Source organism: Bacillus sp. 165, from assembly GCF_017742235.1.
In the GTDB taxonomy this organism is placed as follows: Bacteria; Bacillota; Bacilli; order Bacillales; family Bacillaceae_G; genus JAGHKQ01.
In genome coordinates, this window is sequence record NZ_JAGHKQ010000003.1 from 403,700 (window position 1) to 519,042 (window position 115,343).

Here is a 115,343-nt window from a genome sequence, read left to right on the forward strand (position 1 = left end):
GCATTGCTTTGCTAGAATGGTAATTATCGCAAAAGCTTTTATATACTTATCTTTTTGGTATACTCAATACATTTAATATGAATTGAACCCCTACCTTTTTGATTCATGTTGTTTTTAATAATTTGTTTATTTTACGCTTTCTTTTGTTTCTACCCTCCTCACCTTTCTACATATCCAGTGAAATCAGCGTACTTCTGTTAGAAATTTATCCAGCTCCGTAAGACCATTACAGGGCTACACTTCTTCTTTCGTATTAAAAACGATTACTATGAAAGTGCCATTTATATAACATTGCCCCATTATTTCCTTATCATTTCGTACATTCGGAAAAGTGGTTTCTTCATTAATCAAACGAGCATGCTTTCGCTAGATTGTCACACGCTCAAAATACAACGGTTCTGTAACTATGCTGTCCTTAAAAGAGATAAAGAGAATATTAGTAACCTGATACATCATTGAAGGTACTCGAACAGCCTGTAAGTATAAGAATAATGCATGTGTTACGAAGCTTCTTCACCAATTCGAAGCTACTCTTCATGCTTTTCCTCCTTCTTACTCCTAATTTTCTTCTTTTTCAAGTTATTTTCATATAATTCTTTAATAGACTTATTTTATCGCAAAACCAACTAATATTTTCCATTTTAAGTTTTCTTTATTTTACCGTAAAATACATACTTGTAGGAGAAATTAATGAAAGCTTAAGCTGTGCTGTAAATTCTATTTAAATAGTAAAGATCGTATCAATATATCCAAGATTTAGAGATTAGCTCTAAGTTTATTGAATTGCAGCAGAACTGAAAAGAGGAAGGATCTTGATGAAAAAGCTATTATTCTATTTTTTATTGTTAGCTCTTATGCTAGTTTCAAGTTATTATTTTGTTCAGAATAAGTCTTTAAAACAGAAGGCTTCCGCTATTGAGAAAGAGGGTACAACCGTAATTGAAGAAGTTGAAAAAGAGCAGTCGCTAACTGCTACAACTTCAACAGCCACATTGTCTGCAATTGGTGATGTACTGATTCATGATAGAGTATATAAGCAAGCACATACTGGAAATGGGCAGTATGATTTTATGCCGATGCTTAAACCTATCCAACCCTATTTAAGTGAAGCGGATATTACAGTCGCTAATCAAGAAACTATGATTGGCGGTGTAGAGATTGGGCTTTCCGGTTATCCGTTGTTCAACAGCCCCTATGAAGTCGGGGATGCATTAAAAGAAAGCGGAGTTGATATCGTAACACTAGCAAACAATCATACGTTAGATCGAGGAGAAAAATCGATTCAAAACGCACTCGCGCACTGGAATGAGCTTGGTATGCCTTATACTGGTTCTTATGCATCTGCAGAAGATAAAGTAAACATTAGAATGATAAAAAGGAACGGCATTGTATTCTCGTTTCTAGCTTATACCTTTGGCACAAACGGTATTTCAGTTCCATCAAATAAATCATATTTAGTGAATTTAATTGACTGGAAGCTGATGGAACAAGATATTTCAAAAGCAAAAGAGCTATCTGATGTTATCGTTGTAAGCCTGCATTTTGGACAGGAATATCAAAGATTGCCAAATGACGCACAGAAGGAATTAGCGTATAAAACAGCAAATGCAGGTGCTGATATTATTATTGGAAATCACCCTCACGTCCTGCAGCCAATGGAATGGATTAAAAGAGAAGACGGAAAGCGCTCGTTTATAGCTTACTCACTTGGTAATTTCCTATCTGCCCAAACATTGGACTACAAAGATATCGGCGGAATTATGCAAATAAAAGTAGAGAAGATAGTCACAGATGGGGAAACTACAATCGAGTTAAAAGATCCTGCCTTTATTCCAACTTTTGTTGATGAAGGTTATATCGTCCACCCTCTCGAACAGATTGCAGGCAAAGAAGCAGCATATAAAGAAATTAAAAATCATATGAGTCAATGGATGCCAGATTTGCAATTTTCATTTCAATAAATATAAAGGAGCTGGCTTTCAAAAGTCAGCTCCTTTATTGCTTCGTCTTAAGTATGTGATGTTTTTACGACATCACAAAAATCAGAATACACCAAAAAAGCCGCCAGATTTTCCTGACGGCTTCCCTTACTATGCTTTCATGCTTATAAAACACTTTCGGCATATGGAAGCGGCTTGTTAGCTGTTTCGATATGCTTCAGAATATGATAGATCGTTTCACTTGTTGGAACCGGCACGTCCAATTCCTTTCCTTTTCGCACAACATAGCCGCTTATTGATTCCAGCTCCATCTTTTTGCCGTTTATACGATCTTGGAGCATAGAAGTTTTATGACCTCTGGCAATTTGTTGTGTCTGCATAAACAGGCTTTCTTGTAACGAATCATGAACCTGGATTCCGTGTTTTTGTGCAACCTTTATTACTTCCTTACACATTCTTTCGGCTATCAATCGTAAATCTTCATTATCTAGAATCTCGCCGACATTTACGCCTAATGCAGCTGAGAGCGGATTAAATGTTGCATTCCAAATATATTTTTTCCATTTATTTTCCATTATTTCAGAGGAATGCTTCGTACGGATTCCCGATGCATTTAACAGTTCCGCCACTTGTTTTGCCATACCTACAGATGAAGTACACAATTCTCCTATCTCAAGATGAAAGGGACCAGCCTGTTTAATGACTCCCGGCTCTTGAAGTGAAGCCTGTATATATGTAGCAGAAGAAAATACTCTTTCTTTTCCAAATACGTTTGACAGTATTTCTTCATTTTCCACTCCATTTTGCAAAGTCAATATGTATGCATCCTGTTTTACTATGGGTAGAAGCTGATGTGCTGTCTCCTCTGTATCCATCGATTTTACACAAAATAAAATAAGCTCTGCCTCACTTAGCCTAGATAGCTCATTGGTGAATTCACTTTCAATTTTCATTGTTTGTTCATTTGCATGAATAAGCAGGCCGTTTTCCTGCATTGCCTTCAAATGCTGTCCCCTTGCTAGGAAGGTTACATCATGACCTGCCTTTTGAAGCTGACCTCCAAAAAAGCCGCCTACTGCTCCTGCTCCTACTATACCAACCTTCATTCTCTCTCCTCCATTTTCTCTTTCTTTTAAATAGCAACTGGTTCACTCTCGAGTTGAATATACGGATACTCTCAATCCTATAGCCAATAAATGTTCTACACTATCTTTTCAAAACTGCACTCCATTTCTCCTGCCATCATTTGGGGAGATTACCACTTTTTCTGAAATTCCGAGTATATATAACGTCAAATTCGCTAGAATCTATTTGTTTATCAAACTCATAGCAAGAAAATCTTTAAACCACCCAATCATGGAATATACTATTTTATTGATCCATTTTAATTACAGATTCTTTATTTTTTCTTGTTATTGTTTGGAATTCTAACTTTGTAACAGTTCTCCAAAGCCATTCTAGTAGCCCCATTCTATAGTAAGATAACCACCATTTGCTTATGTAAATCATAACAACATAAATAAAAATTGCTATAATAACTGCTTGCCAAGTATTTAATTTTCCATAAAGACCCAAACCATAATTATAAAATAGGAATGAGTATACTATAGATTGAAATATATAATTGGATAATGATAAACGACCTGTGTAAATAAAATATTTTAATATTTTACTTATATATTTGTGGTTAAATAATAAAATAAATAACGATGCAAAGCCTAATGATAACATAGGACCAGTTAGATATTGGTTATAAAATAAAATTATTACGCTCGATAGCGGAGGAAGAATCTTAAACATTACAATTATAAAGATGTTTAGCGGTATACCTACAGCTAGACACCATTTTGAAATCTTTAATAATTGTTTTTTATTTTTATCTATATTGTACAAGTATCTCTTTTTACCAACTAAATATCCCAATAAAAACATTGCTAAAACCGAGGGAACTCTTGAAAGTAATAAAGGAAAAAGACCCAAATAGCCTAAAAATCTTTCTTTTGCTAATGTTAAATAGGAACTGTTTAAAAAGGATTCTATTGTTTGTTCTTGTGCATTTTTAAATTCATTTATAAATGCAGTCTCAGCTAACTTTATTTTCATCCCTAATTCCGGTACTGTTCTAAGTATTGATATAGTAATAAGAGCTATCGTTACTATTATTATAGGAATGATAAGAAGTCCAATCACCCATTGAATCAATTTCTTTTCGCTTGAGTTCCTAAAAAAAAGTAATATTGCTCCAACCATAGAGTAGAGCAGTAGTATATCTCCGTCCCAAAGAAAGAAAATATGTGCCCACCCAAATATAAATAAAACTGCTAATCTGCGTGAGAATTGTGGAAGAAATGATTTATTTTTATTTTTTGCACTTAGTAATTGAATGGAAAAACCAATTCCAAATAGAAACGAAAAGAGCGTAAAGAATTTCGATTCAACAAAGATAAGTAAAAATGCTGTGACTACATTGTCAAAGTAATTATCGCTCTCAACAAATCCTGGTGGACCACCAATAGTGAATGAAGCTATGTTAATTAAAAATATTCCAAATAAAGCAAATCCACGAAGAGCATCTAATAATACAATTCTATTTTCACTAACTACATTTGTATCTATCATTAACGATTTCCTCCCTAGCTCAGTTTATTATATCTTGTTCAATTTTCTTTAATATAGTTTGACGAAAATTACGAATTTATAATCTCTTTCACGACTGTCATTTTCTACTAATCCCAAACCTTTTTAAATACTGCTTTAATACCTTTAAAAAACGTTCGTCATAAGCCAGTAAATTCCTTCTTCAACTAAACTGCACATAAATCTAGCCTTTTAATTGAATAAAGCTGGAAGTATCAAATGAATACGGAATACAAATCTAGTTAACATAATATCCTATTATGTGCACTAAAAAAGGATCTGTGTTCACAGATCCTTTTTTGATACTTGTGCAACTAAGGTATGCGTTAGTCGCACAAGGAAAATGCGTTTTTCAATTTATTTAAACGAATTAAAATGTAAAATTAGTTTTTTACATCTTGTCGCCTAGGTTAAGCCTTTATCGCAGTTAACTCGAACACTTCGTTGATCACTTTGGTGATAACAGCAGCTGGGATCTTGAAGAAAACTCCAGCAGGGTCGTTGTGAACAGCCTGTACTATATGTTGCAACTTATCTTCGTTACATTCAAATTCAGCAAAAGTATCCGGCAAATTCACAGCTTTGCGAAGATCTCTTATACGTTGGATCACTTCCTCTAAACATGTTTCAGGCTGTTCGGATGGATTCGTGATACCTAACGCTTTGGCAAACTCTGTGATTCGCGGTAAATAATATGCAGGCAAAGATTCCATTACATTCGGTAAAAGCACAGCATTAGCCAGTCCGTGCGGGATATGGAATTTTGCACCTAACGCGTGCGCCAAGTTGTGAACTGGAATTGCATTTAGACATAGGGAAAAGGCAGAAATCGCCATGGAGCTTGCCATTAGCATATTCGCTCTTGCCTGAAGGTCGTCCCCTTTGCGAACCACAGTCTCTAAGTTGTCCACAATCAAACGAATTGACTGCAGTGCATAGGCATCTGTCATAGGGTTGGCCTTTGGTGAAAAATACGCTTCCACTGCATGAGTCAATGCATCAAACCCTGTAAATGCAGTGATTTTAGGAGGAAGCCCTACTGTTAAATCCGGGTCCAAAATTGCCATATCTGCATTAATAAACGGATGCAGAAGGTTTGTTTTTATTCCAAGCTTTTCGTTCAAAATAACTGCTATTGGTGATACTTCAGCACCTGTTCCCGCCGTTGTCGCAATAGCTACATGCGGAATCGGAATAAATTGAGCTTCCGGCCACCACTCCATCACGTTTCCAGTAAGAAGAGAATCACGTACATCGTGCAGACCTTTATGAAGCATCCATTTGATTGCTTTTACTGTATCTAAGACGCTGCCTCCACCAAGTGCAATCAAGGAATCACCGTTGCACTCTTTAAAGAAACGAGCCCCGCGATTTATAATTTCGCCTTTTGCGTCCTGTTCAATATCTTCAAATACCCCAACAAGCTCTGGCGTACCAGGCGTGATCTCAAATAATTCTTTAATTTGCTCTGTAATCCCAGCTTTAGTTAAACCTTTATCTGTGTATAGTACTGCTCGTTTACCGCCAAGCCCTTTAATCATCTCAGGAAGCAAAGTTCTAGACCCCGCCCCGCTATTAACAACCGTTCGAACTGAAAATTGAAAAAATGATGTGGACATAAAATCACCTGCTTTTTTAGATTTGTATTAACAAAGTACTCTCTATTATCCTAATAGCATTTGATACCAAGGTCTTTGGCTTACTTCAGGTACAAGTGAGCAATGAACATGCTTAATTTGAGAATATTCGTCCAGTGCATGGCGGCCTAATTCTCGCCCGAAGCCGCTTTGCTTGTAGCCTCCAAATGGCGCATCACTTCGGAGCATATGCCAATCATTGATCCATATCGTCCCAGCCTTCAATTCACGTGCGATTTGCATTGCTTTATTCACATCTTTCGTCCAAACTCCGCCTGCTAATCCATAAATCGTATCATTCGCAATTTCAATTGCTTCCTCAATTGTAGAGTAACGGATAACTGAAAGAACTGGACCAAAAATTTCTTCTCTAGCAATCTTCATGTCATTACGAACATCTGCAAAAATAGTAGGTTCAATGTAATAGCCATCTTCAAAGCCTTCTACAATTGTACGCTTTCCTCCACAAACCAATCGCGCACCTTCTTGAATACCAGATTCAATATAAGAAAGAACTGTTTCCATTTGTTGCTTTGAAACCATTGGCCCCATTCCTGTTGCGATATCCAATGGATTTCCAATTTTAATAGAGCTTGCAACTTCAGCTAGCTGTTCAATGACTTGGTCATAAATGGACTCATGTACGAGAACACGAGTGCCGGATTCACAAACTTGCCCAGAGTGTGTCAAGAATCCGAATAAGATACCAGGAATTGTGATACTCATGTCAGCATCCGGCAATACGATTGCAGGTGATTTCCCGCCTAATTCAAGAGTAACGCGCTTCACCGTTCCGGCTGCTAATTCCATAATCCGTTTCCCTACTTCTGTAGAGCCGGTAAAAGCAACTTTGTCTACACTTGGATGTGTTACAAGCGCTTCTCCGATGCTTGCTCCAGGGCCAGATACAACATTGAACACACCTGCCGGGATTCCTGCCTCAGCAGCCAATTCAGCTAACTTCAAGGTAGACAACGGCGTATTGGATGCTGGTTTAACTACAATAGAGTTCCCCATTGCCAGCGCAGGAGCCAATTTCCACATAGCTAAAATCATTGGAAAGTTCCAAGCAGTCACAGCTGCTACAACACCAATCGGTTCTCTCCAAACTTGGTTATTGCTCGGTCCAGGAAATGGTACAGTAGGCAGGGACTCTACATACGGATACTCTACAGTAAACTTTGCTGTTTGCTGCAGAAGATCTACAATAGATAGTATGTCTAAGTTTGAAATACGTCGAACCGTAGCTCCCGAACTGATAGATTCTAAGTACCCCAGTTCGTCTGCGTGTTCGATAATCTTATTTCCAAATTGGACAAGTATGTCAGCGCGTTCTTTTGGAGACTTTTTAGACCATACTCCTGAATCAAAAGCTTGTCTAGCAGATAAAACGGCCTCTTCGACATCTTCCCTTCCTGCTTTTGCTACCTTCGCCACGACTTCACCGTTTGCAGGGTTTACTACATCAAACGTTTCTCCGCTTGAAGCAGGTTTCCACTCCCCATTTATATAGAGTGGAAATTCCAATATTTGCACTGCTGCTTTCATAAAAACTCCTCCTTATTGTTTACTCTTTATATATTCTCTATCAAATTAGTTAACTTCTACTTCTTCAACACGCAAAGCTCTTCTCAAAATTTTACCTGTACTATTCTTAGGTAATTCGTTCAAAAATTCTACTTGTTTTGGCAGCTTGTACTTTGTAAGCTTGTCTTGGCAGAAATGAAGAAGATCATCTTTAGTAATGCATGCATCGTTAGAGACAACGAAAGCCTTGACAATTTCTCCATATTCTTTGTCTGGAACTCCTATTACGGCCACTTCTACAATTGCCGGATGTTGATATAACACTTCTTCTACTTCTCTCGGATAGACGTTGTACCCGCCAACGAGAATCATATCTTTTTTACGGTCAACAATATAGATATAGCCTTCTTCATCCATTCGGGCCAAATCGCCAGTATAAAACCAGCCGTTTTTCAAGGCTGAAGCAGTAGCTTCCGGCATTCCTAAATATCCCATCATCACATTGGGACCTTGTACAATCAATTCTCCGATTTCTCCTCTTGGAACTTCCCTTCCATTCAAATCTACCACTTTATTCTTTACCTCTGGAATATCTACACCAACAGAGCCTGGTTTTCGTATTCCTCGCAATGGATTGAAGGCTGTCACAGGAGCAGTTTCAGAAAGACCGAACCCTTCTAAAATGTGAACGTTATACTTCTCTTCGAATCTATGTAATAGTTCGACTGGGATCGAAGCACCGCCTGAAAAACAGGCACGTATTGATGAAACGTCTTCTGCCGTCGCACCTGGCAACTGGAACATAAAGCTAAACATAGTCGGAACTCCGGCAAATAAGGTTGCTTTTTCTTTTCTAATTGTGTTGATTACCTCGGCAGGACTAAACTTAGGAACGATGACAATTGTTGCCCCGCAAGCAATAGGCATAATGATGCAAATCGTCATACAAAACACATGGAACATAGGAAGAACAGCAATGATGCGATCTTCTTCTGTCATCTCTGTAAGCCGAGAGAGTGATGCAGCATTTGAAGCCAAATTTCGATGGGATAACATGGCACCTTTCGGCTTTCCAGTTGTTCCTGAAGTATAAAGGATAACTGCCAAATCTTCCTCATGGAGGTGAATGTCTTCAAAAATACCATCTGCTTTTTGAAGAAGACGCTCCCATGTCCATTCAGACTTGATTGAATCTGTGTAGATGGCTACCTTTAACTGTTCTAGCTGTGCTCTCAATGAAGATAGTGTCGATTCTAAAGAAGAATGGGCAATTACAGCTTTCGCTTGGCTATTTAATAAAATATAAGAAATTTCTCCTGCAGTGTAGGCAGGATTAATCGGAACAACCGCTGCACCCGCCCGAAGAATTCCATAGTAGGCGACGACAAACTCAGGACAATTCCCTAGCAATAGCGCTACTTTATCTCCTTTTCTGATGCCTGCGGCGGATAAACCGAATGCAGCACAATCTACCATATGATCAAGTTCTGCATATGTAATATTTTGATTCAAAAATGTATAGGCGATACGACTTGGAAATCTTGCTGCACTTTGCTTTAAACTCTCATTCAAATTCAAATTCATCCTTTTCCTGTTTCCTCTCCTCTTTATTTTTTGAAAATTAAGAATATCTTGAATTTATTATATATATAATTTACACTTAAATAAATTCACTATTAGTGATGAATAATTAAGCTGTACTTCTAAATTAAAGGGAGGAACCCATGCATATCGAACAATTGGAGTACATTGTAAAAGTTGCGGAAACAGGGTCTATTTCCATCGCAGCACAAGACCTGCATGTTTCTCAATCAGGAATCAGTCAAGCCATTACTAAATTAGAAGAGGAGTTGGGCGTTAAAATATTTAAGCGCTACCGGCGGCTTGGTGCTGTTCCCACTGAAGAAGGAAAAACTTTAATCAAAAAAGCATATGAAGTATTATTGAGACTTCGAGACTTTAAAGAAGAAGCCCAAGCATATAACACTGTGCTTTCCAGAAATTTAAAATTAGCAGCTATCCCTAGTTTTATGATGCACCTGTTAGAACCTGTAGCTTCTTTTAAAAATGCCTATCCAAATGTGAATATAGAAATCTCAGAAAAGGGAGTTCAGCATATTATTGAACATGTCCAAAATAATGAGATTGATATTGGCCTAATCACGATTTACAACGATGTATTTACAAAAAAAGAAAATCTGATATTTGATGTACTGCTGGAAGGAAAGATGAAGGTGTATGTCAGCAAAAAATCTCCTTTTGCACTGCATAAATCTATAACCCCTCAGCAACTGACGACTCAAAATATTATTCTATATAGTGAGGATTATATGACACGATTTGTGAGTAATTTAATTAGCAAAGTTGGACCTTTGAATGTTTTATTTACCTCAAATAATACAGAAGTAATTAAAAAAGCGATTGTGGAAGGATTAGGAATTAGCTTCGGTCCTGACTTTTCTTTACAACATGATCCTTATGTTTTAAGTGGCGACATAGTTCCTCTTGAAATCATACAGTATGATCAGGTTAATGTAGGTGTAGGATGGGTACGCTTTGAGAATAATCATTTTTCCATAAACACCCGAAAATTTTTAGAGCATTTTAAAAATCACTCTCGAATGCTCACTCAATTAGCGCATAATGTTTAATGTGTGTAAGAGTTCTTGCACCAATCTCATAAAAAGCACATAACTATTCTCATATGTATTAGAGAATAGTTATGTACTTTTTTAAGGATAGACTAAATGCTGAAATTGATGGAACTCCCTGCGCTTTCTCATTCTTTGTTAGTTGCTAGTGATGACAACCACAATGACCAAAAATTCTAATTGATAAATTACTAATTCTCCCCTTAACTTGTTGAATTTCAAAACTCCTCTGTTTCTTATGCTTCTTTATGTCCCTTCTCTCTTTCCTTTTTAGTTCTTCTTAGGAATAATTTGTACAAAAGGACAGGTGTTTAGTTGTGCAATTTTTATATAATACGACACATGTATCCTATAATCTCAAAAACTTGCAAAAACACCTCAAATTCTTTTTGAATTTCCCCGAAAGATATGTTAATATAACTTCTTGTGTTGATCAATATTTCTTTATTATTAATAATCAGAATTTTCAAGAGAAAACTAACAACAAGATTCTGGAGGAAGCTTTTATGAATTTATTTCGTAAAAAATCTGTCTCGAGCGGAGCATCTACTAGCTCACTCAACAAAGTTTTAGGTGCATTTGATTTAACGATGCTAGGAATTGGCGCCATCATTGGTACGGGTATTTTCGTCCTAACTGGTGTAGCAGCAGCAGAATATGCAGGCCCAGCACTTATTCTTTCCTTTATTATCGCAGGGTTAGCCTGTACATTTGCTGCATTATGTTATTCTGAATTTGCATCAATGATTCCCCAAGCTGGAAGTGCTTATACGTATAGCTATGTTGCTTTCGGTGAGCTCATTGCTTGGATTTTAGGTTGGGATATGGTACTTGAATATGGACTAGCATCCTCTGCAGTTGCCAGTGGATGGTCTGGATATTTCCAAAGCTTATTAGCAGGGTTTGGTGTTCATTTGCCGACTGCATTAACTAGTGCAATTGATCCTGCAAAAGGCACATTTATCGATTTACCAGCAGTTTGCATCGTATTATTAGTTACGTTCATTCTTACTCGAGGTGTGAAAGAATCGGCTAAACTAAATACTGTTATGGTAATCATTAAATTAGCTGTAGTATTGCTGTTCATCGCCGTTGGGGTTTGGTATGTTGAACCAGCAAACTGGACACCTTTTATGCCAATGGGATTCTCTGGCGTAACTGCGGGAGCTGCGGTTGTTGTATTTGCTTATTTTGGATTTGACGCAGTGTCTACTGCCGCTGAGGAAGTGAAAAATCCTCAACGCAACTTACCAATCGGTATTATTTCAGCTTTAGCAGTCTGTACTATACTATACATTGTCGTTTCATTAATTCTTACCGGCATCGTTCCTTTCGGACAGCTTGATGTAAAAGATCCTGTTGCATTTGCATTAAACTTTATCGGACAAGATTGGGCAGCTGGCTTCATTTCGCTTGGAGCCATTATCGGAATTACAACTGTTTTGATGGTAATGATGTTTGGACAAACACGTCTATTTTACTCAATCAGCAGAGACGGATTACTTCCGAAAAAAATGTCTAAGGTTCATGCAAAAACTCAAGTACCTGTAGTAAGCACATGGGTAACTGGCGGATTAGTTGCTGTATTTGCCGGCTTAATTCCATTAAATAAATTGGCGGAATTAACCAATATCGGCACACTATTTGCATTCTCGACTGTTTCTCTTGGTATTTTAGTATTAAGAAAAACTCAACCCGATTTAAAACGCGGATTTAAAACTCCTTTTGTTCCTGTTGTACCAGTATTAGCGGTTGTATTCTGTATCTATTTAATGCTTCAGCTTTCCGCATTTACTTGGCAAGGGTTTGTCATTTGGTTAGTAATCGGCTTAGTTATTTACACAACTTACGGATACAAAAACAGCCTATTAAACCAAAATAAAATTATAGATAAAGAGAAGCATAAATCTGCTTAATAAAAAAACGCTTGGACAAAATCCCAAGCGTTTTTTTGATATGCTTCTTTCTCGAAGCAAGGAGCTGCTCTTATAATAGAATCGTCAAAGAAAGTAGCATATGCTTATTTCCTTCCACTCAAAATCATTGCATTTCCTAGTACTTTTTTGTTTAATAAGAGCTTCGGTAATTGTATTTCTGTAGCCAGCTTGTCGCCATTCAATTCAGCTACACCATGTTTCTCTAAAGCATTTAAGAGCTCTTTTTCATCCCCAAATATTTTTTCATCCATAAACAAATCTAAGAAGACAAATTGACCACCAGGTTTTAATACTCTTAATGCCTCTTTTATTACTTCCGTTTTGTTTCTGTTATCTTGTACTTCATGAAAGGTTAAACAGCTTACAATGATATCAAATTCCTCATCATGAAAAGAGAGTGATGAAGCACTTGCTTTCAGAAAAGTAATCCTCTCAGAAACCCCTTCTATTTCAGCATTTTGCTGGCATTGAGCTTTCGAATACTCCCAATTCTCGCCCCAATAATCAATTCCCGTTAAAAAGGACGTAGGAAAAGCCTTTGCCAGCTTAATAATGAGTGAACCGCTGCCTGTTCCTATATCTAGTATTTTTCCTTTTTCATCCCCATTCACTTTGGAAACGATTAAATCATGTATTTTGGACTGATAATTCCCTCCAAATGCAGCGAATTGGTAAACAGAATAAGAAAGTATAAATGCTATATACATAAAAGGCAACGCTAAAATTCCTGATAGGACTCGTACATATAAATTAACAGGTAATACTGCTACCAAAAGAAGACTGAATGAAATACCCAAAAAAATAAGTAATTTGTAAATTCGAATCCAAGTTTGATATTTCGCTTTTGTTTTCACGTTATCAGCCATCCTTAAATCATCTATTTTTCGTTTGTTATGATTATAAAGGAAATTAATAACTCTTTAGCACATAATCCTTTGCTTGGTTTACGTCTCTAGTATCGCCTGAAACAGCTTTAGCAAGGATACCTTTTTTAATTAAAGCATTTACTACTCTACTAATCTTTGTTCGTGATGTATTTAAACAGTCAGCTAAACCTTGAATCGTTAAAGCATTTGCAGGCTTTTTTGTTATGTCATCTACAATAGCGTTTGAGTGCATACTGATATTTGGTTGAACATCAATTAGAAAAACTTTTTCTTCACCAGTAAAATACTTCTCACATCTTAAAAACTCCCAATTTCTCTGCAAGAATTGAGCAAACCTTACCCTTGATTGCGGAGACCTTTTAGTCCCTATGTAGTGTTCTTTTCCAGTGGCTTTACTGATTAAATCCATAGCCTTTTCTAACTCATCTTTGGAAACACCGTTATGTTCTTGTTCAAAATTCTTTCTTTCAGTTTCAAGATCACGCGCCCTTGCATTTTTCTCAGCTTCAGTAAAATCAACAATTTTTCCCATTAAAATTTTCGCTCCTTCTACTAGAAGGAGTTAATCCACTTATGATAGAATATTGATAAGAAGAATATACTAAACAAGGGATTAACCCCTTCATACATTGTTTTTGTAAAGAACCCCTTCCAGCGGCCAAACTTGAGGGGGTTTTTTACATGTATGTATTTCGACATTATCATAACATATTCCTGTCAGAAATAAGACAAGAGCCGACTCCTGCAGCTGGCTCTTGTTGCTTTGTTACCGTCATTCTGATTATCCTCCCAAAACAAAAAAGAACACAAAATATAGGCAAACCACTTCACCATTTCCACCTCATTTATAGAGGGGCAGAGAACAAAGCGTATAAATACGCTTCTCAAAGCCTTGCTACGCAAGGGCTCAACCGTATTTATGCTTACTTTTGCTCATATATATAGAGCCCTTCAACCCTTGATATAACTCGCTTTTTTTATACATACAGACCCTTTTCAACCATCCCCAACCCCTTCCATTCTTGAAAGGGGCTCGCTCGGCGCTTGCCAGGCAAACGGGTTAAGAAAACCGTTTAACCCATTTACATTGGGTCTAGCGTCTTGGTTTTCCTATCAAGTCAACTCCTTATCCTCCTTCGCACAAAACGCTCAGTCCGGTACCGTTGACTTGAGCCACATCTTGTACACTACTTATAGACAGATGCAACCCAAATTAAGAAACATCCACTTCACTAAAAAACACCACATCCCACTGGTAAGGTGGGAGTGGCGGAGATAAAAGGGTGGCATCCCCTTATAAATCCTTGCTGCGCAAGGAAAAAACTGTATGGCAAAGATTTTCTTATATATGGCATGTCTACAGTTTTGTACGATTCACAACTGTTTTTCAGTATGGCACCTTGAAAAAAGTATTAAATCCAAAACAAAAACGAGACTTTATTAAAATCTCGCTAGTTTCCTTACATAATCCAAATTATTGATAGTAAGTCTATTTACTCAAGAAGGAACTCTTTGCCTCTTTTTGATGACAAGATAACCTGCTAATAGGATTAAGTATAAAAAGCTTGTAATCATTACAATTGTATAGATTGGATAAAACTTAGCTGTATAGACAAAGAAATCTAATTGAGAAATATCATGATAATCATAAACTTTTTCTTTTTTGTATAACCATTTTGTAAATTTAGCTGTATACTTCCATTCATCCGGGCGATCGACCAATTGACTTCCTTGATACCAACTTAATAAAGTTGAAACAATAAATACAATAAAACAAAAACCTAATTGAACTAAGTGTATTATTTTCATAAAATCACTTACTCCTTTCTCTAAAAAAGAACGGCATAATTTATTAAATTACGCCGTTCTTTTTTAGTCAATTGAGTTATTTATCCAAGAGTGTACTCTAAAAATCCTTGTTTAAGAACAATAGTACCTCCACCAGTATTTACAAACTTAAACTTATATGCTACTCCTCTTGCTAAATGAGTCCATGGAATTCCTCCTACCCAACCGCCTCCTTTAGGCAGAACTGCTTTCCCTTGATATACACCATCATAGTTATAAACTTGGATTTCCATGCCATTAACATATGTTTCTCATTCCATATCCATATAAGTAGGATTATAGAAAGATGATCCTGAAGCCATCCATACATAGTTACTAAAAGTAGTGTTACCAAACGAATATTTATAGATTGAACGAGGTTGAATATGTAATAAGTCAAGACTTCCGTTATTCACTACTTCAGTTCTGATTAAATTATTGTTTGCGTCATAATATTTAATTACGTTTTCTTGGGTTGCTGTCTCTCCTGTTTCTGCGCTAGCTTGTGAATTAGGTAATGCTAAGACGAAAGTAAAAATGGCTGCGACGAATACAAATAAGAATTTTCTTGCGACCATTGTTAATAATCCTCCAATTTTAATATATTTCTAGAATAATATACCATATTCCAACTTGGTAATGATAGGTAAAAAATACAAATTTTTATTTTTTCTTGATATTCCTTACATTTTGCTTATATTACCGACAAATTTCACATTAGCAAGGGATTCCTTTTCAGTTCTCGAATAATCATTGAAGAGCGATCATAAGAGCGACTAAAGAGCATTTTATGATATTCTAAAGAGCGAGGTGATAGCGTGGAAAGACACGAATATATCTTGCTAAATAAAGAGATGAGCGAGCGGCTTAGTATCGGTATAAGTACGTTAAGAAAGTGGGCTGCCGCGCTAGAGAAGAACGGGTATAAATGGGAAAAGAACGGGGATGGTACCCGCTATGATGAAGAGACACTTATTCTGTTTAAAACTTTAGTACAGGAACAAAAGTTCAATCTGGAACAAGCTGCAAAAGTTATTGTATCAAGACGTCAAGGTGGACGCTCTTCAGAAAGAGCGGGGGTCGCTCTTCAAAAAAACAAAAAGGAATCCCCAGAGGAAACCCACTCGGACACCCGCTCTTTAACCGCTGTATCGGCTACACCATCTGTTGTAACGGAAGAAGCTATACAGTCCTTAATAAACTATGTAAAAGACCAAGAGCGTCTTAACAGAAGTCTTATAGAAAAAATCGAAGAAATGGAGCAAGAGCGACGCTCTTATCACACTCTGTTAGAAAAAATTGAAGAAGAACGTACAACAGATCGAGAGCTCCTTAAACAAGTAGGACAACAATTAAAAAGACAGGAAGAGCGGGCAAATGAAAGAGATAAAATGCTGATGGAAAATATACGGAGTATCCAACAACTTGCCGCAGCCAGAGAGGAAGAGAGGAAAAAGAAAGGATTCTTTTCTAACTTGTTTGGTAAATAACTGAATTTCAATTGCTGTACATGAAATTTTAAAACGAACAAACCATATGCAGGATTTTATACAATATTTCAGCACATCCGCAAGGAAAACGGAAGTCTGAAACCCACATCATGACGGGAATGTATAAAAACTTGCATAATTTGTAATGTTATAAAATTCTAAAAAACCTTGTATACCAAGGTTTTTAAAAAAAGTTAGCTTCCGATAATAATATGTTATGTTAACTACATGTGCATAGAGTATGCAATGTTTATTATTAAAGGGTTACTAGTTCCCTACAGCCTTTGCTGCACCTGTTTGATCTTTAGATGTAGGAGAAGTAGCTGTTCGATCACTATAACCGTACATCAATACTCCCTGGTTACCGCTAAGATATAAATCATTTAATCCGATAGCATGTCCCATTTCATGAGCCATTGTTTCCTGATTCTTCGCCCCAGTTCTACCGTCCATAATTGCAGTGTTCATTTTTATTGACCATTGAGTCAGATGTCCAGACCCATTTGAGACATAATTATAAAAAGCCGCAACAATGGAAGTGTTACTATCTGTATACGTATGAACATATCCATTAATAGAATAAGAGGAACTTCGTGAAATTGATACTACCCCAGTGCTATTCCATTTACCAACTCCACCAGTAACAAAAGTTTGATATAAAGAGCTCATGCCTGAAGCAGTATTGTATGAAAAATATTTACCAGCTTGATGATTACTACAATCAATCCAATATCCGTATGTCTCACCATAAGCTGTACATGAATGTGCACTACTATTCTGCACTGGGAGCAACGAAAAGATTAGAAAAAATGCTAATATCATTTTACAAAGTGTTTTCAAACAAACCTACTCCTGTCCTATTTATTTTTCTTTTGTCTGTCTACAATTTCAATAATTTTCTTTTCAAACTTATTCTTGTCTAGGACCTGAATATCTTTATTGTTCTTTTCTTTTTCTTTGAGGATTTTAGTTAAATTTTTGTCCTCTATGTCCATCAAATCATCTTCATAAAATGAATGTTTCTTAATCTTGCCAGTGTCAATTACTGAATACATATTTGTCTCTTCCCCTAAAATCCAATAAGTGTTAGTACCTTCAAACTCCTCACCAACTGCTTTTTTTAAGAATAGAATATACTCTTCTTTCTCAGAAAATAATTTGTTCTCATTAAATAACCATTGACTATTCCCTTGTTGTAATATCCTTATATCTTGATGTTTTTCTGCATCTTTATAAGCTTTCTTAATTGTAGCCTCATACAATGTTTTGGGGGATGGTTCATCTAGTTCTTTAATTTTCTTATTAATTACTATTTCAGCTATTAAATCGGATATATTAACTGCATCCTCAAAATCATAAACCTCTACTTCTCCTTTTATTTGTGACTTAGGTGTAACCTGAACATTGCTCTCATTTTGCACATTGACAGCATTTTTTGTTTGATCATACTTATCTTTTGAAAAAGATAAGACAGTTACAATTGTAATAATCAACATACAAGTACCGATAAATACTAATTTGAGCTTCAATACTACTCCTCCTTATTTGTTATATTTAACTGTTAAATTATATCACACACGAATTGTAAATAACTGATTTTTCTTAATAATTATAATTTTCTGAATATAAAATAAATTGAAACTAATATAGGATATTTGTTTAAAGATGTAAATGTTTGAACATAGTCAAAAGAGCATAAGAGGTTTTTGTCCCCACCAAAGGTGGGGAGTCAGGCAAAGCCTGACAAAACCCTGGGTACACGAAAGTTCCAAGAATGTCCCCCTGATGTCCCTACTTTTTCGAGTCATGTCTCCCTCGTGTCCCCGTCACTTTCGCATAATTGAACACGTTTTTTCTTGCAGAAGCTTTTTTTCTCATCTTTTCTTTTCCTCTTCACTTACTTTCACTCTATTACTCTATTACTCTGTTACTTCCTTCTCCCTATCCTCACGCCCGTTTTTCTATCTCTCTGTATGTTCTCGATCCCCCATGCTGATGTAGTCAGTATGGGGGATCGAGGCGCGTTAGCGAATACAGATGGATAGATTGGGCGTGAGAATAGAGGAAAAGTACCTATACGCTATAGGTATAGAGTCTAGTTCCTAACATAATGCACGAGTAGAGTGTACATAAAAAAAGAAATCGGTACTTGAAGTGAAAAGGTTACAACAATAAAAACAACCTCATAAGAAGCCTCTACAAGACTCGTAGAAACATTTTTATACAAGTCATGTAAAAAAAATCAACACGAGCCCGTAAAACAAATTCTGAAGCGTCTCAATGCCATATGAATGTGAAAGAAGGTTGTTTCCCTTGCTTTTGGGGAAGAGGTGGGCCGGGGGTGTGGGGGCAGCGCCACCGCATGAGCGTAGAGATACATAGAGTAAGAGTAACATCATGAACGGATGATCTGGCGGTTCGGCTCGTATAATTGCTGGTCCAAGCCGATGGGATACACTTGCTTTTGGGTCTGTCGGCTTGGCGACGAGCTCTACACGAGCCGAAAAAAATTGCGCAAGGACAACGAAGAAAAAGAAATGGCGATAGCCATTAGGCGACGATTAAGGAGCCGACTTTTTCTTCTTTGAGGGTGGAGATTTTTTGAGTGGATTTCTCAAAAAATACTACCCGTTCCTTGTGGAATTTTTAGCCCTATATATAAGAGTGAGAAGAGAGGGACCTTGAAAAGTATAAAAAACGTTGATATATCAATAGTTTTAGAGATTTGGTACCGTATCAAATTTGATACGGTTAGAAAATAAGAAAAGAGCCATCAAGGCTCTTTGTTAGAATAATTTTTGAGGTAATTTTTTTAGTGTTAGATTACTTTTCATTTGGTTCTTAAACATCAAAACCAGATGTTCATCTATATCGTCTTTATCACCAACATATATGATGTTACATTTTTTGCATTTCTACACTTATTGATTATTGTTATGCATTCGTTTGAGGGTTTTGTTCTTGTACTGCATTACGTTTGAATGTAGTAGCAAGTATGATGAGGATGCTCACTAATCCAATCCAAACAAGGGCAGTTACAGGAGAACTCCACGTTAAGCCTTTTCCGAAGAAGAACAACTCACGTAACCCTGCTACCATAAATCGCATTGGCAGCCAAGAATATACCCAATCTCTATAAAATGGAGACATCATTTCGGGAGCCATGGCAAGCAATGGTGCACCAAAGAAAAGCATTAAGACAAAAATAGGCATACCTTTTAACCCTAATAAAGAAAGTACAGCCGATATCATTAGGAAAAAGCTAAAGGAAGTAATGGATAAAAATAAGGCTGTATCCATAAATTGTGGAATATTAAATCCTACCAATCTATCTGCCAACCAAGTTAACCCAAATCCAACTACAAGAGCAACTATTGCCCCTATTAAAATTTGCATTATCTTTGCAGAAAAATTCTCTTTTCGATTAGCAACCGATAGTTTACTAACAGCGATAAAGATAATAGCTGCACTTGCTAAGCTTGCCATCCATAGTGGCTGGAATAAGGAAATAGGAACATTTCCGTTTGCACTATTAGTACCAATTGCATTAACATTTATGACGTTTTTCGTAATAGGAGTTGCTAGGCTTGCCGCTTGTTTTGCTGTTAAAGTTGCTCCTTGCTTTTCAAACCCTTCCAGTATTTGAGTACGAACATTGTTGTTCATATTATCAATTACTCCGTTTAATACCTGTCCTGCCATCGTGGAAGCTGCTGTATTCATTCCCTGATTGATATATATTTGCACTTCAGGGGAAGATGGTGCTGAAGTTCGTAAAGACGCTTGTTTAGCACTGAAATCTTTCGGAATAACTAATGCTGCATAATATTCTTGGTTATCCATTCCTTTTTGTGCTGCTTCTGTACTTTTCACTTCAATCCATTTCACAGCAGGTTCTTCATCACCTGTGGTTTTTGAATTCTTTTGTATCATGTCAACGATGGTTTGCCCCATATTCATCTCTGGCTGATTAGGAATTTGTACTCCTTGATCTTCGTTAACAATAGCAACCGGTAAATTTTTCGGTTGAGGTTGAACCGATGGAAACAATGTAAGTGAAAAAATAAATATAACTGCCAATGCAATTATCGGTGATAACAACACGAGTTTATTTTTAAAAATATTCATGTGTTTAAAACCTCCATTTCTTGTAGAAATACTGAATTTTTAAATTTTAATATTTATTGATTTATAATTCCTACCACGTACTGAGTAATAACGTTTTGTCGTTCTTTATTGCATGTAGATATCCTTCTCTTCAACACCTGTATAGATGTAGGGGGTGCATTATGATTTACTTGCGAGGCTATCAGGTTCGAAAAAAGTTACACTTGTCATACATGCACCTGTATGGTATCCAGTATCTATTGATACGAGTTCCAAAAGTAACTAAATTATTCAATAAATCTATTTTCCCTCCTTGTCATTTTGGTTATAATATTGAACAACGTGTTGTTTATCTACACTTTGAATTATAAATTTGAGCATTGTTCTGTTCAATAATCAGAAACACTGAATGTGACGCATAATCAACACTTGACGCAAATGTGTTCAGCAAAAGTTGAGGAGGAAAAACCTTGCCGTATACAAATATTGATTTACGTATTATCCGTACAAAAGCTGCCATTCGAGATGCGCTTACCGAACTTATTGAGGAGAAAGGATTCAAATCCATCACAGTGAAAGATATCACAACAAGAGCAAAAATTAATCGGGGAACCTTTTATATACACTATCAGGATAAATATGATTTAATGTCAAAATGTCAGCAAGAGGTCCTTTATGAAATGGGGGAAACCGCAAAGAAAATTGTTTCAAACGGTCCAGTTACGATTGAAGCTGCCTTTTCCATGGCTGTCTCACAATTTGAATATATTGATCAAAATGCACAATTCATGAAAGCTGTATTAGGTCCAAAAGGAGACTTGTCTTTTCAAACACAGCTAAAGGATTTCATGAGGAAAACGTTATTCGAAGAGGAGCAAGGTTCATTCATTAACCAGGAAAATTTACTCGTTCCAAAAGAATATCTGACTTCGTATATTTCTTCAGCACATTTGGGTGTTATCCAGCAATGGCTGCTAGATGGCAGAAAAGAATCTCCCCAAGAAATGGCGCGCATTCTGTCCACCATAGCTTTTCATGGTTCGTTATTCGCAGCTGGCTTAAAAAATCAGACGCTGAGTACGGAATAATGCATGGTTTGAAGAATTTCTTTCCCCTATTCTGTATTGACTCATAATTCAGAAGTGGAAATAATAACTCTCTTTCTTATTGTAGTAATGCAATAGTAGAAACTTTTTACTATTAGACAGCCTTTTTTACTATTTTATTGAACTATCGCATGCGTTAACATACAAACGCCCTCTTCCAAGTACGGAGAGGGCGTTTTTTTATCTTCTGAACGAGGTTTTTGTATTTCTACCTATGTGGAAGCATGCTGGGAAACCGGAAGGCTAACCTTGTGTTAATCCTCTAAACGAGGTTTTTGTATTTCTACGGAAACTCAATTCAAAATTTAATGCAACATATACGTTCGATGTGTTAATCCTCTAAACGAGGTTTTTGTATTTCTACGCACACAGCACCGGTTCCGCATGGCGCGAGCGAGATGTGTTAATCCTCTAAACGAGGTTTTTGTATTTCTACTGTACCTTCATTTTACCTTACTCTCCCAAGGGATTCAAGAGGCAAAATACACGCCCTTTCAATTTTTGAATCAGGGCAAAAATATTATGTAAACTAACTCTGGTTTGAAAATCATTTCATTATTTTAATATACATATAATAACAGTTAATCCTTTATTTAATCCCACATACTCTTATATTATAAAAATGACACGCTGTCTAGGGTTTTTGCCTGTTTTTTGTAGCGTGTCATTTATTTAGCTTTATGCAACTTTTTTCCTCTTTTCCAAATTTACTATCCATGCTCTTGAACGAATGTGCCATCTCCACCTACAAGTAACATATTCATATAGATGACCTTATCAAGTTCTGCTTATCACAGAAAAAGGGAAGCCGCTAGACTCCTAACAGCTCCCCCTCACACATATTTTCGATGCATCGTCTTCCCGTCATACGTAAACTGCACTAGCTTATTATTTCGGTTCCAACCCAATCGAACGTAAAATTTTCTCTAATGTCATTGATCCAATACTTTCGACCAGCTTTTGATCCGGTTTGGCATTTGGTCCCTTTTGTAAGTAGTTTTTCTCAATAAAACGAATGTCGGTTTCATTTACTACACCATCTTGATTAATATCGCCTTTTTTCGGAGTGACATCTTCTTTGCCATAGTGTATAGATAGAATTAATGCATCCAACAGGTCGATAATTCCATCGCCATTCACGTCACCTGCAAGACTGGACAATGCTGAGAACCTAACATTCTGCCCGCGTACATCTCCCTTTACCACATATCCAGGAATAAACTTCTTCATCGCTTGAACATGTCCAGGAACATCGATCACAAGTGTATGGATTTGGTTGGAAGCTGGAATACCTTGGATTACATACGCTCCTCGATCATTAATAATGGTTCCTTTATACTTTTTACCGCTTGGAGATACTGCATATACTTTTACACCGAGCTCTGTATAATCAGCTTTTATTAAAGATCCAGAGGATGTTTTAAATGCTTCTGGTCCGATATACCCATCTACTCTGGAATGTTTAGCAATTATTTTAAAGCTTTCTGTGCCATAATACGGAATGGCTGTGTTTTCAGTTTGTCCCGCTTTCTTATAAAACGCCTGTTTTACTCTGAATCCAAAATCCACATTTGGAACTTCATCATTCACTACTTTGAACGTGACATCAAGGAATGGCATATCCTCGTCCAATCCACTAAAGGTTTGTTCTGTCAGAGCAGCTCCCACTTTCACTATATTACTAGATGTTCCTTCTGTCACTACAGGTTCTTCTACTGATAGCTCTAAGCCTTTTTCCTTTGCATATTGCTTAATCGCATCGTTCGGTGTTACATTTACAAACTGAAAATAATCTTTCATGAATTCTACATCAAACTCCCCGGATACAAGCTGTTTTACATTGTTGAAGCTAAGCGTCATGGTAACAGTATCACCTGCGCTTACTTCTTGTTTATTATAGCGGGACGTCGTATACTGTGTTCCTTCTTTCAAGAAATAGTATGTTTGATAGCCAACAACCGATGCCATATCATACGAAGCCAAAGTCAATTGCATAGGCTTTGTTGCGATATCACTTTCCTCAATCCCGAATTTCACATCGCCGTTCGCTTCGATTGGAAAGTGTCCTTTGATAAATGCAGAAGGCGCAACATAGAAAGCCATTTTATTGGAAGATTGATCATACTCCAAGCCTTTGGATTGCAGTACATTCACTGTCGCATCCTTCACTGTTCCGTGCAGCCAAAATGCTTTTTCTCCATCTTCTACCGTATACATGGAATCATTGATCTCGATTACGCCCGGTTTTGTGTCCATATTCACTTCCGGCGGGGTGTTGTCCACGATAAGAGGCGTGTTCGCCACATAAGATTTACCTTCTTCATCATGGGCAATCAACTCTATTACATACTCTCCTTCAGGAACCTTCATAGGAATATCACTGATTGGGTTAGCTGGATCATTTGTAAACAGATAGACCGTACCTGTGAATAACTGAGGAAGCATATATTCTCTGTCTGGCTGCGCCGTACTACTGTTTATTGTACCTATAAATCCAATCGCTTTCCCTGTTTTACCATCCTTCATAATCATATCGATTGTTTTCATAGGGCTATTCAGCTTGAAGAATCCAACAGCAGATGGAATCAAGTATTGCCAATATTGCGTATCATTCGTCATAGATGGCAGAAATGTTTTCAGATAAGCAATACCCTTTTTATTCACCATAGTCGAGAATGGAATTTGATATGTTTCTTCCGGATTGTTTGTATTGGTCACATGGATATAGCCTTCATATCTCCCTGACGCTGCACTGTAAGGAATCGTCAATTTCGGCTGGATCTCTTGCGTTTGGCCGCCTGCCACTGTCACGGACTCAGGTACTGTTACTTGTATACCGTTCTTCACCGCATCTTGAATACCATCGCGTGCTCCGTGGTACTCCACTTCCACTTTAAATGTTTTTTCCTCCGTACCGCGGTTTTGAATCGTTACCTTTTTGCTCGCTTCAACCAGCTTGCCTTCCTGCTTGTATTGTCTGCCAAATACGATCGAGCCTGTCGGGTCATCGACTTCCACAGTTTTTCCGTTCTCTATCTGCTGTGTTTTGTCCAATACCTTGATAGAGATATCGGTATGTACGGCTCGGTATGCATCAACGCGCCCTGCTCCTTGTTCATGGACAGAATACTCTCCTTTTAAGTCTACAGCCGTGTTCATCATAGCTGCTTTTACATCAAACGGAGAATAATCCGGATGACTTTGTAACAGTAGTGCCGCCACACCAGCGACATGAGGAGTCGCCATAGATGTTCCTTGCAGACGCATGTAAGCGGATGTATAATCAATTCCGTCTTGCGGGCTGTTCATATACTCTGGGTAGGTAGAGAAAATGGCCACACCTGGTGCCACTACATCCGGTTTAATATCCTCATTCTTATTCACAGGCCCCCTTGAGCTGAAGGCTGCCAGCGTGTCCCCTTCGGTTGCTGTATTTATCAAGGTTCCAAATGTAAGAGGGATGTTGTCACCTAATGCTTTTAAACGCTCTCCATCTGCTTGTGTTAAGCGAAAGGCTGGAATCAATCCTATTCCTTCTCCTACATAAGCAGGAATTTCTCCTTCTACATTGTTATAAACAATCACCGCTTTTGCACCGGCTTGTGCCGCATTTTTGATTTTTGCGTCAAAGGTAATTTCCCCGCGCTGAATTAAGGCAATCTTTCCTTTAACATCTTTTCCTACAAAATCAGCCGGTTTGCCAAGTCCAGCAAACACCACCTGTGCAGATTGATTCTGCAGCTCTTCTAATATATCTGTGAAATTTTTACCAAGTAATTTTACACTATTAAATGTTTGATCGTTTGCACTCATGGATGCGAAGGTTGGAATGTTCATCGCAAAATCACTTGCTCCTACTGTAATAGCAAGAGCGGCTGTTCCTGGAGAGCCTACCGTTCTTTCGTTTGGACCTGCATTTCCTGCTGCTACCACACTCACAACACCAGACAGCATCGCATTGTTAATCGCAACCGATGTCGCATATAATGGATCGTTAACATTAGCGCCAAGAGAAAGGTTAATGACATCCATACCGTCTGTGATTGCTTTATCGATTCCGCCCAGCACGTTCGTGGTAGTACCAGAACCATACGGACCAAGCACACGATAGGTGTATAAATCCACATCAGGTGCAACCCCTTTTACCGCATAGTCCACATTGTTTTTCTGTTCCCCAGCAATCGTACCGGATACGTGTGTACCATGTGAGGTGTAGTAAGCATTGCCATTGGAATCAAATTCAGCCTTCTTGGAATTCTTCCAATTTTGATATGTAGTTTCCATTGGATCCGCATCGTTATCGACGAAATCCCACCCTTTTACTGTGCTTGGATCTACTGTTTTCGGATTTGTTCCTGCCACAGCACGGTATCCTTGGTATGCACCTTGCAAGTCAGGATGATTGTAATCTATCCCTGTATCCAACACCCCAACTTGAATCCCTTTTCCTGTCACTTCTTCCGCATGAAGCTTGTCCACACCGATCTGCGGGATGCTGTCCATCATTTTGGATTCGGAAGCGGATTGCGGACTTGCAGGAAGCTCCAACTGAACCACTTCATCCTTCCACACACGCTTCACTACACCTGATTGCAGTAACTCTTCCACTGCAGTACCTGGAACTGTCATCGCCACCCCTACGATCGCATGACTATATTCTCTAGTAATCTTTGTATCTTGTACGTTTGCATTTCGTTGTTTCTTCATAGAATTTACATAATTTTTAAATTCTTGATGGACTTCTTCTACTTTTGATGCTGCTGAGGCAGTTGTCATTCTCTTTCCTTTCACAGCCTGCTTCATCACTTCGATTTTTGCCGGATCCTGATTAAATTCCACGATAACATTGACTAGTTCTGGACTATGTACATCAATATTCGGCGAAATCGTGAAGTCCGCCTTTGCTTCCAACTGTTCCAATGCATTTCGTTGTTCTGCGGACAGATTCATTAGCACCTGTTCCGCGTTATCAATCTCATTTGATACAATTGAACTTTGCGCCAATACATTATACGGAATGCCAGATGTCAATAACATCCCCGCAGCTAATGTCCCGGTAAGAATGCGATTTACTGTTTTCTTTTGCATACTAATCCTCCCCTGTTATATGTCCAAGCAACTATAAAAGCTGCGAGCCATCTAGATTGCTAGTTGTGTTGTACATAGGCAAAGAGATATTCCATCTCAAGAAAAGCACCCTGACCAACAAGACCTTGGCTATCTATTCCTTGTCGTTCGATTAATCCTTATAAAATTAGACGTTCGATAAGTTATCAATTTAATATTCATTAAATTCAAAATTATCTGAATTAAGTATACAATTAATACTATAATCTGAGTAATAGATGGTACTTATTCCCATATAACTGAAACTTATATAAGGATTTATTAAAGTAGATTGTTGATTTTTAAGCAAAATTAAAAGACCACAAAAATTATGGTCTTTGTTTTTCCTTATATAACTAACCCATGTTTTAGTTGAAGAAGAAACGTACTCCTGATTGAATTAATAAACCTAAAAAAGTAGTAATAACAATATCAATAACCACTTCTGTCTTTTTCCTGTTCTTATATTTAGAATCGAAAAAGTATCTTAAAATATAATAAACGGTAACCCCGATAATAGTGTAAAAAAAGTCAAATTCAAATCTCCATACAATATTTATCTGATTTTCTCCGCCAACTCTAAAATAATTCCCTCTGGACCACGAACGTAACATAACTTATAACTTTCTTCATATTGCTGTATCTCACTAAAGATTTCCGTACCACTCTTCTTCAATTTTGAAACAATAGCTTCAATATTTTCAACAGCAAAGCAAATATGTCGGATACCCAGCGTATTTGCATAAGGTTTTTGAATATCTTTTTCATCTGACGGCGTAATAAATTTGACTAGTTCTATCCATACCTGACCATCTGGCATTCCCAATCCTACACATGCCGTTTTAACATCATTAAGTCCAACTACTCTGTTCAACAGTTCTCCATCCATTTCCCATTCCGCTTTCACTTCAAGACCTAAATCAAGAAAAAACGCTTTTGCCGCTGAAAGATCATTTACGTTTATACTCACATGATCTATTCTATTAATCTTCATATTTCATACCTCCTATGTTTCTGTAATTTTCAATACCTGTATTCGTGTAAGTTCACATGTTTTAGTAAATTACGGAAGGCTTTTAGGCTCATCGTGTCATTCCTAATTGGATTCTATTATTATAGTATAGCCAAATTTTTACTAAGTTAGCCAGTATCAACAATCTTTTTTAACAGAGGTAAAAGAAAAAGATTCGCAAAAATAACTCTCTAGAACCAATTTTGATATCTACGTTTCTATTATGGAAGGAAGATATAACTTCCATCTACAGATACCCCCAGTATATACAGAAAAAAGCCCCCAGATCCCTGGCAGCTTCCCTCCTCACACATATTTCTGATGTATCATCTTCCCATCATACGTAAACAGTTCAGCCTTCTTCTCCATATCACCGAACGTCCCCATAATTAAAAAGCTCAATTTCTCATTATTAGAATTGAGAAATTGAGCTTTTTTCTTTACTCCAGAAAAACCCCGATTGTGGAACAAAGAATAAATAATACTCTTTTGCTTAGTTTAAGTTTACTGACTGTTTAAAAGATCTTTCTTCTTTTCTATTTGAAACATAACTATGTAAAACCATACCAAGAATTACGATAAACATACCGCACCAAGATAAAGGAGAAGGAATTGGCACCGACAAAAATACCAGTTCTCCAGCTAATGTAAAAAGCACTTCCATGGATTGCGTTGCTTCAACAGAAGCTAACTTTTGCATATTTCCTCTTACCATATCTGTTGCTTTGAAAAATAAGACTGTGGCAATAACTCCAGAACAAAGCGCCACCAATAAAGACTGCAGACTCTGCCCCTTACTTGGTAACCCTATGGTATAAAAGCCATACAAGGATAGCAATAACCAGAATGGAAGGCTTGCAAGGGTCATTCCTAACACCCGTTGATAAGCATCTAAACGCCCTTCACACACATCCATCATTTTTCGATTTCCTAAAGGATAGGCAAATGATGCTAGTAGAACAGGAACAACTCCCATTAATAGATTTTCTAAAGAAAGGTGTTTAGCATGTTCCATTTGCATTAAAACAATACCTAACAGAATAATAAGTGACATAATAAGACCTTTCAGAGGGATTTTCCCCCTCACCTGTAAAGATCCCTTCTCTGTATATTTCGTTTCAAAAAATAACGGTGCAAGTAACGCACCGGAAATAATAGTCAATTGCCACGTTCCAGCAATAAGCCAGCCAGGTGAATACGCAGACGCAAAACATAAGGGGGCATAGAATAACCCAAATCCCACAGAGCCCCATAAAACCCATGTCCCTGGTTGTTTTCTCATTTCATGTAAAAGCGGCAGTAAATTTTTACGAATGAGTACAATACACAAAAGAAAAGGAGCCATAAAGATATATCGGAGCGAAGCACTCCAAATCCAACTCCCGCCAGCCAACTCCATAGATGCATTAAGCACAAATGTAAAAGCAAAAAAGAAGGCTGCCGCAATACCAATTAAAATTGGTTGCAACTGAAATCACCTCGGCTCCGTTTGTTCCGTTAGTAGTTCGCCAAGGCGGACAACTATTTCGCACTCTTGATTTTACAAACTACTATACTTGAATTGTGTTGCTCAACTGAATATAACCTTTATAGAATAAGAAATTGTGAAAAGCAGCATCTGCCTCACTACATCCCTTTTTTAATGGAAAGCCGCAAATTCTTTTGAATGAGATACAATCCGATATGATTGCTTTTTTCATTCCGATTCCTACTAAGCTTGCAGTCTCATTTCCAAAATACATATTCTTCACACAATTCCCTACTTGCTATCTCCTGATATTATTCGGTTGCTATTGGGTGTTATCCTGCCTTGAAGGGGTTTCCTTTGCTTTATTATAAGGGTATGTTAATTCTCAATGTTGATTACCAGCCAAACATACCCCCCGGTTTATTGTTGAATGCTGCTCCTCCATCCGCTTACATCACATTGTCCATAATCATTATCACCCACAGCAACCACCGTACCGTCAGTTTTAAGTCCGAGAGTATGGGCACACCCCGCCGAAACAACCCTAATGTCGTGCCAACCACTTACATCACATTGGTCATGTTTATTCAACCCCACAGCAACCACTGTACCGTCAGATTTAAGACCCACGGTATGATAACTACCTGCCGCAACTGCTACAATATCGCGCCAGAGGCTTACGTCGCATTCACCTTCATTATTTCGACCCACTGCCACTACCGTGCCATCCGACTTAAGCCCAACAGTATGAAGATACCCCGCCGAAACAGCCACTATGTCGCCCCAGTCGCTTACGTTGCATTGGCGATACTTATTGTTCCCCACTGCTATTACCGTTCCGTCTAATTTAAGACCAACGGTATGCCAGTCACCCGCCGCAACTGCTACAATATCATACCAGCTGCTTACGTTGCATTCACCTTCATTATTTCGACCCACAGCAACCACCGTGCCATCTGATTTAACCCCAATGGTACGGCACCAACCTGCCGCAACTGCTACAATATCGCGCCAGTCGCTTACATTGCATTGGTCATGCTTATTCCAACCCACAGCTGTCACAGTACCGTCAGATTTAAGACCGACTGTATGGGCATTACCCGTGTTCGTCGCCATATGAACATTACCAGCAACAACTGCAACGATATGGCACCAATCGTTCACATTACATTGACCGTATTTATTATCACCCACTGCCGTTACCGTTCCGTCAGATTTAAGACCAACGGTATGACGACGACCCGCCGCTATGGTATCATTACGCAATCGTTTCGTCTCAAACATCGCTTCCTTCCGTGAAATGTAGTCCATATTTTACCTCCACAAATTAATAAGTTCTGCCCGTCCCTCCGTTTAGCTCAACAGTAAATCATCCGTCGAAGTCTGGCGTTCGTATCTTTCACAGAAAACAGGCATGAGGACACCAACATGTTTTTCTTATTCGACTTGGTATTCTCATACTCTTTGCTGTCGAGATAGCGAAACCACGCCAAGTAATGCTCCAGGTACTTTTTTGCCACCCTGTTGAAACGGTCCATCCATCGTTTCAGTCGGCTATGGTAGCTGTTGACGTTCTGACACCTTTGACCCGTTGATTTCTGACTGCCAAGAAAGAATAAGCTATTGCTTGACCTTACTGTCCAAGCCTTTGGCGAGTTTTATCAGTTCGTTTAAATCTATAGGGTAAAATCAGCTCCGAGTCATATGATTACCCTCATTATAGAATAAACGTTCGCTACGTTCAAAATATCAACATTCAAGACTAACATAGCCTATTATAAACAACATAAGTGGAATAATCTTTAGTTATTTTGGATAGCAAAGTAAGCTCAGAGATACCTTCAAAAAAGTAATTACTATCTTCATACTCGCTCGGTCCAGTTATTGACCAGTAAGATGAAATTTTCTGTGCAATTTTAAAAAGGAACCGCGATTTGCGGTTCCTGCTATTTTTATTTATTTGCCTCATTTATGACACTAAACGAATTGTTAAGTGCAGATTGGCACTTGCTCGCATCAGGGCTTGCTGAACGCACCGCTGCTAAAACAACGTCAATCGTTCCATCTATTTTTGTCCATGTTGTGCCATCTATTTTTCTAAGCTGAGGTTCCTGTGTATCCCATTGATGTTCTAAATCGTCAGCCTTTTTTTTCGCTGAAGTAAAGTTATTTGCATTTATATCGTCTAGCATATCATTTTCAATTGTAATAAAATCTGTTAATTTCCCGCCTAATGTAGCTTGTGCAGAATCTTGAGATGCTATGTTATTGCTTCTCCAAACGTATCCCCCTATACCAACAACTAAGAAAATACAAAGTGCCGCTATAGTTTGTGTCAAAACATTTTTCTTGCTTCCGTTTGTTTGGTTAGTCTCTATATTTTCACTTTTTTCTGTTATATCAATTTTTGAAACAGCAAGAAAAACGATTATCGCTAAAATAGCTATAAGAAAAATTACACTAGTAACCGTTGTTCCCAAACCTAATCCACCGTTAACTTTGGACTGAGATAAGTAATCTCCTAATGATGCTCCAAGCGGACGAGTAAGAATATAGGCAGTCCAAAACGCTAATACTCTATCAAGATTCAAAAACTTCCATCCTAAAAATACGCAAGCTATTATAATAACAACTGTTATTCCAGTGTTAAGATAACCAAGGCCAAGTTGTTCGGAATATAAATCGCCGACTGCTGTTCCAAGTGCAAAGGTGAAAAGAATGGTAAGCCAATAGAAAACCTCTCTTTTTCTTGTAAAAATCGAGTGTATCGAGAGTGTTTTTTCACTCATATACCAAAAAAGAAAAGTTAATCCTAGCAGCATGGAGAAAACTACTGTACTCACCTCAAGAGGTACTCCCATTGCGTCTGTCAAATTATCCGTTAACAACGTCCCAAATACGCTTATAAGCACAACTGTTAGCCAATAAATGCCTGGAACATATTTAGTTGTTCTGAATTGAACATACAATACACTGAAAAATGCTAGGCCCATAATGGTAGTAGTGTTAGTTAAACCAAATCCAAGGTTGAAATTTAGGAAATCGGCAAATGTTTCACCGACAGTTGTGCATAAAATTTTGATGACCCAGAAGAAAATAGTAACTTCTGGTACCTTGCTAAGTAGTATTTTAAATTTATTTTGGTCTATTTCTTGCATACATACTCCCCTCTCTTTATGTGCTTTCCTACAACTTAATTCTATTTCTTGCCCATATATACTGTACTTGATTAAAAATAGATACACTTACGCAACTCGCAGCTGTTTTTTGTTTGACCGAAAGAGACTTCATGTTTGGTTTCATAGTAAAATAAGTTCAATCATACTTTGTGTTTGTTTTCTCGTATCCAAAGAATCCCCGTCTGAGAATGCCTGTTTACCTCCTCATCTCATTCATACTCAGTACATTGCAGCAAAGTCAGAAGGAACAAACGTATAACAGTTCCCTATAATTAAAACGAAGTTTATTTATCCAGCAATCTTAGAACCTTCATCTTTCTTGACTTAAATCTTTATGGCTGTACTTATCCAAGAAAGGGATATGTTTTGTTAACCCGTGATACACGATAAATACCACTTGCACCACAGGCTCCAGCTTTTTGGAAGACTGGATTATCACAATGCTTCCTCCGTATGAAATAAGGGCACCGCCAATCACGTCTACAGGATAATGGACGCCGACGAATACACGTGAAATACCAACAATAACAGCCCATATTAATACGGGATACTTCCACGAATCGTTTCGCAGCAACATCGTCCACGCCATGGAGAACACTAATACTGCGTGATCACTTACAAACGAAGAATCGGCTGAATGTGGTATTAACTGGTGAACGTGATGTACCACGAATGGACGTGGATGATAGTAGACAAGGTGAAGGATTGCGTTTACAGACAATCCCAGCAAGCAAGAAAAGACAGCATATATAGCTATGTATTGTTTTTCCGCTCGTTTATCTCTGTTTCCAACAAACCATAGGAACAGCATAATTACGATTGCCGCATAAGGAACACTATTAGTAATAAAAATCATTCCTCTATCTAGATAAGAGAAATGACCGGACCAACCATTTATCCATTGAAATATTTCATAGTTCATCTTGTTCCTCTCCTTTCTTATATGGTTTTGGTTCCTCATGAAAAATCAAGGTGACCAAAACATGTATTCCAAGTGTATCGAAGGAACCTAAACATCCTCTGAAAATTACATTAAAAATCGATTAAAAAGAAAAATAAAGGAGAATACAGTGCTATAGTGGTTTAAAAGCAGAAATCAAAAAATGATTATTAATGGAAAATGCGCCGCTTCTTTTATTATCTAAAAGAGAGTAAGAATGCAAGGAATGAAATAGAACATTCATTTAGATTCTGAAATTTATAACAAAACAGCTGCTTAGATGGAACAGTCTTGCAGTAAATAAGCAAGTATTGTAGAACAAATAAATCGTTTTCAAAAAGAACACGCCGGATAATGAATATGGAAAGGAGAGGAGATTATGAACAAACGTATTTTAGTTGTGGAAGATGAAATTCAAATAGCAAGGGTTTTAAAGCTAGAGCTTGAGTATGAAGGATATGAAGTGTTAGTAGAGTATAATGGAAAATCAGGATTAGAAGCAGCTTTACACGCAAAGTTAGATCTGATTTTACTGGATGTAATGCTGCCGGAATTGAGCGGCATAGAAGTGCTGCGGCGGTTAAGAAAAGCAGAGATCTATATACCAGTAATCCTTTTAACAGCGCGGAATACAACGTTAGACAAAGTGATGGGTTTGGATCAAGGAGCAAATGATTATGTTACAAAGCCATTTGAAATGGAAGAGCTTCTTGCACGGGTACGTTCAAGCATTCGCTCGAACACTATGCTTACAGCTGATGCGCCGGCAAATGAACACTCCCCCTCCTTATCAATTGCTGATTTATCAATAAACATCGATACGAGAGAAGTAACAAGGAATGGGAAATCCATTTCACTAACTCCCAAAGAGTACGATTTATTAATGTATTTGCTTATTCATAAAAACAAGATAGTAACACGTGAAGGCATTCTTACCCATGTTTGGGGATATGAGTACGAAGGTGAAACGAATGTAATCGACGTGTATATTTGGCATCTTAGAAAGAAAATAGACGAGGAGTCTTCAACTCCATTAATTCATACAATCCGAGGAGTAGGATACATCATAAGGGAGAATTAAAATGAAGATCACAACAAAAATCAATCTATTAACGACAGCTTGGATACTTTGTATATTACTAATTATAAATCTTGTTGTATTCCTTTCTTTTATGAAAGTGACTGTAAATATGGAGGAAAACATGCTGTTTCAAAAGGCACACGATATTTTACAAGAACTTCGTAAACTAAATGCAACGACGCTGCCAGAAGACAGATTGAAATCCTACTTAACTGGACACTCTTTTATACGAATTGTAAGTCCTAACTCTAAAATCATAGATCAAGTAATAAACGATAAGGATTTAGCTGCAAAGATTCAATACAAATTTTCCAGCAAATCAGAATCACAATTGCGTACAATTGGCGAGGAGGAAGAAGAAGAACAAGTTTTAATTGTTCGTGTTCCGATTGTATCTCATGAGCACGTAATCGGAACGTTGGAGATTGGTGAAAGATTGATGGGGCTCGAAATGAGAAAAGACATTTTGGTGACTATTCTAATATTTTGTACCGGTATTGCTGTTGTATTGTCATTACTGGGGGGAAGATGGTTATCAAATATTATTATGCGACCGATTTCCAATATGATTAAGACGATGGAGGATATTGAACAAAGCGGTGTTCCAAAAACAATAGCCATTCATAATCACACAAAAGACGAACTTGAAAAGCTGGCTACCACATTCAATCTCATGATTAAGAGACTACAAAAAAATTCTGAAAAACAAAAGCAGTTTATTTCAGATGCCTCTCACGAGCTGAAAACTCCTCTTACTGTCATTAGGAGTTATGCCAACTTAATAAGAAGACGAGGCATACAAAATGAAGAAATAACGCTTGAAGCGATTGAGGCAATTCATTCAGAAGCAACTCGAATGCAAAGAATGACAGAAGCATTATTAGATTTAGCCGCGTCAGAAAAAGAAACGGTTTTAGAAGTAAAATCATTTGATTTACTATCATTATGCCACAGCATTCTGCAGCAATTCCAAAGCGTATATAAAAGAGAAATTAACCTCCATTACAGTCAAGGTCCTATCATGGTTAAGCTGGATGAGCTCAAGATAAAGCAAGTTATCATCATCTTGCTCGATAATGCTGTTAAATATAGCTCTGACACAATTGAATTGTTTTTGGAGCAGCACCAAAATGATGTAGTAATACGAGTAAGAGATTATGGTATCGGTATACCGAAAGAGGAAATACAACATATTTTCGAACGGTTTTACCGAGTAGATAAAGCAAGAAGTCGAGAAACGGGAGGAACAGGACTAGGATTATCTATTGCCAGAAACATCATAAAACAGCATCAAGGAAACATTCATATACAAAGCGAAGAAGGAAAAGGAACAGAAATACAGATATCTTTACCCATTTTATATGGACTAACAACATAACAAAGATGAATCCTGTAATCATCGTCTTACGCACGTAAGGAGGTTTGTTTTTACGAAATGAAATTGAAATTGCAGCTAACTCGCGCATTCCTTATCAGCCTTTTATGCGCTACCGCATTTGGATTGATTGCGTTGCTTATTAGTGATAAAAAAATTATTGGGTTTGACAATACCATTATTTCTTTTATTCAAGGATTGGAAACTCCAACACTCACTAGTATCATGAAATTCTTTACTTTCATCGGGGCGGGATTGCCGATTGTTTTTCTTTCATTAGCTATAATCCTTTTTTTATATAAGGTTTTGCATCACCGAAGAGAGCTGATTTTATTCGTATGGGTTGTTATCGGATCTGCACTGTTAAATCGGATATTAAAGATCATCTTTCATCGTGCCAGACCAACCATTCATCGCATTGTTGAGGCGAACGGATTCAGCTTTCCTAGCGGGCATTCGATGGCAGCTTTTAGTTTGTACGGAATCGTTACTTTTTTACTATGGAAGCATGTTAAGAGCTCAGCCGGTCGCGTTATTTTCATTTTAAGTAGCGGAATCATGATTTTAGCCATTGGTATAAGCCGAATCTATTTAGGCGTTCATTATCCAAGTGATGTACTAGGAGGTTACCTGGCTAGCGGCTCTTGGCTCGCTGTTTCAATCTGGACATATCAGTTATATTTAGAAAGGCGTTATAAGGCAAGACAAAAATGATACTCAAGTTGTTAAAGTTGTACACAACTAACCATTACTGATGCCCAGCATGAGTACAATGCGGCTATAAATCTAGATACCTTTCATCTACAGATAACATATCGATACAGATACCCTCATTATGTACAGAAAAAAGCTGCTAGTTACCTGGCAGCTCCCCTGCTCACAAGCTAATCGCGACCTTCCTCCCACCCCTTGTTCTTCAAAAATCCTTAGAAACCCCTACAGGAACGGGACAAAAAATCCCCCAATACTCTGTACCATTGGTGGATTTTGATATATATGATGTGTAATTGCGCTGATATATCTAACTAAAATATGTCCCCTACACGGTATATACGCACTATAAATCTCCTTAACACATTAATATTTTCATATTTTATAATTGCTTTATTTACCTAGTAGCATCTCTTTTAACTTTGCTGCTCTTCCTTGTAATCACATTTCATACATTGTACCTGAACACCTTTTTTCAATTTCTTCTCCACAAGTAATCTTTCGCACTTAGGACAGCTTCTAGGCAATGGTTTGTCCCAAGAAATAAAATCACATTCTGGGAACATGCTGCAACCATAAAACAATCTTTTCTTCTTACTTTTTCTCTCGATAATTGTTCCCTCTTTGCAATTTGGACAGGAAGCCGAGAGAAAATCAAAACATATTCATTCGGAGCAAAGCTATAAATAAGAGTTCCCATCCCAGTAAGAAGTGCACCTAAAATCAAAAATCGATTTGGACCATACTTATCAGATAACAAACCAATTGGAATTTGAAGTCCTGCATAGGCTAAAAATTGAATACTGGTTGCAAGACCTATGATTGAAGCTGAAACATGGAAATCATTCATTAATTGGTCGGTAATCACTCCTGGTGCTGTTCTTTGGCTCAAAATTAAAAAGTAAGTAAAAAAGACGCTACCTAATATCACCCATCTATAATTGCTTTCTTGTTTGTTCATCTGTAAGCAGCCCTTCTGTTTTTATATTTCGCAAATAAAAGACCCTGATTCTTACTTAGCATAAGGAAATCAGGGTTTCGCTTTTAATCAGACTTAATCAATCTAAACCAAGCACTGGGTGCGGCACATACGGCTCTTCTAGATACGCAATTTCTTCAGGTGTTAACCTAATCGAAAGAGCAGATACAGCATCTTCGAGGTGAGACATCTTCGTAGACCCAATGATAGGAGAAGTAATAGGCTCCTTTTGCAGCACCCAAGCGAGTGCAATTTGAGCTCTTGGTACACCTCGTTTTTCTGCCACTTCTGCTACTCGTTCAACCCCTTTGCAGTCTGATTCGGATGTTGCAGGGTAAAACTTTTGCCCAACCGCTTCTTTTTCCCAACGAGCAGTTGTTTCCTCCCAATTAAGTGTCAATTTTCCTTTCGCAAGAGGACTCCACGGAATCACACCGATTTTTTCTTCTTTACAAAGTGGCAGCATCTCCCTCTCCTCTTCACGGTATAAGAGGTTGAAATGATTCTGCATCGATACAAACCGAGTCCATCCATTTTTCTCTGCTATATGGTTTGCCTTCAAAAAAATTGATACCTAATTCAAGAGCTTTTTTAATAATAGGGCGACTGTCCTCCGCACCAAGTGTCCATTTAGGATATCCTTGATCTGGTTCACCAAAGCTCATACAGCCAAGACAAAGTCGGGATACATCTAAACCGGTATTTCCAAGTTTCACATATTCCATTTGATTGATCCTCACTTTTTAATAATCCTCATTTTGTAATCAATTCTCTAGATAAAATTCATGCTATTTTAAATTGTTATATTCTTCATCCGTTACGGGCTCCAACCATACAGTGTCTCCCTTTTGGACATTTGTGCTTATCGCAATATGTGTAAACCAACTATCAGGTGTAGCACCATGCCAATGTTTCATATCAGGAAGGATCTTTACTACATCCCCTTCATGAAGCATCTGTACCGGTTTTCCTTCTTCTTGATAATAGCCTTTGCCGCCGGTAACCAGCAGAATCTGTCCACCAGCGTGCTTATGCCAATTATTTCTTGCACCCGGTTCAAAAGTAACATTACCTATTGGGCAATTAAAAGTTCGATCATTAGAAACCAGCATTTCAAGATAAGCTGCTCCTATGAAATAGTTGTTCGTAATTTTCTCACCTTTGGGAAAGATTACACCTTCACTTAAATGGTTGGATATACTCATCGTTTATTCACCTCAATTATTTTCCTGTTCTATTTGCATATTCTGACGGATAGCGATCTCCAGAAATCTCGATTTTTAAAAGTGCTTCGTTTAAATTACGTAGTTCCTCAAAAGTTAACTGAACATCCACCGCACTAAGATTTTCTTCTAGACGCTCCAATTTAGTTGTTCCGGGAATAGGAACTATCCAAGACTTCTGGGCAAGTACCCAGGCGAGTGCGATTTGAGCCGGGGTTGCGCTTTTCTCTGCAGCAATCTTCTTTATGAGTTCGATCAAAACCTGATTTACTTCGAGATTCTCTGGTTTAAAACGAGGAACAATACTGCGGAAGTCAGAGCTCCCAAATACAGCATTCTTATCAATTGTTCCGGTAAGGAACCCCTTGCCCAGCGGACTGAACGGCACAAAGCCGATTCCAAGCTCTTCAAGTGCAGGCAGCAATTCCTCTTCGGGACTTCTCCACATCATGGAGTATTCACTTTGAATCGCAGTGACCGGCTGGATTGCATGTGCGCGGCGAATCGTTTTCACACCTGCCTCAGAAAGTCCCCAATGCTTAATCTTACCTTCCACGATTAAATCTTGTACTACTCCAGCTACTTCCTCAATCGGCACATTTGGGTCAACGCGATGCTGATAGTAGAGATCAATGGTATCAACTTTTAGGCGTTTGAGTGAGCCTTCAACTGATTGCCTAATGGTTTCTGGCTTGCTGTCAAGCACCTGCTTGCCATCTGCCATTTTAATACCAAATTTAGTCGCGATGACCACTTTTCCCTTAAACGAGGCAAGCGCTTCACCTACTAACTCCTCATTCACATATGGACCATAAATTTCAGCAGTGTCGAAGAAAGTAACACCTCGTTCAATTGCCTCATGTATTAGCGAAATCATTTGTTTCTTTTCTGATGCCGGACCATAACCATAACTCATTCCCATGCAACCAAGCCCAACAGCAGAAACTTCAAGTCCGCTTTTTCCTAATACCCGCTTTTGCATAGTTTATCTCCCTTTCTTTTTTTCTTATATAGGTTTGTTCACCCCTAAACTACGACGAATTTTCAATCCTGGCGTTACAGCTAATTTAACAACCAAATATGCAACACTCTTACGAGATACATCGTGACCTTTAAATGGTTCGCCTTTCTGAGTTACCTCATAATCAATTTCATCATTATTAGTAAACCATCCCGGTCTCAAAATCGTATAGTCGAGATCTGAAGTTTCAATGATCGCAGTTGACTTCCGATATGGATGTAATATATTACCAAACTTCTCTTCGGCTTCATCATAGATTCCCATTGAACTAATCCAAATAAGACGTTTAATACCAGTGGCATCCATTGCCTCCACAACGTTTGTTGCCATTGGTTCAAGGTTACCAGCTAGATTGGCATAGACAACATCCTGTCCAATCATTACTTCCTTTAATCTTTCAATGTCCATAACATCCCCTTCGGCTACTCGAATCCGACTTGGATCAGGGTTTCTGAGTCTGCCTGAATTACGGAGATATAGAGTCAACTGCACATCGGTTTCTGTAAGGAATAAATCAATCGCAAGTCGAGCAATTCCCCCGTTCGCTCCAAGGATTAAAACATTAGTCAACTTTAAATCTCCTTTCATTTTGCAAAGTATAAGGTAATGAATAAGCTGCTCCGAAAATAAAAAGTAGAGCAGCTTGATTATAGAAATTTTTTACAGTTTTACAAGGTAGCTATATCAATCACGAATCGATAACGCACATCACTACGAAGAACACGCTCATACGCTTTATCTACTTGGTCAGCAGGGATTACTTCAATCATAGGGGCAATACCGTATTGAGCAGAGAAATCGAGCATCTCCTGTGTTTCCCGAATTCCCCCAACAAGTGAACCTGCAATGCTGCGGCGACCCATGATTAAGGAAAACACATGGTACTGATCTGGCTCGGCTGGTGCACCGACATTTACAAGAGTCCCATCTATCCGAAGTAAAGATAAATATGCATCAACATTAAGATTTGCAGACACTGTATTTAAGACCAAATCAAAACGACCTGCCAACTCAGTGAATGTAGTTGGATCATTAGTTGCAAAGTAATGATCTGCTCCAAAATCCAGAGCTTCAGCTTTCTTATTCATAGACCGACTCAGGACAGTTACTTCAGCACCCATAGACAGTCCTTTTTGTTCTTATTCAACTAATGCATGCGTTAGTTACATAAGGAATATTCATTTTTTATTTTCTTAGTCGTAAATGTAATTCATAAATTGATCACGTAATTCGATATTACTTTTTAAGGATTTATTGTTATTCTTATTTATTAATTCAACATCAAATGACAAATCACCATAGCCATCGATCATTTCCATTATTCTATAAATGACAGTTTCTATAGTTTCATTTTGCACTTTCTTAAATGCAGAATTCTCATCATCAGTGATAAACTTTTGTTTTAGTAACTTATACACTTTGTATAATGAACTATTGTATAAACGTTCCGTTTCTATAACTAGCAAACGCCTCTCTAATTTCTTCTTCCGTGTTCATTACGAACGGACCTTTTGCCGCCACAGGCTGTTTAATCGGATTGCCGGAGAAAATAACAAACTTTGTCTTCGTTGTTGCAGATAGTGAGATGATATCCGCTTGGTTGTTCTGCTCGAAGTGCGCAATATCGAATCCATTAAGCTGTTGTTCGCTTGCCCTGACCTTCCCTTCTAACATATACAGAAAACTGTTGTAGCCAGCCGGAATAGGAAAATCATAACTTTCTCCCTCTTCAAGGGAGACTACAGCATATAAAAATGGCGTAAACAAGGTTAAAGGGGAGACAACTCCATTCACTTCTCCCGCAAAGACTTCAATCTTGCCGCCTTCTATCGGCAGAGCAGGCACTCGTCCGTACGGCAGGTCTTGATATCGACCGGGCACCTCTTGTCCTCGCTTGATAGGTTGACCCACAGCTGGAGCACCCGAACATTACTTCCTGGGTCTGGATTCTCATTATGAACAATGCCGTTCCCAGCGGTCATAATCTGGAAGTCACCTTCATACAATCTGCCGCTACCGCCGGATTTACTGTCATAGTGCTTCAAACTTCCTTCAACTACGTAGGTTACGGTCTGAATCCCTTTGTGGGGATGATCCGAGAATGTATTATGTGCAAATCTGTCATCAGCCAGTATGATAAAAGGGTCATTCTCCATTAGATTTATAGGCTGCATGGCATAGCGCAAACTCCGTCCGTGACCTTGTTGCAGCGGAATTGCATGAATGGCTTGAATCGATAACATCATTAACACCCCTTCTGGAACTGTTTTTATAAAGCAAAAGTGTTGTATAATCGAATTATATCAACCTAAGAACTATCGCTACAATCACCAACTTCTCCTATACGTCGCTTATACATGAAACTACCTGTCCCCTGTAGAATACAGGGAACAGGTAGCCTAGGTGTTTTGATTAATGTCCCATTTTACGGGTTCACTTCAATATATGTGAAGGTTTTAACTAGCTAATCTATATTTACGTTCTTTCTTCCAAAAGTTGTTTTGATTCGAAGTACAAAACTTGTATAAATTTCTTAGCATTAATCCTAGTATGTGTTGATGTAGTGATGGAAACTTGTTTCAATTCATTCATTCGTTGACGTACTGTTTCAAAATCAAAAAACTTCGAAGCATAATTCTCAAATTTAGGATTAGCGTAGTCAGTAAGGCCAATTGATGCCATATGATTTAAAGATTGATAAATCGCTCGGCGTACGCGTTGCTCTGATGATTTTCTTTCTCGCTCTACCTCTTCTTGTGAATATACATTTCCTAATTTCTTTAAACTAATGTGAGTATAAATGTCCTTTAAAATAGGAAATCCTGCTTCCATACCAGAATTCATTTCATGTTCATATAAATAATTAATCATATCCAACAAATCCTTACTTCCATTTTCTCCAGCTATGCCAAGTTCTGATAATAAAATTTGTCCCCATTCTGTTATTTTCTTTTTACCAGACCTAGGCCATTTCTCATTAATTGTGTTTACTTCAAATACGTTACTTAATGATTTGTGTATATCTCGTATCGATTGCTCTAATCGTATCCGCTCTATAACTTTTCTGACAACTGATATCACTTCGATTTTGTTCAGAGGCTTTGTAATGTAATAGTCAATACCAAAAGAATAGGCCTCTCCAATTAACTCTTTTGATTCTACTTGAGAAATCATAATAATTTTCCCATTAAATGATGGTGCTAATCTACGAATTGTTTCTATCCCGTCCTCAATCGGCATTAATATATCGATAAATAAAATATCAACATGATTTATTTCCAAAGTATATGCATCTAAAAAAGAACCATCTTCTGCTTCACCAACAACCTCTCCTAGCTCTTCGTCTTCTATAACTTGAGATAACATTGATCGAAAAACCTCATCATCATCTGTAATATAAAAAAACATATACTCACCCTTTCTCAACGAGACTTTTAATAGGCAGTCTAATTATGAACATGCATTCTCTCTCTTTTTGAGTGAGTAATATTTCTCCTCCTAATTCCACTGCCATTTCTTTTATATAAGTTAACCCGATTCCCGTAGATGGGGTTCCATCATCTCTATACTTTGAAGTAAATCCAGGTTTAAAAATGAGCTTCATATTTTTCGAAGGTACTCCAGGTCCATTATCGACTACTTTACATTGAATCCAATTATCATCCTTTTCGATCGAAATGCTAATTATTCCAACATCCTCTATTGCTTCTACTGCATTTGAAACTAGGTTATTAATAAAAGAGAGCATTAGATAAATATGATAATGTGGATGTTGTCCCTTTATCTTCGTAATAAATTGAATTTCCTTTCCTAACATAGCCGCATATTTCTCGTTGATTCGAACAACCATCATCGCTAAATCATATACATTCATAAATTCCGGCAAACCTTCACTTGTAATTAGCTTTGAAAGACCAGCGTAAATTCTTTGATTATCTTTTTTTATTTCATGTACCTCTCCAGCTATTCGCAAAGCTTTACTTCCCCACTCTTCAATTGGAACATCATAATCATGTTTAAAGTTATTCATATTTCGATATAGATTATAGGACTCTTTTGTAATTGTTTCTGCATTTTGAAGTGTCTTTTTCAAATAAACAGACTCTACATACAAGTTAGAAAGATGCATAAGCATATTTTCATTCTCTTTCCGAATTTGAGACTCCTTTAATCTTAGCTCATACAGTTTCATCATATTGATAAATGCTAATACAAAAAAGCTTCTAAACACTGCGATAATAATAATGTTGTTTATTTCACTTGCAGTAAGTGCAGAACCTATACCATAAAGTTGTAATATTAATTCGATTAAACTAGAAGTGATTTCAAGCGTAATACCAAACACTCCAATCAGTAAGGGATGTTGGTAACGATTCACTTTTAGTAAATAAAATAATAGGGCATACGAGAGATAATATAGGAAGGTAGGATATCTAATCATAAACGATGAAGAAAGGCTAAAATCTCCCCATAATAACCAATCTAATCCAATACGAAATGAAAAAACAGATACTCCTACTAATAACCCCAATATAACAGAATTAATGTTTCTAAAGTACAATAGAGAAAAGAAAAAAATAGGCGTTCCAAAACTAACACGAAATATATTATCAAATGGATGAAAGTTCAACTCGCCTGCAATTGGAACAATAACCATAAGCGCAATAACAGTCCAAAAATCTCTTCTTTGGAGTTCTTTAGATTTCGAATCGTCTACTTTCTGGCTTTTATTACGACTATATTGTCTTTTTACTAACACAATGATCCTCCACACTGCTATATTTAATAAGAAAATACAGCTTGTCTAAACAAGCTGTATTTTTAATCTCTATACTGTAACTGTTTCTTTAACAGCTTTTATTGGTCGATAAACCGGTTCCCACATTGCGCTTCGAACAGCTTGCTCAATATTTTCATGCACTATTCGTGCAACACCATCGGCAACTGCTGCTTTTGCTACTTCAATCGCTACTACTTCAGAAATAGTACGAAGATTTTCAACTTGCGGAAGTAACGGTGCACCTAATTTACTAACATCTATCATATCTGCTACAGCTTCTGCAGCCGCTGTAAACATACCATCTGTAATGATACTTGCACGGGAAACGTTCGTTCCAAGTCCTAAACCTGGAAAAATTAGCGCATTATTAGATTGCCCTATGACATATACCGTTTTGTTATATGTTACTGGTGCAAAAGGGCTACCAGTTGCCACTAACGCCCTTCCTTCAGTCCATTTAATTAAATCAGAAGGCTTAGCTTCTGCAAGTGGTGTAGGATTTGACATAGGTAAGATAACAGGTCTTTCAACATATGCTGCCATTTCCTTTACAATTTCTTCAGTGAAAGCACCTGAAACCGTCGATGTACCGATCAAAATCGTTGGATGAATTTGACTAACAACTTCAACTAAGCTTGCACCAGAATTTTTTTCTTCAGCTGGACGTGCATATGGAATTTGGAAATCATATAAATCTTCCATGTCATTTGAAAGCAACCCATTTCGATCAATACACCAAAATCTGCGGTTTGCTAATTCCCATGAAAGTCCTTCACGTACCATTGCATCACGAACTTGATCAGCAATTCCAATACCAGCTGCTCCTGCACCAAATACTACTACACGATGTTCACTTAATGGAATACCTGAAGCACGTACTGCTGCTAGTACAGCCGCTAAAGATACAGCACCTGTACCTTGAATGTCATCATTAAAGGTACACACTTGATTTCGATATTTTTCTAAGATGCTTCGTGCATTTTTAGAGCTAAAATCCTCCCAATGTAGTAACGCATTAGGATATTTTCTTACAGCCGTACTTACAAACTTATCAATAAATTCATCATAACGGCTATCGCGAATACGAGGATGACGATTTCCGATATAAAACGGATTATTTAATAGCTCCTCACGATCTGTACCTACGTCTAAAATAACAGGCATTACACGTGCAGGATCGATTCCAGCTGCAGCCGTATAAACCGCTAATTTACCTATTGCGATGTTAATACCTCCAACACCCCAGTCGCCGATTCCTAAAATACCTTCTCCGTCAGTAACAACGATTAAATCAATATCTTCTGCATTTGCTCCATAATTTTCAAATGCTTGTTCTATACTATCTTCGTCATTAATTGATAGGTATAATCCTCTAGGTCTTCTATATTCATTACTATAACGCTGAATTGCTAAACCGACGGTCGGTGTATATACAATTGGAAGCATTTCAGGTAGATGATCAGTCAACAAACGATAAAACAATATCTCATTACGATCATGTAATGCTGATATTGTAACATTTTTATGCAAATCAGTAGGTTGTGATGAGAATTGCTCATAAGCACGTCGCGCTTGCTCGTCCAATGTTAATATTGCAGGTGGTAGCAAGCTAGTTAAACCTAACTCCTTACGCTCCTCAAGAGTAAATGCAACACCTTTATTTAGCATTGGTATAGCCAGTAATTCGGCACCTCGCAAGGTAGTCTCCATTACTCCATTCGAATCTACCTTGAATTTATGCATATAAATCTCCATCCTTTTTCTATTCATTTTGTATGGGTGAATCTCATATTAAGTAAAAAAGGGCTTATACGCCCTCTCTCACGTTAAATTTACTGTCTATCTAAAAGAACTGCACCTGCTATACCAGGGTGTGTCATCTCAAATGGGTCTAAAATTAAATCAAGCTCTTCTTCTGATAATACATCGTATTTTAAGCATAGTTCACGAATAGGTTGCCCAGTTAGAATGGCTTCTCTTGCTATTCTTGCAGCAACTTCATAGCCGATATGTGGATTAACCGCCGTGATTAAACCAACGCTCTTTTCAACATATTCTTTCATTCTTTCTTCATTTGCTTCAATACCTTTTAAACAATAATCTGTAAATACACGGAATGCATTATTCATTATGTTAATTGATTGAAGTAAATTGAATACAAGAACAGGCTCCATAACATTTAATTCTAACTGCCCTGCTTCAGATGCTAAACAGATCGTATGATCATTACCCATAACTTGGAACGCAGCTTGGTTAATCACTTCAGCCATTACAGGATTTACTTTTCCTGGCATAATCGATGAACCAGGTTGGCGTGCAGGTAAAGTAATCTCACCTAGTCCAACACGAGGACCTGAAGCCATTAAACGTAAATCATTTGCAATTTTAGACATATTCATCATACATACTTTCAGAGTTGCCGATACTTCTGTGTATGCATCTGTATTTTGAGTCGCATCAACAAGATGCTCTGCACCAACAAGTGATAGACCACTAATTTCAGCAAGATGTTTCACTACTAATTCTATATAGCGTGGATCTGCGTTTAAACCTGTCCCAACTGCTGTAGCACCCATATTTACTTCATATAAGTGTTGACGTGATTGTTTAATACGTTTAATATCACGAACAATTACACGTGAATACGCTTCAAACTCTTGTCCTAAACGAATCGGTACCGCGTCTTGTAAGTGAGTGCGTCCCATTTTAATGACATGGTCAAATTCTTTTGCTTTTGACTCGAATATCTGGTGCATATATTCCATCGTATTTAATAGTTTTTCTAACATATTTAACGTCGCAATATGAATAGCAGTTGGAAATGCATCATTTGTAGACTGTGACATATTTACATGGCTGTTTGGACTAATACAGAAATAGTCCCCTCTTTCTTTGCCTATTAATTCTAAAGCGCGATTAGCAATAACCTCATTTGCATTCATGTTCATTGATGTACCCGCTCCACCTTGAATTGGATCAACAATGAACTGATCGTGTAATTTACCATCTATAATTTCTTGAGCAGCTTGAGCAATAGCATTACCATTACCTTCGTAAAGGCGCCTTGTTTCCACATTAGCAAGTGCAGCCGCTTTTTTTACAATTGCAAGAGCCTTAATTAGTTCTTCGTCAATTTTATATCCCGTAATTGGAAAATTTTCAACAGCTCGCAATGTTTGAATTCCGTAATATACATCTGAAGGAATTTCCTTTTCTCCTAAAAAATCTTTCTCTATTCGTATGCTTGGTTTGATTTCAGTAACTGGCATTTTAAATTTTTCTCCTATCTCTTACGCAGCCTTTGACTCTTTATATGATTCTATATACTGTTGCGCTTTATCTTTATCGTATTCGCCTTCCCATTTCGCCATCGTGATGGCAGCTAATGAGTTTCCTAGTACATTCACTGCAGAGCGAACCATATCTAAAATACGGTCAATACCTGCAATTAAAGCGATTCCTTCTAAGGGTAACCCCATTGAACCCAGTGTTGCTAGTACAACAACGAACGATGCACCAGGAACACCTGCCATCCCTTTTGATGTAAGCATTAATACAAATAACAATGTAATTTGTTCCATAAAGGACATCTGTACATTATACATTTGTGCAACAAATAAAGCAGCAAGAGCTTGGTAAATTGCAGATCCTGTCAAATTAAATGTGTATCCAGTTGGAATTACAAATGAAACAATAGCCTTTGAACAACCAAATTGCTCCATTTTTTTCATTATGTTAGGAAGTACTGATTCTGAACTTGCTGTTGTAAAAGAAAGGATCAATTCTTCCTTTAAAATCTTAATGAGCGTAAAAATATTTGTCCCTGTCATTTTAGCGTTAATACCTAAAATAACAATAGCAAAAAATACTACTGTCACATAAACAGCTAATACAAGTTTACCAAGAGGTAATAATGTACTGACTCCAAATTTTGCAACCGTTACAGCAATTAATGCGAATACTCCAAATGGAGCAGTTTTCATAACTTGATTTGTCACCCAAAACATTGCTTCTAATACACCTTCAAAAAATCCAAGAACTGGCTTGCCTTTTTCTCCAATTGCAGCTATCCCTAAGCCAAATAGAACTGAAAAGAAAATAATTGGTAAAAGATCACCTTGTGCCATCGATTCAAACACATTTTTTGGGAAGATATGAACAATTGTTTCGGCAAATCCACTTTTTTGAGTAGCAGCTGCTGTTTGTTCATATGCAGAAATATCACCTTTTTGTAGATGATTCATATCTACTCCTGATCCAGGATGGAATAAATTTGCTGCAAACAATCCAATACTAAGAGCGATTGTCGTGATAATTTCAAAATAAAGTAGTGTTTTCCCCCCCAGTTTACCTAATTTTTTCATATCTCCTACACCCGCAACTGCAACTATAAGTGCTGCTATGACAATTGGCATAACAATCATTTTAATCAAATGAATAAAGATATCACCAACTGGTTGAATGTAAGAAATTGCAGTTTCGTTACCGTAAACTAAGGCTCCAACCACAATACCTAATATAAGAGCAATAAAAATTTGCGAAGCTAATCCAATTTTTTTCATATAAACCCTCCTTGTTAACGCTTTCAAACAATTTTAAAAATACTCAACTAATACTACAGGTAAACCTACAAAATAAGACGAAAAACTACAAAATACTCTTAAAAAATTACAAAAAAAAGCGTGACCACTGCAATGGCCACGCTTTCTACATATCGCCGTTCACCCGCATGCTCACAAGCTGATCGCGGACTTGCTCCCACCCTTTGTCGACGATTTTGTAGTCCTTGCCTTGCTTTTGGAAGAGATACATATCTTCCCGCATCACGAGTTCTTTATTTAAATAGTTTCGCAGGAATGAGCTATCGGATTCCACTTCCCGTACCTCGAATATCTTTTCCCTGCCAGATCCCGGCTCTATGCCGGTTCGTTTCATCTCTTCGGTCGGATTATTGTAGCGTTCTTCGATGTCTTCAAACATTTTCAAGCCGAGATAATACGGGTTAATGCTGGTGCGGAACGGCTGCACAACACCTGCGTTCAGCTTGGCAAACTCGACAGCTTCGTCTGAGGTTAAGTCCATTTCACGGAGGATGCGCTGGTGCCAATAACTGGCCCACCCTTCGTTCATGATTTTCCTTTCTATCAGCTGCTCCCAATTGCACATAGAATCGACTACATGCAAGTCCCGTACTTACTGGCAAAGTCACAGCATGCTTTGTAACCTTTTTTCATTTCTCTCTTCTTTAATAGATTACGTACATGTTCATTATATTAAGGCTTGCTGGGATTTATCTTTTGTATCATTCTATGGATTTCACGATAAAAAGAGCAGCAACCCATTCGGTCGCTGCCCTTGTTCTGCTTTTTACTGAATACCTAACGACTCTAGTACACTCTCTAATGCTTGACCTTTATATTTTTTCACAGGCTTTGGAGCGTTGTCTACTGTTGGATTTTGCATTAAATAATTTCGTTGTACAAATGCCATATCCTTTGCATCTACAGTGCCGTCATAGTTAATATCGGCTTCGCGTTTGTCTGTTCCCCAATTCTCTTTGATGTACAAAGCATCCATTACATCAATAACATCATCTTTGTTGACGTCCCCGCCTATCGCAGGCTTAAACTTCAGATATTTGTTTTGGTGGGTTACTTTTCCGTCATCATGGAATCCGATTGTAAATGCATCATGTACTGTAAAGTGACCAGGCACATTAAGCTCAAATTGGAATTGTTCATCTGTTAACGGTAATGGCATTTCATAACTTGTGGTCGAGCGATATTGTCCTTTATACACCTTGCCGTCAGCATCTGTTGCTTGTACTGTGACACCCGCCTTCATATAATCATTCGGTCTCGGTGTTCCATCTGGCATCATAAATGCTTCTGCATCAAAAGACCCGCGAGCCAATGAAAATGTTGGCTTGACAAAAATCATTGGATTTGCAACTAATGCTTGCTTATTTACATTATTCGTATCTGTGTAAGAAGCTGACAAATATCCAGCCCAAAATATAGATGCTGCAGAATACGTATCTTTTATCTTAAATGCTACATCCGCTAGAGAAAGGTCACCGGACAAGCCTGGCTGTCCTTCCTTAGTCGTTACTGTAACCTTCAGTTTTCTGAAATTCCCACCAAGTACTGTATCCTCTACTTTCACATCAACTGAATCGCTGACGCTGCTGTGCGGTTTTACAATCGGTTCAGCAAGTGTGGTATCATAAGTGAGTGCATATACAGCTTGTTTTACATTGTTTACATGGTTTAGAGTTAATGTAGTTTGTACAGTCTCTCCTGTATTTGCTACTGTCTTTTCGGTCTCCATATAGGCATGCGGCTCTCCTTCACGGATGAAGTAGATCAGTTTGCTTTCTTTCCATGTTTTATTTGTCGCAGCATCTAAACCATAAAACCAAAGCTGCATCGGTCTTGTTTGATTGATTGGAATATCGATAGAGAACGTGCCATCTTCATTTACAGGAATTTGTACTTCACGGCCTCCAAGCTGGTCTTGATAAAACATTTTGTTATTTCCTTGTGTAAAATTAAATCCTGCCGCTTTCATATCCTCAATTGCTTTGTCAAAAATAGACCCCGTCACTCTAACTGTTTTTTCTTCCGGCTTATATATATACACATCTGACTTCAGATTAAGGTCCATTGTTGGAGCGATGCTATCAATATAAATTGGTGTTTCTTTAGAGAATGTTTTTCCTGCATCATTCGTGCCTACAAATTTCAATATGTAAGCTCCTTCTGGTGCCTGTTTCGGATTGTAAGCGATTGGGTTTTCTGTATTGCCTGTAAACGGATAATACTGTCCACTAAAAACTTGACTGAAACCGAGGTCTACCTTTTCATTCATTAGAATTCCATCAAGGGTTCCTACCAATCCCATTTCTTTATTTGTTTTTCCATCTATCAAGAACACATCCACTGTACGCATATGGGACTTTAATCTCATTATCGCATCAGAAGACGTCTTCATCCCAGAGAATCGATAATCAAGCGTCGTTGTGATTGTCTTGTTAAGCATGTCCACTGATTCAATTCCCTCTTCCGTTGTGCGGATCGCAAACGGCACTTGGTATGTTTCTTCCGGATTTGCTTTGTTTGTATACGTAATATAGCCTTCATACGTCCCTAGCTTTGCTGTTTTCGGAACAAAAATCGTAACAGGACTTGGTTTTTTCGAACCGCCATTCACTTTGACAGTTTTATCTGTCATGATAACCACGCCATTTGCCTCTGCATCGTTAGAGCTTCTGAAATCATTCGGGAATCGCCCGTTCAACGTTTGAAACTCAACCTTCACATCAAATGTTTTTGCTTGTTTACTATCGTTATAGATATTGAGAGCGCGTATATCTGTTATATTTTTTCCATCGGGCACAAATGTACCGAAGCTGATCGCCCCTGTTTTATCCTTTACCTCCTTGAAATTCCCCTTGTTATCTACTTTCCCTTGCGTTTCATCGACTACTTCAATCCGAGTTTGAGAATGAAGCGCTTCATATGGGTCTACCACGCCGGCTCCCACTTCATATACACTATACTCTCCATTTAACGGATCTGCAGTGTTCATCAAGACTTGCTTCACTTGTGCCGCAGTAAAATCTGGGTTCGCTTGTAATAATAATGCGGCTACCCCTGCCACATTTGGGCTTGCCATTGATGTTCCTGATAGTCTTTCATATGCATATTTGTAGTTTCCGATTTGACCTGCCCCATGCATGTACGAAGGTACAGTAGAGAAAACGGATACGCCCGGTGCTGTTACTTCCGGCTTAATATCGTATGTTGTACGAGCCGGTCCGCGTGAACTAAAGGAAGCAAGCTTGTTTCCTTCTGTAACCACTTGTCCAATTTCATCAAATGAGAATGTCGCGGTGGTCGTTACTTTTTGTTTCAATACCGCTCCTTGTTCATATGATAGAGAGAATGTCGGAACAAAGCCATACCCTTCTCCTAAATACGATGGAATATATCCTTCTCCCGAAACGTTATTCACCATCAATACTGCTTTTGCTCCGCGTTTTTGTGCTTCTTTGATCTTAGCATCATATGTAGTGACTCCTCTATCAACAAGGACAACCTTTCCATTTACATCTTTATTGTTAAAGTTAGAAGCATATCCATATCCAACATAAACAATTGGAAGACTCTGTCCCTTTAAGTCTTCTACTTTATCATCCAAACCCTTCGCCATCAGCTTTAAATCTGCGGATGCACCTTCTAATGTACCTTTGGACGTTGCAATGGTTTCTGATGTATCGCTCGCTCCTACTGTAATCGCTAATGCAGCCGCACCCGGAGATCCAAGTGTATACATCCTGTCACCGCTGTTTCCAGCCGAAACAACCGCAGTTACTCCTGCTAGCACCGCATTATTTAATGACATGCTTGTAATATACAGAGGATCGTTGTAAGCTCTTCCTAAAGAAAGGTTGATTACATCCATTCCGTCTGCCACAGCTCTATCGATCGCACCTAAGATAGCTTCTGTTGTACCGGTACCATATGGTCCTAATACACGATACGAATAAACATCCGCTTCTGGCGCCACTCCTGTCACCGCATAATCCGTATTATTTTTACCGCGTCCTGCGATGATGCCGGCAACATGCGTTCCATGTTCAGTGTAATAATAAGCACCAGTTATAGGATCTTTTTCGGCATACCCCGATTTTTTCCAATCATCATATGATGTTTCCATTGGATCATTATCGTTATCGACAAAATCGTATCCGCCTTTATACGCATCTTTTAAATCCGGGTGGTTATAATCAATTCCCGTATCGATAATCCCTACCTTAACACCTTTCCCTGTAAATCCTTCTTGATGCAATTGATCGACACCAGGGAATGTCACTCGTTTCGCTTCTGTCGTTGTTTCTGATGCTTGTTGTTCCACAGGAGGCTCAGCTTGTACTGTTTCATTGCTCCACACTGCTTTAACTGCCTTCGAGTGTACTAATTCTTTTACCTTATTGGCAGGGAGCTCCATCGATACCCCATTAAAAGAGTGTTTATACGACCTTTTAATTTTATAGAAATCTTTTTTCTTCTTTACATCTTCTTTATAAATGTCTTCCAAGTCTTTCTTGAATGTCTCATGAGCAGCATCTACCTTTTGTTCCGCCTCTTTCAGCGATAACGTTTTCCCCTTTACTGCTTCTTCTACTACCGCTGTTTTGGCAGGCTTGTCCTTAAATTCAACAATAACTGAAACGTTATCTTCACTTTCCAAATTTACTTCCGATCCTAACTGCAAGCCTGACTGATCATTTGTTTGTAATTTATTCAATGCTTCCCGCTCTGCCGGTGTAAGCTTTGCCAAAACCTGCTCAATATTTGAAGCAGTTTGCGCTTTTACAGTGTCTGTAAAAGAAACCGGTGTCAAGCTGGTGCATACAAGGCCTGTTGTTAATGCCACTGTCACAACATTCTTAGTGATTTTCTTTTTCATCTGTCTTTTCCCTTCCTTCTCTTTTTGATAGTTTTATTGTATCGGAGTTTGATGTAATTTAACATTTTGAAAATTACATCAAATTATATATTTTTTAATATTCATATTTTTCTGTTTCTGTTTTTTTAAATGTTGATTTTTGAGCAAAAGAAATAGACCACAAAAAATGTGGTCTTAGCTTTTCTTAATACAGCTAACACACTGTGTTAGCTGTATAAGAACCGCATTTGGGTTTGTGCCATCATTATTTTCCTTAATAAAAAAAATGTATCTTTATATTTGATAATCTTCTATTAAATTGTATTTTACCCCCTTAGTAAATTATATCTATATAGTGATATAATTTTGTCTGTTAAATAGCATTCTAGCTTTCTTCAAACTAGAACAAAAGAGTACGGATTGGAAACCCGTACTCTTTTGTTATTTGAAATATTCTATACTATTAGTGAAAAAAATAATTCAACATCTTCTCTCCATTTTTTTCTCTGAACAAGACCGAATTTAAAACTTATTAGGAATTGGAAGATTTCTTTGAATTGAGCTAGTTGTTGTGAAATATCATCGAACAATATTTCCCATGTTTACTATGTTTTTAAATTTATAAGAAGGCACGCCTGTAGGAGAAAATTGAAACAATTTCTAACTACATTTAATAATGTTTATCTTATAAGCGTAGTTAAGTGTATTAAAAGTGAGTTGTTCATCCTAGATTCCTTTCGGTTCGACAAAATAAATATCCTGCATTTTTCACATTGATAATTAGTGTGAAAAATACAGGATTTCTTTAATGAATTATAAATTTGATTGTTTTGGTGTAACTAAGATTTTGATGTGATTTTTGTCTTTTACAAGGGTTTCAAAACCTTCTTCTACCAAATCGTCTAAATGAATATTTTTTGTAATAAATAAATCTAGATCAATGTTGCTGTTTTTAAAGATTTCAATTACTTCTGGGAAATCTTCTGGAACATAACAGAATGAATTGGAAATCGTTGCTTCAATCATGGTTAATTCCCATGGATTAAAACTAACTTCTTTTTCATAAGCTGCAACAACCATCAGTTCGCCTTTTTTAGCTAACACTTTTGTAGCAGAAGAGAATACTGCTTGTACACCAGCTGCATCAAAAACAACATCTGCTCCGCCATTTGTTAATTCTCTGATTTTTTCTACTGCGTTTTCTTTCATTGGGTTAATAACCGTTGTTGCACCTAATTTTCTCGCTAATTCTAGGCGGTCTTCTGCTACTTCTACAACGATAACTTGACTCGCTTTTTTTGCTTTCGCCATAACGGAAACAAAAAGTCCAATTGGTCCAGCACCGAAAACTACCGCTGTTGAACCTTCTACTAATTTAGAAATTTTAACGGCATGCAATGCAACAGAAGCTGGTTCTACTAATGCAGCATGATCCATTGTCATGGTATCAGGAACTTTGATACAGTTTTCTGCTTTTAATAACACTTTATCCGCATATGCACCATCATTCGTAAATCCGTATAAACCGAATCCGTCTACTGCGATTTTTGAACATAAATGAGGTTGTTTTGCTTTACAATAATCACATGTACCACAAGTATCTAAGTTAACACACGCAACGCGGTCTCCCACTTTCACATTTGTTACGCCTTCTCCAACTTCCGCAACAATCGCACTGAATTCGTGTCCCATGATAGTCCCTGGAATACAGTTAAGTGGTCCTGAAGTATATTCATGCATGTCGCTACCACAAATTCCAATCCATTCCACGTCAACAATAACGTGACCGGGTTTTACAACTGGTGTTGGAACTTCTTCAATTCTGAAATCTTTTGCTTTATAAAATTTAGCTGCTTTCATTGTTGCTTGTACTTGAATATCCTCTGTAGTGTATAATTGTTCAGTTTTCATTGTTTATCTCTCCCTTTAATGAGTATTATCATAATAGATTAGTTTGATAGTAGTATTTTGAAAACGCTCACAAAATGGTGTGTAAGAAGTACTTTGAAAACGTTCACAAAATGGTGTATAGAACTACTTTGTATGAAGTTCACAAAATTTTACTAGGACAACTTTGTATGAAGTTCACAGAATTTTACTAAGACAACTCTGTAAAACGTTCACAAAATTGTGCTATTGCTATTATATTAAGCGATATATGAGAAGTAAAAAACCATCAAATTAATAGAATTTGTTTAATTTCCGACAAATTTTGCAAAAGTGTTTAAAAAGTTTTTTTTACAGTGCATAGCTATCAAAATTGAACGCTTGAAAATAGTAGTTGACAAATAAAATGGATGATAGTTACGTAATTTAATATTGCCGATATGAGCTGAAAAGTAATAGAGGTGATAGGATTATAAAGAAAAATAGGAGTTTCTGAATGATATAGGCGATGAAATTATAGAGGGAGTAGTGATAAAATTACGTACGTACTCTATCGATAATGGAAAGAAAAAATAGCTCTGTAAAATACGAATAGGGAATAATAACTAGTTTATTGGCTTGTTGAAAGTTTGCGTATCGAGTTTGATATACTTCTTCTCTCTTTAAGATAGCGTGAAACGACTCGATACAGGCATTATCATAGGGACATCCCTTCTTACTAAAGGATGGAACCATGTTGTAACTTGCGAGTAAATTTTGGAACTCCTGGCTGGTATATTGTGTTCCTAAGTCAGTATGCAGAACTAAACCCTCCAGTGGCTCTTGCGTATAGTAAGCGTTTTCTAGTGCTGTTACTACAAGATCTGTTGTCATCTTTCGTGAAAATAAGTACCCAACAATTTTTTTAGAATGTAAATCCATGACAGAAGCAAGGTAACACCAGCCATCTTGTATGGTGTGGATATAGGTAATATCAGTTACCCATTTCTCATTGATCGTGTTGGTAGAAAAATCTTATTCCAGTATATTTGTACGTTCTTCTACCACTGATTTTGATGCATGAGGCTTATATTTCTTCTGGATTATGGAACGAATGCTGGCTTGTTTCATCAGCCTTTGAACACGCTTTAAACTCAGGTGGATTCCTTCCTCTACCAGAGTTTGATGAATCTTAGGAGCACCATAACGCTGTTTGCTTTCTTTGTGGATTTGTACAATCTTTTGGATAAATTCTTGGTTTTCACGACTCCATTTGGATTCTGTTTTGTGATGGGATTGGTAGTACGTGCTTCGAGCCACTCCAAGCACTTCACACATGGATTTGACAGAATGTTGATCTTTCTGTTCGTCTAAGAACCCATGTAATTCTGTATCGTTTACTTTCTTGCGAATATGGTCATAGCCTTTTTTAAGATCTCGTTCTCCTCTTTTAGACGAAGCATCTCCTTTTGAAGTTTTTTTAAATCTTCAAGAGTTACTTCCTCTTCATCTATTGTTGTAATGGGAGAATACTTTTTAATCCATTTATAAATCGTTACCTCTGATATGCCATATTCGCTGCTTAGTTCTTTGACTGGTCGTCCTGAGCGATACAACTCAACCACCATCTTACGAAATTCTTCATTATATTTCTTGTTAGTATTGTGTTTCATCCGGACACTTCCTTTCTGAAATCCATTGTAAGGACTTACCTTAGTTGTGTCCACATGACTATACTAACTCCAATGTTTAAAATTAGACAAATTTATAAAAAATGTCGGAACGGATAACAGTCATTGTCTGTTCATGATCTTCAACTAACACTCAGCTATAGTTGAATAAGAAATTGAAATAAATTTGCAAACATATAAAAAAGAAGCTACCTAAAAGATAGATTTTAAACATTACGTTTATTGGATATAAAAAAAGCCATTCTTAAATAGATGGCTTTTGATATCTATACTAAAATTTAAACCTAATAACACCACTAGTTAATAACAGCACTAATGCACCAAGGAATATCACTCCGATTGAAGTTAAAACATTAAGAACTTTATTTGCTTTTGTACTAAAAAGCTTACAAAATACAATAAAAACTCCAATTCCAATAATTCCACCCAATGTATTCCCCATAAAGTCAGTTATATCGCTAGCTCCTATAGCAAAGATGAATTGCAATACTTCAAATAACAAACTAACTCCCGCTATTATTGTAATCTTTTTCAAGAAAGACCATTTTGGTTTTAGCATACTGATATAAATTCCAAATGGGATACATGCAAGTACATTTAAGATTATTTCATTAAAGTCTATGACATCGGATGTCTGTTGCGTTGACGATGCCGTCTGGATACACATCACCCGCAAGATTTTTTTCCATATCAAGCACTACAAACTCAAATTCTATCAATCTTTCTCCTTTGTTCATGTGCTTTTCAAATGCCTAGGAATATGCCCATAAATGTCATATTCTTCTTCGAATCTAGGATTATAGTACCAAGCCAGTTAAATATGCTTCATTATTCTCCCTTGTACGCAGTAATTCCATATATTTTTCTACTTGTTTAGCTGTGGCATGCTCCTTGTATTCCCAATAAACAAGAAGACATTTCTTTAACATCTCCGTATTTCCTATTAGAGTTGTTGTATACATCAACTCTAATAGTTCATTTAATCCCTCCAAAAACTGTCTCCCTTTGCACAAGTACAGTGCATGAACATAGCGGAAATCTAAATGCATCTTCTGCTTTAACCATGCCTTACTCACAGCCATATCTTCAATAATATGTGCGTACCGGTGCAGCAGCTCTTTAGCATCTTCTAATCTGTTCAAACTAACGTATGCATCAAATATCCTGGGCAGCCCAACATACATATCCTCTCTATTTGCTATCCAGACAAGGTATTCATCTGCATATTCAAGTTTACCAAAATCCAAAAGAGCAACATATCGGTTTCCGACTGCCATTTCTGCAAAATATTCGTTTACTTGTTCGTATTGTTTGATAAGAGCCAATACGTCTTCTAATGAACCTTCCAAACGGGTTAGCGCAAAGCACTGGTACATCAGTGCTCTTCCATAGTAGTCCCCTTCTTTGACCATGTTCTCCAGCCTCTTAGCATAATACAACACATCTTTCCATTGCCCGCCTCTATAGTAAAACGCCGTAATCCACAAATAAGCTTCTTTTCTAATTTCCTGCGGCATATGTGCGAGATGCTCCAAAACACATGTCAGCAAATCCTGCCCTTTCTCTGTCAATCTTGTAATATAAAATTTCCTGAAATAACTGATTGCCAATTGCTCAGAGAAATGATTCTGCTCATTTTCAATGATTAAATCATACAGGATTAGTGCAAGTTCTTCTTTTCCTTCTGTAAACAGCTTCTCTGCGAGCAAAAAAATATAGGCCAAATATGTGCTGCGAATCGTGTCCGATGTTTCTCCCAGCATAATATGTAACATATCCTGATATTGTTTCTCATACCCGTTCGTCATACATTTATGCAGGAACTGTACACTTCTGCGCTTGTCGAAGCATTGCTTTTCATTATAGCACTCTTCTATATAGAATGAATAAAGAGAGTCTTCGGCTAATCCCAATGCCTGTATAATTGCATCGAAATGTTTTAAGGAAAGAGGTTGCTTATTATTAAAAACACGGCTGATATCACTAATATGGATGCCCGAATGTTTTGAAAGGTCCACTTTATTCCATTTTTTCTCATTCATATAGTGCTCAATCTTATGAAACAATGCTGCATTCAGTCTACTCACCTACTTCTTATTTTCTATGCAAGATATGGAACCACATCGAATATACAAGTAAAACACATACTGTAGCATCAAGGGGGATTCATTTCTTAACCAGCTTCGTTTCATTATATTGAAACTTGATGTGATTTTACTTTTAAAAGATTTCATCAAATTTCATTAAGTTTGAATGCTTTAAAGAAGTTTACTGTTAACAATAAAAAAACGGAGCAAGGTCTCCCCTGCTCCGTTTGTATTAGCAATGTTGTTCAAATGCTTCGAGTAGATTGTTCATAATGCCTTCTAAGGAATTGCCCTCAATGTCAAAACGATGAATGAAATGTACCACTTCTTTTCCTTTTAGTATTGCCATAGAAGGAGAAGAAGGCGGGATTTCCTCGAAATAGGATCTCATCATCGCTGTTGCTTCCTTATCTTGTCCTGCGAACACCGTTACAAGGTGATCTGGTCTCTTTTCTGCGCGCATAACTGCTTGTGTTGCTGCTGGACGAGCCAAGCCTGCCGCACAGCCGCACACGGAGTTGATAACAACTAATGTTGTGCCTGTTGCGTTATCTACATACTGTTCTACCTCTTCGGCAGTTGTTAATTCTTGAAATCCTGCTTGCACCAACTCTTGGCGCATCGGCATTACTATTTGTTTCATATACTCTTCATAAGCGTTCATTGTTCAGCTCTCCTTACCCATAAGTGATTCTTGCTTCATCATACCATGAGGCACGAATAGAAGTAAAACACTGTTACTCCATATTATTGCGATATTCCGTCATTTGCTTCCAAACAGAGCCTTTCGCTTCTTCTCCGCCTTCAATTCGCTCAATTGCCAGACTCGCCTGCATCGCCACTTCAAACTCTGGATCGTGCTGCGCCTCTTTCAATGCCGTAAGCGCACTTTCGTCCCCCGCTTCAAATAAAAACATCGCTGCTCTCCAGCGAACAAGCTTGCTGGAATCTTTCAGCGCCTCTATCATCACCGGCATTGCCTGTTCGTCTCCAATATCAGACAAGCAATCTCCTGCCGTGCGGCGCACGCTTACCGATTTATCCTTCAGCGCTTTATATAATAGCGGAAGCGCCTTTTCTCCCTTAACCATACCTAAATAAGCAGCGGCCAAACGGCGGATGTTCGCTTTCTCATCTTCCAATGCTTTGGCAAGCACAGGAATATCCTCTTCTGTCGGCTCCATTTGCTCCAATGCTGCATATCGCTTTGTCCATTCCGGATTATCCAGCATGTCCACTGTAACCTTATAAGGAACGCGCTTTTGTACAGTAATTTCCTTTCCTTCACGTTGCTGGACTAAATTATCAACGAGCACATCCAACCTCGCTTGTGGATACGCGGCCGCAATTTCGTCAGCTACCTCGCTTCCAATTTCACTAAGCTCCCCGTAGCGAGTTCCCTGTTCCACCCATTTTCGGTCTGCAACTACGTTCACTTTCTGCATCTGAAGCTTTAACACAGCCTCTTTAAAGCGATCAGGTAATCCAGCTCGGACTTCAGTCATCCCGTCAGACAATTTGATTTGCATGGGAATATCATAAAACATTTGAACAAATACCTTCACTTCGCCAAATGTCCCTTGCGCTTGTTTCCCTTGCTCAATCGCATCTACGTCTTCTCCAAACACCGCGCGCACTTTTTGTAAAATCGGCTTCCATTCATATTTCGCATTTCTCTCAACAGCTAGAAAATCAGCTACATGATATACGCCTTTTACGCCTTCGATTTCCAAAATATTCTGGACAATTTCCGGCGCTTGTTCCTTATTCATAGCTGTATAGTTATTCCGTTGTCCCGATGGCAGCTCTTGATTTAAGATGACCTTCATCGTATTTGGACTTGGAGTCGGTTCAATCGCTTTTATTTTCATAATGCAACACGTCCTTCTTTGTAAACTTTCTTCCGTTATTGTAGCATGTTCCCCGTTTTTCATACTACTTTTACGCTTCAACCTTCTTTCGGTCTAAAAATGTCACAGTATCCGCGATGATTTCCGTGTTGTATACTTTCTTCCCTTCTTCATTTTGATAATGGCTGTTGTGAATTCTGCCGGTCACCCCAATAAGTGATCCTTTTTTACAATACACAGCGATATTTTCAGCAGGCTTTCTCCATGCAGTACAGTTAATAAAATCCGCTTCCTGCTGGCCCAAGCTGTTTTTAAAGGAGCGGGACACCGCCAAGCGCAGCCTTACATACGCAATTCCTTGCTTTGTATAATACAACTCCGGGTCCTTTGTCAGCCTGCCGATTAATACCACTTTGTTCATCCTCAACCACCTCTTTTATGTTTTCTTCATTGTAAGAGGGATTATTGCATCCGTAAAATCATGATAATAGCGTATTCTTACAGGGAAACTATTATTTTTAGTGTTTTATTTTCATCTTTTCATATAAAAGCATACGAATTTCATAAACAAATCGACATAGAATAGGCAGTCAAGTATGATTAAGGAAGACCTAACATGATAGGGGGTTATAACAATGACATATACATTTGTATTGTCAAAGACTGCAGCGTCTCATGCAAAGCCTAGTATGGGGAAGGCGATACTTTGCATGGGGTGGACTTTATAACATCGCCCAAGCGAGCTTCTATCATTTCTGTTGTACTCGGCTTTGCACCTTATTTTTCATTTTCAATCAAAAATGAGGGGCTGGCACATATGAAATATATAAAAGCAAGCAATGTTTTACCAGAAGAACTGTTAATAGAAATCCAGAAATATGTACAAGGAGAGATGCTTTATATTCCGAAACCAGAGGTAGCCTATCAAAAATGGGGGACGCAGTCTGGAGGCAGAAAGCTGCTTGATGACAGGAACCGTGCAATTAAATCTGCATTTAATAACGGTACAAGTATTCATCAATTAGCTGAGGAGCATTTTCTCTCGATCGAAACCATTAAAAAAATTGTGTATACAAAACACTCAAGGCACTGATACTATTCAGTGCTTTTTATATGCCGAATTTGATTTAGAATCATTTTCTGCATGCTGTAAGGTTCGTTGTTTTGCTACAATGAGAATATATTCCCCTACTGGCAGACAGTGGGATTGATCGAGTTTTCCTTACATTGAAGCATAGCTTAATACAGACTAAACAGGAGTGATATAAATGGAGCCCTTCATTAGAAGTGATCAGTATAATTTTATTAGAGCCCAGGCACAGATTCTCGTTAATGGACATGCATCTGCTAATGATACTGGTGTCCTGCAAGCATTAAAAGCACTTACGCAAGAAAAAGTGCTGCAGCTATTCACAGACACGAACGAAGAGCAAAGAGAGTTACTATGTCAAATCGTTGCTGTAACCAATAAGGAACAGGCAGAAATATTTGTATCTCAAATAAAACCGTATGTGATTCCGTTTAAAGCAATAACTGAACAAACAATGCGAAAGCTATTTCCGAAAGCAAAGAAGCTAAAGCTTCCTTCATTAGAGCATAGGGACTTAAAGGAAATGTCCTATTTGGGCTGGGATGACTTAGGCTCAAACAGAAAGTACATCATTACAGAATACAACAACAAGCTCATAGGTATTCACGGCACCTTTACAAGCATTCATCAAAAAGGAATTTGTTCATTTTGCAATCGGCATGAGGAAGTAGGCTTATTTATGTCTACAAAAAAAGGATCGGGAAAGGATACGTATATCAATAGAGGAAACTATATTTGCCAGGATAGTGAAGTTTGCAATCGCAACTTAACCGTACTAGATAAATTGCATGACTTTATTGAGCGGCTTCAATAAAAAACAGAAGTTCAAGAGGAGGTTCCCACTAAATCGAGCATAAATCTTTGTGATCTCACTCCTCTGTTGCTTCCTATCTGATATCATTAATTTCTGCCACTGCTAGCATCTCCTAGATTCATATCCCTCTTGTCCTGTATGATAATAAGAGGAGGTTAGCATGTGGTTTTTTATACCGAGAAGGGCTACACAACTTAATTGCCCAACGTTATGTTATTCGATTGCCACAAACACTCCCTACCAGCTCAGAGCTTTTTTGCCATAGTTGCTGCTGCAACGATGAATTGTACGAATCTGATGAAGAGGCTTGGGGCTTCTTGTCAACAAAATACTTTCCGGTTATGTTCTCCACTTCAGGTGATAACGCCAGATAGATTGCTGTTTCGGCTCCTCTTTCAACAGGTTTCGCAAATAGCTTGACGGGAATCCTTAATAGTTTAGCGGTTAAAGTCCTGTCATTTCCTAACTGTGTATTCACCCATCCTGGACAAACCGTATTTACAGTAATTCCGTCTTCTTCTACTCTTCTTGCCAGTTCATATGTAAAAAGGATGTTACACAATTTCGATTGATTATAGGCTCTGAATCCAGAGTATTTTCTTTGTTTAAATTGCAAATCCTCCATATCCAAACGGCCATGTTTATGTAAGGTAGAGGCTATATTTATGACTCTAGCTTTCCCAGAGGCACGTAATGATTCCAGTAATAAGTTAGTTAGTAAAAAGGAAGCAAGATGGTTTATAGCAAAAGTCTTTTCCAAGCCTTCAGCAGTTTCATTGCGTGTAGATAAGCTTACCCCCACATTGTTGACCAAAATATCTAGCTTCGGAAATAGACGTTGAAAGGCGTCTGCCAACTCTTTTACTTCCTGCATAGAAGAAAGATCTGCCTTCATGAAGATAATATTTTGATTACCTGTTACCTCTATTATCTTTTTGACTGCTTTCTTTCCCTTTTCATCATTTCTCCCCACTACGACGACAGTTCCGCCATCAAGAGCCAATGCTTTCGCCGTTTCAAGCCCCATTCCTCCTGTTGCCCCTGTTACCATAGAAATGTGATTCATTTTGGTTCTCCCTTATGTTTAGAATTGGAATAAACACTTATATTTTTTAGGTTATTCACTATTCAAGGTTCTTCTAGTTCTCTTTATTTTCTACAACATCTGAAACAGATTATGGTTATCTCTTTTATTACCCGCTTATATGAGTAACTCCGGATAGAATGGATATAGTAGTTATTTATATAAACAGCGTGCATGTACACTTCCTTTTGTTGTCTTGAAAAACTACTGAATTAGGCTATTCAATAATTCTACATGCTTTCTATCTTCATCTAAAATTCCCTCAATAATCTTTTGGCTTTCCATGTCTAAGTCTCCTCTTACGATTTCCTCAGAGACTTCAATACCATAATAATCTTCTCCTTTTAAAGCACTTTTTATTATTCCTTCCGTTGTATCAGGTATCGTGAATTGACTGAAAAAGCTTTGAATGGAACCCAACATTCCTTCATCATCAGCTGGGGTTCCTCCAAGATTTTGTATTCTTTCAGCCACTTGTTGAGCATGTTTTTTATGGTCTTGTTGTATTTGTTGAAATTCCTTTTTTATATCCGGCTCTTTTAACTTTTGTATAAAATGTTCATACGCGTGTATTCCCATATATCGCCCTTTTAAAAAAGCGTTTAATTCTTTTACTGCAACTTCGTTCCCATCCACACAACCCACTCCTTTTTATGTATTATTTTTCAAGTTTTTGCCGCACTTTATTCTTATTTTCAAACGGCTATGTAGCTATCTCAATAACTCCTATTATGGCAATAACTGAACTATTTACTCTTTCTCTTATTCAAGAATTTTTTCTTTCATAAAGAAGGCTGATTTCCTTATTTCAAAAAGGTGTCCGATTGCGGGATACATTTATTTCATTACGAGTGACCATATAGTAAGTATCCATAACATTATATACATAGTAAATTAATAGTTATGAAGTATCCACTGTAAAAAAGGAGGATCTGTGTCCTCATATTGGACATAGTATCCTCTTCTACTTATTGTATGTTTAGTTACTTGAGTGCTATATCAGCAACAGGGACCTCCATCATATACTGCACTCCGGGTATGTGCGAAATATCGTCCGCTGTTTCTGGTGTGGCCGTCACGTACCAAAACCATGGACCGGATGGGTTAATCTCCGCATCTGTTCTTTCCATTCTTATTTTCAAAGCTGTGTAATCGACTGCTGGTGCAATCCGTACATAATACTGCCTCACCGCATCATTCTGTTCCACTTTTGGCTGACACGGCGCTTGGATGCAGTGGGCTGTATCCAAGTGCCCCGGCACGGCTTGGCATCCTGACAAGACCAGCAAACAAACTATTACTATACGTCTCATGCTCCTCTCCCCCTTATCCCATTATATGCGGATAAGAGGACGACATGATTTGGCTCTAACGACAATGCTACTTCATCATCTGCTTCACTAATTCTCTATTTCGCTGCTTAAAGACCTCATTATGGGAAGATACCATTGCTGCTTTGTCGGCTTCGGGCTGGACATATTGCTTCGCTTTGTTCACCGCATTTGCCGCATCTTGAAACGCCCCTGCGATCAAATGCAACTTTCCATCATGCTTTAAAATGTCACCTGCTGCGTACAGTCCTTCTACTGACGATTCGCTATTGCTATTCCCCGCAATATAAAAATTATCCGCCATTTCAATATGCAATTTACTATTTCCAAGCAACGCTGTATCCTGTTCGTAGCCGTGGCTGATGATAACTTCATCAATCGGCAAATAGGAAACCTCATTTGTTTCATGATTGGTCAGTTCTACACGCTCAATCACTTCATGGTCGGCACCGGCAATCAGCTTTGTAATAGAAGTATTGAAAAAGCATTCGGCTGAGCTGTTCAACAGCTGTGTCACTTGTGCTTCGTGGCCTGTTAAAGCAGCCTTTCTATATGTGATATACACTTTTTTTGCGACAGGCTCGAGTTCATTTGCCCAATCAATCGCTGAATTTCCTCCGCCTGAAATAATTACCGTTTTTCCTTTAAAATGCTGTAAAGATTTCACCGTGTAGTTTAAATTCGAAACTTCAAATCTCTCAGCACCTTCTATTTCCAGCTTTTGCGGCTTCAAAATGCCGCTTCCTACCGCCATGATGACTGTTTTAGAAAAATGCTGTTGACCTGAAGCAGCATGCAACACGAATATGCCCTCTTCATCACGCGTGATGGACTCTACCTTCTCATTCAGCACTACTTCCGGATGAAACGTCAAGCCTTGCTGCACAAGCTGGCCTATTAATTTTTCTCCTGATATTGGCGGCTGCCCTCCAATATCCCAAATCATTTTCTCCGGATATACATGTACCTTCCCGCCTAGCTGCGGCTGATACTCAATAATTTTCGTTTTCATTTCTCTAAGTCCACTATAAAACGCCGCGTAAAGCCCTGCCGGCCCTCCACCGATAATAGTCACATCAAATAATTCCTGTTGCATTTCCGTTCACTCCTCGGCAATCAAACATCATTGATTATCATTCTCATTAAAATATACCCGTTTTTTTACTATTTATCAATTAAAAAATAATGATTGACATTAGAATAATATAATTTTATAGTGTTACTGTAAGTGAACTTGATAATCATTATCAATGTTTTAGTTACCTATATCAAAATACACGGAGGTTACAATGGTTCGACTACATACAGATAACTTAAACATTGGCTATGATGAACGGTTAATAGTGAAAAATCTCAGCATAGAAATTCCGGATAAAAAGATTACCACCATTATCGGCTCAAATGGCTGCGGAAAATCTACCTTACTGAAAGCCATGACTCGTATTATTTCCCATCAATCTGGAGCCGTAATTTTGGATGGAGAAAATATCGCAAAAGAAAATACAAAGGTTCTTGCGAAAAAAATGGCAATCTTACCGCAAACACCGGAAAGTGCAAGCGGGTTAACAGTAGGCGCACTCGTGTCATACGGCCGTTTTCCTTACCAAAAAGGCTTTGGCCGCTTAACTAAGACCGATTACGAGGTTATAGACTGGGCACTTGAAGTGACTGGAACGATAGATTACAAATTTCGTCCCATCGATGCACTTTCAGGCGGTCAACGCCAGCGTGTATGGATTGCCATGGCTCTTGCGCAGGAAACTGACATCATTTTTCTTGATGAGCCTACCACCTATTTGGATATGGCCCATCAGCTAGAAGTTTTGGAGCTTTTGCAAAAGCTGAACAAAGAGCAAGAACGTACAATAATTATGGTTCTTCATGATTTAAACCAAGCCGCTCGTTTTGCCGACTACATCATTGCGTTAAAAGATGGAGAAATTGTAAAAGCCGGCAGCTGTGAGGAGGTTATACATGCTGACGTTCTAAAAAAAGTATTCCAAATTGATGCTGAAATTGGGCGCGACCCGCGCACAAATAAACCAATGTGTATTACCTACAATCTATTAAAAGGAGAATAAAACATGAAAAAACTATTTATTCCATTTGTATTGTTATTTGTATTAATCATTAGTGCTTGCAGCAACTCATCAACAGGAAAAAAGGAAAGCTCTGCTGCTGAGAAAAGTAAATCAGACACTATCACATACCAATCTGAAAACGGACCGGTTGAAGTTCCAGCTCATCCGAAGCGCGTTGTTGTACTATCTTCTTTCGCAGGTAATGTAATGGCTCTAGATGTTAACCTTGTTGGTGTAGACTCTTGGTCTAAAATGAACCCTCGCTTTGAGAGCAAGTTAAAGGATGCAGAAGAAGTTTCTGATGAGAATATCGAAAAAATTATTGAATTGAATCCTGATTTAATCATTGGATTATCTAATATTAAAAACGTGGATAAGCTAAACAAAATCGCACCTACTGTAACGTATACATACGGAAAAGTAGATTACTTAACGCAACACTTAGAAATTGGCAAGCTTTTAAATAAAGAAAAAGAAGCACAAGCTTGGATTGATGATTTCAAACAACGCGCACAAGCGGCTGGAGAAGAAATTAAAGCAAAAATCGGTCCAGATGCGACTGTTTCTGTAGTAGAAAAGTTCGATAAGCAAATTTACGTATTCGGCGATAACTGGGGCCGCGGCACAGAAATTCTGTATCAAGAAATGAAATTGAACATGCCGGAAAAAGTAAAAGAAATGGCATTAAAAGACGGTTACTATGCATTATCTCCTGAGGTTCTGTCTGAATATACCGGAGACTACCTTGTTATTAGCAAAAACCAAGATGCGGATAACTCCTACCAAGCTACAGAGACATATAAAAATATTCCGGCTGTGAAAAATAATCATGTGCTTGAAGTGAACGCAAAAGAATTCTACTTCAACGATCCATTAACGCTGGATTTCCAATTAGATACCTTTAAGAAAAGCTTTCTTGGCAACTAATACGAAAAAAGAGGGATTCTTGTGTGAAGAATTCCTCTTCCTTTATCCTAAAAAAGAAGAGATGATATGTTAATGACTAAAGCACAACGCTCAATCCCGTTTGTATATAAACTCATCGCGGGACTGCTTGTATTTGTTGGTATGTTTTTTATTGCGATGGTATCCGGAGCCGCCAATATCGCGACGAAGGACGTATGGCTGGCACTTACCTCGCATGCCGCAAATGATAATATTTTGATTATTCGAGAAATCCGTTTACCACGTGAAATCGCTTGTATTTTTGTAGGAGCTGCCTTATCCGTTTCCGGTGCGATTATGCAAGGGATGACGAGAAATCCGCTCGCCGATCCCGGCTTGCTTGGACTGACTGCGGGAGCAAACGCGGCATTGGCAATCACACTTGCCCTCTTCCCTTCTGTAAATTACTTCGGCATTACAATCGCTTGTTTTATCGGGGCAGCTGTCGGTGCTTTACTGGTGTTTGGTATCGGTGCTTTGAAAAAAGGCGGCTTTTCCCCTCTTCGTATTGTATTAGCCGGATCTGCCGTATCTGCCTTTCTATTTGCGATCGCAGAAGGAATCGGCCTGTACTTTAAAATCTCAAAGGATGTTTCCATGTGGACAGCCGGAGGTGCAGTAGGAACAACATGGGAACAGCTTCACATTATGATTCCGGTTATTTCTATTGGCATTCTAATCTCCCTTCTTCTTTCTAGACAGCTCACCATTTTGAGCTTGAGTGAAGAAGTTGCAGTCGGATTAGGGCAAAATACAATTCAAATTAAAACGATCCTGTTTATCGTGATGATTCTTCTTGCCGGTGCTTCTGTTGCCCTTGTTGGGAATATGGCATTCATCGGTTTGATGGTTCCTCATATCGTTCGCGCGATGGTCGGAACGAATTATCAATTCATCATACCAATGTCAGCCGTAATAGGCGCAGTGTTCATGCTGCTTGCTGATACGCTCGGCCGCACCATCAGCGCTCCCTACGAAGCACCTGTGGCTGCACTTATTGCCATCATGGGACTGCCTTTCTTCTTATTTATCGTGCGTAAAGGAGGCAAGACATTCTTATGATTCATCCAGATCTAGTCAAAAAACAGCGTCTTATTCTATGTACATTGCTTCTCCTGATTGGACTAACAACTGTTATTGGAATGGGGCTCGGACAAGCCTCTCTCTCCTATGACAGACTCATCCCGACTATGTTGGGAGAAGGTACATTTAAAGAAGAGTTCATCTTATTTTCTGTGCGGCTCCCGCGCATCATCATTACATTGCTTGCGGGTATGGCACTTGCATTATCAGGCGCGATTTTACAAGGAATTACCCGAAACGATTTAGCTGATCCTGGTATTATAGGAATTAACTCTGGAGCAGGAGTTGCCATTGCAGGCTTCTTTTTGTTTTTCCCTATCGATACGGGTTCATTTGTTTATCTCATTCCGCTCGTTGCCTTTACTGGCGCACTTGTAACTGCCTTTCTTATCTATATGTTTGCGTACAGCAAAAAAACCGGCCTGCAGCCTATCAATCTTGTACTCATTGGGGTTGGATTTTCTATGGCACTTTCTGGCGTGATGGTTGTACTCGTTTCTTCGGCTGAACGTGCTAAAGTAGATTTTATTGCAAAATGGCTGGCCGGCAACATTTGGGGTGCTGATTGGCCTTTTATCGCCGCAATCCTTCCATGGCTTGTCGTGCTTATTCCGTTTACGTTATATAAAGCAAATCGATTGAATATACTTGGGCTGAGTGAGCCGGTAGCAATCGGGGTTGGTATCTCCATTGAAAAGGAACGCATTGCCTTGCTTATCGCAGCTGTTGCCTTGGCAGCCTCTGCTGTTTCTGTCACAGGTGGAATCGCCTTTATCGGCCTTATGGCTCCTCATATTGCGAGAGGCTTAGTAGGACCTAGAAATCAGCTCTTTATTCCCGTTGCGATTTTAATTGGGGGATGGCTTTTATTAGCTGCAGACACAATCGGACGCAATATAGTAGAGCCTGAAGGAATAGCCGCAGGGATTATGGTTGCATTGATCGGCGCACCGTATTTTATCTATTTATTATTGAAAAAATAAAAAACCCGGCAACAGCCGGGTTTTCTTATTCCACATTACTGCCCCTTTAGAGGAACATGAAAAAAGAGCCGAAGAATCGACTCTTGGCTACTCAAGCATCCACTTAGTTTTAAAAATCTGATTTCCCTAAACAACCTAGCCTATTTTCTACCTCCACGAGACCATATCACCACTGGAATTAGTAATAAGGATAAACTCCCTCCAACAAGTGATAATGTTAGATAACTTGAACCTGCCACAATCATTCCTGACATGGCTCCACCAGTAGCCCCTGACAACGCAATTAAAACATCCACAGTACCTTGAGTTTTAGCCCGTGTGGAGGTGTTAGTAGAATCGATAATAAGTGCTGTCCCACTTATCAAACCAATATTCCATCCTAATCCAAGTAAAGAAAGAGCAATTACCATAAGAACCATAGAATCTCCTGGTGCAAATGCTGCTATTAACCCCGCCAGAAGTAACGTAATTCCAGAAGCAATAGCCATTACAGTACGCCCCAACTTATCAATAAGGGCACCTGTAACAAGTGAAGGGAGATACATAGCGCCTATATGAAACCCAATAACAAGACCGACTGCACCCAAGTCATGTCCATGATGCATCATATGAACTGGTGTCATTGTCATAATAGCTACCATTACCATTTGAGTAAGGACCATTATCGTTGCTCCAACGATGATTCCTCTTTTGTTTTCTGTATGTTCAGTTGTTTCCAATTGCCCCTTATTACTAGACTTTTGATTGATTGCTTGTATTGTTCTTGCTATAACTAATGGATCTGGTCGAAGCATGATGAAAAGGACAAGACCTGCTAAAATATAGGCTGCTGCTCCTAAAATGAAAGGACCAGCAAGCGATGGAACACCAATTGAAAGGGCGAAATCACCCATCACATTTACTAAATTTGGTCCTGCAACTGCACCAAATGTCGTAAAAACCATCGCAATACTAATAGCAGTTGCACGCTGTTTTTTATTTGCTAAGTCTGTACCCGCATAACGAGCTTGTAAATTTGTTGCTGAGCCTGCCCCATAAACAATCAGAGAGGGGAATAACAGGAAAACACTATTTATTATAGCTGCAAGTATGACACCTATTGCTCCAAGTCCACCGAGCATAAAACCAGTTGTCAGACCTATACGCCGTCCATAACGTTGAGAAAGTCTCCCAACCAATAAAGCAGCACCTGCCGATCCAAAAGTAAGTAAAGCCGAAGGAAGTCCAGCAAAAGCATCTGTACCGAGCATTTGCTGTGCAAGAAGTGCACCCACAGTCACTCCTGCAGCTAATCCTGCACCACCCAAAATTTGTGAAATACTTACAATGAGCAATGTTCGCTTGTATAACGATTTTTGTTTTTCTGAAGAATTAATATAGCTTTGTAACCCTGCTGATGGAGCGTCTAGCACTTTTACACTTTGTTCATGTAACATTATCTAATCTACCTTTCTAGAAATCTAATTCTATTTCTAATAACCCTTACTAGATTGCAATCATCATAACACGCACAAAAAAACCATACAATATTATAATTGTATGGCAAACACTATTAAGTAAGATCGTTTAAGAATAATCAATCCTTGCTCAAGCTCTTCAAGCGTTTTTGGGGCACATACAAAAGCCCTTTCTGGACAACTATTTCTAACTACAAAACGTTCGGCTGCATATACTTGTATTCCCTGCTGTGCAGCTAACGTTTCAAATTCAGCACCTGCAATCGTGCCTGGTAATAGTACAACACCTAGGCACGTATAGTCTGCTAAATATCGATTCACGACTTGGTTTTTGCGAATGGTTTGTTCCCGATGCCCCTCAATTAAGACTTCAAATTGATTCGAAACAATCGTGCTTGTAATTGAATTTTTGTATTTAATTGCGCCACAAAAAACCCGGCAACAGCCGGGTTTTCCTATTAATCATTTCTTGTAAAGTATGAAAGCAAGCGCAAAATTTCAAAATACAGCCAAATTAATGTTACCATCAATCCGAATGCGCCGTACCACTCCATATATTTCGGAGAACCGTACCGTGCACCGTTTTCGATAAAATCAAAATCCAGTACAAGGTTCAATGAAGCAATCACGATAATTACCGCGCTGATGATAATGCCGAGCGTTCCTCCCTGATGAAGAAATGGAACCGCAACCCCAAACAGCTGAAGAACGAACACAACCAGGTACATAATAAATACACCCATTGTTGCCGCCATAACTCCCATGCGGAAGTTATTCGTTACTTTCACGATACGAAACGCGTAAATCGCGAGCATTCCCAGTAAAATGGAAACGGTGAGCAAAACAGCCTGCAATACGATATTGTCCCCAAATCGAATCGTATACAAGGCGGATACTGTGCCGAGTATTACCCCTTCTACTGCCGCATACACCGGCGCCGTAACCGGCGAAAAGCGCGGAACAAAACTTGTCACCATACCTAAAATAAGCGCTACGATCATCGATCCAACCGCCACAGTCAGATTCATCTTATTTGCCATTACCTGTACGTAAGAAAAAACGGCTGTTCCAAGCAATAATAACAGCATGATAAAGGCTTTGCCGACCGTTCCCCCAATCGTCATCGCATTGCCTGATGCGCCTGTTTTTCGGAACGCATCATCCTTTAAAATCGGATTCGTTGTTCTCATCCTTTTACCTCCATTCATTTTCGTTCCATGTAATGCCTGTTCCTTCTATATTCAATATATGCAAGAGGTTGTCAAGATTACTTCATGCTCTCCACAATCTCGGACAATTCGCTCCAGCGCTCCATTTTATGCTCAAGGGCTTCTTCTGTTTGCTGCTGCTCCTGCATAATTTCTTGAGCGCGGGTAAAATCGGAGCCAATGCCGTTTAGCTCTGCTGTCAGCTCTTCCAGCTTTTCTTCCAGTGCAGCAATCTCATCTTCAATTGTTTCCCATTCACGCTGCTCTTGATACGTCAGCTTGCGTTTTTTCGGCTTCACCGGCTCCTGCGCCTTTTGTACCTTCACCGCTTCTGCCTTCAGCATAGCCTCTGTTTGCTTTTTCTCTTCTAAATACTCACTGTAGCTGCCGAAAAAGACTCGCACCTTCCCATTTCCTTCAAATACAAACAGCTCTTCCGCTGTCTTATCTAAGAAATAACGATCATGGGATACAGTAATCACAACACCAGGAAAATCTTCAAGATAATCTTCCAGCACCGTCAAGGTTTGCGTATCCAAATCGTTTGTCGGCTCATCAAGCAGCAGTACATTTGGTTCACCCATTAAAATGCGCAGCAGGTACAACCGGCGTCTTTCTCCCCCGGACAGCTTGCCAAGCGGCGTTCCATGCGTTTGCGGCGGGAATAAAAAGCGCTCAAGCATCTGAGAAGCAGAAATTAGTTTGCCGTCAGTTGTATGAATCACTTCAGCTGCTTCCTTTATATATTCAATCATGCGCTGATTCAAATTCATTTCTTCATTTTCCTGCGTATAGTACGCAATTTTCACCGTCTGGCCGACTTCAATCTCCCCGCTGTCCGGCGTAAGCTTGCCTGTTAACATATTTAATAAAGACGATTTACCGCTGCCGTTCGGTCCGATAATCCCAATTCGATCTCCCGGTTTCACGATATAGCTAAAATGATCCAGCACTGTTTTATTTTCAAATTGTTTTGTGACTTCTTTTAATTCCACTACCTTTTTCCCTAAACGGCTTCCTCCGATGGAAATGTCGACATTTTGCTTAGCGGCCGGCCCCTCTTGATTGGATAGCTCCTCAAAGCGCTGAATACGTGCTTTTTGCTTCGTGGTACGGGCTTTTGCACCGCGGCGAATCCACGCTAATTCTCTGCGGAACAAGTTTTGCCGCTTCGCTTCTGTTGCCATTTCCTGTTCTTCGCGAATCGCCTTTGCTTCTAAAAACGCACCATAATTGCCTTCATAGCTGTATAGCTTTCCGTTATCAATTTCTACAATGCGATTTGTCACACGATCCAGGAAGTAACGATCATGCGTAACAAGCAGCAGTGACCCTGTATAGCGCGCCAAATATTCCTCCAGCCATTCAACAGTTTCATGGTCCAAATGGTTCGTTGGCTCGTCTAATATAAGTAAATCTGGAGTTTGGATTAAGCTCTGCGCCATCATCACGCGCTTTTTTTGTCCTCCGGATAAATTGCCGACTTTTTCCGTAAAATTGTGAATCCCCAGCTTTGTGAGCAGTGCTTTGGCGTTCGCATTCGCATCCCATGCATTCATCGCGTCCATTTGCTGCTGGAGGGCAAATAACCTTTCCTGCACCTTCGTATCAGACGGATACTGCTCTAGCTCCAGCAAGGCAGTTTCATATTCCCGCAGCAAGCGAATTAACGGGGTATCCCCATAAAAGACTTGCTCTAGCACTGTTAAATTTTCATCGAACTCAGGCTGCTGGGACAAGTAGCTGATGGTGTACCCTCTTGTATGGGAGATTTCACCACTATCCGCTTGCTCGACACCCGCAATAATTTTCAGCATCGTCGATTTTCCCGTTCCATTGATCCCGATTACACCCACGCGCTGTCCTTCTAAAATGCTGAAGGACAAATCTGTAAACAGCGCTTTTTCACCGTAGGATTTTGTTAAATTTTCAACCGTTAACATTTTCATACTCTTGCATTCCACTCTTTCATAAATTGTTCAATGAACTTCTCCATATATTCGTGACGCTCTGCCGCTATCCCTTTCGCGGCATTCGTATTCATCAAATCCTTCAGCTTCAGCAGCTTTTCATAAAAATGATGAAGCGACGGATTGTTTGCATTTCGGTATTCCTCTTTCGTCATGTTTTCCCGTATCGGCACATTTGGATCGTACATCAACCGTCCTTTTGCTCCGCCGTAAGCAAACGTGCGGGCAATTCCAATTGCGCCAAGAGCATCTAATCGGTCCGCATCCTGCACAATCTTCCCTTCGATTGTCTCCACTTGGCCGCCATGCCCACCTTTAAATGACATATTCATAATAATATGTAAAATATGTTCCTTCTCCTGCTCCTCCACTTCTAATTCCTTAAGCCAATCACGCACTTTTTGCAAGCCCGCCTCTTCGCTTTCATTCAGCTTTTCATCTGCCACATCATGCAGCAATGCAGCCATCTCAATCACGAAGCGGTCTCCGCCCTCTTTTTCGCTAATTGCACATGCCAGTTTATGCACCCGTTCAATATGATACCAATCGTGTCCACTGGCATCTTTGCCAAGTACATCTTTTACAAAAGAAATCGTTTCAATAATTTTTTCTTCTTTTTTCATAGTTTCTTCACCCATCCTTATTTTAACGGAAAACGTCTAAAATGTGGAATGGTTTCAACTGCACATTTTCACTCGTCTTCCCATAGTATGATGCTGTAATGAAAAAGGGGGATGCAAAATGTATTACAATCCATATATGATACCATACATGCCGATGCGCGCTTATCCACAGGAGCCGACTGGTCAGCAAGTCCAGCAGGCTGTTGGTTCGCAATATCAATCATTGAAAATGCCGGTTCTGCAATTGGTTGCTCCATGGGTACAGTACGGCTTGAAGGAAGCACAATCCACATCCTATGAGCACGCGATGACAGAGGTAGCAGCAATTGCTTACCTAGTGGGAAAAGGATACGATCCAATGATGGCACATTACATTGTAGAATCTTGGGAGAAGAATGAGCAGTTTTAATTTTATATTGTAAGAGAATGAAAACATCTGTAACGTGTTATAGATGTTTTTATTATGCAATCCATAGAAATCTATTTTACACTCGTATTCTCCCCATTTCGCTCCGGTAACAACTTTTTCCTTTTATTCTGTACTAATCGCGCATGGTTTTAAATATTGTAGTATGGGTCTGTCTCAAGTATAACAATCACTTACTTTACCAAAACCGCAATTGTGTATCTACCCATATGAGTACAGCTGTTGTTCCTTCTTCCGTTTTCACGCATAAGATAACACCAAACTATGAACAAGGAGGCGGAAAAGAATGAGCTTATTTATCAATAATAATGACCACCCTGATGTCTATAAAAATGATAAAAAACTAGATACATCCAATCAAGGGATGGTACGGCATAATGCTTTACTCGAATTAATTCAAGAGCAGCAAACAGCAAACATGAGACTTGCGCAATCATTGGCTGAGCTTAAAGAACACTATAAGCAGCTAGAAGAAGCTCAGAGCGTGCAGTGGAAGAATGTTAATAGCCAAATGAATGATCTTACCACCAGCAACCGTCATCGTGAAAAGCTAGATATCGAGATGCTGCAGCGGTTAAATATACTAGATGAAAAACATACCAATCTACACACGATTTTGGAAAATGAAGCAGCATTAAAGCAATCCATAATAGACGAAATGAGCAGTCTGCATGAATCCAGTCAAAGCATTGCCAGCCGCTTAGATAAAAACGAAGCTGCTAACGAGCAGCTCTATGGGCAGTTAAATGAACAGCTCACACTTCAAAAAGAAGTCGTCGAGCGATTATCAAAGCAAGAAGAATTTCAAGAACAGGTACTTACACGACTGGACACACAAGAAGCATTAACAGAAAAAATATCACGCCAGCTCAATCACATTCGCTCAATTATATTTGAGCGAGCAAACTATTTAGCTACAAAACTTGAAGACGGCTATAAGCTGACCTCTTCCTATGTATACAAACTGATGACAGGTTCCGAGAAACCATTAACCTTCACCTCCATCAATGATAAAAGAAAAAAGAAGCAGGAGCATTCTGATGGATGAGTGTATAACTGAAAAAAACTCTAGAAACACTTGCCATCACTAACTCTATCTCGCACTAAAACAGCTGCCAGTTCACTCTGGCAGCTGTTACATTTATTATTCTACATCTTCCTTATCGAGGTTACGTATTGCCGCATATGACATTCCAATTCCCATCGTCACCCATAAAAGTGACAGCAGTATACTAGACTTCCAGCTTTGATAAATTGCAGAAATCAAAAATGTATTAATGAATACGAGTAAAACAATAAAAGCAGATACAGTTGTAGCCGATACAGATTTTCTTCTCATACCGAAAAAAAGAGGAACTAGACTCGCTCCAACTGCTGCAATTGAAAAAATAACCATTTTCGCCATTTCCCTTAGTAAAATCACAACAGTCAGCGTTTCAGGAATATAATGGAACTTCATATCCACACACAAAAACACGATAGCGATTATCACATTTGAGCATATAACCAATCCAAAGGTCACACTGCAAATCAGTAGTACTTTTGCTATAAACAACTTCTTCCGCGGAACAGGATATGTGAATAACACAGAAATGGTTTTATTTTTATACTCATCAATCACCACTCTTGCGATTAAAACAGAAGCTATAACAATATACATCATTCTGACGTAGCTCCCAATATCCATAAATACGATTTCATAATTATCATATTCCTCGTTTGGAGCAGCATTAAATATAAACCAAAACGTCAGAAGCACATTCCCTATAAGTGTGAATTTGAACAATCTCCCAAATGCCGCCTTAGCCCATTCTAATTTGATTAATCTAATCATGAACGCCACCGCCTTGAATCAAAGCAAGAAAATGCTCTTCCAGCGAAACATTCTTTTTGTTTAACGCCTCAATTCCGACATCATGCATAATTAATGTTTTGGCAATATCTACAGGTGATACATGCGGTTCATATATACGAATTGCATTCACATCCACCATCTTATAATTGACGATGCATAGCTTTTCTTCTAAAATGAATGCGGCTTGCTTACCGTTTGTTGTGACGACCTCTATATATTCGCTGTATTTGCTATGGATACTCTCCATAGAAACTTCCTCGATTAATTTTCCTTGATTAATGACCCCAATCGTATCTGCAATTTGCTCGACCTCCTGCAAAATATGACTGGAAATAAGCAACGTCATACCGTATTCTTTGGATAATACACGAAACAGTTCCCGCAATTCATGGATACCGATTGGATCCATGCCATTAATAGGCTCGTCTAAAATCAATAATTCAGGACGGGTACAAACCGCCCTGGCAATACCGAGTCGTTGCTTCATACCGAGAGAGAACTCTTGCACTGGCTTATTGTCAATTTGTTTTAATTGAACCAGCTCCAACGCCTCATCTATCGCTTTTTTATCGTAGTATCCCATATACTTGCAATGAACATCTAAATTTTCTTGTGCTGTCAAATGATTATAAAAAATAGGATATTCAATGATACTGCCTATTCTTTTAAATACTTCATACGAAGTCGTCAATAAAGGTTCGCCAAATATTTCAATGCTTCCGCTCGTCGGCTTCACTAGACCTGTCAGCATCTTCATTACCGTTGTTTTACCTGCACCATTCGGTCCGAGAAAGCTGTAGATTTCCCCTTTTTTAATGTTCATATTTATGTTCGCAACAACTTCTTTATTTTTATAGGATTTGCTCAAATTCACCGTTTGTAAAATGTAAGTCACATTCTATCTCCCTCTCCTTACACTGCCGAACTTACAGGAAGTATTTTCATTTCACCATTCTAAAAAAATCTTTCATCTGCATATAAAGAATTAGTAGGGGGGTCTTTTCAATTGAACAGTAAATACCGTTTTTTCATATGGCTTACTTTGAAGAAAAATCTGCCCTCCTATTTGCTCAACAAGCCTCTTTGTAATAGCGAGACCAAGGCCGCTGCCTTGATACGAATGATTTCTGGAATCTTCCAGTGTATACAGCCTGTCAAACACAAGTTGTTTATGTTGTGCGCTAATCCCTTTTCCTCGGTCCCATACGTCAATAAAGATATGCTCACTGTCGTTTCGTAAAGTAATTCCTACAATGTTACCATCCTTCCCATAACGAATGGCATTTGAAATTAGATTGTGCAAAATTCTTTCTAACGCTTCCTCATTTCCAAGTGCATAAAGCATCCGTTCAGGTATTTGAATAGCTACTTCAAATTCTTGCAACGTAAGGCTTTCATAAAAAAAGAGAATCGCATTTTTACAGACTTCACTTATATTGATTTTTGATAAAGGTAATTCTTTATCCCCAGATTCCAATTTAGCTAAATCGAAAAATTTGTTCATTAGCTGCAGTATTTCTTCAGCTTTCTTATGGACCTTGTTCACTAATCGATTCCTGTCTTCTTCGGTTAATTCTTGATTATGTGAAATAGTTTCTGTAAGACCAAGCACCACTGTCAATGGCGTCTTTAGGTCATGAGACATGTTGGAGAGCATTTTTTTTATAGACGTTTCTGTTCTTACATAATTTGCCGTGACTTTGCGGTTATGATCAAGCAATCGATTGAGACTGACTAAGATGTTCTGTAAGACCTCATCGTCTGTGAATAACAACACCTTTTCAGATGTGCCGCCTGACACAATATTACTCAGTTTGTTATGGATATAAACGAGACTCTCCGTCCTTCTCTTTCTGGACCGATATTGCATATAGTTAAGAATACATAAGGCAATGATGACGCAAAGCAACAGAGGAATCATCTTAAAACTCCCCCAGCTTATACCCTATCCCCCACACTGTTTTTACATATCGCGGAGAGGATGGATCATCTTCAATTTTTTCCCGTAATCTGCTGATATGGACATTGATTGCATTTTCATCTCCATGGTATTCATCCTTCCAAACTGTACGGTATATTTGTTCCTTTGAAAACGCCCGCTTAGGATTCATCATAAACAGCTTTAAAATCTGAAATTCTTTAGCAGTCAGCTTGATCTCTCTTCCTTGCTTCTTTACTTGAAAATTTTTAATATCCAGCGTCACTTCGTGGGTATGAATAAGCACCGTCTCCTCTTCCTTGTTTGGCGGCGAATATTCCGTCACTCGCCGAAGTGCAGCTTTGATTCTTGCTGAAAGCTCAATTAAGGAGTAGGGCTTTGTAAGGTAATCGTCTGCTCCAAATCCTAGTCCTAACGCTTTATCTATATCACTGTCCTTAGCGGAAACAATGACAATTGGTATATAGCTTTTTTCTCGAACGAGCTTCAAAAAATCCATGCCATTCAAATTCGGCAGCATCAAATCCAGCAAAATTAAATCAAAGGACTCCTCTCCAAACAGCCGAAGCGCCTCTTCTCCATCAAGAGCATGAATCACTTCGAACCCTTCCTTTTGCATATAATGAACAACCATTTCAGCAATGGCCGGATCATCTTCCACTAGCATGATTTTCGTCATTGTACACCACCATTTTCCACCTGCATTTTATATTTATACAATATCTCGTTTGTTAAAAGAAAGAAAGGCAACACCGATGAATATGGCATAATAGAGCATTACTATTCCAAACGAAAAAGAAAACGTCATTCCATCTATCTCCGGTACTCCTGTTTCATATACTGTTAAATCTGTATTAGTGAAAAGAAGATATTTCATCCAATCATATCCACCCAGTACAACTGTTGCTGCAAATAAACCGACAAATAACGAAATCCCTACGGCGACTGCGCTGTTTTTTACAACTGTTTGAATCATAAAAGCAAGAGTCACATAGCTCATCATGCCTATAAAGTTCCAAACCGTATGCTTGCCTATGAGTATTACAACATGCTCTTTCAGCATTACACCGTCTTGCAAGCGATACATAAACAGAGGCGTGTCATTTCCAAAAAACAAAAAGCCTGCGAAAAAGCTGATTCCTACCGAAAAAAGATACAGCAAAGCACCAAATAACAGAAGAGAAATATATTTCGCACCCAGAATTTTACTGCGGCTGTGAGAGCGTGTCAGCAAAAACTTAATCGTTCCATAAGAATGTTCTTTTGCTACCATTTGCGCACCGTATACAATCAAAATAAGCATGGTGATGCTGGTCAAACGCTTCATGTCAACCATCGCATACATAAACCCAAGCGCACTTTCCTGTTCGAACGGCTCTATATCATGGTCAAGATGATATTGGTTTTCTTTCCATCTCGTGACACCAGAATATTCTGTATCATCCATTCCTTGCAATTGCTCTTTTGACAGACCCATTTCTTTTTCAATCATTTCGTTAGCCTTTATGAGCTGCTCCTGCCAAGTCCCTTCTTTTTCTTCAGCTTTATCATGCATCACCGCAGCTGCGATAACACAAAACAAAACAGGAATTAGAAATGCTATCATAATCGATTTTGTTTTACTTATTTTCAACCATTCATTTTGTATCAGCTTAAGCAATTTCATTTCCTCCTGTCAGTTCTAAAAATGACTCTTCAAGTGAACGCTTCTTCTCTTCAATACGAAAAATTGAAATATCCTTTTCAACAAATAGTTTTACAATATCTGGAATACGGGTATTGTCTATCTTCACTGTTACTCCCATCCGATTATGATCCAGACCTATCACTCGAACATATTCTATTTCTTGCAAAATACTCTTCGCTTTCTTACTATCATTTATGATAAATTCCATTATCACCACTTGTTCCCTATCTTGATGAATATGCTGTGTGGTAACCAGCTTACCATTTTGAATGACCACTACGCGATCACACATCAACTCCACTTCAGAAAGCAAATGGCTTGAAACAAGAACAGAGACGCCCTCCTCATGTGCAATATGCTGCAAATACTCTCTCACTTCCCGTATCCCCGCAGGGTCCAATCCATTTGTCGGCTCATCTAGAATAATTAAGGAAGGGCGATGTAAAAGAGCTTGCGCAATCCCTAAACGCTGCCTCATTCCAAGCGAATAGGTTCTCACCTTCTTATGCATGGCTTGTTTCAGTCCAAGCAATTCAATCATCTCTTCCACACGTTCTTTCGTTACATTTTCAGACATTCGTGCATATTGCATTAAATTATCGTAACCCGTTAAAAACGGATAAAATTCCGGATTTTCAATAATACCGCCGATACACTCCATCGCTTTACCGAATGATGTTTGTATACTGATTCCATTTATAAATACATCTCCTTCCGATATCTTCATCAATCCCATTATCATGCGCATTACCGTTGTTTTCCCGGCTCCGTTTGGACCTAGCAATCCAACTACTTCGCCTCTTCGTACTGTAAAGCTTAGATTATCGACAAAGTTCACGCCTTTGAATTTCTTTGTTACATTTTGCAATTCCAATATACTATCCTTTTCCATTCAATCTTCCTCCTGTTCGAAAGCTACCAGTCTATCATTTCCTTATACTGTATTGTACCTTGCTGCATTTTCATTTCTATTTCGTAAATCTTAAGAATTTCTTTCGAGATTGAAATTAAAAGCTAATAGAAGGACGGCTAATAATCAGACATTCTCTTTCCATTTTCCATAATTCACGAAATGGATAGTTGTTATTGTATGGACAACCCTTCTAATATCGTTTACACTTTGATGTGGACTATGTTTTATTTACAAGATGTGTTAATCTGTAAAACTACTGCTTGGAAAATTTACTGAATTAAAATAAGGAGAAAGTAAACAATGGATTTTCTTACAATTGTAAAAGCGATTATTTTAGGCCTTGTGGAAGGTTTAACAGAGTTTGCTCCTGTTTCTTCAACCGGTCACATGATTATTGTCGATGATATGTGGCTGAAGTCAGGAGAATTTTTAACGAAATATGCAGCTAATACCTTTAAGGTTGTCATTCAGCTCGGCTCCATTTTAGCGGTTGTTGTTGTCTTTAAGGATCGCTTCATTGAAATGCTTGGACTGCGCCGCAGTAAAAATGCCGCTTCCAACCCTAGCCGTTTGAAGCTGACACAGGTGATTGTGGGACTTATCCCTGCCGGAGTGCTAGGAGTGCTGTTCGAAGACTATATTGATGAGTACTTATTTTCCACAGGTACAGTATTGATCGGCTTAGTGATCGGGGCAATTTTTATGATTTTGGCTGATATATTCGCTAAGAAAACACCGAAAACAGAAACGGTTGACCAAATTACGTACAAACAAGCGTTTCTAATCGGACTAATTCAATGCTTCTCACTATGGCCAGGCTTCTCTCGTTCCGGTTCGACTATTTCAGGCGGTGTACTGCTTGGAATGAGCTACCGCGCTGCAGCAGATTTCACCTTTATTATGGCTGTTCCGATTATGTGCGGTGCAAGCTTGTTATCCTTGCTGAAAAACTGGCAATATATGACGATGGATTCTCTTCCATTTTTCATCGCAGGCTTTCTCAGCGCGTTCGTGTTCGCTTTAATTTCCATCCGCTTCTTCTTGAAGCTGATTAATAAAATCAAGCTTATGCCATTTGCGATTTATCGTATTGTCTTGGCAGCAGTGATTTACTTTATATACTTTTAATACAAAAACACAGACCGGCAGAAGTCGATCTGTGTTTTTTACTATGCTTTAAAATAGTTCAGCACCCAGGTAATATTGTTTTGATCAGTAACTTGTCCATGCAGCGCTCCAAAAAATGTATCCTGCAATTCTACTGCGACCTTTCCGTTTTCACTCAGCGCATCATACACCCGTCTGATTTCTTCTTCACTTTCACATTGCAGCATGATTTTCACTTTGTCTCCCGCAGCATACTCCTTGCGGTAAGAGTCAGAAAAATGGATTACACCGCTGCCGATAGACAGCTCGGCATGAAGAACCTTGCCGGCATGCTCATTCAACACCTTAATGTCTCCCCCTAAAATACTTTGATAGTAGTTTACTGCCTCTGTACAATTATCAACAATCACAAACGGATATACATTTTTCACTGGTAATTCCCCCTCGATAGCATTGTTATTTTTCATTAAATAACTTCTGTAAATTCATGATTTTCTCATCCCAGAATTGCTCATAATACATGAGCCAATCCTTTACCTCTTTTAACGCATGCGGATTCAGCTCATAAATCCTTGCTCTGCCGACCTTCTCTTCTTTTACAAGATTTGCCCCTTTTAAAATTTTAAGATGCTTGGAAACCGCCGTTCGGGTAACCGGAAAATGGTCGGATATATCCGTGACATTCATCTTTTCCTTCGCCAAAAGAGATAAAATCTCCCGGCGGGTCGGGTCCGCAATCCCATCAAAAACGTCGTACTTAGGAGCTGCACTCATTTCAGTTCCCTTCCACATAATTAGTAAGACGTACAAAGCAATGCTTAACCCATCCTTCATCAAGCAGTTCGCGAATCGGCTTCGTATGCTCAGACCAACCGGAATGCGTCAGCTTAAATTCTGTCTTACCGTCTAGGTCCTTTAGTTCAATAGTCACCAATAAATTGTCAAGACCTCCGCCATTCCACGTAAAAGCAAGCACATGAGGCTTTTCAAGCACAGTCACTTCACATTGAATCGTCCCATCCCAATTTCCTCTTGGCGATGATTTCATCGTAAACGCTGCCCCAAGCTTCGGAACAAACGTATTTTCCATCAGCCACAACGCCAATCCTTCTGCCGTTGCAACTGTATCCCATACTTTAGAAATTGGAGCATTCAAAATTAATCGATGCTTAATATCAGGCACTTGGCTTATCATGTAATCATCCTCCTAAAAAACGAAACCATTTGGTTACATATCTATAATACGAAACGTTTTGGTTTCATGTCAATATTTTAATTTATCCGAACCGAAGGGTTTTTACTCTTAATGAAAGGGATAGAACAAATAGGCAGAAAAACAACTTGGTCGATAGCTAAAGTTTAGTTATTATGGAGAAAACTTAAAATAACAATCTGAATAACACAGTAAATAGCACACAAAAAAGCCCAGAGTTTATTGTTCTGAGCTTTTTGGCTTTAGGAGAGTTTGTTCCATTAGCTCACCCAAGAATTTAGAAAATTATTAAAGCTTCAGCTTTAAACCTTCGTGCGTTGCTTTAAAACCTAACCGTTCATAAAATCTTAACGCATCAGGTCTTTTTTTATCAGTTGTCAGTTGTACTATATGACAACCGCGTTCTTCTGCGCGCTGGATTGCCCATTGTATCAGTTCAGTCCCTACACCTTTACCTCTCACAGAAGCTGATGTTCTCACTCCTTCGATAGTAGCTCTCCATCCACCTTGATGTGTTATGTAAGGTGTAAAAGTAATTTGCTGCACCCCAATCACTTCATTGCCATAACAAGCCACGACTAACTCGTTATTAGGGTCAGATGTAATAGCCTCAAATGCTTTTATATAACTATTAGGAAGTGGATGCTCATAACGCTCACGTTCACTTCCCAAAACATCATCTGCAAGCATGGCAACAATGCTATCTAAATCTTTTTCAGTAGCCATCCTAAACCTTATCTTTGTCTCCATTTAAATCCCCCTCTTATGAGTACATCTCTTATTAGTTTCAATGCTAACTAAATTCACATCATAAGTTAATCATAATTATTTTATTGCTTTTAATAAGTTTTTCTTATGTAATTGTTAGATACCTTTCTTCAACTCTTCTGCCCTCTTAACAGAACAAGAATTATCGCATTCGAAATAACGCAGTGACAATAGTTATTGTCATTCTTTAATGGGTATACTCTTTCACTTGTTAATTCGGCAATATAATAAGGATTAATCTATACTTTTCAATAAAAAATCGAGTAAAAAACCCTTGCGATTTCATACTCGATTTCCACTGCTGATTCTATTGCTTCTCCACGTTATTTGCCGATAGCACAGTCTTCTTTCCTTTTGGACCGCAAAGCACTTAATATATGTAATCAATTCGCCGCTACTGGCTCCACATAAATTTTAAATAGCTGAATATAGCCATCTGTATTTCAACTGTTACTAAAAACGAACATTTTTTAGAACATTTGTTCCAAAATGATAAAAAAGCTGTCTCAAAGGTTGTTTGTCAACGACCTTTGAGACAGCTTTTTTTGTTCAACTCAAGCGGTAATAATTGAATAAGAAGCCCGTTTTATTCTAGAAAAATCGAAACTGCACTATACACTAATAACAAGCTATAATTACATTAAACTGATTTCTATACTTTGATAAGAACTTTTGAAACATTGAACCGAACATACTCCAACAGAAAGTACTCATAAAACCAACAAAAGCTAGAAATAATGAATAAAATAGTAAGCTGGAATTTGAAGTGTGCTATGGGAGTATGAAGGTTGATATTGCAGTTAGGCCATATAAAATAGCTTTCAGATTTATGAATTGCAAAAGCATGCCTGTTAAAAAACTGTTATTCTTACCTACATCATTATCTTGATCTTTATTTTTACTGGTAATAATTTTTATAGCCAGATATAACATATAAATTGCACCGAGGATAGTCATAATAAATGGAATTTTTAAGCAACAGATTAAAATAACTACACAATAACATTATTAGAAAGAAACCTACTCCTAAGCAAAACCTTTAACAATACATTAATTATTTTAGTTTCCGTTTTTGCAATTAACATTTTTCTGTTTTCATTGACTTATGATAAAACGCGCATACAGAAACTCAATTCATTACATTTCTCATTCTGTATTCGCTACAGAAGAAGCCCTCAATCTGATAAGGGCTTCTTCTGTTCCATCTCCAATAACTAATTTGTTAAGTTCATTTTCTACTTGCTGCTTTTCCTTATTTTCTATGATTATCAATCAATGAAAGTGTTTCCCCATGCAGTGCATTAAGCACAGACTCAGATGCTAGGAACTCATGCGGAAAGCCCAATTCAATTTTACTTAGTTCATGTAATCGTTCGAGATGTTCTTGTTCTAGTGTAAACTGAACACTTTCTAAATTATCCTTCATCTGCGATTCTTTGCGTGCACCCACAATTGGAATGATGACACCGTTTTGCTGGCGAACCCAATTGATCGCTACTTGAGCTGGACTGCGCCCTATTTTTTTTGCAATTTCTACAACCGATTCTGCGATTAATATATTTTTGTCCTTTAACCTTGCACTATTGGGTGAAAGTCTTTTAGGATCAGAATTATTATTTCTGTATTTGCCGGTCAATGCTCCTCCTGCTATCGGCGCCCATGCCGTTACACCGATATCAAAGGCATGTGCCATTGGCAACAGATCACGTTCTGGAGCTCGCTGCATCAAGTTGTATTCAACCTGAAGCCCAATAAAAGGTGTCCATCCTCGTAAAGCTGCTAATGTATTTGCTTGTGACACAATCCATGCAGGCGTATCGGAAATGCCCACATATAATACTTTCCCAGCGCGTACCAAATCATCTAATGCACGCATTACTTCTTCAACTGGTGTTAGAAAATCCCATGCATGCAGCCACAACAGATCAATATAATCCGTTTTCAGCCTTTTCAAGCTTGCTTCCACCGATTGAACTAGATTTTTCCGATGATTCCCACCGCCGTTTGGATCATGCCGGCGAGTGGTTAACGAATATTTCGTTGCTACTACATATTGCTCTCTATTTGATTGGATAAATTCACCTAAGTAAGCTTCACTTGTACCATTTGTGTAGTTGACTGCTGTATCAATAAAGTTCCCGCCTGCTTCTGTAAAAGTATTGAAAATCTTTTGACTTTCTTCTTTAGAGGCACCAAAACCCCAATCCTCTCCAAACGTCATCGTACCCAACGCCAATTCAGACACTCGTAAACCACTTTTACCTAGTAATTTGTATCTCATATATTTCTCCTTTTATAATTGTTTGTACACCTAAATATTAGTTATTTCAGTACGTCTGGCCTTAATAGGCTCATACTAATATCCCATAATTTTTTTGCGGCGTTCTCATCATTAGCGGCGGCCGTTGTTTCTGCTGGTTTACGATTTGAAAAAAATGTACCGCTCACCCCTTTTACTTCTGGGGATGATGCAAGATAAACCGGCGTTTTTGCTCCTTTTTCCGTACTTGCAGACGTTAATTTAAAAATTGTTCTTAAAATCCAAGGCAATTCATGCATAATGTTCGTCTTGATGATTCCAGGGTGAAGACTATTTACCGTAATCGGTCTGCCTTCGAGTTTTTTAGCCAATTCTTTTGTAAACAGAATTAATGCTAGCTTAGTAGGACCGACTGCTTTAAAGAAGGTATAATTATTTTTCGTCATTAAATCATCAAAATTCATTTTAATACCACTATGTTTGGATGCCACATTAATGACCCTGCCTTCTCCACTCGCTTCTAATGAATCAAGCAAAAGATGGGTTAGTAAAAAGTGCGATAAATAGTTTGTCGCAAAAGTCGTTTCAATGCCGTCTTCTGTCTCAGATCTTTTTGGAAGAAACACTGCCGCGTTATTGATTAGAACATCTAACTTATTAAACGCTTCTTTAAACTTATCCGCTGCCTGACGGACCTGCTGTTGAGAGGATAGGTCTGCAATCAGTAAATGGACACTGTGGTTTCCACTTTGTGCTATAATGTCTCGCACTGCCTCCTGCCCTTTCTCCCTGCTTCGGCACAGAATCACAACCGTGGCTCCCATTTTGGCTAATTCAAGAGCGGTTGCTCTCCCGATCCCTGAATTACCCCCAGTAATTAAACAAATTTTATTCTTCATTATGTTTCCCCTTAGCTATTATTTCTGTGATTATCGATATTGGCATACATTTGCTGTTGTCCAGTTGTCAAAAAATCATGTGGAAATCCAAGTGTAACTTTAGAGATTTCATTTAATCTTTCCAGTTTGTTCTTTTCCGTGAGACGATATGTTACCAACTGATTCTCTTCTCGTCTCTAAAAAATCCGCCGTTTGGGCCATCTTCTTCCAGTTCAGCAAGCCATAATATGGAACGGGCTGCTTCCTCTGCACTTCTTGGTGCATTCGGACCACCCATATCCGTACGTACCCATCCAGGACAAACAGCATTAATCTTGATATTTCCAGAAACCTCAGAAGCTAAAATACGGGTAAGACCATTTAGAGCAAGCTTTGATAATTTATAAGACCCTGCCCCGGAATAATCCATTTCATCTATTTGTCCATATCCTGAAGAAACATTGACAATCCTTCCATAATTATGTTTTTTCATTAATGGAAGGAAAGATCGAATAAGATGAAAGGGGCCTAAAAGGTTCGTTCTCATCGTTTTTTCTAAAATCGCAGAATCTTCTTCTGATAGCTTTTGGCCTTCATCCAAATAGACACCTGCATTATTGATTAGCACATCCAGCCGGCCGTATCGTTGTTGAACGTACTCCACCGCATTCTGAATACTTTCCATATGATCAACATCAAGTTCTACAAAGCTGATGTCAACCCCTTGTTTCTGCAGCGATGAAACAGCTTTTTTTCCATTATCTTCGTTTCTGCTGCTCAATAATACTTTAAAGTTTTTCTCAGCTAATTGCTTGCTTAATTCAAACCCAATCCCTTTGTTACCGCCAGTTATAAGGGCAATATTTTTAACTTGTGACACTATATCTCCTCCTTTTTAATTGTTTGTACATGCAATTATATTTCAATAATAATGACCATGACTAAAGAATTCGATATTCATTATCCTCATCTCTATATGAGTCCTCTGCAGCGGTCGGCCTTACGTTTTCGAAAAAAACAACGGAATTACCGCTAGTGTCCTGAAATAGGTAACAAGGTCCATTCGGTATTCCAAATGGTCCCGCTTCTTCCTTCCATCCTCTTTTTCTTAATTCTATTTCCGTTGGATTTAAGTCTGTTACTTCATAAATTGGCATGCATGTCGGTGGGATTAGGTGATCCTCGATTAATATTAGTGATCCTTCCCCTATTTCAAACGCTGCTACCTTTGCTCCAAAGCGATCAAACACCCAATGTAATTTGCCTCCAAGAACCGATTTATAGTAGTGAAAATCAGATTGGAAATTTGAAGTACCCATATACAAATACATCAATTTGTTAAATGGAATAGAACTCAGCTTCATCACCCTCCTTTTATAAAGGGTCCTATTGTTTTGTTTATGATGCATTCATACTATCATTTTGTTTGTTGTTTGTACATACAATAATAATAAACTAATAATTATGAAAAATCAATTATTATCACTAACAATTTTCCTTACTATAATCATAGGTTAACACTTGTAAATTAATGTAAAATAATTTGACAAAGAATATAAATTGTTATAGTTTGTATGTACAAACAAAACGTTAGGGGTTTTTATTATGGTCGATGATTTTTTTGATAATTGCCTGTATTTTACAGTGAATAAACTTTCTCGTGCCATTACAAAAATGGCTGAAGATTCCTTTAAAAAAACGGGCTTATCCCCCACTCATGCATTTTTGATGATGTTGGTTATTGATAAGCCTGGCATATCACAATCAGAATTAGCGGACGCTCTACATCTAAAGCCTTCCACTATTACCCGCTTTGTCGATAAGCTGGTTGAAAAGGGATTGATTGAACGAAAAACAGAAGGAAAAAGATCGTTAAATTTTCCGACTGAAAATGGAGAGGCGATCCTTAAAGATATTAAGGAAGGCTGGAAAATTTTATTTCGAGCGTACTCTGATGTTTTAGGTGAAGAAGAAGGAAAAGCATTAAATAAATTAATAAACGAGGCAGGCAACAAATTAGAAAAGTAAAAAAATAAAAAGCCTTTGATAAATACAAATTTCGTATTTAATAAAGGCTTTTTATTCTTTAATTGTATGTACAAACAAAACAGTTGACCTGTATTTTAATTCGTGTTAATTTGATTATGTAAAATATTTGTATGTACAAACAACAAAAGAGATGACGATAGTACTAGAAATTGGATTAATGAAACAAAATAAAAACTAGACAAGAATCACAAGACAAAAGGAGATTATCTAATGAAAACACTAGTGATTATTACTCACCCTAATCTTGAACAATCGCGAATTAATCGTGCTTGGATGGAAGAATTGAAAAAACATGAAGAAATTACAATCCATACTCTTTATCAAGCATATCCAGATGGAAAAATAAACGTCGCACACGAACAAAGCCTATTAGAGGCACATGACCGTATTATTCTGCAATTCCCATTTTACTGGTACAGCTCACCTGCTTTGTTAAAACAATGGCAAGATGAAGTACTTGCTTATGGCTGGGCATACGGTGAAGGCGGCGACAAGATGCACGGCAAAGAGCTGGGTCTTGCAATTTCAACCTTCGGTCCTAAAGATTCCTATCAGCCGACTGGCTACAATCATTTTACTATGGAGACTTTAACAACTCCCCTGCAGCAAACAAGCAATCTCATTGGTACTAAGTTTATGCCATTATTTGTGTTAAATGGTGTTATGCATGTTTCAGATGAAGAACTTGCAGAAAACGCAAAAGCGTATGTTAATCATGTTCTTCAGCCATCATTAGTTGAAGCTTAATTTAAAAAACTTGATTTAATCGAGGTTATTCTTTCTCTAAAATACCTCTATTGAATTAAACACTTGTGTTTTTTAAGGGAATTTTATTTGCATGTACAAACAATTATAAAACTTCTATCAGAAAGGTGATAAATATGAAAACCTTAGTCATTGTTGCCCATCCAAATTTGGAGCAATCGAAAGTAAATAAAACGTGGATGGACCGTCTTCAACAAGAAGAAAATGTAACGGTTCACAATTTATATGCACATTATCCTACTTTTGAAATTGATGTAAAAAAAGAGCAGCAGCAATTATTAGAGCATGATCGCATTGTTCTGCAATTCCCATTCTATTGGTACAGCTCGCCTGCTTTATTAAAACAGTGGCAGGATGTCGTTTTAACATATGGCTTTGCCTACGGGGCAGAAGGAAACAACCTCCACGGAAAAGAGTTTATACTGGCAATTTCAACTGGCGGTCCGGCTGAAGCTTACCAAGCCGGCGGATACAACCACTATTCCATGAGTGAGTTGACTCGTCCTTTCCAAGCGACAGCTAACCTGTGCGGCATGCATTTCTTGCCCTCCTTCCTTTTACAAGGAAGGAGGACACTTAATGAAGAAAGACTGCAAGAAAGTACGGAAGCACTGGCAGCTTACGTAACCAATCCAAATTTACGCGCAGGGCGCTAAACGGTCATGAGAGTTGAAAAACATTATCTAGTTTTATCCAGCATTAAGTAATCATGTATAACGACGGAAAAGCAGGATCACCCTTTATCGGGTCCTGCTTTTCCGTCTAAAAGAAGAAGATTAAATCATGGATAAAGAAGTCGCTATAGTTATAGGAGCATCACGTGGAATTGGGCGTGCAATTGCTCAAAAGCTTTCTGAACAAAGTATCACTGTCGTCGTCAATTATTTGATTAATAAGCAAATGGCCGAAGAAGTTGTGGAAAGTATAAAACAAAATAGGAAATTAGCTCATAGTATGGAAACTACATCTAATCAAACAATCCAAAATAAATGGACTTTAGAAGAGGAATATCATTTTTCTCTCCTGAAAGAGAATGAAGTGTGAAAAATTTCAGGAATCACTATGATTGCTAAATGGAAATTAGGGAACCCAAATCTCCTCGCTGAACAATAACCATCATATTAATAAAATCAATATCATGAAAAAACCTTACGAACATTATTAATTGTAATAAGTGTGGCTTTTGTAAACTACGACCACGGTCGTTGAGGAAGAAGACTTCTTCCTGTAATATGTTAAAGCTAAAAGCATGTGAAAAAATTAGGTTCAAATGATTCAATTGTGGTATTTAGTTGCTTATTTTCAGTCCCCATTTGCTCTTTCGATATTGTCATCAAGTCTTTGTATGTTGATAATAGAAAATCCACTTTTTAATGGTAGCATCTATATAAGGTAAATTCCATTCTTCCCTATCCATGTACAGCTTGCCGAGTATAAGAATCTTCTTCTATTAAAACATATTTGTTTTTTTATAGTATTTAATAAATTGCTCTTTCAGGTCTTTCAATAAGTCCAAGTCCAGTGAATTTATGCATTTGTTTGACAAAGTGTACTACTTTTCTAAATTCTATTGCATATTCTAAGTCGAACCATAAAATAACATTGTTGTTGTTATCTGGGCTCACTTTAAATTTATAGCCTTTAGCTTTAAAAGCTCGATGAACTCTGCTGCCTCGGATAAAACGAAAGTTAAATCGATTTTCTCCATGCAGACATCCGGCATCGTAACCAATATCCCCTTTCATTAAAGTTAAGTTTATGTATGAGTTTCGTTCTCCAAAGATTACTTCTTCACCAAGTTCCTCTTTTAGTTTTTGAAGATTGTTCACTGTAATCTCCTCCTAATTTATTTTCCCTACTCTCGCTCGAACTAAATTTTTCTATTATAACTATACTTAGAGTATATAAGCAATTCCTTAACCTACTACAATAAAATTTTCACCTTTAGGTTTTGAAATCCCTTTATCTTTATTGTAGCGAGATTTCAGACTTTCTCTGCACTAACTAGGATTACAAATTGAACGTTCTGCAACATACCAATACACTTCTTTATTTGTTTGAAATTCAGCAATTATAGCATCATCTGAATCAATTAAGTACATTCATGGATACTTTTTTTGAATATGTATTAATTTTTTCATAAATTGCAAGGATAACCCTTGCGTTTTATTATGGTTATTTTTCCTGTTTTTGTGACGATGGGTTCATTTGAACTGTTTACAGTGTGAAAAAAATGAACACTCTCTGCAAGACTACATCTTTTATTTTTTGAAGAAGGTTAAAACCAGAACATGTGAAATACGTATAGTAGAGAAATATTTTAGGGGGGTGGATAAAATGAGGTTACTAACTTTCATTGTTATTTGCTTTGTAGTGATACTAAGCGGTTGTCAAAGCAATGCTAGTACCGTATTAAACACTTCAAAACTTGAAAAAGTGAACGCTGAGGGCAATGCTACTGAAGAGCAGCTGAAACATTTACCGATTTCTTATAAAGCTCCCTCTTTAGAAGAAGGATTAGATGCTCTGCCTTTCGAAATCGAATTACCTAAAAAGCTGCCATCCGAATTAGGTACATTCCTCCCGCCCAGTATCGACGATTTTGAACACGATGGAAAGAAAATAAGAGTCAGTTTTTTAGCTTTTTCAAAAAACCCGCAAGATGAAATTTTACTCATGGTGACTGCTCATAACTTCGAAGTAGAGTTCGAAGGAATTGATGAGAAAGTTGAAATACAAGATGGTGTTACTGGATATTACTCAGGAAATACACTTGATTTTGTGAAGGATGAAATATATTACAGTATTTCTTATAACAAGCATATGGATAAGGAAGAACACCGAACAATCCTTATTGGACTAGCAAAACAAATGTTATAGAGATTTACATTGATACCTATAGCCAAAAAGCTCAATCCAAAGGGAATGAGCTTTTTTATATTTTCATTGAAAATAGTAATCTAAATTTTTTACTATTCGCTTCAAAGGGTGAATATAACCAAACGTGGCAATCTCTAGACCATAACTGTATCATACTCCCTAAATTACGGTTATATTCGTCAAGTTTGCTTTCGACCCTTTTAAAACAGCATAAGCTAACTTATCCATTGTAGCGCCATCAAGAATAGCTTTTGAAAAATCGGTATGCTTAATAGAAACATTTCTAAACACGGCATTTTTAAAAGAGGTTCCTGTTACGTCGACGCCATGAAAGATGGTTCCCGTAAACGTTTGATTTTCAAAGCTGATACCAGCTAAACCGGAATAGCTAAAATCCGTATAATCTAATACACAATTATGAAAACTTGTATTTTTTAGATTCGACATTTTTAATTTAACTCCGGTAAGATTAGCGTCATCAAATGTTACATCACTTAAATCACTGGCTATAAAAGTGCTGTTCGTTAAATCAGAACCGCTGAAGTCTGATCCCTTCAAGTCACTGTAGTTAAACTTCCCGTGATGCACGGTTACCCCTTTAAAATCTGAATTTCTAAGATTGATTTTTGAAAAATCGTGTTTTATCCTATGCTTCAGATCTTTTGTCTTATCGAAGATGCTTGCAATAATCTCTCTTATGGGTCCTTTAACATCTGCATCCTTCTCTATATATTCCTCTGTTTTAACAGAGACACTTTCAATAATTTCTTTTATATCTCCAATAGAATTGATGGTCATACGATAAGCTGTTTCATCATCATGTCCCTGATTTTTAAAATCGTTGAACTTTTCCTGTAAGTTCCCGTACAACTCTTCTTTCAATTCCTTAACCTCATGCATATCATCATAAGGTGCAAATAATCCATCTAAATAGTTAGTTACTTTCTCATTCATTGTTCATACCGCCCCTCTTATAATAATTGATCTAGGATACGCTTAGCGTTATCCCACTTTCTTTTGTTTTCAGCGTAAGTCTCTTTCCCTTTTTCCGTAATCCTATAGTACTTCCGTCTTCCGCCCTGGGTCTCATTGCCCCAATATGAAACTACATTACCGTCATTTTCTAGCCTCTTAAAGCTCGAAAACATAGTAGATTCCTTAAGCTCATACTCATTATTGGAGTTTGCGTATATTAGTTTCGATATTTCATACCCATATTTATCACCGCTCATCAGCAATTTTAAAATCATCGTATCCGTATGCCCTCTGAGTAAATCGGAGGAAACTTTATTATTTGTCATTGTATCACTCCCATATATACAACATACATCACATTACTACGACTGTCAAGGTAATGTGATAAACGTTTTACTTCTATTGTTAATGTATTAAAAATCCATACCTCCAAACAAAAAAACCAGTCGGAGCACAGGACTCCGACCGGCATTACAATCGTTCTTAAATTTATGACTCTAATTCTTTTATAAAAACAGGTGGAGCTCCGATTAATTTATTATCTTCATACATAAATTCCAACAAAGCTACTTTTTTAATCCGAGCATGCAGTGTATCGATCTTCTGAGAGCAATGCTGGAATGCTTCCTTTAATTTATCTGCATCTAATCTGCTTGCAATCGTGCAATGAGGAACCCATTTTCCAGGAACATACAAAGAGTTCGGATCATTGTTATATGTACTAAAATGCTTGTGATGACTGTTATGAAAGCCTAATAATGCTTGTGATAAGGTGGGTGAGAGAAATAAGGTGCCTGTATTTAAAAACATACCTAATACATTGAACATAATATCCACTGCAGGCTTCCTATCATAAAATGCATCCATATCCTGAATAAAACGCTCTTTATCAAGGGAACCATAGCTTGCCAATGTGATATGCGGTCTTTTATCCTGAGTTTCGACTGAGTAATGCGAAATGGATTGCTCACGTAATTCCCTCCATACATCATTTAAATATTGCTCAGTTGAATCATCAAAAAAAGCTACAACTGCATACATGATTTTGCCACCTTTACTCATGAATTCACTATATTTTCTAAATTATACCATGAAGATTATCATAAAAAATGCGTCAAAAGCCGTTTCACTGCGGTCTTTTGACGCATCTATAAAATACTATTACTTACCGTTCAATACCTTTTCACCCGTATCCGCTTCTCGTTTGAATAAACGAGAGTATACACTGTTCTCTTGCTGAATCAACGTATCATGCGTTCCAGTTTCCACAACTTTTCCGTTTTCAATTACAACGACTTTATGAGCCGAAAGTACTGTTGACAGCCGATGAGAGATGATTAACATCGTTTGCTGTGTCATCCGTTTTTGAATGGCTGCATTAATTTCCGTTTCCGTAATTGGATCTAATGCGGAGCTCGCTTCATCTAAGACTAGGATTGGTGCATTCTTTAAAATGGCTCTTGCAAGAGACAGCCGTTGTTTTTGACCGCCTGATAATAAAGTTCCGCGTTCTCCGACCGAAGTGTATAAGCCGTCCGGCAAGGACTGCACAAATTCTCCTAATCCGCTGTCTTTTATCGCACGAAGTAATTCTTCATCAGAAGCATCTTGTTTCCCAATCCTTAAGTTATCCGCAAGTGTCCCGTTTCGTAATTGCACATCTTGTGACACAACAGCAATTTGGTTTCGTATCCACCCAGCATTTAAGGATTGAATATCATGTTCATCGAGCTTGATGGAACCGCCATTCACTTCATAAAATCGCAACAGCAAATCAACAATCGTCGATTTTCCAGCGCCGCTCGGCCCTACAATCGCCACTGCTTCTCCGGCCTTCACTGAAAAAGAAAGATCCTTGAACACATCCTCAGGCTTTGTTGGATAAGCGAATTGAACGTTAGAAAATTCAATATTTCCTTCCACTTCCTTCAATACCCTCCCATTGCTTAACTCAGCATCGGCAGGCTTCTCAGCTAATAACAGTTCCGAACGATCCAAGGCAGGCCCCGTTTTTCGAACTGACAGCCAGTTTCTTAGCATTCTTTGTATTTCATTTGCAGCAATCGTCACCAGTCCGCCCGCTGTCAGCATTTGACCTGTCGTGATGCTGCTGTCCCAAATTAATAAAGCACTGATGCTGTAAACAACCGCAAGCGCAAAGCCATTGTAGCTCCCAATCACCACGACTGATTTCATTCTTGCCTTTAATTCATCAATGGAATGCTGTACAAACGACTTTCGAATCGTAACAACACTTTCAATCTCGTAATCTGTCACTCCCATCACGCGGGATAAATGAATACCCGTTACCGATTCCCGCAATCTCTCCAAATAGCGGGAGGCTTCCTGTCTTGCTTTTGCGGAAGCTGCTCGCATATTCGAACCGACTGCATTAGAAGTCCAGTAGAACAGTATTCCTAATGCCGCACTAGCAATCATTAAATAGGGATGAATCCATAACAGAACAAAGCTGTATATAATGACCCCTTGCACAGATGCCATGAAGGTCGATCCTTCCCATGCCAAAAAGTTATGTAATGTATCAGGATCATCCGATACACGCGCAAGCATTTCTCCAGATTGGTTGGTATGGTAAAAGGAATACGGCAAGATTTGCAGATGGCGAAACAATCGGAGCTTCTGCCAATTCGTCACTGATTTGGCGACATGATGGCAAAAATACTCGTCGATTATCATAAACGTTAAATCTAAGATTGCCGCAAAAATGATTAACCACATCAATCCCCACAGCAGTTTATTCGCATGCTCAGGAATAATACTATCCACTAACCACCCCATAGCTAATGTAGGAATTAAGGAGCCGCAAACTTGGCTTAGTGCAATCACAAAGGAATCTGCAAATACCCATTTACGATGCGGTTTTAGAAATAACAGGACTCGTTTGCCGTCCCGATTTTTGTTAGACTGTGTCATATTTATATAGCACTCTCCTTTACCAGCTCACTGTACTGTGCCATATATAATTGATAATATTGCCCTTTTAATGCCAACAGCTCTTCATGCGTTCCTTCTTCTGCAATAACCCCTTTATCCAATAAAATGATTTTATCAGCATGCTTCACAGTCGCTAGACGGTGAGCAATCGTAATGGTCGTTTTTCCCGGGATTAATGCTTCCAAGGACGCTTGCACACGTTCTTCCGTCTCTCCATCAAGAGAAGATGTAGCTTCATCAAATATCAAAATTGGCGGATGACGAAGAATGGCTCTTGCAAGTGCGACACGCTGCCGCTGCCCGCCTGAAAGCTTTAACCCTCTTTCTCCGACAATCGTCTCATACCCTTCCGGCAAGCCCTGTACCCATTCCATAAGCCCTGCCGCTTCAACAGCTATTTGCATTTCAGCCTCGCTGGCGTTTCGCTTTCCGTATAATAGATTATTGCGAAGCGAACTATTCAGTAAGAATGTTTCCTGTGATACAACACCAACCTGCTGACGGAACGAGTTAATATTTATATCCTTTAGGCTGTTCCCATCAACTGTAATGCTCCCCCTTTGCGGTTCGTATATGCCAAGTAGCAATTGAATCAATGTACTTTTTCCGCCTCCGCTTGTTCCGACAATACCAATGTGCTGACCTGCCTGAATACTTAGCGTAATTCCTTTTAGTACATTCTCTTCTGCTCCAGGGTAACGAAACAAAATATTATCAATGACTATATTGCCCTGTACCCTTCCGATGTTTGGCAGATGCTCCTCCTGCTCAAGCGGCAGGTCAAAATATTCATAGATTCTCTCTAATGCAGGAATGGCTTGCTGAATGACCATTGCATTTTCTGCAAGAGAACGGACCGGCTGAAACATCGTCGGAATAAATCCGAGGCAAGCAATCAATGTACCAACAGAAATCTCACCTCTCCAAATAGCAACTCCTCCGATTAGCATCAACACACCTGGCGTACCAGTATTGAATAAATTTCCTAAACGCCAGTTAACTTTCCCGATTAGCGCAGCACGAATAGAAAAGCTCTTCCATGCTGAAAGCTTTGCTTCCTGTTTGTTCATTTCATCCTCTTGCGTCTGATATGTACGTACGAGCCGAACAGATTCAATGCTTTCTTGCATATGATGATACATATCCGCCCTCATATCACGCTGCACGGCACCCATTTTCCGCACTGTTTTTCCAAGCTTAAAGGAAGGATATAAATAAATCATAAAAACAATCCCCATCATGACAGCCGCTGGCCAATATAACGTAATAACAGCGGCAAATGCGATAACGGCAGCAATGACCTGCTGAAGAAATCTTGGAATAACAGTATTATTTAAATTTTGTACCGACTCCACATCATGCGTTAAGCGATACAGCATATCCCCTCTCGGAGAAGTTGTAAAAAATGACATCGGTGTACGATGCAATCTCTTAAATGCCCGCAATTGCATATCAGTAATTACATCCAGTCCAATTTTCACCTGTACAAATTCCTGCAGTGCTTCAAAAACTACCTTAAATAAAAAACATCCCATAATTCCAATAATATAGTACAAAATTGTTTGCAGTTGCGTTTGGTCTACTACGATATCTACTATTTTTCCGGTCAAAATTGGCGGAAGCATCGTAAAAACTCCTGCAATACAGGAACAAATAACCGCCAAAACCAAACCTTTCCAATACGGTTTGAAGTGCTGCACCGTCTCTTTTAATAACTTCAAAGCAGTCTCCCTCCTTTAACAATTTTATTATTGTATAATAAATTTTGAATTTTTTCACTGTTTTTTATCAAAATATTTAGTAATCCCGAATTAACTAAAATGATCTATCCGTTTCAGTGCTTGTGGAGTAAGTTGTTCCAGCATGGTATAAAAAAAGCTTAAGGCAGCAATGCCCCAAGCTTTTGTTATCATTTAAAATGGATTGTCTTACACGCTCTTATCCACATTTTTATCCTGCTTATGTTTCTCCACTTCTTGAAGCAAATGTACAATTTTTGGGAATCCTAAGTTTTTGGCAAGCTGCACTGCATTATTGCCATCGTTGTCCTCTAGATTCGGATCTGCCCCGGCAACTAGGAGCATGTGGACAATGTCTTCGTTTTCGCTGTAAATTGCACTGTGCAGTAACGTATCTCCATATCCGTCTTTTGTGTTAACAGCAATATCGTGCTTAAGAAGAGCCTGTACCATGGCAGGATCACCTGCCGATACAATGATATGAGCAGGAACATCGCCATCTTGATTCATCAGCAGCGGATTGGCTCCTGCTTCCAGTAAAGCCAGCACAATATCACGGTTCATAAAGTCACCTTCATAATATAGAGTGGCATAATGCAGGGCTGTCCACCCTTCCTCATCTGCCTCGTCCACATTCGGCAACCCTTTCAATCGCGTATTCACTTCTTCTACATCGCCATCAGCAACAGCCAGCATGAGCGGTGTTGTTCCTTCTGCAGCTAGGGCGAAATCACTAAATACACTTGTTGTACGGGCAAACTCCCACGCCTTCATACCCCCGAACCCGATTCCAGCAAGTACAATTGGAATGACGATTAGACTTACAATCAATCCTTTCGGTATACCAAATTTCACATTTGTTTCAACGCCATTCCACGTTAATAAATGGTGAATGCGCTTTGGCAATGTAGGATGAGTCGACACTTTCTCCGCAAGCCATGTAAATACATGCGTTTCCTTGCTGCTTTCTTCTAAATAATTTTCTACATTAACTCTATGATACAAATCCTTTCCTACTGCCAGCATCGTTAACGCATTTTGAGCTGCTTGCTGATCATTCGTAAGAGACAATGCAATGCGGTCACATGTATATTCACATGCACGAGAATATGCTTCTGCCAAAAACGGAATCCAGCTTCCAGGCAAAATTATCAATTGTTTTATAATATGATTACGCTTATGATGCGCCAATTCATGAGCTAAGATGAAGGTAAGTTCATTCGTTGCGCGCTTTTCAATCAGCTCAAACACTTCCGCATACAAAACGACCATATTCTTTCGGAAGAAGCGGGTTGCAAAAGCATTTAAAATCCCTCCTGATTGAATAATGTAGACATCAGGAATATTTTTTATATTTAACTGTTCACACAAATTCTGATGAATATGGTATACTTCCTCGAATTGAACGGATGTCAGCTTCACTCCGTTGGCGCGAATATACCCTATATACACCCAATAAAGAGCTACCGGGATAAATACAACCAACAAAACTATAAATCCAATTCCCGTAACCGCAAGACCTATATAGGTCAAAATACTGAATACAAGCATAATCGCAAAATATAACCGTTCTTTTTTATGAACCAACTCTTTCATTATTCTCCTCCATAAAAACAGCCTGCGAATCTCGCAAGCTGTTTTCTTATTTTACTATTAAGATGCAAAAGATTTTACTTGCCTAATAATATCAAATTCAATTTCCTCATTAAGTGCTTCGACACGTTTTCCAACGAAAAACACATCGATAAAGGCCCAGATACCAAGTCCACCAAGAGTTAATGTCATCGCAATTGCCATGCCATAATTCTTTGTATAATATCGGTGTCCTCCAATACCGCCAAAGAAAAACCAAATGAGATACGCTATAAGCTTACTTTTTTGCTTTTTAGCCATTTCACCATTCACAATCGCCAATTGTTCACTTGTTAAGGATTGCTTTGCTTCAATTGCTTTCATCATGACCTCCATATGTATACTATGATTTTATTACTTACATTCTAACATTTTCATATTATAAAAGATATAAAAATGTAATATTTTTGAAATTAAAAATATTACATTTTTTCTGATAAATCACTATAGTATGAATACCCTTGAAAAATCATTGGCCTGACAAGTTCATTTGTTATATATTTTTTAACAATAAGTTATATATTTCTAACAAGGAGGAGTCATTATGAAGGTGAAATTTATATTGTTAGGCGTTCTCGCGATTGGTGTTATCGTTGGTATGCTTTCTCAAGTAATTCTGTTATTTCAAGCCAGTGACAACGCTCCTGCATCCTTCCTTATCATCGGAATCGTAAGCTTTGCAGGATTACTGTTTATGCTTATTAGAAATATCCTCCCTGAATTAAGGCTTGGCTTACCTTTAGAGGATGAGCGCTCAAAAAAGGTTAAAATTTATTCGGCAGGTAGAGCCTATTTTTATTCCTTATACATTTGGATTATCTTGTTCGCCTTGCAGAAATATTTAGATAAGGATGATGTGCTCATTTTAGGGTTATTCGGAATGGGGATATCTTTATATGTATCTTGGTTTTTCACGAGAAATAAGAAAGGTTTGGAATAATGAAAACAAAAATTAAAGAATACCGAGCCAAATACAATGTAACCCAAGCCGATCTCGCCAAAAAAGTAGGTGTGAGAAGAGAAACCATTAGTTTTTTAGAAAAAGGCCAATATAACCCTTCATTAAAGCTGGCAGTAAGAATTGCTCAGCAATTTCAAGTGAGCGTGGAAGATGTATTCATTTTTGAAGAATCTGATTGGGAATAACCGAAAACAGGACTGTTTAAATTTCAACAGTCCTTTCACTGTTTTACGCAACTATCATCTGTCTGAGTTATTGATTATTAATCTCTAACGTCAATCCTTTTATAAAAATCATCAACTATTGGATAAATATCTGGTTTTGTATAATAGTAAATTCCGTTTACTTGTGTTAATTCAAATTTAAAAGTCTCTACATCATTTTGAAATAGAATAACTGAATATTGAAATCCTTTTCTTTGTTCTTGATTTTTTTCTGGGATAAACTGGATGTCTCTTATTTCACTTAAAAAATCAGATATTAATTTTTTATCCATAATAGTTTTTTTATTTCCTGTCCTGCCGTCTAATATCACAATCATAGTTACATCATCAAGGTCTTTTTTATAAAAATCATTAAGCTGTTTTGTTTCTAAACCACAACTAGCTAACAGAAATAAAAAAACAAACGAGAAAATTAGTGTTTTTATTTTCAATAAAAATTCCCCCTTCTTACTTTTGTTATTTTCTAAAGGGAGCGTAAATTCCTATGCTCATCAGTACTTATTTTATAAATGAATCACTTTATTTTTTGTTCGATACTCTTAAAGCGAACCCTTTCTTCTTACAGTAATAGGTTTATTTTCGAATATCAAAGGGAGAACAAATTTAATAGGAAAGGATTACATAGTACTTCAATAGAATACGTATAGAGCTAAAATGCACTGCTCTTATTCACAATTGATAGGAGTGAAGATATTGAACTATGATTTTAATGTACTGCAGTTAATTCCTTTAGTTGACTCTCACAAAAGGTGCATTGTAGGAGTGGATGGATTAAGCCGTTCTGGGAAAACGACTTTCACAGAAAAGCTTAGTGATTACTTGAAAAAAGAAGATATTAAATATGTTATTTTTCATATTGATGACCATATTGTTAATAGGAGTCAACGTTATAATACGGGCTTTGAAGAATGGTATGAATATTTCTACTTGCAGTGGGACGTTGCATGGTTAAAAGAACATTTCTTTGAAAATCTTAAACGTAGCAGTCATATTGATATGTCGTTTTACAATAAGGAAACCGATACCCATGAGCATAAAACAATTATTTTACCTAAAGCCGGGTTAATTGTTGTTGAAGGAGTTTTTTTGCAGCGTAAAGAGTGGAGAAACTTTTTTGACAAAATACTATTTTTGGATTGTTCTAGAGAAAGAAGATTTGCTCGTGAAACAGAAACTACACAACGTAGCCGTATGAAATTTGAAACGAGATATTGGAAGGCAGAAGAATACTATATAAACACATTTAGTCCCTTACAAGGTGCCGATCTTGTTTTAAGGACATAGCATAAATATTCCGTTATAGAGGACAACAGCGTTTATTTGTTATTACTTGTATTTGAACACATGACAGCTTGTACCTTCCTACATTCAATGTATAAATACAAAAGCATGGAGAGGATATCAATGTCTAAAATCACTGAACATTGTCACATTCGGACTGGCGTATTAGAAGATGCAAAAGCAATATTAGATATACAGAAATCTGTTATCTCTGAAGGTAAGTATTTCATTTCCGTTTCCGAAGAGTTTAATAAAACACCTGTGCAACAAAGAAATTGGTTACACAAATTATTAAAAAATGAAAGAGAAACTTTAATGGTAGCTGAAATAGACGGTAAAATTGTTGGATGGATTGTATTTCAAACTCAGGATAGAAAAAGAATGACTCATACTGGTTCGTTCGGGATGATGATTAGCAAAGGATATCGCAGTATGGGAATAGGGAAATTGCTTTTGCAAGCATTATTAGAGTGGGCTGAACAGAATCCTTTAATAGAAAAAGTAAGTTTAGGAGTTTTTTCAACAAATCATAGAGCAATATCCTTATATAAAAGTATGGGGTTTCTGGAAGAAGGTCGGAAAATAAAAGAATTTAAGTTTGCTGAAAACAAATATGTCGATGATATTCTAATGTATAAATTAGTGAATTGAGTGAGCAAGTTATGTTACCCCCACTGGAGAAAATACTTATGAACTGACAACACGGACTACATCACACGGTTTCAGCAATCTTATTCACAATATGAACGACTTAGAGGGAAATTTCCTCTAAGCCTTTTTCTTATTTATTCAGTTAAAGCCCTTTTATGTTGAATACGGTATTTTTCTTTCAAAAGAAGCTACTGTAACTGATTAGAAATGTGTTTACTTCTCCTTTTACTAAATATTAACCAAATGATGAATAAAGAAAACAAACATAAGATGGCTTTCCCTTTCCAATTCCATATCAAGACCTGCTGTATAGAATATGCTTCTATTACGAGTGAAGGTATTTTTCCTATTGTACTCGCAACGGAATAATTGATTATACCTACTTTGCTTATCGCACCCGCTAATGTCACAATGCCTGATGGGATAAACGGCAATATCCTGAGAGCGATAATCATAAAAAATGCTTCGATTCCTTTTGATTTCGTTAATTTTGTTACATATTTATTTTTTATTCTCTTTTTATTCAAAAGCTTCTTCATACCTTTACGATATAGAAAAAAACTAACAATCGCTCCAAATGCTTCTCCTATAATGGATATTAACAATCCATTTTCAAATCCAAAAAATTTAATATTCACAGCAGTGATAAAAAAGCTTGGTACAATACCAAGAACACTAATAAGAATATTCACTAGAACACTGAACGCAATTGCATAATCATTCAATATCTTAAACCAATCTAAGAGATATGTCTCCAACTGCTTGCTCTCCTTTAAGCTGCTACCGAAATAATAACGTCTCATTCATATTTATTTATACAACTCTTCTGCGCGCTGGCTGAATAACAAACTTTTAATATGTTTAGTTTAACATAATTATATTACCTTCAAATAATCTATTCGATACTTCTTTATTTTCAAACTGGTGTTCATATCGATCAATCAAAATGTCTGACACATTCCTTGTGACGATTCCCTTTTGATTCTATTACTCTTCAAGAATTTGTCTATCGTATTATCCTTACTTTTTTCTCATCAGAAGAAGTGCTTGCAGGATAAAGCATACCGCTGCTATAAGATAACAGACAAACGGAAACCAAATCACTTTTTCAGCGTGTCTAATAAACGCTCCTATGAAAACCAATATCGCTCCAGCATATAATAAAAAATACTTTAGCATATCTTCCTCCCCACTCCTTTATCTATCAAAATATGCTGTTTTAACGTTTGCAATGCTACCTCTTTCCGTTCACTATAAAGATATAAAACTTACGTACATGATATACTAATAGAAAAAGAATAAGGAGATTAGCATATGTATATAAAAAGATTCCTCTACGCAGCTCTAGGTCCGCTTTTTCTCTACATAGTGTTCGCCTCTTATCTTATGATTTCCACAGCAAGAAGCTTCCCAACAAAAGAATCAGAACATTTAATCGTGCTCGGAGCTAAACTGAACGGAGTTGAGCCAAGTCTTGCACTGCAGGCTCGGTTAGATACGGCCCTTCTGTATCTGCAAGATCATCCTGCTATGAAGGTAATTGTTTCCGGAGGACAAGGTGCAGATGAAGATATTGCAGAGGCATATGCTATGGCTCGCTACTTAGAAAAAGCAGGAATAGACAGCAAGCAAATTTTATTAGAAAATCAATCGACCAACACCTATGAAAACATCAAATTTTCCATAAAAAAATTTAAGCTGAAGGATGCTGTAATTGTGAGCAACGGTTTTCATCTATACCGGGTAAAGACTATCGCAAACCGGCTGGGCTTAGAAGCAGAAACACTTGCGGCCCCGACTCCCGCAATTGCGAAGCTAAAATCGTATCCTCGTGAATATATAGCAATTATCAAAACATGGTTATTTGATAAGTGATTCTGCCTGTCCGATTAATTTGGAGCTGATATGAAGAAGTTCCCTTTGTATCAGCTCCGTTTTTCGTTATCAAGCTGCGCCGCAATCTCTTTCCCAAAATGTCCTAATGTCCCCTGTGCATAGGAACGAACTACCCCCGGCACGAGTGATTGCAGCACCTGCTTTTCATATTCGCTGTTATATCCTTTGCTTCGAAGTTCGTTTTCAAGCTCTTTTGCCGCTTTAATTGCATAATAGGTAGCAAGTCGATTGACCTTTTCTACCGTCTCCTCCTTGTCAACAATGACACGGCCTATTTGGGAATAAAGCCCACTGATTACAGGATGAGGTTCTTCTATAACAAATAACCCGTTTCCGTTCTCTCGTAAATCATCTGCTTGTCCAACAAATTTTACCCCTGTCCATTGAAGAGAAGAATACTGCTTCTGTAAGCGAGAAGTCGGTACTGCGGTGGCCATATTAATAAAAAGCGGTTTATGCAGTGATTTTATACTTTCTGTAAAAGCATCTATTCTATTTGCCGGAACGGCTGCCATAACAAGATCGGCTTCACCAAGTTCCTTCATTGTTACAGCTTTATGGAGCGAATACTTCTGCACGCATAAGCTTGCTTTTTCACTATTTGGATGAAAAACTCCTAGTGATATGCCACACTTTTCAAATTGCGTCAGCAATGCTGTTCCTAATTTCCCAATACCAGCAATAACAATTTGCATATGAACTCTCCTTTTCGGCTCTATTAATCTAGTTACTTTCTTTATGGAATAAAGTTATCCCTTCTTTCCTATCTTGTCTTTTCAATCTACTATGAAATTGGCTGTACTCTTTCATAAATTTCATCTCGATCGTTCCCGTCTGACCATTCCTGTGCTTGCTGATAATAAGCTCCGCGATGCCCTTCTTTTCACTATCGGCATTATAATAGTCATCCCGATATAAGAATGCGATAATATCAGCATCCTGTTCAATTTGTCCGCTTTCCCGTAAATCGCTCATCATCGGCCGCTTATCCTGCCTGCTTTCAACCCCGCGGTTGAGCTGGGATAATGCTACTACACATACATTAAGCTCCCGTGCCATCAGCTTCAGCATGCGGCTAATATCACCTACCTCCTGCACGCGGTTTCCATTAAATTTCGGATCACCGGCAATAAGTTGCAAATAATCGATAACAACGAGTACACGCCGATCTGAAAATTCCCTGCATGCTCTTCGCACCTTAGACCATATATAGCTGACAGGTACGCCGGGCTTGTCGTATATACGTATAGGAAGATTGTTCACTTCTCCCATGGCGTCCAGTGTATGCTGCCAATCTTCATGGTTGAAAGAATACATGGCATTTTTGAATTTGGTGCCATCAACATTTCCAATGCTGCTTAATACTCGTTTCATAAGAGATTCGGCACTCATTTCAGATGAAAATATAACTACTGCATCTTTGCTGTATGCAGCATGAACAGCCACATTTAACGCAAATGCAGTTTTTCCCATGCTTGGACGGCCTGCCACAATAATTAAGTCCTGCGGCTGAAGTCCGCCCGTAATACTATTTAAATCCTGAAAGCCTGTATCAATTCCCTTCAGGTCGCCTCTATCGGTCTTTAAATCTTCATACACTCTTATTAATACCTCATCGAGCGCCCCATCCTCATCAACCTCTGCATCCTCTAATTGCATCCATTCCGAAATGCTGGACTGAATGACAGAGCTTATCTCCGCACCCTCGTATATTGATTGCTGGATAATTTGGCATTTTTGAATCACTCGGCGTTTTCGCCAATAATCAAGCACCAAGCTTTCATATTCTCGTACATTGGCAGCGGTCGGTGCACTGTTTGCCAGCCTGTAAAGATAAGACACCCCTCCCGCAGCCTCTATCTTCCCGCACCTTTCGAGTTCTTCCGTTATCGTAACCAAATCAATACTTCTATTAGTATGATTGAGCTCTTGCATCACTTGTAAAATAAGGACATGGCTTCGTATAAAAAGCTGTTCAGGCCGCACCTTCAATTCCTTAAAGCAATCAGGATCTAAGAAAACTGCACCAAGGAGAGCTTGCTCCCCTTGTGCGCTATACAACTCCCCTGTTGTACTCATCTTATCTCTTCTCCTCTCAGACCTAACATCTTCGCCATTTTCTGCAAATATCGCTTTGCATCCCTTGGTGCCGCCGCATGTATTCTCTCTTTTTCTTGTTTTTGCAAGCTCATTTTTGTTTCTTTAACTCCCGGTGTTACATGCTCATCTTCATACCATTTCACTATATCCGCCGGCTGAGGAGGATACGATGAGTGTTTTAAATACACAGCTAAACTATGATGTATTCTTTCATTTTCATAATCTTTCAAAACCATAGTCCACATATCGATTTTTGTTTGATTTATATCAAAACTAGGAAACAGCTTCTTGATTTTCTGCAACAAATCGTAAACCTCACGCTTAGTCATCGAGATCAAACTCCTCCTTTCGATCCTTCTTCTGCGTTTTGCGGCTTCCCTCAAATACTCGGCGTTCCTCTTCTACTTCCTTCAAGGTCGTTATCCCGCTTGCATGCCAATCCTTCAAAATATGCGTTACATAAGTCCAGTTTTTACAATTATGCACTAATGCGCTCTGCATCGCTTTCACCACTAAATCATCACTCAACTCCCTAACCCAAGCCTGTATATCCTCCCGAATAAAAGGAGTTAGCTTTCCAAAGTTTTTTTCATAAAAAGAAATGGAAAGAGGGGCAGCAGCAGGTGTTTTCAAAGCCGCGTAAGCGGATGCTTCTTGCTGCTGTTCTTGTTCTTCTTCTCTTTCTTTTTCTTCTTCTTTTTCTTTTTCTTTTTCTTCTTCTTTTTCTTCCTCATAGACTTGTGATAGAGTATCGATACTGTATCCAAGCCGCTTACAAATAACTAAGAACATGGATACAAACGACTTATATTTTACCTTCTCCAGCTCTTTTGCAATGCACAGCTTGACCTTAGGACTGTTCATTTTGTTGTATTTCATCCAATTCACAATCATAATCTCTTTCGTTTCCTTACTGTAGCGAATTTTCCCATACCGAATAAAACGTTCAAGAAGCTTTTCCACCGTTTCCCGGTTATACCCCGTATCCGTTTCAATCGTACGAGTATGCAGTTCATAAATCCCGCATTGCTTTGTTCTCCTGTTTGTCATCAAATATATATAAAAATATCGTTCTTCTGGAGTCAGATCCACTACAAAGCTGTCCTCCCAGTAGTCAGTATGTACTTGCCTGAAAATCGCCATCTTCTGCAGCCTCCTCTTTTCCACTATCGGTCTACTATACAGACAAGAATCCGTATAAAAACCGCTTTACTAATTAAATAGCTGGAAGAACAGTAAAATGGGTCAACTCAATTATATTTTTCATAATTTTGTTAAAGTAAACTGTTGATATTTAATATTGGAAAAAAGGACTGTCACATTTGATATTATCCCCTTATAGTAGACACGAAAAAAAGCCCATCTGATAAAATGGATGGGCAGTCTACTATTGGGGGATTTTATTATGCCATTAAAGGGAACAAAATTTAAACACTATTCAAATCAACTAAAACTTAAGGCAGTAAAACAATATGAAAATGGTTATGGAAGTTACGTTTCAATTTCAAGGAACTGAAACCATGCTAAATAATAACACTCTCTTATTTCACTAACAAAGATGTTGGTCGAAGAAGGAATTCAACAAGTCAACATTATCATGTAACAGAGCCATTAAAAAAAGAACCAAACATGGTTCTTTTATCGATTGCTATAGCACTGCCAATATACCTAATAGGATAATAAGCCCTCCTGCTATTCTATTTACTACTACAAGGTGGGGTGTTATCTTTTTCTTAAATACGCTTACAACAAAGCTAAGAAACAGCCACCATAGAGAAGCACCTACGAACACTCCGCTTATTAACGCAAGGGATGTGGCTGCTGAGCCCCCCTGTTGATTAAAGCCAAGCCCCGTAAACATAGCAACAAAGTTTAAAATGGTTACCGGATTCGTTATCATCAGTAGAAAAGTAGACGCGTACATAGAAAGCAAGGTTTCTCCCCTAAGATCTGCAGCGGTCTTGGCAGGCGTTTTTAAAAACGTCTTTATACCTAAATAAAATAAAAATATCGAGCCAAATACTCTTAAATACACTTCTTGCTCCATTAAAAAAGACGAAACTACCGAAAACCCAAATGCAGCGATACTTGCATAAATTACATTTGCCGAAACGGCTCCAAATCCGGTCAAAAAGCCCGCGGCTCTTCCTTTAGAGAGCGTTCGTTGAATGCAAAGCAACCCAATCGGCCCAACTGGAGCAGATACAGATAATCCTAAAATAAAGCTTTTGATAAATAACATAGTTCTTCTCCTTTTACGACAATAAAAAACCTTTCATCCCTAAAAAAGGGACGAAAGGTTATCTTCCGCGGTACCACCCAAATTGTCTGCACGACCAGCTTTAACGAGTACAATCATACTCTCCAGCTCTAACGTTCCGGTTACGTCTAAGTCTACTCTTGCTGTACAATTTCGGTTAGAAACTCCAAGGTGTTATTCATATATATCTCCTCACCGGGCTTTCACCACCCCCAGCTCGCTACGGATTACAATATATTACTTGTCCTTATCTTCGTCTATATGTGCTTGTTTTTATTTTATTATAGTATTATATTATTTTGTTGCAAGTATTATTTTAACAGACTATGTAAAATTGCTCTTAGACAACGTACTGAATCTACTGGTTAGGACTGTTCCTTCATACATCTGTCCAGCTGTTCAAGCACCATAGGCCATGCCTGCTCATGCTTGCTTTTCGACTCTTCATCTGGAAAGCCTGCATGGGTAAGACGCAGTTTGGTTCCATTATCCTTTGCATGAAGTTCAACTGTAATAACAGTCTCAGCTCCCTTTGTTCCCCCGGCTCCCGTAACCCACGTCATTTCAACAAGACGGTCTCTTTCAAGTCTCAAAAACCTCCCATAATGAGGGTGACGCTGCACCTCACTATGAGGACTCGGTTTAAAAACTGTTTCAAAATAGAAAGCAGTGTCCACCTCTCCTTGCATTAACACAGTTCCAGGTGCTGCAAACCAAAGATCAAATTGCTTCGTCCACGCTTGGAATAATACATGAGGCGCAGCATCCATCAACCGTTCTACCGTCAGGCTGAACGGTCTAGCGGTCAAGTCAGGTATAGTAATCGGCTTCATACTATAGTCCTCCCATTTTATTTTTTAAGGCATATAATCCAAAATAACGTAGAGAGAACTACGCCCTTGAATATGGCTATGTTTTCTTTTACAGCACACTTTCAATCGCGCTTCTCATATCCTCTGGAGACGTTTTCGGAGCAAAGCGCTCTACCACATTTCCATTTCTGTCGACTAGGAATTTTGTGAAATTCCATTTGACTGCTTTAGAGCCAAGCAGACCTGGAGCTTCCTTGCATAAATACTGGAACAGCGGATGAGCATTGCTGCCGTTTACATCGACTTTAGCGAACACCGGAAACGTCACGCCGTAGTTCATCTGGCAAAAGCTAGAGATTTCTTCATTTGTCCCCGGCTCTTGGTTCATAAATTGGTTGCAAGGGAATCCTAAAATCACCAAGCCACGGTCCTTATACTCTTCATATAGAGCCTGCAAGCTCTGATATTGCGGCGTAAATCCGCATTTGCTGGCAACGTTGACAATTACAAGAGCCTTGCCTTCATACTGCTCTAAAGATACCTCCTCTCCTTGAATCTTTTTTACTTTAAAATGATATGCTGACATAACATTACCTCCATATCCATAATTTTGCATTATCTTTAATATAATCGATTTTTCTATACAAAGTCTATTAATTGCACCTCTTAAAAAACTAAATATTCTAAATAGACAGAAATAAATAGACAGTATGATTGAAATCTCTTACAATAAAATGTGAATAAGCAGACATAACATCCAGTCTATAGATGTTGGATACTCGAAGAAGACTTCTTTGTTTTCTTCTTTTTTAATTACATAAGAATGGGGGCTTTACTATGAAACAACCTGAGAAAATTGGTCATGATATGTATTTGATTGATGATTTCGATTTAGGGCGTGACAAGCGCACCGGTACATATGTTTTGCTTGATGAAAAAGTAACACTGATCGAAACATGCGCTTCTCCTTCCGTCCCTCATATTTTGGCGGGCTTGGAGCAATTGAATGTGCAGCCAGATGATGTGGCGTATATTATCGTCACTCATGTGCATCTTGACCATGCCGGAGCCGCAGGAGTGATGATGGAAGCATGCAAAAATGCGAAGCTTATTGTTCATCCGCGCGGAGCTCGCCATTTGGCTGATCCGACAAAACTGATTCAAGGTGCTCGTGTAGTATATGGCGATAAATTCGACCAATTGTTCTCTCCAGTTTTGCCTGTCCCTGCAGATCGAATGATCATAAAAGAAGACGGCGAAACCCTGCAAATCGGACCGGATCGCACGCTGACCTTTTATGACACACCTGGTCATGCAAGACATCATATGAGCATTCATGACTCAAAAAGCAACGGCATATTTACAGGAGATACAATCGGCATTTACTATCGCGAATTAGATGATTTGCAAGTAGAATTATATTTACCGTCTACCTCTCCTACTCAATTTCATCCGGGAGAAATGAAAGAATCCATGCGCCGTATTGAAGATATGCGTGTAGATGCTATTTATTTCAGCCATTTCGGGCATACAACAAACGTACAGGAAGTATACAAGCAAATCTCGTATTGGCTTCCTCAATTTATCCAGCACGGAGAAAACGCACTTCAACAGCATAGTGACTTTGCTTTGGCTGCCAATACGCTCAAAGAAGAGCTCCTTACTCTTATCCGTAGCTACCTGACAGAAAAAGGCGTGCCAGCAGATCATTCTGTCTATGAAATTCTTAATTTAGATATAGAGGTGTGCTCGATGGGAATCGTAGACTACTTATTAAAGCAAAAGCAAGCGGTGAAGTAAGAATAAAACCATCTAGTACAATTAAAACACCAAAACGAGTATCGACGGATGCTCGTTTTGGTGTTTTAATACCTTTTAAGCACCTTTTTTATCCCTCAGCTTTTGATAAAATCCGTAAAAAGCAATAACTATCAAACTTCCAAAGCGATCCGCGATAACTCTCCCAGGTACTTCTCCAACAAGGACGACACCGCTCCAAAATAACTGCAGCCAAAGAATATGAATAGGCTCAAGTCCCCTCCCCATATAAAAAAGGGTTAGTACAGGAGCAATAAAATTAATCGTACCGAAAAAACTGATTCAGAACATAAACTTAATATTGTGTTTAGAAATACTGTTTGGCTTCATATACATTCCCGCTATCCTGATAATTTTTTCTGAATTTTAATAATATTCCATTCCTTATTGTACCATCTAATTTATATAAGAATGTATTTTTCACTTCTAAATATGCAATTGTAACAACAAAAATAAGCACCCCAATTCCTATGCTAATTGGAGTGCTTTTTCATATCGTTTTGGTATTCGGGATTACCTAGACTTTTTCCCATTGTTGCGCGCTGTGTAAGCCGGCTTCTTTTTCTTTGGTACAAATGGTTTTTTCTCTACGAATTCCCCTTTGAATATATCTTGTTTTACAAATTCGATGCCCAGCTTTTTCGAGAATTGCATCAGCTTCTTTTCTTCATTCGGAGTAACAAGCGAGATAACAGTGCCCTCTTTCCCCATGCGGCCCGTACGGCCAGATCGGTGAATATATTGATCCAAGGTTTCCGGTATATCCAAATGAATTACATGCGTCAGCTCCTCCACGTGAAGACCGCGCGCGGCCACGTCTGTAGCCAATAACAGCTGCAGCTTGCCTTGATGAAGCTTGCGCAGCATCGCAGCGCGTTCTTGCTTGGTCGCCTCCCCGTGAAGCGCTCCTGCTTCCACCTTCTTATAACGAAGCTTAGCGGTCATTTCATCCAGCTTGAACGGGTCATTCATAAATGCCAATGCTTTTACATTGTTCATATGAACAATCTTTCGGATGTTGTCAAGCTTTTCACGCCAATCACACACAATGTATAAATGCT

The 115,343-nt window shown here is 38.2% G+C and carries 104 protein-coding genes, 11 pseudogenes and 1 other annotated feature (1 of these 116 cut by a window edge); of the genes and pseudogenes, 28 read left to right on the top strand and 87 right to left on the bottom strand.

Annotated features, from left to right (window positions below; genetic code table 11):
* Positions 1-815: 815 nt before the first annotated feature.
* The gene (locus J7Q84_RS06960; RefSeq protein ID WP_209093793.1) at positions 816-1,961 is read left to right on the top strand and encodes a CapA family protein; all 1,146 of its coding nucleotides are present in this window, start codon (positions 816-818) and stop codon (positions 1,959-1,961) included.
* A gap of 143 nt (positions 1,962-2,104) precedes the next feature.
* On the opposite strand, the gene J7Q84_RS06965 is transcribed toward J7Q84_RS06960, so the two are convergent.
* The 6 genes and pseudogenes from J7Q84_RS06965 to J7Q84_RS06990 form a co-directional block, all read right to left on the bottom strand.
* Positions 2,105-3,046, bottom strand: coding sequence for a ketopantoate reductase family protein (locus tag J7Q84_RS06965; protein WP_209093794.1), 942 nt, complete (start codon positions 3,044-3,046; stop codon positions 2,105-2,107).
* A 136-nt stretch (positions 3,047-3,182) separates the two neighbouring features.
* A pseudogene (locus J7Q84_RS18730) lies at positions 3,183-3,266 on the bottom strand (hypothetical protein); the annotation flags it as partial.
* A gap of 45 nt (positions 3,267-3,311) precedes the next feature.
* The gene (locus J7Q84_RS06975) at positions 3,312-4,559 is read right to left on the bottom strand and encodes a DUF418 domain-containing protein (RefSeq protein WP_209093795.1); all 1,248 of its coding nucleotides are present in this window, start codon (positions 4,557-4,559) and stop codon (positions 3,312-3,314) included.
* 428 nt (positions 4,560-4,987) lie between these two features.
* Positions 4,988-6,196 (bottom strand): iron-containing alcohol dehydrogenase, encoded by a 1,209-nt coding sequence (locus J7Q84_RS06980; protein ID WP_209093796.1) that lies wholly within the window; start codon positions 6,194-6,196, stop codon positions 4,988-4,990.
* A 45-nt stretch (positions 6,197-6,241) separates the two neighbouring features.
* On the bottom strand, positions 6,242-7,762 hold the full coding sequence (locus J7Q84_RS06985) for an aldehyde dehydrogenase family protein (protein WP_209093797.1): 1,521 nt from the start codon (positions 7,760-7,762) through the stop codon (positions 6,242-6,244).
* A gap of 45 nt (positions 7,763-7,807) precedes the next feature.
* Complete coding sequence (locus J7Q84_RS06990) at positions 7,808-9,325, bottom strand: long-chain-fatty-acid--CoA ligase (protein WP_280635568.1); 1,518 nt, start codon at positions 9,323-9,325, stop codon at positions 7,808-7,810.
* A gap of 140 nt (positions 9,326-9,465) precedes the next feature.
* Here J7Q84_RS06990 and J7Q84_RS06995 point away from each other — a divergent pair, with 140 nt between their 5' ends.
* Positions 9,466-10,392: a LysR family transcriptional regulator gene (locus tag J7Q84_RS06995; RefSeq protein ID WP_209093798.1), complete on the top strand. Its 927-nt coding sequence runs from the start codon at positions 9,466-9,468 to the stop codon at positions 10,390-10,392.
* Between the two features lie 506 nt (positions 10,393-10,898).
* Positions 10,899-12,308, top strand: a complete 1,410-nt coding sequence (gene bcaP, locus J7Q84_RS07000; protein ID WP_209093799.1) for a branched-chain amino acid transporter BcaP — start codon at positions 10,899-10,901, stop codon at positions 12,306-12,308.
* 104 nt (positions 12,309-12,412) lie between these two features.
* Here bcaP and J7Q84_RS07005 read toward each other — a convergent pair whose 3' ends face one another.
* The 5 genes from J7Q84_RS07005 to J7Q84_RS07025 form a co-directional block, all read right to left on the bottom strand.
* On the bottom strand, positions 12,413-13,195 hold the full coding sequence (locus J7Q84_RS07005) for a class I SAM-dependent methyltransferase (RefSeq protein WP_209093800.1): 783 nt from the start codon (positions 13,193-13,195) through the stop codon (positions 12,413-12,415).
* Between the two features lie 43 nt (positions 13,196-13,238).
* A complete protein-coding gene (locus tag J7Q84_RS07010) occupies positions 13,239-13,748 on the bottom strand; it encodes a MarR family transcriptional regulator (protein WP_209093801.1) in 510 nt (169 codons plus the stop codon).
* Positions 13,749-14,713: 965 nt separating this feature from the next.
* Positions 14,714-15,025 carry a YjdJ family protein gene (locus tag J7Q84_RS07015; RefSeq protein WP_209093802.1) on the bottom strand — a complete coding sequence of 104 codons (312 nt, stop codon included), beginning with the start codon at positions 15,023-15,025 and terminating at the stop codon, positions 14,714-14,716.
* Positions 15,026-15,105: 80 nt separating this feature from the next.
* Positions 15,106-15,297, bottom strand: coding sequence for a hypothetical protein (locus J7Q84_RS07020; protein WP_209093803.1), 192 nt, complete (start codon positions 15,295-15,297; stop codon positions 15,106-15,108).
* 18 nt (positions 15,298-15,315) lie between these two features.
* Positions 15,316-15,621, bottom strand: a complete 306-nt coding sequence (locus J7Q84_RS07025; RefSeq protein WP_209093804.1) for a hypothetical protein — start codon at positions 15,619-15,621, stop codon at positions 15,316-15,318.
* Positions 15,622-15,861: 240 nt separating this feature from the next.
* Between J7Q84_RS07025 and J7Q84_RS07030 the strand changes: the two genes are divergently transcribed.
* Positions 15,862-16,533, top strand: a complete 672-nt coding sequence (locus J7Q84_RS07030; protein ID WP_209093805.1) for a hypothetical protein — start codon at positions 15,862-15,864, stop codon at positions 16,531-16,533.
* Positions 16,534-16,800: 267 nt separating this feature from the next.
* Here J7Q84_RS07030 and J7Q84_RS07035 read toward each other — a convergent pair whose 3' ends face one another.
* The 3 genes from J7Q84_RS07035 to J7Q84_RS07045 form a co-directional block, all read right to left on the bottom strand.
* A complete protein-coding gene (locus tag J7Q84_RS07035; protein ID WP_209093806.1) occupies positions 16,801-17,373 on the bottom strand; it encodes a hypothetical protein in 573 nt (190 codons plus the stop codon).
* A gap of 17 nt (positions 17,374-17,390) precedes the next feature.
* A complete protein-coding gene (locus J7Q84_RS07040) occupies positions 17,391-18,062 on the bottom strand; it encodes a hypothetical protein (RefSeq protein WP_209093807.1) in 672 nt (223 codons plus the stop codon).
* 1,405 nt (positions 18,063-19,467) lie between these two features.
* Positions 19,468-20,655: a YhgE/Pip domain-containing protein gene (locus J7Q84_RS07045; RefSeq protein ID WP_209093920.1), complete on the bottom strand. Its 1,188-nt coding sequence runs from the start codon at positions 20,653-20,655 to the stop codon at positions 19,468-19,470.
* 455 nt (positions 20,656-21,110) lie between these two features.
* Here J7Q84_RS07045 and J7Q84_RS07050 point away from each other — a divergent pair, with 455 nt between their 5' ends.
* Positions 21,111-21,728, top strand: coding sequence for a TetR/AcrR family transcriptional regulator (locus tag J7Q84_RS07050; RefSeq protein ID WP_209093808.1), 618 nt, complete (start codon positions 21,111-21,113; stop codon positions 21,726-21,728).
* Positions 21,729-22,634: 906 nt separating this feature from the next.
* On the opposite strand, the gene J7Q84_RS07055 is transcribed toward J7Q84_RS07050, so the two are convergent.
* The 7 genes and pseudogenes from J7Q84_RS07055 to J7Q84_RS07080 form a co-directional block, all read right to left on the bottom strand.
* Positions 22,635-26,834: a S8 family serine peptidase gene (locus tag J7Q84_RS07055; RefSeq protein ID WP_209093809.1), complete on the bottom strand. Its 4,200-nt coding sequence runs from the start codon at positions 26,832-26,834 to the stop codon at positions 22,635-22,637.
* 574 nt (positions 26,835-27,408) lie between these two features.
* Positions 27,409-27,846 (bottom strand): VOC family protein, encoded by a 438-nt coding sequence (locus J7Q84_RS07060; RefSeq protein ID WP_209093810.1) that lies wholly within the window; start codon positions 27,844-27,846, stop codon positions 27,409-27,411.
* A gap of 511 nt (positions 27,847-28,357) precedes the next feature.
* Positions 28,358-29,332 (bottom strand): DMT family transporter, encoded by a 975-nt coding sequence (locus tag J7Q84_RS07065; protein WP_209093811.1) that lies wholly within the window; start codon positions 29,330-29,332, stop codon positions 28,358-28,360.
* A 420-nt stretch (positions 29,333-29,752) separates the two neighbouring features.
* Positions 29,753-30,643 (bottom strand): RCC1 domain-containing protein, encoded by an 891-nt coding sequence (locus J7Q84_RS07070; RefSeq protein WP_209093812.1) that lies wholly within the window; start codon positions 30,641-30,643, stop codon positions 29,753-29,755.
* A 47-nt stretch (positions 30,644-30,690) separates the two neighbouring features.
* Positions 30,691-30,909, bottom strand: a pseudogene (locus tag J7Q84_RS18315) (IS1595 family transposase); the annotation flags it as partial.
* Between the two features lie 375 nt (positions 30,910-31,284).
* On the bottom strand, positions 31,285-32,490 hold the full coding sequence (locus tag J7Q84_RS07075; protein ID WP_209093813.1) for a COG4705 family protein: 1,206 nt from the start codon (positions 32,488-32,490) through the stop codon (positions 31,285-31,287).
* A 331-nt stretch (positions 32,491-32,821) separates the two neighbouring features.
* Positions 32,822-33,433: an undecaprenyl-diphosphatase gene (locus J7Q84_RS07080; protein WP_209093814.1), complete on the bottom strand. Its 612-nt coding sequence runs from the start codon at positions 33,431-33,433 to the stop codon at positions 32,822-32,824.
* 397 nt (positions 33,434-33,830) lie between these two features.
* Between J7Q84_RS07080 and J7Q84_RS07085 the strand changes: the two genes are divergently transcribed.
* Genes J7Q84_RS07085 through J7Q84_RS07095 form a run of 3 tightly spaced genes read left to right on the top strand, consistent with a single transcriptional unit; the run spans position 33,831 to position 36,621 of the window.
* A complete protein-coding gene (locus J7Q84_RS07085) occupies positions 33,831-34,532 on the top strand; it encodes a response regulator transcription factor (protein ID WP_209093815.1) in 702 nt (233 codons plus the stop codon).
* A gap of 1 nt (position 34,533) precedes the next feature.
* Entirely contained in the window at positions 34,534-35,910 is a 1,377-nt protein-coding gene (locus J7Q84_RS07090; protein WP_209093816.1) for a sensor histidine kinase, read from the top strand.
* Between the two features lie 57 nt (positions 35,911-35,967).
* Positions 35,968-36,621, top strand: a complete 654-nt coding sequence (locus tag J7Q84_RS07095; RefSeq protein ID WP_209093817.1) for a phosphatase PAP2 family protein — start codon at positions 35,968-35,970, stop codon at positions 36,619-36,621.
* A 413-nt stretch (positions 36,622-37,034) separates the two neighbouring features.
* On the opposite strand, the pseudogene J7Q84_RS07100 reads toward J7Q84_RS07095, so the two are convergent.
* The 23 genes and pseudogenes from J7Q84_RS07100 to ssb form a co-directional block, all read right to left on the bottom strand.
* A pseudogene (locus tag J7Q84_RS07100) lies at positions 37,035-37,256 on the bottom strand (topoisomerase DNA-binding C4 zinc finger domain-containing protein); the annotation flags it as partial.
* Positions 37,253-37,579: pseudogene (locus J7Q84_RS07105) on the bottom strand (MFS transporter); the annotation flags it as partial. The pseudogenes J7Q84_RS07100 and J7Q84_RS07105, both read right to left, overlap by 4 nt.
* Positions 37,580-37,676: 97 nt before the next feature.
* Positions 37,677-38,322, bottom strand: a pseudogene (locus J7Q84_RS07110) (aldo/keto reductase).
* A gap of 63 nt (positions 38,323-38,385) precedes the next feature.
* Positions 38,386-38,802 (bottom strand): cupin domain-containing protein, encoded by a 417-nt coding sequence (locus tag J7Q84_RS07115; RefSeq protein WP_209093818.1) that lies wholly within the window; start codon positions 38,800-38,802, stop codon positions 38,386-38,388.
* 16 nt (positions 38,803-38,818) lie between these two features.
* Positions 38,819-39,802 carry an aldo/keto reductase gene (locus J7Q84_RS07120; RefSeq protein ID WP_209093819.1) on the bottom strand — a complete coding sequence of 328 codons (984 nt, stop codon included), beginning with the start codon at positions 39,800-39,802 and terminating at the stop codon, positions 38,819-38,821.
* 24 nt (positions 39,803-39,826) lie between these two features.
* Positions 39,827-40,411 carry an NAD(P)H-binding protein gene (locus J7Q84_RS07125; RefSeq protein ID WP_209093820.1) on the bottom strand — a complete coding sequence of 195 codons (585 nt, stop codon included), beginning with the start codon at positions 40,409-40,411 and terminating at the stop codon, positions 39,827-39,829.
* A 98-nt stretch (positions 40,412-40,509) separates the two neighbouring features.
* Positions 40,510-40,965 (bottom strand): annotated as a pseudogene (locus J7Q84_RS07130) (zinc-binding dehydrogenase); the annotation flags it as partial.
* Between the two features lie 307 nt (positions 40,966-41,272).
* Complete coding sequence (locus J7Q84_RS18320) at positions 41,273-41,752, bottom strand: pirin family protein (protein WP_348519831.1); 480 nt, start codon at positions 41,750-41,752, stop codon at positions 41,273-41,275.
* Positions 41,668-42,087 carry a pirin family protein gene (locus J7Q84_RS18325; protein WP_348519832.1) on the bottom strand — a complete coding sequence of 140 codons (420 nt, stop codon included), beginning with the start codon at positions 42,085-42,087 and terminating at the stop codon, positions 41,668-41,670. The genes J7Q84_RS18320 and J7Q84_RS18325 overlap by 85 nt, the downstream gene beginning before the upstream one ends.
* 229 nt (positions 42,088-42,316) lie before the next feature.
* Positions 42,317-43,249 (bottom strand): response regulator, encoded by a 933-nt coding sequence (locus J7Q84_RS07140; RefSeq protein ID WP_209093821.1) that lies wholly within the window; start codon positions 43,247-43,249, stop codon positions 42,317-42,319.
* A 4-nt stretch (positions 43,250-43,253) separates the two neighbouring features.
* The gene (locus J7Q84_RS07145) at positions 43,254-44,498 is read right to left on the bottom strand and encodes an ATP-binding protein (protein ID WP_209093921.1); all 1,245 of its coding nucleotides are present in this window, start codon (positions 44,496-44,498) and stop codon (positions 43,254-43,256) included.
* A gap of 171 nt (positions 44,499-44,669) precedes the next feature.
* Positions 44,670-46,364 carry an NAD-dependent malic enzyme gene (locus tag J7Q84_RS07150; protein ID WP_209093822.1) on the bottom strand — a complete coding sequence of 565 codons (1,695 nt, stop codon included), beginning with the start codon at positions 46,362-46,364 and terminating at the stop codon, positions 44,670-44,672.
* 89 nt (positions 46,365-46,453) lie between these two features.
* Positions 46,454-47,890 carry an aspartate ammonia-lyase gene (gene aspA, locus J7Q84_RS07155; RefSeq protein ID WP_209093823.1) on the bottom strand — a complete coding sequence of 479 codons (1,437 nt, stop codon included), beginning with the start codon at positions 47,888-47,890 and terminating at the stop codon, positions 46,454-46,456.
* A 21-nt stretch (positions 47,891-47,911) separates the two neighbouring features.
* Positions 47,912-49,183 (bottom strand): cation:dicarboxylate symporter family transporter, encoded by a 1,272-nt coding sequence (locus tag J7Q84_RS07160; protein WP_209093824.1) that lies wholly within the window; start codon positions 49,181-49,183, stop codon positions 47,912-47,914.
* A 154-nt stretch (positions 49,184-49,337) separates the two neighbouring features.
* Positions 49,338-49,778, bottom strand: a pseudogene (locus tag J7Q84_RS07165) (SpoVR family protein); the annotation flags it as partial.
* A 210-nt stretch (positions 49,779-49,988) separates the two neighbouring features.
* Entirely contained in the window at positions 49,989-54,095 is a 4,107-nt protein-coding gene (locus J7Q84_RS18565) for a S8 family serine peptidase (RefSeq protein WP_209093825.1), read from the bottom strand.
* Positions 54,096-54,887: 792 nt separating this feature from the next.
* Complete coding sequence (locus J7Q84_RS07175) at positions 54,888-55,985, bottom strand: 2,3-butanediol dehydrogenase (protein ID WP_209093826.1); 1,098 nt, start codon at positions 55,983-55,985, stop codon at positions 54,888-54,890.
* Between the two features lie 588 nt (positions 55,986-56,573).
* A pseudogene (locus J7Q84_RS07180) lies at positions 56,574-57,613 on the bottom strand (IS3 family transposase); the annotation flags it as partial.
* 289 nt (positions 57,614-57,902) lie between these two features.
* Positions 57,903-58,190 carry a VanZ family protein gene (locus tag J7Q84_RS07185; protein ID WP_481747535.1) on the bottom strand — a complete coding sequence of 96 codons (288 nt, stop codon included), beginning with the start codon at positions 58,188-58,190 and terminating at the stop codon, positions 57,903-57,905.
* Between the two features lie 238 nt (positions 58,191-58,428).
* Positions 58,429-59,718: a helix-turn-helix domain-containing protein gene (locus tag J7Q84_RS07190; protein WP_209093827.1), complete on the bottom strand. Its 1,290-nt coding sequence runs from the start codon at positions 59,716-59,718 to the stop codon at positions 58,429-58,431.
* 232 nt (positions 59,719-59,950) lie between these two features.
* On the bottom strand, positions 59,951-60,382 hold the full coding sequence (locus tag J7Q84_RS07195) for a BrxA/BrxB family bacilliredoxin (RefSeq protein ID WP_209093828.1): 432 nt from the start codon (positions 60,380-60,382) through the stop codon (positions 59,951-59,953).
* A 73-nt stretch (positions 60,383-60,455) separates the two neighbouring features.
* On the bottom strand, positions 60,456-61,589 hold the full coding sequence (locus J7Q84_RS07200) for a conserved virulence factor C family protein (RefSeq protein WP_209093829.1): 1,134 nt from the start codon (positions 61,587-61,589) through the stop codon (positions 60,456-60,458).
* Between the two features lie 70 nt (positions 61,590-61,659).
* Entirely contained in the window at positions 61,660-61,989 is a 330-nt protein-coding gene (ssb, locus tag J7Q84_RS07205) for a single-stranded DNA-binding protein (RefSeq protein WP_209093830.1), read from the bottom strand.
* A gap of 396 nt (positions 61,990-62,385) precedes the next feature.
* Between ssb and J7Q84_RS07210 the strand changes: the two genes are divergently transcribed.
* Positions 62,386-62,661, top strand: a complete 276-nt coding sequence (locus J7Q84_RS07210) for a CD3324 family protein (protein ID WP_209093831.1) — start codon at positions 62,386-62,388, stop codon at positions 62,659-62,661.
* Between the two features lie 175 nt (positions 62,662-62,836).
* Positions 62,837-63,472, top strand: a complete 636-nt coding sequence (locus J7Q84_RS07215) for a FusB/FusC family EF-G-binding protein (RefSeq protein ID WP_209093832.1) — start codon at positions 62,837-62,839, stop codon at positions 63,470-63,472.
* A 208-nt stretch (positions 63,473-63,680) separates the two neighbouring features.
* On the opposite strand, the gene J7Q84_RS07220 is transcribed toward J7Q84_RS07215, so the two are convergent.
* From J7Q84_RS07220 to J7Q84_RS07235, 4 genes are all read right to left on the bottom strand, one after another.
* The gene (locus J7Q84_RS07220; RefSeq protein WP_209093833.1) at positions 63,681-64,538 is read right to left on the bottom strand and encodes an SDR family oxidoreductase; all 858 of its coding nucleotides are present in this window, start codon (positions 64,536-64,538) and stop codon (positions 63,681-63,683) included.
* A gap of 222 nt (positions 64,539-64,760) precedes the next feature.
* Positions 64,761-65,192: a ferritin-like domain-containing protein gene (locus J7Q84_RS07225; protein ID WP_209093834.1), complete on the bottom strand. Its 432-nt coding sequence runs from the start codon at positions 65,190-65,192 to the stop codon at positions 64,761-64,763.
* Between the two features lie 347 nt (positions 65,193-65,539).
* On the bottom strand, positions 65,540-65,869 hold the full coding sequence (locus J7Q84_RS07230) for a hypothetical protein (RefSeq protein ID WP_209093835.1): 330 nt from the start codon (positions 65,867-65,869) through the stop codon (positions 65,540-65,542).
* A gap of 67 nt (positions 65,870-65,936) precedes the next feature.
* Positions 65,937-66,983 (bottom strand): NAD(P)/FAD-dependent oxidoreductase, encoded by a 1,047-nt coding sequence (locus tag J7Q84_RS07235; RefSeq protein WP_209093836.1) that lies wholly within the window; start codon positions 66,981-66,983, stop codon positions 65,937-65,939.
* Between the two features lie 193 nt (positions 66,984-67,176).
* Between J7Q84_RS07235 and J7Q84_RS07240 the strand changes: the two genes are divergently transcribed.
* From J7Q84_RS07240 to J7Q84_RS07255, 4 genes are all read left to right on the top strand, one after another.
* On the top strand, positions 67,177-67,968 hold the full coding sequence (locus J7Q84_RS07240) for an ABC transporter ATP-binding protein (RefSeq protein WP_209093837.1): 792 nt from the start codon (positions 67,177-67,179) through the stop codon (positions 67,966-67,968).
* Between the two features lie 3 nt (positions 67,969-67,971).
* Complete coding sequence (locus J7Q84_RS07245; protein WP_209093838.1) at positions 67,972-68,895, top strand: iron-hydroxamate ABC transporter substrate-binding protein; 924 nt, start codon at positions 67,972-67,974, stop codon at positions 68,893-68,895.
* A gap of 72 nt (positions 68,896-68,967) precedes the next feature.
* On the top strand, positions 68,968-69,975 hold the full coding sequence (locus J7Q84_RS07250) for a FecCD family ABC transporter permease (protein WP_209093923.1): 1,008 nt from the start codon (positions 68,968-68,970) through the stop codon (positions 69,973-69,975).
* A complete protein-coding gene (locus J7Q84_RS07255; protein ID WP_209093839.1) occupies positions 69,972-70,979 on the top strand; it encodes a FecCD family ABC transporter permease in 1,008 nt (335 codons plus the stop codon). Before J7Q84_RS07250 ends, J7Q84_RS07255 begins: the two co-directional genes overlap by 4 nt.
* 140 nt (positions 70,980-71,119) lie before the next feature.
* Here the strand turns inward: J7Q84_RS07255 and J7Q84_RS07260 are convergent, their stop codons facing one another.
* The 5 genes and pseudogenes from J7Q84_RS07260 to J7Q84_RS07280 form a co-directional block, all read right to left on the bottom strand.
* The gene (locus J7Q84_RS07260) at positions 71,120-72,418 is read right to left on the bottom strand and encodes an MFS transporter (protein WP_209093924.1); all 1,299 of its coding nucleotides are present in this window, start codon (positions 72,416-72,418) and stop codon (positions 71,120-71,122) included.
* Between the two features lie 90 nt (positions 72,419-72,508).
* Positions 72,509-72,829 (bottom strand): annotated as a pseudogene (locus J7Q84_RS07265) (PLP-dependent aminotransferase family protein); the annotation flags it as partial.
* A 65-nt stretch (positions 72,830-72,894) separates the two neighbouring features.
* Positions 72,895-73,626 carry a Bax inhibitor-1/YccA family protein gene (locus tag J7Q84_RS07270; RefSeq protein WP_209093840.1) on the bottom strand — a complete coding sequence of 244 codons (732 nt, stop codon included), beginning with the start codon at positions 73,624-73,626 and terminating at the stop codon, positions 72,895-72,897.
* Between the two features lie 77 nt (positions 73,627-73,703).
* A complete protein-coding gene (locus J7Q84_RS07275) occupies positions 73,704-75,593 on the bottom strand; it encodes an ABC-F family ATP-binding cassette domain-containing protein (RefSeq protein ID WP_209093841.1) in 1,890 nt (629 codons plus the stop codon).
* A complete protein-coding gene (locus J7Q84_RS07280) occupies positions 75,590-76,237 on the bottom strand; it encodes an HD domain-containing protein (RefSeq protein WP_209093842.1) in 648 nt (215 codons plus the stop codon). Before J7Q84_RS07280 ends, J7Q84_RS07275 begins: the two co-directional genes overlap by 4 nt.
* A 169-nt stretch (positions 76,238-76,406) precedes the next feature.
* Between J7Q84_RS07280 and J7Q84_RS07285 the strand changes: the two are divergent.
* Positions 76,407-76,646, top strand: a pseudogene (locus J7Q84_RS07285) (hypothetical protein); the annotation flags it as partial.
* Positions 76,647-76,950: 304 nt separating this feature from the next.
* Positions 76,951-77,712 (top strand): hypothetical protein, encoded by a 762-nt coding sequence (locus J7Q84_RS07290; RefSeq protein WP_209093843.1) that lies wholly within the window; start codon positions 76,951-76,953, stop codon positions 77,710-77,712.
* Between the two features lie 96 nt (positions 77,713-77,808).
* Here the strand turns inward: J7Q84_RS07290 and J7Q84_RS07295 are convergent, their stop codons facing one another.
* The 6 genes from J7Q84_RS07295 to J7Q84_RS07320 form a co-directional block, all read right to left on the bottom strand.
* The gene (locus J7Q84_RS07295; protein ID WP_209093844.1) at positions 77,809-78,498 is read right to left on the bottom strand and encodes an ABC transporter permease; all 690 of its coding nucleotides are present in this window, start codon (positions 78,496-78,498) and stop codon (positions 77,809-77,811) included.
* The gene (locus J7Q84_RS07300) at positions 78,491-79,414 is read right to left on the bottom strand and encodes an ABC transporter ATP-binding protein (RefSeq protein WP_209093845.1); all 924 of its coding nucleotides are present in this window, start codon (positions 79,412-79,414) and stop codon (positions 78,491-78,493) included. Before J7Q84_RS07300 ends, J7Q84_RS07295 begins: the two co-directional genes overlap by 8 nt.
* A 90-nt stretch (positions 79,415-79,504) precedes the next feature.
* A complete protein-coding gene (locus J7Q84_RS07305) occupies positions 79,505-80,440 on the bottom strand; it encodes a sensor histidine kinase (RefSeq protein ID WP_209093846.1) in 936 nt (311 codons plus the stop codon).
* A gap of 1 nt (position 80,441) precedes the next feature.
* Positions 80,442-81,137 (bottom strand): response regulator transcription factor, encoded by a 696-nt coding sequence (locus J7Q84_RS07310; RefSeq protein ID WP_280635569.1) that lies wholly within the window; start codon positions 81,135-81,137, stop codon positions 80,442-80,444.
* 33 nt (positions 81,138-81,170) lie between these two features.
* Positions 81,171-82,118: an ABC transporter permease gene (locus tag J7Q84_RS07315; protein ID WP_209093847.1), complete on the bottom strand. Its 948-nt coding sequence runs from the start codon at positions 82,116-82,118 to the stop codon at positions 81,171-81,173.
* On the bottom strand, positions 82,111-83,037 hold the full coding sequence (locus J7Q84_RS07320; RefSeq protein ID WP_209093848.1) for an ABC transporter ATP-binding protein: 927 nt from the start codon (positions 83,035-83,037) through the stop codon (positions 82,111-82,113). Before J7Q84_RS07320 ends, J7Q84_RS07315 begins: the two co-directional genes overlap by 8 nt.
* Positions 83,038-83,358: 321 nt before the next feature.
* Between J7Q84_RS07320 and J7Q84_RS07325 the strand changes: the two genes are divergently transcribed.
* A complete protein-coding gene (locus tag J7Q84_RS07325; protein WP_209093849.1) occupies positions 83,359-84,186 on the top strand; it encodes an undecaprenyl-diphosphate phosphatase in 828 nt (275 codons plus the stop codon).
* Positions 84,187-84,227: 41 nt separating this feature from the next.
* Here the strand turns inward: J7Q84_RS07325 and J7Q84_RS07330 are convergent, their stop codons facing one another.
* The 9 genes and pseudogenes from J7Q84_RS07330 to J7Q84_RS07370 form a co-directional block, all read right to left on the bottom strand.
* The gene (locus J7Q84_RS07330) at positions 84,228-84,596 is read right to left on the bottom strand and encodes a VOC family protein (RefSeq protein WP_209093850.1); all 369 of its coding nucleotides are present in this window, start codon (positions 84,594-84,596) and stop codon (positions 84,228-84,230) included.
* A 25-nt stretch (positions 84,597-84,621) separates the two neighbouring features.
* Positions 84,622-84,939, bottom strand: a complete 318-nt coding sequence (locus tag J7Q84_RS07335) for an ArsR/SmtB family transcription factor (protein ID WP_209093851.1) — start codon at positions 84,937-84,939, stop codon at positions 84,622-84,624.
* 1 nt (position 84,940) lies between these two features.
* Positions 84,941-85,360 (bottom strand): SRPBCC family protein, encoded by a 420-nt coding sequence (locus J7Q84_RS07340; RefSeq protein ID WP_209093852.1) that lies wholly within the window; start codon positions 85,358-85,360, stop codon positions 84,941-84,943.
* 306 nt (positions 85,361-85,666) lie between these two features.
* Positions 85,667-86,128 carry a GNAT family N-acetyltransferase gene (locus tag J7Q84_RS07345; RefSeq protein WP_209093853.1) on the bottom strand — a complete coding sequence of 154 codons (462 nt, stop codon included), beginning with the start codon at positions 86,126-86,128 and terminating at the stop codon, positions 85,667-85,669.
* 604 nt (positions 86,129-86,732) lie between these two features.
* Positions 86,733-87,185, bottom strand: a pseudogene (locus J7Q84_RS07350) (LysE family transporter); the annotation flags it as partial.
* Between the two features lie 213 nt (positions 87,186-87,398).
* Entirely contained in the window at positions 87,399-88,427 is a 1,029-nt protein-coding gene (locus tag J7Q84_RS07355; RefSeq protein ID WP_209093854.1) for an aldo/keto reductase, read from the bottom strand.
* A 41-nt stretch (positions 88,428-88,468) separates the two neighbouring features.
* On the bottom strand, positions 88,469-89,305 hold the full coding sequence (locus J7Q84_RS07360) for an SDR family oxidoreductase (RefSeq protein ID WP_209093855.1): 837 nt from the start codon (positions 89,303-89,305) through the stop codon (positions 88,469-88,471).
* 151 nt (positions 89,306-89,456) lie between these two features.
* Positions 89,457-90,164 (bottom strand): SDR family oxidoreductase, encoded by a 708-nt coding sequence (locus tag J7Q84_RS07365; RefSeq protein WP_209093856.1) that lies wholly within the window; start codon positions 90,162-90,164, stop codon positions 89,457-89,459.
* Positions 90,165-90,225: 61 nt separating this feature from the next.
* Entirely contained in the window at positions 90,226-90,648 is a 423-nt protein-coding gene (locus J7Q84_RS07370) for a VOC family protein (protein WP_209093857.1), read from the bottom strand.
* Between the two features lie 241 nt (positions 90,649-90,889).
* Here J7Q84_RS07370 and J7Q84_RS07375 point away from each other — a divergent pair, with 241 nt between their 5' ends.
* The 4 genes from J7Q84_RS07375 (at position 90,890) to J7Q84_RS07390 (ending at position 93,142) form a co-directional block, all read left to right on the top strand.
* Positions 90,890-91,312 (top strand): MarR family winged helix-turn-helix transcriptional regulator, encoded by a 423-nt coding sequence (locus J7Q84_RS07375; protein WP_209093858.1) that lies wholly within the window; start codon positions 90,890-90,892, stop codon positions 91,310-91,312.
* 231 nt (positions 91,313-91,543) lie between these two features.
* The gene (locus J7Q84_RS07380) at positions 91,544-92,080 is read left to right on the top strand and encodes an NAD(P)H-dependent oxidoreductase (protein ID WP_209093859.1); all 537 of its coding nucleotides are present in this window, start codon (positions 91,544-91,546) and stop codon (positions 92,078-92,080) included.
* A gap of 134 nt (positions 92,081-92,214) precedes the next feature.
* On the top strand, positions 92,215-92,754 hold the full coding sequence (locus J7Q84_RS07385) for an NAD(P)H-dependent oxidoreductase (RefSeq protein WP_209093860.1): 540 nt from the start codon (positions 92,215-92,217) through the stop codon (positions 92,752-92,754).
* 127 nt (positions 92,755-92,881) lie between these two features.
* Positions 92,882-93,142, top strand: coding sequence for an SDR family NAD(P)-dependent oxidoreductase (locus J7Q84_RS07390; protein ID WP_209093861.1), 261 nt, complete (start codon positions 92,882-92,884; stop codon positions 93,140-93,142).
* 434 nt (positions 93,143-93,576) lie between these two features.
* Here J7Q84_RS07390 and J7Q84_RS07395 read toward each other — a convergent pair whose 3' ends face one another.
* Entirely contained in the window at positions 93,577-93,927 is a 351-nt protein-coding gene (locus J7Q84_RS07395) for a hypothetical protein (protein WP_209093862.1), read from the bottom strand.
* A gap of 508 nt (positions 93,928-94,435) precedes the next feature.
* Here J7Q84_RS07395 and J7Q84_RS07400 point away from each other — a divergent pair.
* Positions 94,436-94,978 (top strand): hypothetical protein, encoded by a 543-nt coding sequence (locus J7Q84_RS07400; RefSeq protein ID WP_209093863.1) that lies wholly within the window; start codon positions 94,436-94,438, stop codon positions 94,976-94,978.
* Positions 94,979-95,137: 159 nt separating this feature from the next.
* Here J7Q84_RS07400 and J7Q84_RS07405 read toward each other — a convergent pair whose 3' ends face one another.
* From J7Q84_RS07405 to J7Q84_RS07435, 7 genes are all read right to left on the bottom strand, one after another.
* Positions 95,138-95,932: a pentapeptide repeat-containing protein gene (locus tag J7Q84_RS07405; RefSeq protein WP_209093864.1), complete on the bottom strand. Its 795-nt coding sequence runs from the start codon at positions 95,930-95,932 to the stop codon at positions 95,138-95,140.
* A 17-nt stretch (positions 95,933-95,949) separates the two neighbouring features.
* Positions 95,950-96,279, bottom strand: coding sequence for a PadR family transcriptional regulator (locus J7Q84_RS07410; RefSeq protein ID WP_209093865.1), 330 nt, complete (start codon positions 96,277-96,279; stop codon positions 95,950-95,952).
* Between the two features lie 163 nt (positions 96,280-96,442).
* Complete coding sequence (locus tag J7Q84_RS07415) at positions 96,443-96,994, bottom strand: 2'-5' RNA ligase family protein (RefSeq protein WP_209093866.1); 552 nt, start codon at positions 96,992-96,994, stop codon at positions 96,443-96,445.
* A 120-nt stretch (positions 96,995-97,114) separates the two neighbouring features.
* The gene (locus J7Q84_RS07420) at positions 97,115-98,887 is read right to left on the bottom strand and encodes an ABC transporter ATP-binding protein (protein ID WP_209093867.1); all 1,773 of its coding nucleotides are present in this window, start codon (positions 98,885-98,887) and stop codon (positions 97,115-97,117) included.
* A gap of 2 nt (positions 98,888-98,889) precedes the next feature.
* Entirely contained in the window at positions 98,890-100,629 is a 1,740-nt protein-coding gene (locus J7Q84_RS07425) for an ABC transporter ATP-binding protein (protein ID WP_209093868.1), read from the bottom strand.
* A 207-nt stretch (positions 100,630-100,836) separates the two neighbouring features.
* Positions 100,837-102,243, bottom strand: coding sequence for a M48 family metallopeptidase (locus tag J7Q84_RS07430; protein ID WP_209093869.1), 1,407 nt, complete (start codon positions 102,241-102,243; stop codon positions 100,837-100,839).
* 57 nt (positions 102,244-102,300) lie between these two features.
* Positions 102,301-102,603: a TM2 domain-containing protein gene (locus J7Q84_RS07435; protein WP_209093870.1), complete on the bottom strand. Its 303-nt coding sequence runs from the start codon at positions 102,601-102,603 to the stop codon at positions 102,301-102,303.
* 220 nt (positions 102,604-102,823) lie between these two features.
* Here J7Q84_RS07435 and J7Q84_RS07440 point away from each other — a divergent pair, with 220 nt between their 5' ends.
* Both J7Q84_RS07440 and J7Q84_RS07445 read left to right on the top strand, forming a co-directional pair.
* Positions 102,824-103,219: a hypothetical protein gene (locus tag J7Q84_RS07440; RefSeq protein ID WP_209093871.1), complete on the top strand. Its 396-nt coding sequence runs from the start codon at positions 102,824-102,826 to the stop codon at positions 103,217-103,219.
* A complete protein-coding gene (locus J7Q84_RS07445; protein ID WP_209093872.1) occupies positions 103,219-103,425 on the top strand; it encodes a helix-turn-helix transcriptional regulator in 207 nt (68 codons plus the stop codon). The genes J7Q84_RS07440 and J7Q84_RS07445 overlap by 1 nt, the downstream gene beginning before the upstream one ends.
* Positions 103,426-103,502: 77 nt before the next feature.
* Here the strand turns inward: J7Q84_RS07445 and J7Q84_RS07450 are convergent, their stop codons facing one another.
* Positions 103,503-103,895 (bottom strand): hypothetical protein, encoded by a 393-nt coding sequence (locus tag J7Q84_RS07450; RefSeq protein WP_209093873.1) that lies wholly within the window; start codon positions 103,893-103,895, stop codon positions 103,503-103,505.
* A 262-nt stretch (positions 103,896-104,157) separates the two neighbouring features.
* Between J7Q84_RS07450 and J7Q84_RS07455 the strand changes: the two genes are divergently transcribed.
* Both J7Q84_RS07455 and J7Q84_RS07460 read left to right on the top strand, forming a co-directional pair.
* Entirely contained in the window at positions 104,158-104,748 is a 591-nt protein-coding gene (locus J7Q84_RS07455) for a kinase (RefSeq protein ID WP_247739125.1), read from the top strand.
* Positions 104,749-104,862: 114 nt separating this feature from the next.
* Entirely contained in the window at positions 104,863-105,396 is a 534-nt protein-coding gene (locus tag J7Q84_RS07460; RefSeq protein ID WP_481747537.1) for an N-acetyltransferase family protein, read from the top strand.
* 188 nt (positions 105,397-105,584) lie between these two features.
* On the opposite strand, the gene J7Q84_RS07465 is transcribed toward J7Q84_RS07460, so the two are convergent.
* Positions 105,585-106,154, bottom strand: coding sequence for a TVP38/TMEM64 family protein (locus J7Q84_RS07465; protein ID WP_247739127.1), 570 nt, complete (start codon positions 106,152-106,154; stop codon positions 105,585-105,587).
* A 262-nt stretch (positions 106,155-106,416) separates the two neighbouring features.
* Positions 106,417-106,575, bottom strand: coding sequence for a hypothetical protein (locus J7Q84_RS07470; RefSeq protein WP_209093876.1), 159 nt, complete (start codon positions 106,573-106,575; stop codon positions 106,417-106,419).
* 207 nt (positions 106,576-106,782) lie between these two features.
* On the opposite strand from J7Q84_RS07470, the gene J7Q84_RS07475 reads away from it, so the two are divergent.
* Positions 106,783-107,271: a YdcF family protein gene (locus tag J7Q84_RS07475; protein ID WP_247739141.1), complete on the top strand. Its 489-nt coding sequence runs from the start codon at positions 106,783-106,785 to the stop codon at positions 107,269-107,271.
* A 50-nt stretch (positions 107,272-107,321) separates the two neighbouring features.
* On the opposite strand, the gene J7Q84_RS07480 is transcribed toward J7Q84_RS07475, so the two are convergent.
* From J7Q84_RS07480 to J7Q84_RS07510, 7 genes are all read right to left on the bottom strand, one after another.
* A complete protein-coding gene (locus tag J7Q84_RS07480; protein WP_209093878.1) occupies positions 107,322-107,987 on the bottom strand; it encodes an NAD(P)-binding domain-containing protein in 666 nt (221 codons plus the stop codon).
* A gap of 28 nt (positions 107,988-108,015) precedes the next feature.
* The gene (dnaB, locus tag J7Q84_RS07485; protein ID WP_209093879.1) at positions 108,016-109,371 is read right to left on the bottom strand and encodes a replicative DNA helicase; all 1,356 of its coding nucleotides are present in this window, start codon (positions 109,369-109,371) and stop codon (positions 108,016-108,018) included.
* Positions 109,368-109,721 carry a replicative helicase loader/inhibitor gene (locus J7Q84_RS07490; protein ID WP_209093880.1) on the bottom strand — a complete coding sequence of 118 codons (354 nt, stop codon included), beginning with the start codon at positions 109,719-109,721 and terminating at the stop codon, positions 109,368-109,370. The genes dnaB and J7Q84_RS07490 overlap by 4 nt, the downstream gene beginning before the upstream one ends.
* The gene (locus tag J7Q84_RS07495) at positions 109,714-110,535 is read right to left on the bottom strand and encodes a DnaD domain-containing protein (RefSeq protein ID WP_209093881.1); all 822 of its coding nucleotides are present in this window, start codon (positions 110,533-110,535) and stop codon (positions 109,714-109,716) included. The genes J7Q84_RS07490 and J7Q84_RS07495 overlap by 8 nt, the downstream gene beginning before the upstream one ends.
* Positions 110,536-111,040: 505 nt before the next feature.
* Positions 111,041-111,634, bottom strand: coding sequence for a LysE family translocator (locus tag J7Q84_RS07500; protein ID WP_209093882.1), 594 nt, complete (start codon positions 111,632-111,634; stop codon positions 111,041-111,043).
* Positions 111,635-111,677: 43 nt separating this feature from the next.
* Positions 111,678-111,915, bottom strand: a binding site (T-box leader).
* Positions 111,916-112,017: 102 nt separating this feature from the next.
* Positions 112,018-112,485, bottom strand: a complete 468-nt coding sequence (locus tag J7Q84_RS07505) for an SRPBCC family protein (RefSeq protein ID WP_247739128.1) — start codon at positions 112,483-112,485, stop codon at positions 112,018-112,020.
* A gap of 88 nt (positions 112,486-112,573) precedes the next feature.
* Entirely contained in the window at positions 112,574-113,050 is a 477-nt protein-coding gene (locus tag J7Q84_RS07510) for a glutathione peroxidase (protein ID WP_209093883.1), read from the bottom strand.
* Positions 113,051-113,301: 251 nt separating this feature from the next.
* Between J7Q84_RS07510 and J7Q84_RS07515 the strand changes: the two genes are divergently transcribed.
* Positions 113,302-114,264: an MBL fold metallo-hydrolase gene (locus tag J7Q84_RS07515; RefSeq protein ID WP_209093884.1), complete on the top strand. Its 963-nt coding sequence runs from the start codon at positions 113,302-113,304 to the stop codon at positions 114,262-114,264.
* Positions 114,265-114,795: 531 nt separating this feature from the next.
* On the opposite strand, the gene J7Q84_RS07520 is transcribed toward J7Q84_RS07515, so the two are convergent.
* Positions 114,796-115,343, bottom strand: the 3' end of a protein-coding gene (locus J7Q84_RS07520) for a DEAD/DEAH box helicase (protein WP_209093885.1). 631 nt of this gene lie beyond the right edge of the window; only the last 548 of its 1,179 coding nucleotides appear in the window; the start codon falls outside the window, past its right edge; it ends in the stop codon at positions 114,796-114,798.

Bases quoted from the DNA above. Each gene is read 5' to 3' on its own strand.
- J7Q84_RS07380 (WP_209093859.1), top strand. From the start codon at position 91,544: ATGAAAACACTAGTGATTATTACTCACCCTAATCTTGAACAATCGCGA.
- J7Q84_RS07080 (WP_209093814.1), bottom strand. From the start codon at position 33,433: ATGAACTATGAAATATTTCAATGGATAAATGGTTGGTCCGGTCATTTC.
- J7Q84_RS07270 (WP_209093840.1), bottom strand. From the start codon at position 73,626: ATGAGAACAACGAATCCGATTTTAAAGGATGATGCGTTCCGAAAAACA.
- J7Q84_RS07280 (WP_209093842.1), bottom strand. From the start codon at position 76,237: ATGAAAAAAGAAGAAAAAATTATTGAAACGATTTCTTTTGTAAAAGAT.
- J7Q84_RS07145 (WP_209093921.1), bottom strand. From the start codon at position 44,498: ATGGTTATTGTTCCAATTGCAGGCGAGTTGAACTTTCATCCATTTGAT.
- J7Q84_RS07505 (WP_247739128.1), bottom strand. From the start codon at position 112,485: ATGAAGCCGATTACTATACCTGACTTGACCGCTAGACCGTTCAGCCTG.
- J7Q84_RS07390 (WP_209093861.1), top strand. From the start codon at position 92,882: ATGGATAAAGAAGTCGCTATAGTTATAGGAGCATCACGTGGAATTGGG.
- J7Q84_RS07250 (WP_209093923.1), top strand. From the start codon at position 68,968: ATGACTAAAGCACAACGCTCAATCCCGTTTGTATATAAACTCATCGCG.
- J7Q84_RS07515 (WP_209093884.1), top strand. From the start codon at position 113,302: ATGAAACAACCTGAGAAAATTGGTCATGATATGTATTTGATTGATGAT.
- J7Q84_RS07470 (WP_209093876.1), bottom strand. From the start codon at position 106,575: ATGCTAAAGTATTTTTTATTATATGCTGGAGCGATATTGGTTTTCATA.
- J7Q84_RS07355 (WP_209093854.1), bottom strand. From the start codon at position 88,427: ATGAGATACAAATTACTAGGTAAAAGTGGTTTACGAGTGTCTGAATTG.
- J7Q84_RS07240 (WP_209093837.1), top strand. From the start codon at position 67,177: ATGGTTCGACTACATACAGATAACTTAAACATTGGCTATGATGAACGG.
- J7Q84_RS07445 (WP_209093872.1), top strand. From the start codon at position 103,219: ATGAAAACAAAAATTAAAGAATACCGAGCCAAATACAATGTAACCCAA.
- J7Q84_RS07295 (WP_209093844.1), bottom strand. From the start codon at position 78,498: ATGATTAGATTAATCAAATTAGAATGGGCTAAGGCGGCATTTGGGAGA.
- J7Q84_RS07120 (WP_209093819.1), bottom strand. From the start codon at position 39,802: ATGCAAAAGCGGGTATTAGGAAAAAGCGGACTTGAAGTTTCTGCTGTT.
- J7Q84_RS07200 (WP_209093829.1), bottom strand. From the start codon at position 61,589: ATGAAAATAAAAGCGATTGAACCGACTCCAAGTCCAAATACGATGAAG.
- bcaP (WP_209093799.1), top strand. From the start codon at position 10,899: ATGAATTTATTTCGTAAAAAATCTGTCTCGAGCGGAGCATCTACTAGC.
- J7Q84_RS07245 (WP_209093838.1), top strand. From the start codon at position 67,972: ATGAAAAAACTATTTATTCCATTTGTATTGTTATTTGTATTAATCATT.
- J7Q84_RS07095 (WP_209093817.1), top strand. From the start codon at position 35,968: ATGAAATTGAAATTGCAGCTAACTCGCGCATTCCTTATCAGCCTTTTA.
- J7Q84_RS07360 (WP_209093855.1), bottom strand. From the start codon at position 89,305: ATGAAGAATAAAATTTGTTTAATTACTGGGGGTAATTCAGGGATCGGG.
- J7Q84_RS07375 (WP_209093858.1), top strand. From the start codon at position 90,890: ATGGTCGATGATTTTTTTGATAATTGCCTGTATTTTACAGTGAATAAA.
- J7Q84_RS07335 (WP_209093851.1), bottom strand. From the start codon at position 84,939: ATGAGTGCAGCTCCTAAGTACGACGTTTTTGATGGGATTGCGGACCCG.
- J7Q84_RS07290 (WP_209093843.1), top strand. From the start codon at position 76,951: ATGAGCTTATTTATCAATAATAATGACCACCCTGATGTCTATAAAAAT.
- J7Q84_RS07085 (WP_209093815.1), top strand. From the start codon at position 33,831: ATGAACAAACGTATTTTAGTTGTGGAAGATGAAATTCAAATAGCAAGG.
- J7Q84_RS06975 (WP_209093795.1), bottom strand. From the start codon at position 4,559: ATGATAGATACAAATGTAGTTAGTGAAAATAGAATTGTATTATTAGAT.
- J7Q84_RS07090 (WP_209093816.1), top strand. From the start codon at position 34,534: ATGAAGATCACAACAAAAATCAATCTATTAACGACAGCTTGGATACTT.
- J7Q84_RS07235 (WP_209093836.1), bottom strand. From the start codon at position 66,983: ATGCAACAGGAATTATTTGATGTGACTATTATCGGTGGAGGGCCGGCA.
- J7Q84_RS07320 (WP_209093848.1), bottom strand. From the start codon at position 83,037: ATGGAAAAGGATAGTATATTGGAATTGCAAAATGTAACAAAGAAATTC.
- J7Q84_RS07410 (WP_209093865.1), bottom strand. From the start codon at position 96,279: ATGACAAATAATAAAGTTTCCTCCGATTTACTCAGAGGGCATACGGAT.
- J7Q84_RS07480 (WP_209093878.1), bottom strand. From the start codon at position 107,987: ATGCAAATTGTTATTGCTGGTATTGGGAAATTAGGAACAGCATTGCTG.
- J7Q84_RS07140 (WP_209093821.1), bottom strand. From the start codon at position 43,249: ATGTTTTTTTATATTACAGATGATGATGAGGTTTTTCGATCAATGTTA.
- dnaB (WP_209093879.1), bottom strand. From the start codon at position 109,371: ATGAGTACAACAGGGGAGTTGTATAGCGCACAAGGGGAGCAAGCTCTC.
- J7Q84_RS07070 (WP_209093812.1), bottom strand. From the start codon at position 30,643: ATGGACTACATTTCACGGAAGGAAGCGATGTTTGAGACGAAACGATTG.
- J7Q84_RS07210 (WP_209093831.1), top strand. From the start codon at position 62,386: ATGAAATATATAAAAGCAAGCAATGTTTTACCAGAAGAACTGTTAATA.
- J7Q84_RS07075 (WP_209093813.1), bottom strand. From the start codon at position 32,490: ATGCAAGAAATAGACCAAAATAAATTTAAAATACTACTTAGCAAGGTA.
- J7Q84_RS06960 (WP_209093793.1), top strand. From the start codon at position 816: ATGAAAAAGCTATTATTCTATTTTTTATTGTTAGCTCTTATGCTAGTT.
- J7Q84_RS07175 (WP_209093826.1), bottom strand. From the start codon at position 55,985: ATGAAAACTGAACAATTATACACTACAGAGGATATTCAAGTACAAGCA.
- J7Q84_RS07015 (WP_209093802.1), bottom strand. From the start codon at position 15,025: ATGAAAATAATACACTTAGTTCAATTAGGTTTTTGTTTTATTGTATTT.
- J7Q84_RS07060 (WP_209093810.1), bottom strand. From the start codon at position 27,846: ATGAAGATTAATAGAATAGATCATGTGAGTATAAACGTAAATGATCTT.
- J7Q84_RS07370 (WP_209093857.1), bottom strand. From the start codon at position 90,648: ATGAAGCTGAGTTCTATTCCATTTAACAAATTGATGTATTTGTATATG.
- J7Q84_RS07510 (WP_209093883.1), bottom strand. From the start codon at position 113,050: ATGTCAGCATATCATTTTAAAGTAAAAAAGATTCAAGGAGAGGAGGTA.
- J7Q84_RS07415 (WP_209093866.1), bottom strand. From the start codon at position 96,994: ATGTATGCAGTTGTAGCTTTTTTTGATGATTCAACTGAGCAATATTTA.
- J7Q84_RS07275 (WP_209093841.1), bottom strand. From the start codon at position 75,593: ATGAAAATGTTAACGGTTGAAAATTTAACAAAATCCTACGGTGAAAAA.
- ssb (WP_209093830.1), bottom strand. From the start codon at position 61,989: ATGAACAAAGTGGTATTAATCGGCAGGCTGACAAAGGACCCGGAGTTG.
- J7Q84_RS07220 (WP_209093833.1), bottom strand. From the start codon at position 64,538: ATGAATCACATTTCTATGGTAACAGGGGCAACAGGAGGAATGGGGCTT.
- J7Q84_RS07055 (WP_209093809.1), bottom strand. From the start codon at position 26,834: ATGCAAAAGAAAACAGTAAATCGCATTCTTACCGGGACATTAGCTGCG.
- J7Q84_RS07490 (WP_209093880.1), bottom strand. From the start codon at position 109,721: ATGACTAAGCGTGAGGTTTACGATTTGTTGCAGAAAATCAAGAAGCTG.
- J7Q84_RS07345 (WP_209093853.1), bottom strand. From the start codon at position 86,128: ATGGAGACAAAGATAAGGTTTAGGATGGCTACTGAAAAAGATTTAGAT.
- J7Q84_RS07400 (WP_209093863.1), top strand. From the start codon at position 94,436: ATGAGGTTACTAACTTTCATTGTTATTTGCTTTGTAGTGATACTAAGC.
- J7Q84_RS06985 (WP_209093797.1), bottom strand. From the start codon at position 7,762: ATGAAAGCAGCAGTGCAAATATTGGAATTTCCACTCTATATAAATGGG.
- J7Q84_RS07405 (WP_209093864.1), bottom strand. From the start codon at position 95,932: ATGAATGAGAAAGTAACTAACTATTTAGATGGATTATTTGCACCTTAT.
- J7Q84_RS07185 (WP_481747535.1), bottom strand. From the start codon at position 58,190: ATGCTAAAACCAAAATGGTCTTTCTTGAAAAAGATTACAATAATAGCG.
- aspA (WP_209093823.1), bottom strand. From the start codon at position 47,890: ATGCCAGTTACTGAAATCAAACCAAGCATACGAATAGAGAAAGATTTT.
- J7Q84_RS06990 (WP_280635568.1), bottom strand. From the start codon at position 9,325: ATGAATTTGAATTTGAATGAGAGTTTAAAGCAAAGTGCAGCAAGATTT.
- J7Q84_RS07230 (WP_209093835.1), bottom strand. From the start codon at position 65,869: ATGAGACGTATAGTAATAGTTTGTTTGCTGGTCTTGTCAGGATGCCAA.
- J7Q84_RS18325 (WP_348519832.1), bottom strand. From the start codon at position 42,087: ATGATGTTATCGATTCAAGCCATTCATGCAATTCCGCTGCAACAAGGT.
- J7Q84_RS07020 (WP_209093803.1), bottom strand. From the start codon at position 15,297: ATGGAAATCCAAGTTTATAACTATGATGGTGTATATCAAGGGAAAGCA.
- J7Q84_RS07115 (WP_209093818.1), bottom strand. From the start codon at position 38,802: ATGAGTATATCCAACCATTTAAGTGAAGGTGTAATCTTTCCCAAAGGT.
- J7Q84_RS07475 (WP_247739141.1), top strand. From the start codon at position 106,783: ATGATTTCCACAGCAAGAAGCTTCCCAACAAAAGAATCAGAACATTTA.
- J7Q84_RS07340 (WP_209093852.1), bottom strand. From the start codon at position 85,360: ATGATAAGCCAAGTGCCTGATATTAAGCATCGATTAATTTTGAATGCT.
- J7Q84_RS18565 (WP_209093825.1), bottom strand. From the start codon at position 54,095: ATGAAAAAGAAAATCACTAAGAATGTTGTGACAGTGGCATTAACAACA.
- J7Q84_RS07160 (WP_209093824.1), bottom strand. From the start codon at position 49,183: ATGAAAAAAATTGGATTAGCTTCGCAAATTTTTATTGCTCTTATATTA.
- J7Q84_RS07435 (WP_209093870.1), bottom strand. From the start codon at position 102,603: ATGAAAGCAATTGAAGCAAAGCAATCCTTAACAAGTGAACAATTGGCG.
- J7Q84_RS07305 (WP_209093846.1), bottom strand. From the start codon at position 80,440: ATGATTCCTCTGTTGCTTTGCGTCATCATTGCCTTATGTATTCTTAAC.
- J7Q84_RS07325 (WP_209093849.1), top strand. From the start codon at position 83,359: ATGGATTTTCTTACAATTGTAAAAGCGATTATTTTAGGCCTTGTGGAA.
- J7Q84_RS07150 (WP_209093822.1), bottom strand. From the start codon at position 46,364: ATGCATAAATTCAAGGTAGATTCGAATGGAGTAATGGAGACTACCTTG.
- J7Q84_RS07495 (WP_209093881.1), bottom strand. From the start codon at position 110,535: ATGGCGATTTTCAGGCAAGTACATACTGACTACTGGGAGGACAGCTTT.
- J7Q84_RS07385 (WP_209093860.1), top strand. From the start codon at position 92,215: ATGAAAACCTTAGTCATTGTTGCCCATCCAAATTTGGAGCAATCGAAA.
- J7Q84_RS06995 (WP_209093798.1), top strand. From the start codon at position 9,466: ATGCATATCGAACAATTGGAGTACATTGTAAAAGTTGCGGAAACAGGG.
- J7Q84_RS07215 (WP_209093832.1), top strand. From the start codon at position 62,837: ATGGAGCCCTTCATTAGAAGTGATCAGTATAATTTTATTAGAGCCCAG.
- J7Q84_RS06980 (WP_209093796.1), bottom strand. From the start codon at position 6,196: ATGTCCACATCATTTTTTCAATTTTCAGTTCGAACGGTTGTTAATAGC.
- J7Q84_RS07500 (WP_209093882.1), bottom strand. From the start codon at position 111,634: ATGTTATTTATCAAAAGCTTTATTTTAGGATTATCTGTATCTGCTCCA.
- J7Q84_RS07005 (WP_209093800.1), bottom strand. From the start codon at position 13,195: ATGGCTGATAACGTGAAAACAAAAGCGAAATATCAAACTTGGATTCGA.
- J7Q84_RS07255 (WP_209093839.1), top strand. From the start codon at position 69,972: ATGATTCATCCAGATCTAGTCAAAAAACAGCGTCTTATTCTATGTACA.
- J7Q84_RS07025 (WP_209093804.1), bottom strand. From the start codon at position 15,621: ATGGTCGCAAGAAAATTCTTATTTGTATTCGTCGCAGCCATTTTTACT.
- J7Q84_RS06965 (WP_209093794.1), bottom strand. From the start codon at position 3,046: ATGAAGGTTGGTATAGTAGGAGCAGGAGCAGTAGGCGGCTTTTTTGGA.
- J7Q84_RS07440 (WP_209093871.1), top strand. From the start codon at position 102,824: ATGAAGGTGAAATTTATATTGTTAGGCGTTCTCGCGATTGGTGTTATC.
- J7Q84_RS07195 (WP_209093828.1), bottom strand. From the start codon at position 60,382: ATGAACGCTTATGAAGAGTATATGAAACAAATAGTAATGCCGATGCGC.
- J7Q84_RS07010 (WP_209093801.1), bottom strand. From the start codon at position 13,748: ATGGGAAAAATTGTTGATTTTACTGAAGCTGAGAAAAATGCAAGGGCG.
- J7Q84_RS07430 (WP_209093869.1), bottom strand. From the start codon at position 102,243: ATGAAAGAGTTGGTTCATAAAAAAGAACGGTTATATTTTGCGATTATG.
- J7Q84_RS07310 (WP_280635569.1), bottom strand. From the start codon at position 81,137: ATGACGAAAATCATGCTAGTGGAAGATGATCCGGCCATTGCTGAAATG.
- J7Q84_RS07420 (WP_209093867.1), bottom strand. From the start codon at position 98,887: ATGACACAGTCTAACAAAAATCGGGACGGCAAACGAGTCCTGTTATTT.